General features: G+C 69.2%; 87 protein-coding genes and 2 tRNA genes (1 of these 89 running past the window's edge). 35 read left to right on the top strand and 54 right to left on the bottom strand.

Annotation, left to right across the window (positions count from 1 at the left end):
- The coding region (locus O5O54_RS16575; protein WP_279482936.1) for a hypothetical protein at positions 1 to 2,228 on the top strand (2,228 nt) is incomplete at its 5' end.
- Positions 2,229 to 2,258: 30 nt separating this feature from the next.
- Here O5O54_RS16575 and O5O54_RS16570 read toward each other — a convergent pair.
- The 16 genes from O5O54_RS16570 to O5O54_RS16495 form a co-directional block, all read right to left on the bottom strand.
- Positions 2,259 to 2,711: a DUF2285 domain-containing protein gene (locus O5O54_RS16570; protein ID WP_347814890.1), complete on the bottom strand. Its 453-nt coding sequence runs from the start codon at positions 2,709 to 2,711 to the stop codon at positions 2,259 to 2,261.
- A complete protein-coding gene (locus O5O54_RS16565; protein ID WP_279482934.1) occupies positions 2,680 to 3,021 on the bottom strand; it encodes a transcriptional regulator domain-containing protein in 342 nt (113 codons plus the stop codon). The genes O5O54_RS16570 and O5O54_RS16565 overlap by 32 nt, the downstream gene beginning before the upstream one ends.
- Positions 3,022 to 3,146: 125 nt before the next feature.
- Positions 3,147 to 3,407 (bottom strand): DNA -binding domain-containing protein, encoded by a 261-nt coding sequence (locus O5O54_RS16560; protein ID WP_347814889.1) that lies wholly within the window; start codon positions 3,405 to 3,407, stop codon positions 3,147 to 3,149.
- Positions 3,408 to 3,503: 96 nt separating this feature from the next.
- Positions 3,504 to 3,770, bottom strand: coding sequence for a helix-turn-helix transcriptional regulator (locus tag O5O54_RS16555; protein WP_279482932.1), 267 nt, complete (start codon positions 3,768 to 3,770; stop codon positions 3,504 to 3,506).
- Positions 3,771 to 4,076: 306 nt separating this feature from the next.
- The gene (locus O5O54_RS16550) at positions 4,077 to 4,403 is read right to left on the bottom strand and encodes a DUF736 domain-containing protein (protein WP_279482931.1); all 327 of its coding nucleotides are present in this window, start codon (positions 4,401 to 4,403) and stop codon (positions 4,077 to 4,079) included.
- A 573-nt stretch (positions 4,404 to 4,976) separates the two neighbouring features.
- Positions 4,977 to 5,417, bottom strand: coding sequence for a hypothetical protein (locus O5O54_RS16545; protein WP_279482930.1), 441 nt, complete (start codon positions 5,415 to 5,417; stop codon positions 4,977 to 4,979).
- A 134-nt stretch (positions 5,418 to 5,551) separates the two neighbouring features.
- A complete protein-coding gene (locus tag O5O54_RS16540) occupies positions 5,552 to 5,719 on the bottom strand; it encodes a hypothetical protein (RefSeq protein ID WP_279482929.1) in 168 nt (55 codons plus the stop codon).
- A 354-nt stretch (positions 5,720 to 6,073) separates the two neighbouring features.
- Positions 6,074 to 7,336, bottom strand: a complete 1,263-nt coding sequence (locus tag O5O54_RS16535; protein ID WP_279482928.1) for a HEPN/Toprim-associated domain-containing protein — start codon at positions 7,334 to 7,336, stop codon at positions 6,074 to 6,076.
- 138 nt (positions 7,337 to 7,474) lie between these two features.
- Complete coding sequence (locus O5O54_RS16530; protein ID WP_279482927.1) at positions 7,475 to 8,398, bottom strand: DUF2493 domain-containing protein; 924 nt, start codon at positions 8,396 to 8,398, stop codon at positions 7,475 to 7,477.
- Positions 8,399 to 8,693: 295 nt separating this feature from the next.
- Positions 8,694 to 9,731: a toprim domain-containing protein gene (locus O5O54_RS16525; protein ID WP_279482926.1), complete on the bottom strand. Its 1,038-nt coding sequence runs from the start codon at positions 9,729 to 9,731 to the stop codon at positions 8,694 to 8,696.
- Complete coding sequence (locus O5O54_RS16520) at positions 9,731 to 14,050, bottom strand: strawberry notch family protein (RefSeq protein WP_279482925.1); 4,320 nt, start codon at positions 14,048 to 14,050, stop codon at positions 9,731 to 9,733. Before O5O54_RS16520 ends, O5O54_RS16525 begins: the two co-directional genes overlap by 1 nt.
- A 160-nt stretch (positions 14,051 to 14,210) precedes the next feature.
- Positions 14,211 to 14,507: a hypothetical protein gene (locus O5O54_RS16515; RefSeq protein ID WP_279482924.1), complete on the bottom strand. Its 297-nt coding sequence runs from the start codon at positions 14,505 to 14,507 to the stop codon at positions 14,211 to 14,213.
- The gene (locus tag O5O54_RS16510) at positions 14,504 to 14,767 is read right to left on the bottom strand and encodes a DUF6117 family protein (protein ID WP_279482923.1); all 264 of its coding nucleotides are present in this window, start codon (positions 14,765 to 14,767) and stop codon (positions 14,504 to 14,506) included. Before O5O54_RS16510 ends, O5O54_RS16515 begins: the two co-directional genes overlap by 4 nt.
- Entirely contained in the window at positions 14,764 to 15,180 is a 417-nt protein-coding gene (locus tag O5O54_RS16505) for a hypothetical protein (RefSeq protein WP_279482922.1), read from the bottom strand. The genes O5O54_RS16510 and O5O54_RS16505 overlap by 4 nt, the downstream gene beginning before the upstream one ends.
- A gap of 131 nt (positions 15,181 to 15,311) precedes the next feature.
- Entirely contained in the window at positions 15,312 to 17,426 is a 2,115-nt protein-coding gene (locus tag O5O54_RS16500) for a ParB/RepB/Spo0J family partition protein (protein WP_279482921.1), read from the bottom strand.
- Between the two features lie 158 nt (positions 17,427 to 17,584).
- Positions 17,585 to 18,535: an ArdC family protein gene (locus tag O5O54_RS16495; protein ID WP_279482920.1), complete on the bottom strand. Its 951-nt coding sequence runs from the start codon at positions 18,533 to 18,535 to the stop codon at positions 17,585 to 17,587.
- Positions 18,536 to 18,802: 267 nt separating this feature from the next.
- Here O5O54_RS16495 and O5O54_RS16490 point away from each other — a divergent pair, with 267 nt between their 5' ends.
- Positions 18,803 to 20,212 carry a hypothetical protein gene (locus O5O54_RS16490; protein WP_279482919.1) on the top strand — a complete coding sequence of 470 codons (1,410 nt, stop codon included), beginning with the start codon at positions 18,803 to 18,805 and terminating at the stop codon, positions 20,210 to 20,212.
- A 2-nt stretch (positions 20,213 to 20,214) separates the two neighbouring features.
- Entirely contained in the window at positions 20,215 to 21,117 is a 903-nt protein-coding gene (locus O5O54_RS16485) for a DUF4238 domain-containing protein (protein ID WP_279482918.1), read from the top strand.
- A gap of 144 nt (positions 21,118 to 21,261) precedes the next feature.
- On the opposite strand, the gene O5O54_RS16480 is transcribed toward O5O54_RS16485, so the two are convergent.
- The 6 genes from O5O54_RS16480 to O5O54_RS16455 all read right to left on the bottom strand — a co-directional run bounded on the left by O5O54_RS16480 (position 21,262) and on the right by O5O54_RS16455 (position 25,272).
- Positions 21,262 to 21,338: transfer RNA gene (locus O5O54_RS16480), tRNA-Arg, on the bottom strand.
- 315 nt (positions 21,339 to 21,653) lie between these two features.
- Positions 21,654 to 22,040 carry a septal ring lytic transglycosylase RlpA family protein gene (locus tag O5O54_RS16475; protein ID WP_407061719.1) on the bottom strand — a complete coding sequence of 129 codons (387 nt, stop codon included), beginning with the start codon at positions 22,038 to 22,040 and terminating at the stop codon, positions 21,654 to 21,656.
- A gap of 190 nt (positions 22,041 to 22,230) precedes the next feature.
- Positions 22,231 to 23,103, bottom strand: a complete 873-nt coding sequence (locus tag O5O54_RS16470) for an SDR family oxidoreductase (RefSeq protein ID WP_279482917.1) — start codon at positions 23,101 to 23,103, stop codon at positions 22,231 to 22,233.
- On the bottom strand, positions 23,103 to 23,378 hold the full coding sequence (locus O5O54_RS16465) for a hypothetical protein (RefSeq protein ID WP_279482916.1): 276 nt from the start codon (positions 23,376 to 23,378) through the stop codon (positions 23,103 to 23,105). Before O5O54_RS16465 ends, O5O54_RS16470 begins: the two co-directional genes overlap by 1 nt.
- A gap of 4 nt (positions 23,379 to 23,382) precedes the next feature.
- Positions 23,383 to 24,537 (bottom strand): tRNA epoxyqueuosine(34) reductase QueG, encoded by a 1,155-nt coding sequence (gene queG / locus O5O54_RS16460; RefSeq protein ID WP_279482915.1) that lies wholly within the window; start codon positions 24,535 to 24,537, stop codon positions 23,383 to 23,385.
- A gap of 42 nt (positions 24,538 to 24,579) precedes the next feature.
- Complete coding sequence (locus O5O54_RS16455) at positions 24,580 to 25,272, bottom strand: glutathione S-transferase family protein (protein WP_279482914.1); 693 nt, start codon at positions 25,270 to 25,272, stop codon at positions 24,580 to 24,582.
- Between the two features lie 359 nt (positions 25,273 to 25,631).
- On the opposite strand from O5O54_RS16455, the gene O5O54_RS16450 reads away from it, so the two are divergent.
- A complete protein-coding gene (locus O5O54_RS16450) occupies positions 25,632 to 26,438 on the top strand; it encodes an undecaprenyl-diphosphate phosphatase (RefSeq protein ID WP_279482913.1) in 807 nt (268 codons plus the stop codon).
- 86 nt (positions 26,439 to 26,524) lie between these two features.
- On the opposite strand, the gene O5O54_RS16445 is transcribed toward O5O54_RS16450, so the two are convergent.
- The gene (locus tag O5O54_RS16445) at positions 26,525 to 27,550 is read right to left on the bottom strand and encodes a complex I NDUFA9 subunit family protein (RefSeq protein WP_279482912.1); all 1,026 of its coding nucleotides are present in this window, start codon (positions 27,548 to 27,550) and stop codon (positions 26,525 to 26,527) included.
- A gap of 193 nt (positions 27,551 to 27,743) precedes the next feature.
- Here O5O54_RS16445 and O5O54_RS16440 point away from each other — a divergent pair.
- Positions 27,744 to 27,828 (top strand) — tRNA-Leu (locus O5O54_RS16440).
- A 221-nt stretch (positions 27,829 to 28,049) separates the two neighbouring features.
- Here O5O54_RS16440 and O5O54_RS16435 read toward each other — a convergent pair.
- The 8 genes from O5O54_RS16435 to O5O54_RS16400 all read right to left on the bottom strand — a co-directional run bounded on the left by O5O54_RS16435 (position 28,050) and on the right by O5O54_RS16400 (position 35,816).
- Positions 28,050 to 28,778, bottom strand: a complete 729-nt coding sequence (locus tag O5O54_RS16435) for a copper homeostasis protein CutC (protein ID WP_279482911.1) — start codon at positions 28,776 to 28,778, stop codon at positions 28,050 to 28,052.
- Entirely contained in the window at positions 28,762 to 29,688 is a 927-nt protein-coding gene (locus O5O54_RS16430) for an ROK family protein (protein WP_279482910.1), read from the bottom strand. The genes O5O54_RS16435 and O5O54_RS16430 overlap by 17 nt, the downstream gene beginning before the upstream one ends.
- Positions 29,685 to 30,701, bottom strand: coding sequence for an ABC transporter ATP-binding protein (locus O5O54_RS16425; protein ID WP_279482909.1), 1,017 nt, complete (start codon positions 30,699 to 30,701; stop codon positions 29,685 to 29,687). Before O5O54_RS16425 ends, O5O54_RS16430 begins: the two co-directional genes overlap by 4 nt.
- Positions 30,698 to 31,750 (bottom strand): Gfo/Idh/MocA family oxidoreductase, encoded by a 1,053-nt coding sequence (locus O5O54_RS16420; RefSeq protein ID WP_279482908.1) that lies wholly within the window; start codon positions 31,748 to 31,750, stop codon positions 30,698 to 30,700. Before O5O54_RS16420 ends, O5O54_RS16425 begins: the two co-directional genes overlap by 4 nt.
- Positions 31,747 to 32,589: a carbohydrate ABC transporter permease gene (locus tag O5O54_RS16415; protein ID WP_279482907.1), complete on the bottom strand. Its 843-nt coding sequence runs from the start codon at positions 32,587 to 32,589 to the stop codon at positions 31,747 to 31,749. The genes O5O54_RS16420 and O5O54_RS16415 overlap by 4 nt, the downstream gene beginning before the upstream one ends.
- Before the next feature lie 10 nt (positions 32,590 to 32,599).
- The gene (locus O5O54_RS16410) at positions 32,600 to 33,538 is read right to left on the bottom strand and encodes a sugar ABC transporter permease (protein WP_279482906.1); all 939 of its coding nucleotides are present in this window, start codon (positions 33,536 to 33,538) and stop codon (positions 32,600 to 32,602) included.
- Positions 33,539 to 33,614: 76 nt separating this feature from the next.
- Positions 33,615 to 34,874 carry an ABC transporter substrate-binding protein gene (locus O5O54_RS16405; RefSeq protein ID WP_279482905.1) on the bottom strand — a complete coding sequence of 420 codons (1,260 nt, stop codon included), beginning with the start codon at positions 34,872 to 34,874 and terminating at the stop codon, positions 33,615 to 33,617.
- Between the two features lie 39 nt (positions 34,875 to 34,913).
- Positions 34,914 to 35,816, bottom strand: coding sequence for an N-acetylmuramic acid 6-phosphate etherase (locus O5O54_RS16400; protein ID WP_279482904.1), 903 nt, complete (start codon positions 35,814 to 35,816; stop codon positions 34,914 to 34,916).
- Between the two features lie 438 nt (positions 35,817 to 36,254).
- On the opposite strand from O5O54_RS16400, the gene O5O54_RS16395 reads away from it, so the two are divergent.
- From O5O54_RS16395 to nagA, 4 genes are read left to right on the top strand one after another with little or no spacing between them, the layout of a single operon-like run.
- Positions 36,255 to 37,142, top strand: a complete 888-nt coding sequence (locus O5O54_RS16395) for a BadF/BadG/BcrA/BcrD ATPase family protein (RefSeq protein WP_279482903.1) — start codon at positions 36,255 to 36,257, stop codon at positions 37,140 to 37,142.
- Positions 37,139 to 37,897 carry a GntR family transcriptional regulator gene (locus O5O54_RS16390; RefSeq protein WP_279482902.1) on the top strand — a complete coding sequence of 253 codons (759 nt, stop codon included), beginning with the start codon at positions 37,139 to 37,141 and terminating at the stop codon, positions 37,895 to 37,897. Before O5O54_RS16395 ends, O5O54_RS16390 begins: the two co-directional genes overlap by 4 nt.
- Positions 37,894 to 38,919 carry an SIS domain-containing protein gene (locus tag O5O54_RS16385; RefSeq protein WP_279482901.1) on the top strand — a complete coding sequence of 342 codons (1,026 nt, stop codon included), beginning with the start codon at positions 37,894 to 37,896 and terminating at the stop codon, positions 38,917 to 38,919. The genes O5O54_RS16390 and O5O54_RS16385 overlap by 4 nt, the downstream gene beginning before the upstream one ends.
- Positions 38,919 to 40,064: an N-acetylglucosamine-6-phosphate deacetylase gene (nagA, locus tag O5O54_RS16380; protein ID WP_279482900.1), complete on the top strand. Its 1,146-nt coding sequence runs from the start codon at positions 38,919 to 38,921 to the stop codon at positions 40,062 to 40,064. The genes O5O54_RS16385 and nagA overlap by 1 nt, the downstream gene beginning before the upstream one ends.
- Here nagA and deoC read toward each other — a convergent pair.
- From deoC to O5O54_RS16365, 3 genes are all read right to left on the bottom strand, one after another.
- Complete coding sequence (gene deoC, locus O5O54_RS16375) at positions 40,058 to 40,756, bottom strand: deoxyribose-phosphate aldolase (RefSeq protein ID WP_279482899.1); 699 nt, start codon at positions 40,754 to 40,756, stop codon at positions 40,058 to 40,060. The genes nagA and deoC overlap by 7 nt on opposite strands.
- Positions 40,757 to 40,841: 85 nt before the next feature.
- Positions 40,842 to 41,048: a hypothetical protein gene (locus tag O5O54_RS16370; RefSeq protein WP_279482898.1), complete on the bottom strand. Its 207-nt coding sequence runs from the start codon at positions 41,046 to 41,048 to the stop codon at positions 40,842 to 40,844.
- 235 nt (positions 41,049 to 41,283) lie between these two features.
- Positions 41,284 to 41,514, bottom strand: a complete 231-nt coding sequence (locus tag O5O54_RS16365; RefSeq protein ID WP_279482897.1) for a hypothetical protein — start codon at positions 41,512 to 41,514, stop codon at positions 41,284 to 41,286.
- A 227-nt stretch (positions 41,515 to 41,741) separates the two neighbouring features.
- On the opposite strand from O5O54_RS16365, the gene O5O54_RS16360 reads away from it, so the two are divergent.
- Both O5O54_RS16360 and O5O54_RS16355 read left to right on the top strand, forming a co-directional pair.
- Positions 41,742 to 42,332, top strand: coding sequence for a TetR/AcrR family transcriptional regulator (locus O5O54_RS16360; RefSeq protein ID WP_279482896.1), 591 nt, complete (start codon positions 41,742 to 41,744; stop codon positions 42,330 to 42,332).
- A gap of 94 nt (positions 42,333 to 42,426) precedes the next feature.
- On the top strand, positions 42,427 to 43,059 hold the full coding sequence (locus tag O5O54_RS16355) for a LysE family translocator (protein WP_279482895.1): 633 nt from the start codon (positions 42,427 to 42,429) through the stop codon (positions 43,057 to 43,059).
- A 4-nt stretch (positions 43,060 to 43,063) separates the two neighbouring features.
- Here the strand turns inward: O5O54_RS16355 and O5O54_RS16350 are convergent, their stop codons facing one another.
- Positions 43,064 to 44,041, bottom strand: a complete 978-nt coding sequence (locus tag O5O54_RS16350) for an AraC family transcriptional regulator (protein WP_279482894.1) — start codon at positions 44,039 to 44,041, stop codon at positions 43,064 to 43,066.
- Between the two features lie 87 nt (positions 44,042 to 44,128).
- Between O5O54_RS16350 and O5O54_RS16345 the strand changes: the two genes are divergently transcribed.
- The gene (locus O5O54_RS16345; protein ID WP_279482893.1) at positions 44,129 to 45,337 is read left to right on the top strand and encodes an MFS transporter; all 1,209 of its coding nucleotides are present in this window, start codon (positions 44,129 to 44,131) and stop codon (positions 45,335 to 45,337) included.
- On the opposite strand, the gene O5O54_RS16340 is transcribed toward O5O54_RS16345, so the two are convergent.
- Complete coding sequence (locus O5O54_RS16340; RefSeq protein WP_279482892.1) at positions 45,334 to 46,425, bottom strand: aldo/keto reductase; 1,092 nt, start codon at positions 46,423 to 46,425, stop codon at positions 45,334 to 45,336. The genes O5O54_RS16345 and O5O54_RS16340 overlap by 4 nt on opposite strands.
- A gap of 97 nt (positions 46,426 to 46,522) precedes the next feature.
- Here O5O54_RS16340 and O5O54_RS16335 point away from each other — a divergent pair, with 97 nt between their 5' ends.
- Positions 46,523 to 47,428: a LysR family transcriptional regulator gene (locus tag O5O54_RS16335; protein ID WP_279482891.1), complete on the top strand. Its 906-nt coding sequence runs from the start codon at positions 46,523 to 46,525 to the stop codon at positions 47,426 to 47,428.
- 29 nt (positions 47,429 to 47,457) lie between these two features.
- Here O5O54_RS16335 and O5O54_RS16330 read toward each other — a convergent pair whose 3' ends face one another.
- A complete protein-coding gene (locus O5O54_RS16330) occupies positions 47,458 to 48,465 on the bottom strand; it encodes an SDR family oxidoreductase (protein ID WP_279482890.1) in 1,008 nt (335 codons plus the stop codon).
- 149 nt (positions 48,466 to 48,614) lie between these two features.
- Positions 48,615 to 49,268, bottom strand: a complete 654-nt coding sequence (locus O5O54_RS16325; protein ID WP_279482889.1) for a GntR family transcriptional regulator — start codon at positions 49,266 to 49,268, stop codon at positions 48,615 to 48,617.
- A 441-nt stretch (positions 49,269 to 49,709) separates the two neighbouring features.
- On the opposite strand from O5O54_RS16325, the gene O5O54_RS16320 reads away from it, so the two are divergent.
- The 5 genes from O5O54_RS16320 to O5O54_RS16300 are packed head-to-tail and all read left to right on the top strand — an operon-like array spanning position 49,710 to position 55,832.
- Positions 49,710 to 50,873: an NRAMP family divalent metal transporter gene (locus O5O54_RS16320; protein WP_407061721.1), complete on the top strand. Its 1,164-nt coding sequence runs from the start codon at positions 49,710 to 49,712 to the stop codon at positions 50,871 to 50,873.
- Between the two features lie 16 nt (positions 50,874 to 50,889).
- Positions 50,890 to 51,657 carry a LamB/YcsF family protein gene (locus tag O5O54_RS16315; RefSeq protein ID WP_279482887.1) on the top strand — a complete coding sequence of 256 codons (768 nt, stop codon included), beginning with the start codon at positions 50,890 to 50,892 and terminating at the stop codon, positions 51,655 to 51,657.
- Between the two features lie 11 nt (positions 51,658 to 51,668).
- Positions 51,669 to 52,472, top strand: a complete 804-nt coding sequence (locus O5O54_RS16310; RefSeq protein WP_279482886.1) for a putative hydro-lyase — start codon at positions 51,669 to 51,671, stop codon at positions 52,470 to 52,472.
- A 10-nt stretch (positions 52,473 to 52,482) separates the two neighbouring features.
- A complete protein-coding gene (locus tag O5O54_RS16305; RefSeq protein WP_279482885.1) occupies positions 52,483 to 54,105 on the top strand; it encodes a carboxyltransferase domain-containing protein in 1,623 nt (540 codons plus the stop codon).
- Positions 54,102 to 55,832 (top strand): biotin carboxylase N-terminal domain-containing protein, encoded by a 1,731-nt coding sequence (locus tag O5O54_RS16300; protein ID WP_279482884.1) that lies wholly within the window; start codon positions 54,102 to 54,104, stop codon positions 55,830 to 55,832. The genes O5O54_RS16305 and O5O54_RS16300 overlap by 4 nt, the downstream gene beginning before the upstream one ends.
- Positions 55,833 to 55,893: 61 nt before the next feature.
- Here the strand turns inward: O5O54_RS16300 and O5O54_RS16295 are convergent, their stop codons facing one another.
- Both O5O54_RS16295 and O5O54_RS16290 read right to left on the bottom strand, forming a co-directional pair.
- Positions 55,894 to 56,235 (bottom strand): ATPase inhibitor subunit zeta, encoded by a 342-nt coding sequence (locus O5O54_RS16295; RefSeq protein WP_279482883.1) that lies wholly within the window; start codon positions 56,233 to 56,235, stop codon positions 55,894 to 55,896.
- Positions 56,236 to 56,440: 205 nt separating this feature from the next.
- Complete coding sequence (locus tag O5O54_RS16290; protein WP_279482882.1) at positions 56,441 to 57,067, bottom strand: ribonuclease D; 627 nt, start codon at positions 57,065 to 57,067, stop codon at positions 56,441 to 56,443.
- Positions 57,068 to 57,233: 166 nt separating this feature from the next.
- On the opposite strand from O5O54_RS16290, the gene O5O54_RS16285 reads away from it, so the two are divergent.
- Positions 57,234 to 57,443, top strand: coding sequence for a hypothetical protein (locus O5O54_RS16285; RefSeq protein WP_279482881.1), 210 nt, complete (start codon positions 57,234 to 57,236; stop codon positions 57,441 to 57,443).
- A 4-nt stretch (positions 57,444 to 57,447) separates the two neighbouring features.
- Here O5O54_RS16285 and O5O54_RS16280 read toward each other — a convergent pair whose 3' ends face one another.
- Positions 57,448 to 58,065: a LuxR C-terminal-related transcriptional regulator gene (locus O5O54_RS16280; protein WP_279482880.1), complete on the bottom strand. Its 618-nt coding sequence runs from the start codon at positions 58,063 to 58,065 to the stop codon at positions 57,448 to 57,450.
- 60 nt (positions 58,066 to 58,125) lie between these two features.
- Here O5O54_RS16280 and O5O54_RS16275 point away from each other — a divergent pair, with 60 nt between their 5' ends.
- Complete coding sequence (locus tag O5O54_RS16275) at positions 58,126 to 58,863, top strand: CoA transferase subunit A (RefSeq protein WP_279482879.1); 738 nt, start codon at positions 58,126 to 58,128, stop codon at positions 58,861 to 58,863.
- Positions 58,863 to 59,504 (top strand): 3-oxoacid CoA-transferase subunit B, encoded by a 642-nt coding sequence (locus tag O5O54_RS16270; RefSeq protein ID WP_279482878.1) that lies wholly within the window; start codon positions 58,863 to 58,865, stop codon positions 59,502 to 59,504. Before O5O54_RS16275 ends, O5O54_RS16270 begins: the two co-directional genes overlap by 1 nt.
- A gap of 119 nt (positions 59,505 to 59,623) precedes the next feature.
- Here O5O54_RS16270 and O5O54_RS16265 read toward each other — a convergent pair whose 3' ends face one another.
- From O5O54_RS16265 to O5O54_RS16245, 5 genes are all read right to left on the bottom strand, one after another.
- Positions 59,624 to 60,685, bottom strand: coding sequence for a lipocalin-like domain-containing protein (locus tag O5O54_RS16265; protein ID WP_279482877.1), 1,062 nt, complete (start codon positions 60,683 to 60,685; stop codon positions 59,624 to 59,626).
- Entirely contained in the window at positions 60,685 to 63,210 is a 2,526-nt protein-coding gene (locus tag O5O54_RS16260) for an FtsX-like permease family protein (protein WP_279482876.1), read from the bottom strand. The genes O5O54_RS16265 and O5O54_RS16260 overlap by 1 nt, the downstream gene beginning before the upstream one ends.
- Positions 63,203 to 63,925 (bottom strand): ABC transporter ATP-binding protein, encoded by a 723-nt coding sequence (locus tag O5O54_RS16255; RefSeq protein WP_279482875.1) that lies wholly within the window; start codon positions 63,923 to 63,925, stop codon positions 63,203 to 63,205. The genes O5O54_RS16260 and O5O54_RS16255 overlap by 8 nt, the downstream gene beginning before the upstream one ends.
- 229 nt (positions 63,926 to 64,154) lie before the next feature.
- Entirely contained in the window at positions 64,155 to 64,784 is a 630-nt protein-coding gene (locus O5O54_RS16250; RefSeq protein ID WP_279482874.1) for an alpha/beta hydrolase, read from the bottom strand.
- Positions 64,785 to 64,837: 53 nt separating this feature from the next.
- Positions 64,838 to 65,785 (bottom strand): VOC family protein, encoded by a 948-nt coding sequence (locus O5O54_RS16245; protein WP_279482873.1) that lies wholly within the window; start codon positions 65,783 to 65,785, stop codon positions 64,838 to 64,840.
- Positions 65,786 to 65,908: 123 nt separating this feature from the next.
- On the opposite strand from O5O54_RS16245, the gene O5O54_RS16240 reads away from it, so the two are divergent.
- Positions 65,909 to 66,790, top strand: a complete 882-nt coding sequence (locus tag O5O54_RS16240) for a LysR family transcriptional regulator (protein ID WP_279482872.1) — start codon at positions 65,909 to 65,911, stop codon at positions 66,788 to 66,790.
- A gap of 56 nt (positions 66,791 to 66,846) precedes the next feature.
- Positions 66,847 to 67,629 carry a Fe-S cluster assembly protein HesB gene (nth, locus tag O5O54_RS16235; protein WP_279482871.1) on the top strand — a complete coding sequence of 261 codons (783 nt, stop codon included), beginning with the start codon at positions 66,847 to 66,849 and terminating at the stop codon, positions 67,627 to 67,629.
- Between the two features lie 18 nt (positions 67,630 to 67,647).
- Here nth and O5O54_RS16230 read toward each other — a convergent pair whose 3' ends face one another.
- Together O5O54_RS16230 and O5O54_RS16225 are read right to left on the bottom strand one after the other, a co-directional pair.
- Entirely contained in the window at positions 67,648 to 67,938 is a 291-nt protein-coding gene (locus tag O5O54_RS16230) for a hypothetical protein (RefSeq protein ID WP_279482870.1), read from the bottom strand.
- A gap of 36 nt (positions 67,939 to 67,974) precedes the next feature.
- Positions 67,975 to 68,157 (bottom strand): hypothetical protein, encoded by a 183-nt coding sequence (locus O5O54_RS16225; RefSeq protein WP_279482869.1) that lies wholly within the window; start codon positions 68,155 to 68,157, stop codon positions 67,975 to 67,977.
- A 162-nt stretch (positions 68,158 to 68,319) separates the two neighbouring features.
- Here O5O54_RS16225 and O5O54_RS16220 point away from each other — a divergent pair, with 162 nt between their 5' ends.
- Positions 68,320 to 68,559 (top strand): hypothetical protein, encoded by a 240-nt coding sequence (locus O5O54_RS16220; protein ID WP_279482868.1) that lies wholly within the window; start codon positions 68,320 to 68,322, stop codon positions 68,557 to 68,559.
- On the opposite strand, the gene O5O54_RS16215 is transcribed toward O5O54_RS16220, so the two are convergent.
- From O5O54_RS16215 to O5O54_RS16205, 3 genes are read right to left on the bottom strand one after another with little or no spacing between them, the layout of a single operon-like run.
- Positions 68,544 to 69,143 carry an aminodeoxychorismate/anthranilate synthase component II gene (locus tag O5O54_RS16215; protein WP_279482867.1) on the bottom strand — a complete coding sequence of 200 codons (600 nt, stop codon included), beginning with the start codon at positions 69,141 to 69,143 and terminating at the stop codon, positions 68,544 to 68,546. The two genes, O5O54_RS16220 and O5O54_RS16215, sit on opposite strands and share 16 nt — an antisense overlap.
- Positions 69,140 to 70,537 carry an anthranilate synthase component I family protein gene (locus O5O54_RS16210; RefSeq protein ID WP_279482866.1) on the bottom strand — a complete coding sequence of 466 codons (1,398 nt, stop codon included), beginning with the start codon at positions 70,535 to 70,537 and terminating at the stop codon, positions 69,140 to 69,142. Before O5O54_RS16210 ends, O5O54_RS16215 begins: the two co-directional genes overlap by 4 nt.
- Positions 70,538 to 70,590: 53 nt before the next feature.
- On the bottom strand, positions 70,591 to 72,219 hold the full coding sequence (locus O5O54_RS16205; RefSeq protein ID WP_279482865.1) for a histidine kinase famiy protein: 1,629 nt from the start codon (positions 72,217 to 72,219) through the stop codon (positions 70,591 to 70,593).
- A gap of 99 nt (positions 72,220 to 72,318) precedes the next feature.
- On the opposite strand from O5O54_RS16205, the gene O5O54_RS16200 reads away from it, so the two are divergent.
- Positions 72,319 to 72,708: a response regulator gene (locus O5O54_RS16200; RefSeq protein ID WP_279482864.1), complete on the top strand. Its 390-nt coding sequence runs from the start codon at positions 72,319 to 72,321 to the stop codon at positions 72,706 to 72,708.
- A 6-nt stretch (positions 72,709 to 72,714) separates the two neighbouring features.
- Here the strand turns inward: O5O54_RS16200 and O5O54_RS16195 are convergent, their stop codons facing one another.
- From O5O54_RS16195 to O5O54_RS16185, 3 genes are read right to left on the bottom strand one after another with little or no spacing between them, the layout of a single operon-like run.
- Entirely contained in the window at positions 72,715 to 73,356 is a 642-nt protein-coding gene (locus tag O5O54_RS16195) for an LUD domain-containing protein (protein WP_279482863.1), read from the bottom strand.
- Positions 73,353 to 74,798: a LutB/LldF family L-lactate oxidation iron-sulfur protein gene (locus tag O5O54_RS16190; protein WP_279482862.1), complete on the bottom strand. Its 1,446-nt coding sequence runs from the start codon at positions 74,796 to 74,798 to the stop codon at positions 73,353 to 73,355. The genes O5O54_RS16195 and O5O54_RS16190 overlap by 4 nt, the downstream gene beginning before the upstream one ends.
- Positions 74,795 to 75,601: a (Fe-S)-binding protein gene (locus O5O54_RS16185; RefSeq protein WP_279482861.1), complete on the bottom strand. Its 807-nt coding sequence runs from the start codon at positions 75,599 to 75,601 to the stop codon at positions 74,795 to 74,797. The genes O5O54_RS16190 and O5O54_RS16185 overlap by 4 nt, the downstream gene beginning before the upstream one ends.
- A 204-nt stretch (positions 75,602 to 75,805) precedes the next feature.
- On the opposite strand from O5O54_RS16185, the gene O5O54_RS16180 reads away from it, so the two are divergent.
- The 10 genes from O5O54_RS16180 to O5O54_RS16135 form a co-directional block, all read left to right on the top strand.
- Complete coding sequence (locus O5O54_RS16180; RefSeq protein ID WP_279482860.1) at positions 75,806 to 76,075, top strand: hypothetical protein; 270 nt, start codon at positions 75,806 to 75,808, stop codon at positions 76,073 to 76,075.
- An 87-nt stretch (positions 76,076 to 76,162) separates the two neighbouring features.
- The gene (locus O5O54_RS16175) at positions 76,163 to 76,363 is read left to right on the top strand and encodes an Rmf/CrpP family protein (RefSeq protein WP_279482859.1); all 201 of its coding nucleotides are present in this window, start codon (positions 76,163 to 76,165) and stop codon (positions 76,361 to 76,363) included.
- A 233-nt stretch (positions 76,364 to 76,596) separates the two neighbouring features.
- The gene (locus O5O54_RS16170) at positions 76,597 to 77,586 is read left to right on the top strand and encodes a cytochrome c oxidase subunit II (RefSeq protein WP_279482858.1); all 990 of its coding nucleotides are present in this window, start codon (positions 76,597 to 76,599) and stop codon (positions 77,584 to 77,586) included.
- 23 nt (positions 77,587 to 77,609) lie between these two features.
- Positions 77,610 to 80,147 carry a cytochrome c oxidase subunit I gene (gene ctaD / locus O5O54_RS16165; protein WP_279482940.1) on the top strand — a complete coding sequence of 846 codons (2,538 nt, stop codon included), beginning with the start codon at positions 77,610 to 77,612 and terminating at the stop codon, positions 80,145 to 80,147.
- Positions 80,147 to 80,527 carry a hypothetical protein gene (locus O5O54_RS16160; protein WP_279482857.1) on the top strand — a complete coding sequence of 127 codons (381 nt, stop codon included), beginning with the start codon at positions 80,147 to 80,149 and terminating at the stop codon, positions 80,525 to 80,527. Before ctaD ends, O5O54_RS16160 begins: the two co-directional genes overlap by 1 nt.
- The gene (locus O5O54_RS16155) at positions 80,524 to 81,171 is read left to right on the top strand and encodes a cytochrome c oxidase assembly protein (RefSeq protein ID WP_279482856.1); all 648 of its coding nucleotides are present in this window, start codon (positions 80,524 to 80,526) and stop codon (positions 81,169 to 81,171) included. Before O5O54_RS16160 ends, O5O54_RS16155 begins: the two co-directional genes overlap by 4 nt.
- The gene (locus O5O54_RS16150; protein ID WP_279482855.1) at positions 81,168 to 82,433 is read left to right on the top strand and encodes a c-type cytochrome; all 1,266 of its coding nucleotides are present in this window, start codon (positions 81,168 to 81,170) and stop codon (positions 82,431 to 82,433) included. Before O5O54_RS16155 ends, O5O54_RS16150 begins: the two co-directional genes overlap by 4 nt.
- 103 nt (positions 82,434 to 82,536) lie before the next feature.
- Positions 82,537 to 83,421: a BadF/BadG/BcrA/BcrD ATPase family protein gene (locus O5O54_RS16145; RefSeq protein ID WP_279482854.1), complete on the top strand. Its 885-nt coding sequence runs from the start codon at positions 82,537 to 82,539 to the stop codon at positions 83,419 to 83,421.
- 76 nt (positions 83,422 to 83,497) lie between these two features.
- The gene (locus O5O54_RS16140) at positions 83,498 to 84,610 is read left to right on the top strand and encodes an S-(hydroxymethyl)glutathione dehydrogenase/class III alcohol dehydrogenase (RefSeq protein ID WP_279482853.1); all 1,113 of its coding nucleotides are present in this window, start codon (positions 83,498 to 83,500) and stop codon (positions 84,608 to 84,610) included.
- A 35-nt stretch (positions 84,611 to 84,645) separates the two neighbouring features.
- Positions 84,646 to 84,708: the beginning of a GNAT family N-acetyltransferase gene (locus tag O5O54_RS16135; protein ID WP_279482852.1), read on the top strand. 354 nt of this gene lie beyond the right edge of the window; only the first 63 of its 417 coding nucleotides appear in the window; its start codon is at positions 84,646 to 84,648; the stop codon falls past the right edge of the window.

Below are 84,708 nucleotides of genomic sequence, written 5' to 3'. Positions count from 1 at the left end.
CTTTGGAACTCGATCGTGCACACGCCCAGGAATATCTCGACGACTTTAGAGACGAGTTGGTCTGGCTTGCGATTGGGCGACCGACCGGCGCCTTGGGCGAGGTAGGTTCCGATTACAGTCGCGACCTGGTTGATGCACTCAGAGCGTTCGCTGATACCGCCGGACGCGTGCTAGAACATCCAGCCCGCGAAATCCGCGAGGTGACTGCGTCGGCACCCGCGGCACGGGTGCGCCCCAATTCAGAAACCTTTCGTGCCGCGATGCGGCGGCCCGGGGCTCGCACTTATCCGGGCCGTGCCGCACAGGAGAGCGCGGATGTGCCGGAGAATCGCTATCTCCGCAGCATGGTCGAGCATTGCCGGCGCCTCGCACGATCGGTTGCTCGTTCGTCAGACCGCCACCAAGCGCACCTCGCTGCCAGAGCGGCACGCGAAAAGGCGCGGGCGGCTGATCTGCTGGCCATTGAGAGGATCGAGGTCGATCAGGAGATTTTCGACAACCAGCTTTCCGATATCCGTAGACGCTTAGATGCCATTGTCGGCTGGGTTGAATCTTCGATCCCGCCTGGACCGGGGGAGCGGAAATACCGTTTCACGGTCGGAAAGGAGTTCGGCGCCAAGGAGTTCTTTTATCGGAACCCTGACCGCGATGCCCGTTATGACGAGCGCGAAGGCATAAACTTCAGCGTGGCCCGGCTCCCCGATGCGCTTCATGACCTTGTGAGGGCCGCTCACAGCTTCGATAAGGATCTTGAACTGACCCTAACCGGCAAGGCCGACATCACTACTTTTCGGACGGGAAATGGCAAGGTGGGCCGCCGAGCGACCTTCACGCAAATTTCAAATGTTCAACCTCACTCGCCAGTTCTTGGGCGTCGTGAAACCACGCGCTCCCGGTACGAGCGCAATGGTTGGCATCGGCCTATAGTCGGCAAAGAACGCGAAGAATATCGCTCGGAGGCGCGCACGGCGCTCGCGCGCGCCGCCCAATTTGCTGAACGCGTTCAAAGTGGCACAGCCGTCTCGTCCGATCTCAACATCATCGCAAATTCCCTAGACCGTCAGGACGCGGGGTGGAGCCATCTCAAGGTCGTTCCCAGTTCGATGTTCCCAATGGGCATGCGCTTCGTTCAGCCCCCCATTTACGCTGCGGCGCTGGCAGCCTTTCATAAAGTTTCTGCAATGGAGCAGTGCACAGGCCTTAGCGGAGATACGCTCGACAAGCTCGGGCGCATCAACACCCTGCATGCCAGCGCACTCTACGAGCGCTGGTGCCTGATCAAGATCATCGCCGTACTGGTGCAGGATTTCGGCTTTGTGCCACAAGGCGACTGGGTGGAACATGTGGTCACGTCCGTGTCTCGGGCTGGAAAGCTCGATGGCACCGGCTTCTCGCTCAGTTTCACGCGAGCCCATCCAAGCATGACTGCTCGCCTTGATGCGGAGCCCGTACTAGCCAACGGGCGTCGCCCCGACTTTCGCCTGCGTTTCACCATTGGCCCCGACTTCCCCTCACGGGGCGGCGTTGATGAACCGGGGCGGGGTCATCAACGCTCGATCTTCCGAAACCTGACACGGCAGCACTCCGGCCTGGTCATGGATGCCAAGTTTCGCACGCGGTGGAAGCAGGCAGAACTCCCTGCGATGCTCAGGCTGCTGGTTGATATCAAGGACTATGGACAGGACGGTGACCGCGTCTTCATCCTACAACCTGCCAAGGCGGCAATTGCACACAGGACTTCTCCGCTCGTCTGGGGCCGGGACTGCGACTATGGGCAGGAACACCCGACGAGCCGCGCTCACGGCAGCATCCAGCTTGCCGCCGACCCAGTCTCCGGCGCGGCGTCGTTAACCAATCTTCGACGCCTGATCGCTCTGGAACTTCAGGAAGTGTTCCCGGAGCCGGAGGCTGGGGAACTGGACAGTGGAAGCGTCGGCGGGAGTGATGACCGATGGGCAGGGCCTATCGAAATTTGTCGATCCAACGCCAGTTTCTGTATCAACTGCGGCGAGGCTCACGAACCGGCTGACGTTACGCCGGATCGGACCGATAGAGGAAACCGAAAGTGGTATTATAAATGCTCTCGGTGCGGGACCGGGACAATGCAGACGCGCTGCTTCGGCTGTGGAACATTCTTGTACAAGAACGGCCTGCAATTGACTTACCATCTGACGGTCGCCGACCAAATCTCAAACGTGGTCTGCCATGACTGTGGTGCAGGATTCTGACTTTTGCTGGAAAATCACAGGCCAATGTAACTAGGTGCGGCGGCGATGCCTGAGCAGTTGCCGATAGCCGCCGTCGATGAGAGCCTTTCCGGCTTCGACGAAGGCGATAACGGCGTCACGCAGCGGTGATGTCTTCCAGGGATCGGTTTCGACGCGCGCCGCGCCGTAAATCGCTATGGCGATTTCGCGATAGGTGGCGCCGTCCATGCGGCCGTCGGCGGCGCGAATCCTCAAACGGAAGCGGCGGCGCTGATCGCGGGTCATGCGGGTGTCGCGCAACGGCGGGCGTTTGAGCCAGGCGCGCGACAGGCGTGCGAGCGCATCTATGCGATCGAGAAGGTCATCATCGATCGGAATGACCGCCGCGAGTTGATCGTTTGGGGATGTCCCGGGAAGAAAGAGGACCTGGAGATCGTAGTGGGGAAGGGTGGAGTACGATCCCTCGGGGCCGTCACGCTTCGCGCCGAACCTGTCGGCGAGCACATTCGGGGCGGAGGGCAGGAAGTTTGGCCGGTGCGTCAGGAAGACGACGGTTGGATCGTTCGATGGCGACCACACCACCAGTTGCTCCGCCGCGGAAAGGTTTGGCGTTGCGGGGAAATCGCAGCCCCCAGCGCTGCTGCGCTTCGTGAGGCAGCGGCAGGGTTTCGGCGCCGGCGTTGACCAGGCTAGCGTAATGGTCCTGATAAGGACTGCTTCTGCGAAGGCATTCCCAGGCCAGCCCTTCGATCGGCAGGAAATCGAAGAATTCGTAGCTGCTGTCGTTACGCCAGTCTGATGTATCGGGCCTCATCGCATCAACTCCCCGCGTGGTGCGCGCAAGTCGAGAGCCCATTGTTCGCGACACGGGGTGAGGGTCGGAAGCCTGAGCGAGAGCATCGCGTGATGTCGAAACGGCATCACGCTCTTCGCCGACTGTCAGCCGTGGGCCTGACGAAGAAGGTGCCGATAGCCGGTATGTGTCATCCAGCGGGCGCGATCGAGATGGCTATCGTAGATATGCCGGCAGCGTTCAGGTTCGCGAACGGGATCAAGCCCGAACAGCACCTGCACGGCTTCTTCCCATCGCGCACCCTCGGCAGCCGCATCCAGCAAGCGGACGTAGAGTTTGACATGCGATCTGTCGTAGTCGGTGAGCTCTCGACTGGACGGTGCGATGTCCTCGAATGGTTCGATCATGGGGCAGACTCGGTGGGTAAGCGACGCCCATCTCTTAACGAGGTTTGGTCCGAAATGGAGGCAATGCGACCGAGGGCCGGCTTTGCTGCCCACAGGTCAGCGCGAGCCCATAGACCGGTTCGGCTTGTTCCGATGATCATCGACCAGCAACACCCCATGCCCTCGGTCAGTCGACAGGAAGACGATGCCGGCGGCTTCCAAGGCCCTGCGTGCCTGATCGCGTGTCGTCTCATACACATCGAGTCCGCTTTCGGATTCGAGGCGCTTGAGTGCTGTCAGCGATATGCGGGCCTTGTCAGCGAGCGTCTCCTGCGTCCAACCCAGCAACGCGCGTGCGGCCCGGGATTGTCGGGCGGTGATCATGCATGATCACCTCCCATCGCAACCGATACGCGCTCCAGAACTACGGCTATTTTAGTCGCATCTGCCTCTCTCAACCAGCTTGAAGGCCCGAGTTGAGGCCGGTGTTGCCATGGTTTGACCCGGCTGATTCGCCTGATCGCACAGATTTTGCCGGTAACAGCAAAGTTCTGATGTCCGGCTCGCCGGTAAAGCCATGCGGTGCGTCTTTGGTCTCGGGGAGACCATCCGGGTATGCACCAGCGCCCCTATCGCGACTTGAGCGGGATGGCGGCCCCGGCCTTTCGGCCGGGGCCTTAGCGTGCCGCCTCAGTCGCCGCGGCGACCGTTGGGGCGGGACCAGATTAGCGAGTAACCCTCGCCGTCCTCGTCATCGAAGAGGTTGGCGTAGATGGGAGCGGTGAAGCTCGGATCGTCGAGCTTGAGGCCCAGATAGTCGCGGCCCTCGTTGGAGCGCTTGGACCAGGCGGCGCCGATCTCGGCGCGGCCGACCAGAACCCGGTGGCTGGGGGCGTTCTCGCCGTTGGCGCGCTGGTCAGGGATGATGCGCACGCCCTTGGACTGGAGGTTGAGGGTGACGATTTCGCCGGTGAACTCGTTCGAGCCGGTCTTCTTGAAGGTGCCGATGGTCGCCATGATAAGTCTCCGTTTTCCGTTTCCAGCCCGCACCATTGCGGCCTCGATGGCGATCGACCGGCCGGAGGCGAGCGCCGCCACATCGCTTGCGACCGCAGCGCAGCGGAGGATGGCGCAGGCGCGACTTTGTTGTTTCGCGAGGAATGACGGCGTAGCCGGCAGGGGAGGAAAGTCGGGACCAGCCGTTGTGGCATAGGCGCTCGAGGCGAAGCCGTCCTTCGGCCAGATCAGGCCATTGAAGAGGCCGTTTTGGAGCGGGCACGGACGGACGGATGACGGAGGCGGTGGCGGCCTTCAATCCTGGTAAAGAAACCTGACCGGCGATCACAGGCGGAGGCTCGCCCGGCCCGGGGCCGTGGATGCGCATTTCCCTGTCTCGCCAGCCTTGACCGGACGTCTCGACACCGGGAGCCCCGCGGGTGCGACACGGTTGCCGCCGCTCAATGCGCTCCATCCCACCGCAGCGGGAGGGCACGGAGGAGGCTCCGTCTCTTCTCTCCCTGACGGGCCGACCTGATGACGTGAACGGCCGTGTAAAATCGCAGTCTAGTCCGGCGAGCGGACGTCGCAGTGTCAGGCTTGGGATAGGTTCCCGGCCGAAGGGCCGGACGCCGCCATTCCGGTGATGCGGGCGAAGGCGACGATGCCGACCGCAATGGCCCCGACAATCGAGAAGGCGAGCTGCCAGCCTTCGGATGGCATGGTGTGCTTCACGATGCCATGGGTGGCATGGAAGCCAGCGACCACGGCCGGGGCGACGAACGCGGCGGCGACAAGCAGGCGCGCCCAGGTCGGACGGACGGTGGCGAGCAGGAGTTGGCCGATGCCGAAGGTCAGCCCGGCTGCCGCAAAGCCGACGAGGATCGCGCCGAGCCATCCCGCGCCCGTGCCATAGGCCCATGTGCCCGCAGTCACGCCTGCGAAGAACGGAAGCGCGAACACGGCGAGCGTGAAGAGCAGCCAGCAGAGGAACCCGATGGCGGCTATGCTGAGCAGGATACCGATGAAGATCATGGTGGTGTCTCCGCAAGTGTCAGACAGATGCGCCTCCACCACCACCGCGGCGCAACAGCGAGATTAGCAGAGATCGCGTCGCTGTGGGAGCGGAGGCGCGCAGCATCCGTCGTTTGTGCGACCCTGTTCGCCTCTCATGAGGCGAATGGGTCGATTTCGCCGACGATGGCGGTTTCGTCACCGTCGTATTCGGTCGCGGGGGTGACGGAGAGCGTACCATCGCCGGCGCGGAAGATGACGATGGCGGTCATCAGGGTGGCGGCGAGGCTGAAGGCGAAGGCGTGAGCGGTTTGGAAGGACATCGGCCTGGCTCCTGCTTGAGCGGAGGTCCATCCCCCGCTGACAGGCGCCCGAAGAGTCTGGCCGTTGGCCGCAATCACCGCGTGAGGCGAAGCCGGAGCGGCGGCACGCGCATGCGTAGTCCGACCCTTTACGGGTTGATGGCTTCAGGCCATCGGTTGGACCAAGGATCAGCGTCTTGAAGCGGGATGGTGCGCGGGATCAGGCGCCAGTTGATGGCTTCGAGAGCTTGACAAAGTGCCATGAAGACGCGGGCCAAGTTGGCCCCCATCTGATCCGATCATTGCCCCGTGCATGGGCCTGATATCGAATGGTGTTGCCCTTCAACGAGAGCGAGGAGCGGGTGCGGCAAGCGCTCAGCAGGAACTGCCGCCAAATTGCGAGACCTCGGCGATCAAAGCATCGAGAACCTGGGTCAGCTTGGATGTATCATATGCTCCTGATGCCAGCGTGTCGGCGTTCTGCCTCATGAAGTGGTGGTCGTAGGATTCCTTGTGCTCGAGTGCACCGTGCCAAGCGTCGATATCTCGCTTGTAATTGCTCCAGATCACCCGAGCTGGCGGGTAGTCGGGCAAATTGAGGTCAAGGTAACATTCCATGGCGGCCGCTCGCCCATTGATGTCGCAGTCATTGAGACCCTCGGGGCCGAGTGCTGGGAACCGCCGTAGTGCCTCGATTTGCGGCAGAACCATCGAGCGCAAATTTCCCGGCATCTTCAATTCTTGGAGCTTACGGTAAGCGTCGACTCCCTCCGCATCATTATCGAGCAGGAACAGCACTGGGTTCTGGATATCGATCCGCACGAGGCCTTCGGCGAATTTGACGAGGTTGCCAGTGCCCCAGAAATGATGCCGTTCCTCGCCGTCGATGAAGCGGAAGAAGTCGGCGACGTCGGGCCGCAGAAGGTCGAGCGCTCGACGCAGAATACGCGCATCCGATGCGCCTTCGGTTGCAACCAGAATCGCATGAGTTCGCTGTGCGCCGGCCGCAAAGAAACTGCGTTCGACCCAGCCCGCGTTCACGATATTGCCGAATTGCCAAGTCACTTCGGCGTCCGAATTGTCGGGGCTCAGGGCGAAAATCCGCAACATTGACGGCGCGCTGAGGATGCATAGCCTAGCCGAGAGAAAGCTGGCTTCGGACCAATACATATCTGCGTTTTCGGTCCAAGGTGCGCGGGCAAAGAGTGCGGCGTGCGCGGCGAAGCGTCCTTGCGCGATCGTGTCGTCTTCAACGTATTCGTGGGCGAGACTGGCCAGGGGGAACAAGTTGGCGAGTGCACAGAACTCTTCGAAAGTTAGATGCTGGGCCTGGGACTCGGAGAGCGACCTTGCGTCCGCCATAACGGCCTCGTATTCCGCTCGAGCCCCCTCCAACGTGCAGCCAAGGACATCAAGCCTCGGGATGACCCGGGCTAACGGGCGCACGAACGTGAGCTCGCTTTCCGCCAGATCGCCCTCCTTCTCAGGATGGTCGCGATAGTAGTCGTAATCGATGCCATCACACGGCCGGCGGGCGAGATCAGGCTCCTGAAAGAGATACCCGTAGTCATTGCCCATATTATTTTTTGCGTAATCTAAAGAGACGCCGCCCACCTTCAACTCGATCGACGTGCCCATACCGCAGTCCGCCCCTTGTTGATCCAGAGGCCAATACTCTGAGACGGTTCCATTTACCGTTCGCGGCCTAGCCTGCGGTTTCTATATCGACGCCCTTGCAAGTGCGAGAGTGATCAGGTGCCGGTGGGTAGGCGGCGCTCAGGCGCCGCCAAACTTCCAGACCGGGATACCGAGCTTCTTGGCCTTGTCGGCGAGGTTGTCGTTGATGCCGGTGCCGGGGAAATGCATCACGCCCTTCGGCACGATCTGAAGCATTTCGTCGTTGCGTTTGAAGGGCGCCGCCCGGCCGTGTTTCGTCCAGTCGGGCGCGAAGCCGATCTGCGGCACGTTGCGGTTCTTCGCCCAGAGGGATGCGATCTTCTCGGCGCCTTTCGGCGACTTGCCGTGGATCAGGACCATGTCGGGGTGCTTCTCGTGGACCTGGTCGAGCTTGGCCCAGATCAACCGGTGGTTGTCGAAATCGAGCCCGCCGGTGACGACGATCTTCGGGCCGGGCGGAAGGAGCACCTCCTGCTCGGCGCGCTTCTTCGCCATGAGAAAATCGCGGCTGTCGATCATCGCTGAGGTGAGATTGCGATGGTTGACCCGCGATCCGCTGCGCGGGAGCCAGGCCTTGCCGACATGGCGTTCGTAGTGCTCGGCGGCCTGGTCGCGCATCAGCTCGAATGCGTTCTGGCGCTCGATGAGCGTCCTGCCCTCGGCGATCAGGCGCTCGAGTTCGACCGACTTCACCTCGCTGCCATCCTGTTCCCGCTGCCCGCGCTTCTGGGCCTGCTCGTTGTCGTCCAGTTCCCGGCCGATCCTGTCGGTGGCGCGGTGGAAGACGTTCACGGTCGACCAGAGGAGATCGTCGAGGTCGGGCTCGAGGCGAGTGTCCTCCAAGGTGCCGATCAGGGCGTCGAAGATGTCGGCCACGGCCCCCGCGACCTGATTGCCGTCGGGCAGAAGCCGCTGGTCGGGTTCGTCCACAAAGGGACGGTAGCCGTGGAGCTGAAGTTCGTTGAGCGCATGGTCGGTTGGTGAGGATTCGTGGTGCGGTTCGTAGTCGTCGTGCTCGCTCATGGGATGCTCCGTCGGTTGGACCGCGACCGTCGCGGCCTTCATGGCGACGAAGCCCACGGGCCGGACGGCCGGGCACCCGGAGCGCGAGCGCAGGGCTCGATGGCTAAGGCCGACTATTTTGTCTGGCGATGGAAAGCGGCCTTCAGGCCGCGCCGGAAAATAGTCGGCCGCCGCCATTGCCCGGCTGCCCGGCTTGTGGGCCGATCGCCCTCTCGAAGGCCGAGGCGCGGTCCTCTCCGACGGTTGGTGCATCCTGCGGGCACGATGACCCGCATCACACCTGTCCCTCTACCGGCTATGCCGCCAACGCCATGAAGCGGGCGACGTCCTGCGGCGCGACCTGCAATCGGGCTTCCATGCGGAGCGCATCCATGCCGAGGGTGCGGAGATCCTCGTTGAAGTCGCCAAGCTCAGGCGAGATCACGATCGCCTCGATCCCGGCCCCGTTCGCCCGTTCGACCAGGCAATCGCGCGCCCCGTCACCGGCCGGATCGTTGTCGCGGACGATGTAGAGTCGCCGCAGCGTGTCGGGGAACAGGATGGCGGCGAGATGGGCGGCTGAGAGCGCCGCCAGCATCGGCATGTCGGGGATGACTTGCCGAAGCGACAGCACAGTCTCGATGCCTTCGCCCGCCGCCATCACCTCGCTGCCGATGCCGAAGCGGACCGCGTTGCCGAGAAGATCGCCCATCGCCCGCCGTGGTCTGTCGACCGGCGCCTTGTCGCGGCGGCGTGGATCGAGCCAGGTGCGATGCGCCCCGGTGATCCTGCCGTCGAGATCGGTGACGGCCGCGATCATCGCTGGCCAGGTCTCGGTCGGCGAATGCTCGTCGGGGCGATAATAGCAGCGCGGATGGAAGCGCAGGTTTCCGGTTCCGCGTAAATCCGTAATGCCGCGTTCCCGCAGATACGCCTGTGCGAGCGTGCGGTAGATCGGCTGCGACATGCCGACGAGACGGCGGGCAGCCTCAGGCGAGCCGTGTGGCGCCGGGCTCTGCCGATGCTGCGGGCAAGGTTCCCGCTCCGGCGGCGGCATGCTGAGGAAGGTCCGCGCTTCCTCGGCAACCTCCTTGAAATCGACCAGGCCGCAGCTCTCACGGATGACATCAAGGAGATCGCCATGCTCGCCGGTCGCGGCGTCGGTCCATTTGCCTGCGAGACCTTTGGGGGAATCGTTCAGGCGCACATACATGGAGCGGCCGGGCGTGTTGCGGGCATCGCCCACGAGCCAGTAGCGGCCCTCGCGGCGGCCGCTCGATAGATAGTGGCGGCACACCGCCTCGGCCTGACGGCCGAGACGGTGCGCGAGATCGGCAGCGTTCTGACGCGCCATCACGCTGCCTCCCGCTCGCTGATGCGTTGTACCGGATAGCGGCCGAGCACGCGTTCCAGCACAGCCGGGCCGGCAACGTCCGTCGGCACGAACATGCGCAACTTCCAGGAAATGATCTCGTGGAAGAGGCCATAGGCGGTGAGCCGTTCGCGCATCGCGTCGGTGAAGCCCGACAACTCGATGCGGTCGGCGCCCATGACGCGGGCGCGGCGAAGCTGAAGCCCTTCGGCGAGATCGAGGATGGTGCGGCCATCCATCAGCGCCACGAATGCGTCGGATGGCTCGAGCGTGGCCGCGTCGGTCGCGGTGGCGTTGGCTGCCCATGCGGGCGAGACCTTGCGGCCGACGATCCGCTCACCCTCATCGGTCTGGAGCCGATACACGCGGGTGGACTCGTTCGGCAGCCGCTTCCAGATCGGCAACAAAAGGCCGGTGACAACATGGATCGTGCTGTCGGAAAACTCCGGCACCTGCGTGACCTCGGCGTTCCAGGCTGCGGCGAAGGCGTGCCGGTCGGCCTCGATCCAACGGGTCTCGCCCATCAACTTCACCGGGATGTTATGCGCCTCCATTGGCCGGACCAGCCGGACGCGCCGCTCGATCTCGCCATCGTCCAGCATGATGGAGGTGGTCGGGATCTGGACGGCGGCCCGGCCTGAGCGCTCGTTGACCAGCAGCTTCGCACGCGGATCGTCGAGCTGACCGAGGGCATCGTCCAGCGAGACCGGGCGATTGCGCATCCGCTGCGCGATGGTGAGCAACCGGGTTTCCGCACCGGTTCCCGGATGGGTGTAGATCGTCTGGCGGTCGGTGACGGTGAAGCCTTCCGCCGTGAGCGTCTCCAGCCCGACATCGTAGATGCCGGCGGCTATGGCGCCCTCGATCTTCGCGTTCAGCAACTGCTCGAATGCGGTGAACAGGATGCCCTGAAGTTCGATGGTCAGCGCCAGCAGCCGGTTGAGGAAGGTGGTGATCGGCGGCAACTCGTCCTTGATGCCGTTCGGGTCTGTCAGCTTCAGCCCGGTGGCGGATTCGAAGCGGTCGAGCGAGCAGCCTTCGACTTTGCCACGCACCAGCAGGAGATAGAGCTGGCGGAGCGCATCGCGGGCATAGGTGCTCTCCAGATTGTCCTCGGGCCGGAACAGGCCCTGGCCGCCGGTCTGGCGCTGGCCACGGGTGATCGCGCCCAGCGTGTCGAGGCGGCGCGCGATGGTCGAGAGGAAGCGCTTCTCAGCCTTCACATCCGTGGCGATCGGGCGAAACAATGGCGGCTGCGCCTGATTGGTCCGGTGCGTGCGGCCGAGGCCCTGAATGGCGGCGTCCGCCTTCCAGCCCGGCTCGAGCAGATAGTGGACGCGCAGCCGCGTGTTCCGCGCCGAAAGCTCGGCGTGGTAGCTGCGTCCCGTGCCGCCCGCGTCCGAGAAGATCAGGATGCGCTTGGCGCCATCCATGAACGCCTGGGTCTCGGCGAGATTGGCGGCGGCGGCCCGGTTCTCGACGACGAGGCGATCACCCTTGCGGACGACGCGCCGCGAGCGGCCAGTCACCTCCGCCACCAGGTCGGAGCCGAAGTGCTGGACGATCTGATCGAGGGCGCCGGGAACGGGCGGCAGGCAGGCGAGCTGCGCGATCAGTTCATCGCGGCGCGCGACGGCCTCGCGGCTCTCGACGGGTTGGCCGTCCCGATAGACCGGCCGCGACGACAGATTGCCCTCGCTGTCGGTGAAGGGTTCGTAGAGCTGCACCGGGAAGGAATGGGCGAGATAGTCGAGGACATATTCGCGGGGCGTGATGTCGACGCGCACGTCGTTCCATTCTTCGGTCGGCAGTTCGGCCAACCTGCGTTCCATCAGCGCTTCGCCGGTCGAGACGATCTGGACGACAGCGGCATGGCCGGCTTCCAGATCGCTGGTGATCGACCGGACCAGCGTCGGCGTCTTCATGCTGGTGAGCAGATGGCCGAAGAAACGCTGCTTGGCCGACTCGAAGGCCGAGCGCGCGGCGGACTTGGCCTGGCGGTTGAGCGTGCCGGACGCGCCGGTGATATTGGCCGCCTCCATCGCCGCATCGAGATGGTTATGGATGATGGCGAAAGCCCCAGCATAGGCGTCATAGATGCGGGCCTGCTCGGGCGTCAGCGCGTGCTCGACCAGCTCATATTCCACGCCGTCGAAGGAGAGCGAGCGCGCCGTGTAAAGACCGAGGGCGCGCAGGTCGCGGGCCAGCACCTCCATGGCCGCGACGCCGCCGGCCTCGATCGCCTCGACGAACTCGGCACGGGTGCCGAACGGAAAATCCTCGCCGCCCCAGAGACCGAGCCGCTGGGCATAGGCGAGATTGTGGACCGCGGTGGCGCCGGTCGCCGAGACATAGACCACGCGGGCGTTCGGCAACGCGTGCTGGAGACGCAAGCCGGCGCGCCCCTGCTGCGAGGCGGCTACGTCGCCCCGTTCTCCCTTGCCGCCGCCGGCGTTCTGCATCGCGTGCGCCTCGTCGAAAATGATGGCTCCATCGAAGTCGGAGCCCAACCATTCGACGATCTGCCGGACCCGTGAAACCCGTTCTCCACGGTCATCGGACCGTAGCGTGGCATAGGTCGTAAATAGGATGCCCTCGGGCAGCGTGACCGGCTTGCCCTGCGGGAAACGCGAGAGCGGGGTGACCAGAAGGCGCTCCATGCCGAGAGCCGACCAGTCGCGCTGCGCATCCTCGATCAGCTTGTCGGATTTGCTGATCCACACCGCCTTCCGGCGGCCCTGGAGCCAGTTGTCGAGAATGATCGCGGCGGACTGGCGGCCTTTCCCGACGCCGGTGCCATCGCCGATCATGAAGCCGCGCCGGAAGCGCACGGCGTTCGTCGCCTCGTCGCGCGCGGCGGTGACGACATCGAAGGTGGCGTCCACCGTCCATGATCCGGCAAGATGATCGGCGTGCGCCTCGCCGGCATAGATGACGGTCTCGAGCTGGGCGTCGGACAGGAGGTCATGGATGTTGGCCGGCAGGCGCGGCCGATAGCTCGGCTTGGGCGGCGTTACAGAGGCCATCGCCGCCGACTGGACCAGCTTGGTCGGATGGACCTGAGACCCGGCGATACGGATCGCCTGAAGTGCGTATTCCTCGTAGATGGCGTCGGACAGGCGAGCGTCTTCGCCGGCCAGCTCGTCTGGAGTCTCATAGGCGAGCGGCAGGCCCTCCGGTTCGGCCATCGGCGTGACCGGCGCGGTCTTGGCGACGCGGTTCAGATAGCCGCGTACGCTGCGAGGCGCGGGCGTGGAGGCCCTGGGAATCGCGACGGACGGATCGACGGCGAGCCGTTCCGGCAGCTGATCGTCGAGCCAGGCCATCAACGTGGCGACGTCCGGTGCAACGCCGGATGTGGCCGGGAACTCGGCCGGATCGTCGGCGGGCAGCTTGTCGATGACGGTCAGCCGTGTGTCGATGGTCGTACCATGCCTGGCATAGACCGCGCCGTCGATGGCGGCGGAGAAGACGATGCGCCCGCGTTCCTGCAGGCGAGCATAGGCCGAGGTCCAGGCCGGATTGTCGGGCGCGAAACTTGCGCCGGTGATCGCCACCAGGCGGCCGCCGGGAGCAAGGCGCGCCAGCGTCGAGGCGATGTGGCGGAACGCGGTATCGGCCATGCGACCCTCGATATTCGCCATCGCGGAGAATGGCGGGTTCATGAGCGCGACGCTGGGCGTGACGGTCGGGTCGAGATGGTCGTCGATCTGGGCCGCGTCGAAGCGGGTCACGGAAACCGCCGGAAAGAGGATGGAGAGCAGATCGGCGCGGGTTTCAGCCAGCTCGTTGAGGACGAGCGCGCCACCGGCGATCTCGGCGAGAATGGCGAGCAGCCCGGTGCCCGCCGAGGGTTCCAGCACCCGGTCGGCTGGGGTGATGGCGGCGGCGTGGGCCGCGACCAGGCCGAGCGGGATCGGTGTCGAGAATTGCTGGAAGGTCTGACTCTCCGTGGAACGCTTCGTATGCGTCGGCAGCAGCGCGGCGATCTTGGTCAGGGCAGAAAGCCGCAACACCGGAGTCCCGGCTTTACGGAAAAGCGCCTTTCCGTATTTGCACAGGAACAGGACGGTGGCGGCCTCGCAGGCGTCATAGGCGCTCTTCCAGTCCCAGGCGCCGGTCGCGTCGGACGCGCCGAAGGCGGCCTCCATCGCGGAGCGCAGGGTCGCGGCATCGACACGCTCGCCGCGTTCGAGATGGGGCAGCAGCAGGCCCGCCGCCGTGAAAATGGCGGCTGACGGTTCCAGATTGCGGCCGAGCGGAAGGGATGCGGCAGCCGCCGGTGTGGACATCAGGTTCATGGGACAAGCCTCGGGAGAGCGGGACAGGATCGAGCCCGCGCAGCGCTCTCTCTCGACCGCACCGGCTCAAACCCGTCCCGGTCGCCCTCTGCCTCTCATGGGGTCGGCCGTGGCCAGCATGAGAAAAGCGCCCCGGCCGCGCGGGGCGCTTTTCGATGAATCAGCTCCAATGTCCTTCCGCGATCTCGCAAGCCACGAGCGCACGCGCCTTGCGGATCAGGTCGCCGCCGCAGGTGTCAACGTGGCCGAAAAACCTGGCTCGCCCGCCGTTCGCGGTCCAATCGGCGTAGGCGCAATATTCGCGGACATCGGATCGGAACGCCCGCATGTCGCTGGCCCAATGGGGCTTGGGCTCGATGACGACGGTGATGTCGTCCCTGGTCTCCGGCCAGGGCAGAGACCGCTCATGCGGCGGACGCTCGCTGTCCGCAGCGAAGATGGCGTCGATGTCCATCATGGCGCCTCTCCCGTCTCGGGCTGCACGAAGCCTTCGGGATCGTCGGGATCGGGCGGCAGATAGGCGTCGTAGGGATTGCCGTCGGCGAGATGGCCGAATGGCGTGAACACGTAATCGCCGTTGTCCCGCCCTACGGCGCAGAGGACGTAGCGTGGGCTTCCCGTCACGGCGTCGAGGCATTCCATCAGGGCGAGGTTGCCGTCGGTCGCCGCGCGCAGCAGGGTCTGGAAATTGCTTCGGGCATGGGAGGGGATGCTCATAACGGACCTCCCTCGCCGGAGATGGTCTGGTCGAGCCAACCATCGGTGTAGATCCAGTCCACGGTCTCGCCGGTGGTGAGATCGACGACATGCGCGCCGCCGCCGAAGCCATCGAGCCGGGGCTTCGAGCAGGTGTTGGCATATTGAAAACCCCAGCGGCCGGTCAGGCCGAATTCGGCGGCGCAGCGCTTCACGAACTGGATCAGCCGTTCGGGATCGCCGGTCACGTCGTCGCGCATCCAGAGCTGGGTTCCGCCGTGCTCGGGCTGGATTGAGAGGAGGAAGCCTTCGGAGGGCGGTTCCTCCGATGCGCCGTCCGCGGACAGGTGATTGTAGAGGTCGAGCGCGCGGGCGGCGTTCTCGGGCGTGCCGACGTTGAGCAGGCACGAGAAATGGGTGAAATAGTCGGCCATAACAGGCTCCTGAAACGAAAATGCCCAGCCCGCGCGGCACAGCCGCGCAGACTGTCGGCCTCTGGGGCCGGGCTGATGGAAGAGGGAGCGAGAAGGGCGCGGGACGGACGGAGCCGCCCCGCGCCGGTGCGCTATTCGGAGGCAATAGCGTGCGAGGCTTCGTCCTCGTCGTCGGAGGGTTCCTCCTCCTCGTCGAGGAAGGCCGGGAGCATCTCGTCGCCTTCGCCGTCCGTCACCGGGTCATCGTGGTCGACCTGGCGCAGGGGCTCGGGCAGCCAGCCGGTATCGGCCAGCAGGCGTTCGGCCTCCTTGGCCATGTCGCCCTTCTTCAGATGGTCGATGAGCTGGGCGGCCCGATCGCCCGCGCCCTCTCGGACGGCCTCGAGGATGCGCGGTTTGGTGACGCGGCCGAGGTAATTGCCGACGGTCGGCTTCCAGCCCGCCGTCACCATGTCGAGGCCGGTGGCTCGCGCTAGCCGGTCGGCCTGCGAGAGGCGCACGTCCAGCCCATGCTGGCTGACGCCCGATCCGCTGTAGGGATTGGGCCGCTCGAACAGGGCGTTCACGCCGTAGCTGACGCAATGGGCGAGCAGATCGAGGCGCGTGCCGGGGTCGAGCAGGGAGAGCCAGTCCCACAGGGCCTGGTCGTCGTCGGGAACGTGATCGCCCCAACGCTCGTGTCGCTCGGCGACCTCGCGCGCGGGCGTGCTGTCCTTCAACTCCTCGGACTGTGCCGAGAAGAAGATATGATTGACGCGGGCCTCGAGGCAGCCGGCCGGTGCGGTGCGCCGGAAGGTGTCGCTGACCAGCTTGTGCAGCAGCATGGTCATGGCGACGTCGGGATGTTCCGCAACCGCGTTGCGCAGAGCGAGGGTGCGATGCGCGGTCAGCTCGATGACGAGGCGCTCGGGCAACGGCTTGATGCCGTCCTCCTCATCGTCCTCCGGCTCCGCGGGCTGGCCGCCGATGGTGATGACGGCGCGTTGAACGGCGGGCGCGGCCTGCTGGCCAGCTTCACCGTCAACCTCCTGCGCATCTTTGCCTTCGGTCTCGACGGGACGTTCATCATCGGGACGGACATAGCCGCGATCCACCGACAGCGAGCCGTCGGCATCGAGGCTGATGAAGACGCCGGCGACGGCGATGTCGGCCGGATCGTAGATCGTCGGGCGCTGCTCGAAGGCGTCGAGGGCCTGTTCGATCTCGCCGAGACGTGCGTCGATCTCGTCCGGCAACTCGTCGGCTTCGGCATATTCGGCTTCGAGCCGGTCGTATTCGTCGCGCAGCGCTTCTCGGGTGGCGCTCTCCTCCTCGATCAGGCCGACCGTGACGCCAGCCAGTTCGCGAAGCCCATGCTGGTGGCCGTAGGGAAAGCTCAAGGCGGCCTCGACCCATTTCCAGCCTTCGCTCGCGATCTCGTCGGCAACGATCTTCAGCTTCTCGGCCACCAGGCGGTCGAGCAGGGCCGGATCTTGCAGCCATCCGCCATCGTCCGACTGGAACAAGTCGCGCAGCACGATGCCGCCGGCCGCCTCATAAGCCTCGACGCCGATGAAGACGGCCCTTTTGTCGGAGGCGCGTACCGAGGTCTCGGTCAGCATCCGGCGGATCTGATAGGGCTCCTTCTGCCAGCTATCCTTAACTGCCTCCCAGACCTGTTCCTGACGGGCATGGTCCGAGCTGACGGTGAAGGCCATGAGCTGTTCGAGCGTCATGCCATCCTCGGCATAGATCTCGAGCAAAGTCGGCGAGACGGAGGCGAGGCGCAGGCGCTGCTTCACGACATTGATGCCGACGAAGAAGGCGGCGGCGATGGCTTCCTCGGTCATGCCCTTGTCGCGCATGGCCTGGAAAGCGCGGAACTGGTCGAGCGGGTGGAGCGGCGCGCGTTCCATATTCTCGACCAGCGACACCTCGTCGATCAGGATGCCGCTGTTGGCGTCGCCCACGACGCAGGGGACCGGCGCGGTCTTGGCCAGGCGCTTCTGCTTCACCAGCAGCTCGAGCGCGCGATAGCGACGGCCGCCGGCGGGCACCTCGAACATGCCGGTCTCGGCGCCATCGGCATCGAGGACCGGACGAACATGCAGGGATTGGATGAGACCGCGCCGCGTGATCGACTCGGCCAGTTCCTCGATCGAGACACCGGCCTTGACGCGCCGGACGTTGGCCTGGCTCAGCACCAGCTTGTTGAAGGGGATGTCGCGCGCCGACGACAGGGTGATCTTCTGAATGGCAGTCGCCATGTTCGTTACTCCGCGACGGGCGCCGAGAGCCTCTCTCTCGACCCTGACCCGTCACGAAGCGAAGCGCCGCCCTCTCACTCTCAGGAGGGCAGCGCCACGGAGGTGGAAAGGCGTGAAGCCGGAAACCCGCTTCTGCGCCTTTCCGGTTTTCAGGATCGTCACGCGGCCTGGCGTTCGTCATCGGCCATGCCGACATCGGCGTCCGGCAGGAAGCCGAGCAGCCAATCGGCCGCCTTGCTGGCCTGGGAGGCGGCGCGGACGATGGCGTGATTGTTCTCGCGCAGCACCTCCAGCCAGGAGCCGATGTAGTCGGCATGGCGGACGGTCGGTGCGATGCCGAGCGAGGCGCAGCAGAAAGCCGCGTTGATCTCGGCCACCAGCTCCTCGAAGGCATATTTCTTCGTGCCGAAGCCGCCGGTGAGGTCACGCGCCAACCGGGACGCGTGGCCCGTGGCGTGCCCCAGCTCGTGCAGGGCCGTGCGGTGCCAGTTGATCGGCTCGAAATAGGCCTGGGGCGGCGGCACCTGCACGTAGTCGAGCGCCGGGGCATAGAAGGCGCGGTCGCCTCCGATGCGAAAGTCGATGCCCGTCGCCTGGATCAGCGCCTCGACCTGCGGCTCGATGAGGCCGGGAGGGGGCGGTGGAGCGACGACGGCGATGTCCTCCGGCAAGCCGTCGCATTGCGCCGCGTTGAAGACCGTGAAGCGCTTGAGGAACGGGATCGCGGTGGCTTCCTCGCCGGCTTCGTGGGCGCGGCGCTTCTCGTCTTCGGGCGTGAAGCGGTCGGCGTAGACGACGGTGGTGCCCCGTTCGCCCTTGCGGACATTGCCGCCCAGCGACAGCGCCTGGCGGAAGGTGAGCCAGCTCTGGCCAGGGAAGCCGTGCTGGATCACCGCGCCCCATAGGATCAGCACGTTGATCCCCGAATAATGCCGCCCGGTCGCGGCGTTCTTCGGCATGGCGAGCGGCGCCTTGACCGAAGCCGATCCCCATGGCTGGACCCAGGGCGCCCGGCCGGCCTCCAGCTCGGCGATGATCTTGTCGGTGATTTCGTCGTAGAGGCTCGCCCGGTCGGAGCCGGCGCACGCGCTGTGATTTTTCCTGAACATCGCGGTTCTCCGCGACGGGCGCCGGAGACCTTCTCTCCAGCCATCAACCCGTCACGGAAATCCCGTCCGCACTCTCACTCTCTATGGGGGCGTTGCGGGGAGCCTCCCCGCTGGAAGGGGTCGGCCGAGACCGAGGCTCGGCCGCAGGGGAAGACCTTCCCCTCCCGAGAATTCTGTTTGAAAGTGGTTGAGCGCGCTCTGATCTCTGACCAAGAGGATAATTGTAAAGGTCGATTCAACTGGGATGAGCCGTCAAGGGAGGGGTATTTGGCCAAAACCTGTTTGGTTTGTGGAGAAAAGGCTGGCTCGGCCGAACATATCTTCCCGGCTGCGCTCGGTGGACGCCGCACGAACCGGGGCATTTACTGCACGGCGCACAACAATGGCTATTCCCCTCTGGCGGCGCTGCTCACCGAGCAGTTGGAATATTTTAACGCCGCGCTCGGTGTCATTCATGATCGGACGCGGAAGGTCCGCCCGGCTCGCATGACCGAACTGGCCAGCGGCCGGACACTCAAGCTGGCCGATGGTGATGTCAGCTTCGACGGTCCCGAGACGATCGAGCCGGGCGAACACGCCCTCGCATTCTCATCACTCGCTGACGCCGAGGCTTGGGCCGAACGCCAGCGGGCCAAAGGAATGAAGGTGGAATTCGGCAAGCCAAGCGCACCGACGGCCTATTTCCCCGGCACATCGCGCGTTCAGATCAAACTCGGTGGTCCAGAATCATTCCGCGCGATCGGCTATGTGGGCCAGACGTTCTTGGCTCATGCATTTCCCGATCTGGCCCGAGTCGAGGCCCTGAAACCGTTCATCACGAGCAGCTACTTCGGGGAAAGTGTGCTTCCCGTCTGGTGGGAGTTCGATGCACCCTCATATTCCCAACCCTCGCCGTTCGAGTTCGGCCACCGTATCGTCGTCGGGGTCGATGCTGATGCGAAGGTCGTCTATGGCCGGATCTCGCTCTTCTCGGCGTTCGACTATGGCATGGTTTTCGGCCCGACCGACCTTGTCGAGAGCACGGCGAAGGTCTTCGACATCGATCCGCTGGCGACGGCTGCGCCGGTCGATCTGGTGGAGACCGTCGTGGTCGCTCCGCCTCCAGCGCCGCAGCTATCCACCAGCCCGAACGATGACCTGAGGCGCGAACTGATCGAAGGTCGCGCAGCCAACCGCGTCAGCACATTGCTGAACAAGATCGAGGCGCGTGAGCGAGCCCAAGCCGTGGGGCGGCTCTTCGGTCGTATCCAGACTTTCTTGAACCTTCCACTGTCCGCGCGATCGGCGGCCTTCACAGACCTCATCGAGGAGGAGCGACAACGAGTTTTTTCATTACTCCAAGCCAGCCTCAGGGAATTTGAAAGCTCGGATGCCGGCACAAAGGTCAAAACGCTCGGCTTGGTCCCGTCCGAGCTTGCGCGCAGCGATTCGTCCTCGCCGGACGGGTTGAGTGACTCGGCACGCGAGACCCTCGATCGAGCCTGCGCCGCGATGGCTCACCGGCTGCACACGGAATTTGAAGAAGGCGCGCTGAATGAGGAGCGCGTGTATACCTTGATCGTGGAGGGCGAAGGTCGGGCGGTAGTGCTGAGCGCGGCGCTCGCGCCATTCTTTCCGGCCGGATCCCTCGATGCGGGTTGCGCGGCGCCCGGTTCAACAGCGCAGAAGGGCGACTGACTGTGGCCGCGAATGAGCCGAAGAAGCATCATTATGTACCGCAGTTCTATATGCGTCGCTTCGCATGTGCCGACGACGAGAACAAGGTCATGGCGCTTGAGCGCCATCGCAATGTCGTGGTCGCAGACCGCAAGTCGATCGAGGGCATCGGCTATGAGGAGCGCCTCCACGACTATGATAATAATGGTGCACCGGCATCGATCGAAAGCGATCTGAACAAAATAATCGAAACGCCGTTTTCCAAGAGCCCAACTTGGCTGAAGATCGGCGGCGGAAACTGTGCCGGCCTCGACGAAACTGATCGTCTACCGCTCTATGGCTTCGCGCGACATCTTCAACTCCGAAATCTCGAAACATTGCGGTTCATTGAAGCGCAGCGCGCCCGCTTTCTGGCGGGAGAGCTGGAAGACGAGTTGACGGACGAAGAGCGTGACATGCACGCATGGATCGCGGCCGATTCCGGCGCCGCGCATGAGCTGTTCCGCGCCGGAGCGATGGAAACGATGCTTCCCGCAGACGCTAGCGTAATCAATGTCATAGTCTGCCAAACGCCAATCGGACTTCGATCGTCCACGAACCCTATGGTTTGCGTCTCGCACCCTGGGAATGACTCCATCTTTGGTGCGATGTTCAAGTCGCTGCGGACCTGGTGGCTCGCCCTGGATCGATACTGGGGCGCGTTTATCGTTGCCGGCGGACCATCAGGCTTCAGCATCGGGGCCGTCCCGCCTGACCTCGCCCGCGTGGTCAATCGCCAATATCTCGTCCAGCTCTTGGAAGGTGGCGCACGCTACATGCTGGCCGACGACGACTTCCTCGGTGAAGATCTCGAATGGGCGGGTTTCACGTTCTCTCAGCGGACGACGCGGGGCTTCCGCTATCGCAAGGGCTCCTCGGCCTTTTGATCGCTCGGCGGCGCTCCCAAGCACCGTCCCCGCCAAAGGCTCACCGATGGTCCCGCTGGCTCGCCCGCCGACTTTTTGATCGTAACGATCACGAGGTTGCCGATTAACGCGGACTATCAGAGCAAGGCCAACCCTCAAGGAGGTTGGCGCACCCGACAGGATTCGAACCTGTGGCCTTCGCCTTCGGAGGGCGACGCTCTATCCAGCTGAGCTACGGGTGCATACTGCTTACGCGGTGCTTACGCAGGTTTTGTGTGAGTGTTAAGTCCCCACGCGCATCCCTTGTAAACCGTTGTATTCAAATACTCTTTCTTCCTCACCTTTCACACCCGCCGGGTTGACACGTGCCTTCGGAGGGCAGCACTCTATCCAGCTGAGCTACGGGTGCGGACCGCCAGGGGCGGCGGGCGCGAGGTTTGCGTTTCGCGTCCGGGATTGTCCCTACAGGATCGCGGCCGGGGTGGCAAGGCGAGGGGCCTTCTGGACGGCTGCGCGGGGCGGCCGTCCGGAGGGCTCTTGCGTAGGAGACCGCGGCCTCAGGCGCAGCTTCGCGTGCCCGAGCCGTCCGCGGGCTCGATCTGGACGCGGGTGTGGCCGGCGTCGATGAAGCCGAGGCGCTGCGCCGCGCCCTTGGACAGGTCGATCAGGCGTCCCTTCACGAAGGGTCCCCGGTCGTTGATCCGCACCACCACGGACCGCTGGTTGCGCAGGTTGGTGACCTTGACCTTGCTCCCGAGCGGCAGCGTCTTGTGCGCGGCGGTCAGGGCCATCGGGTTCATGCGCTCGCCCGAGGCGGTGCGCGAGGTGAGGGCGTACCATGAGGCACCGCCGCAGGTGGTCTTGCCGCCGGCCGCCTCCGCGGGAAGGGAGGTCAGGCATGCGGCGCCCACTAGGGCAACCGCCGTCAGGGTTCGTGCGATCAATCGTCCGGTCCTTCTACCGTTTTATACGGACGCGGACCGAGATATTTGAATTCGTTGATGAATTCCCCTCGTGGCCCCCGCCGTTCGACGCGCGAGAGGTGCGGGCGGGAAGCGGCCAAAACGTGGCGGTTCCATCACGAAGCGTAACAGAACGAAATATTCTGGCCTTTCGACGTGACCGGTCGCCCGCTCAAAGCCCTTTGAGCGCGCCCAAGCCCTCGCGATAGGTCGGGAACAGCATCGTGTAGCCAGATCGCTTCAGCCGTGCGTTCGAAACGCGCTTGTTCTCGCCATAGAAGGAGCGCGCCATGGGCGTGAGGTCGGCGGTGGCGAAATCGATGTCCGGCGGAGGCGGCAGGCCTGCAAGCGCTGCGGCATGCGCCACCACGTCCTGCGGCGGCGCCGGTTCGTCGTCCGTCACGTTGAAGACGCCGCCGAGGTCGTGCGACGCGAGGTGGGTCAGCGCGCCAGCGATGTCGTCCACATGGATGCGGTTGAACACCTGGCCGGGCTTGACGAGGCGGCGCGCCGTGCCGGCCCGCAGCTTGTCGAAGGGGCTACGGCCGGGACCGTAAATGCCCGAAAGGCGCAGGATGGCGAGCGGCACCCCCCGGCGCGCCGCCAGATCGTCCCAGGCGCGCTCGGCCTCGCATCGCTCGCGCGAGCGTTTGGAGATCGGCGCGAGCGGGGTCGTCTCGTCCACCCAGGCGCCGTCGTGATCGCCGTAGACGCCGACAGTCGAGAGATAGCCGATCCAGCGGAGGGCAGGCGCCCTGCGCAGAAGCGTATCGGCGAAATGGCGGAGCACGGGATCGCCGGCTTCGCCGGGCGCGATCGAAACCAGGCAATGGGTGGTGCCTGCAAGCGCCGACGCGATCGCCTCGCCCGCCCCCGTCCCGTCGAACAGGAACGGCAGCCAGCCCCGGGCGGCCAGTGCCTCGGCCTTCTCGGCCGAGCGCGTGGTGACGCCTGCGATCTCGCCGGGGTCCCTCGTGCGCAGAAAGGCGGCGGCCGAATATCCGCCGCCGAAGACGAAGAAGCGCGGCGCAGCGGTGGCCGGCATCAGATCTCGCCCCCGTCGCGCAGGCGGATGCGGCCGATCTCGAGTTCGTCGATCCGCAGGGTTCGGATGCGCGCCCGCCCGACGGCAAGGGCGCCGATCGACAGCGCCCCGACCGCGAAGGCCCCCAGAGCGAAGGCCCCGACGGCCAGCGCACCGACGGCGGACGCGCCCTGCGCAGAGGCGCCGGTCGCCTCCGCCACGCTTGCCCTGAGATCAGCTCGGCCAAGGGCGGCGAGCGAACGGCGCAGCGATGCGGCCCCGTCGAAGCCGGACACGGATTCAGTCCTCGATCGCATGCCATTCGCTCCTGACGTCGTCATCGGTTTCGGTCTCGAGGGCCGCCGCGCGCCGCGCGCGGGCCTCGCCCGGCGCCAGTCGCGCCAGCGCCCAGACCGCCATGGCGCGAACGGAGGGCGCGGCGTCCCCCAGGTGGCGGCGGAGGGCGTCAAGAAACGCGGGGTCGCCCGAGTTGCCCGCGGCGATCAGGCAATTGGCGACGAACTTGTCGCGGCCGATCCGCTTGACCGGGGAGCCGGAGAAGAGCGCGCGGAAGGCGGGATCGTCGAGCTCTAGGAGGTCGGCGAGTTTCGGGGCGCGCAGGTCGTCGCGCGCCCGGAGCTTGGCCTCGCGGGCCGTGCTCGCGAACTTGTTCCAGGGGCAGACGGCGAGGCAGTCGTCGCAGCCGTAGATCCGGTTGCCGATCAACGGGCGCAACTCGCGGGGCACGGGCGCTCGGGTCTCGATGGTGAGATAGGAGATGCAGCGACGGGCGTCGATCCGGTAGGGCTCTGGAAAGGCGCCGGTCGGGCAGGCGTCCTGGCAGGCGCGGCAGGAGCCGCATCGGTCGCCTGCGGCCTCGTCCGGCTCCAGGGCGATGGTGGTGACGATGGAGCCGAGAAACAGCCAGGAGCCGAAATGGCGGCTGACGAGATTGGTGTGCTTGCCCTGCCAGCCGAGACCGGCAGCCTGCGCCAGCGGCTTCTCCATCAGGGGCGCGGTGTCCACGAAGACCTTGGCGTCGTGGAGGCTCCCGTCCTTGCGTGGCCGGCTGCGCGCGACGAGGCGCCCGGCCAGTTCCTTGAGCTTGCCCTTGACGACGTCGTGATAGTCGCGGTGCCGGGCATAGACGGAGATCGCGCCGCGATCGGGCCGGTCGAGAAGGCCGAGCGGATCCTCGTCGGGGCCGTAGTTGAGGCCGAGCACGATCACCGAGCGCGCCTCGGGCCAGAGGGCCTGGACCGAGCGGCGGCGCTCGGCCGTCTCGGGCAGCCAGTCCATAGTGCCGTGGTGCCCGGCGGCGACGAAGGCGTCGAGACGCTCGCCCGCCAGCGCGTTGCCCGTGGCCGGCGCGACACCCACCTGGTCGAAGCCGAGGCGGCGCGCGTCCGTTTCCAGGAAGCGGCGCAGGGCAGGGGGAGACAAGGCGTCGGCCATGGCAGAGCCTTAGCCGACCCGGCCAACTTTCGAAACAGCCTCTTAGAAGTCGAGCTCGGCGTAATGGGCGACGGGCGGTACGCCCCGCACCCGCTCGGCCAGGAACGGCCGGAACGAGGGGCGCGACTTCATGCGCATGTACCATTCCTTGGCCGCCGGCTCCTCGTCCCAGGCGACCTCGCCGAGATAGTCGAGGATGGACACGGCGGCGGCCGCCGCGAAGTCGGCATAGGACAGGCGCGAGCCCGACAGCCAGTTGCGGCTCTCGGCCAGCCAGCCGATGTAGCGCATGTGGTTCTTCAGGTTGGCTCGCGCCGCGCGGATCGCCGAGGCGTCGGGCGGGCCGCCGCCCTCGTTGGAGCGCATCTCGCGCTTGAACACGCGCTCGCGCACGAGATAGCGCGTCACTTCCGCGTCCATCTTGCCGAGGAACCATTCCACGAGGCGGCGGATCTCCGCGCGCTCGATCGGCTTCTCGGCCAGGAGCCGCTTCTCGCGCTGGAATGCGCCCCGCGTCTCGTCGAGATACTCGGCCACCACGGTGCCGCCGACGACCGGCACGCCCCGCTCCTCGACCAGGATCGGCAGCGTCGCGGCGGGATTGAGCGCCAGGAACTCGGGGCGTCGCTCCCACGGGCGCTCCTCCACCAGCTCGGCCCGCTCGCCGTACTCCCCGAGGACCAGCCGCACGAAACGGGAGGCGGCGGACATGGGATGGTGGTGCAGGATGAGCATGGAGGGAAGAAACTTGCACTCTCGATGGTGGGGAGGCCCGGCCGCCGTGAACAAAGGTTGAGCCGACCTTAAGGCCAGATGGTTGGCGGATCGTGAACGCGAACGAACGACCCGCGTCCGGGCTGACATAAGCCGATCGGCGCGGACAGCAAGCGGAAAGGCGCCGGGACGAGCCGACACGGCCATTCGGGCCGACGCCGCGACGGGGCGCCCGTTCGCCACCGCGCATCGGTCGTCCGAAACCGGGCGCGCCGGTTCGGCGAAAGCTTGAAATCCGATGATGCGGTGCGGCAGGGCACTTGACCCCGCGGCGACCGGCGCGCCATGCCCGGTCGACACGTCACGACGCGGGATTCCCGATGGACAGTTTGCAGCTCTTCGACGCCTTTCTGCTCGGTCTGATCGAAGGACTGACCGAGTTCATCCCGGTCTCGTCGACGGGCCACCTGATTCTCGTCGGGCACCTCATCGGGTTCCAGTCCACGGGCAATACGTTCGAGGTTCTGATCCAGCTCGGCGCGGTGCTGGCCGTGCTGTCGGTCTATTTCGGCAAGCTCTGGCACCTTCTCGTCACCCTGCCGTCGGACCCGAAGAGCCGGCGCTTCGTCGCCGGCATCCTCCTCGCCTTCCTGCCGGCGGCCGTGATCGGCGCTCTGGCGCACGACTTCATCAAGGGCGTCCTGTTCGAGACGCCGATGGTGATCTGCGTCGCGCTTCTGGTCGGCGGCCTGATCCTGCTCGCGATCGACCGCATGTCGCTGAAGCCGCGCTATCACGACATCCAGGACTATCCGCCGTCCCTGTGCTTCAAGATCGGGCTGATCCAGTGCCTGGCGATGATTCCCGGCACCTCGCGCTCGGGCGCGACCATCGCCGGGGCTCTCCTCCTCGGCACCGACAAGCGGTCGGCGGCCGAATTCTCGTTCTTCCTCGCCATGCCCACGATGGCCGGCGCCTTCGCCTACGACCTTTACAAGAACTGGTCGCTCCTGTCGGCCGACGACGCCGTGGTGATCGGGGTCGGCTTCGTGATGGCCTTCCTGTCGGCGCTGGTCGTGGTCCGATCGCTTCTCGGCTTCGTCTCGAAATACGGTTTCGCGCCCTTCGCCTGGTGGCGCATCGTGGTTGGCGCGATCGGCATCGGCCTTCTGCTCGCCTATCGCTGAGCGGGCGGCGCCGCGACGAAAAACGAAAAGGGGCGCCGTCGAGCGCCCCTTTTTTCCCATCTCAGGACGGATGCGCGCGGGCCGCCTCAGGCCTTGGCGTGGCCGTCGTCGCCCGGCAGACCCTCATCCTCGGCCGGACGGTCATCGTGCGGCTGCGGCTTGGTGAACTGGCCCTGCGGGCGGAAGCGCACGAGATAGGTCGGCAGCACTGCCTGGAGCGTGCGCGGCGCGATGCCGAAGGCCTCGAAGGTGCGCCCCTCCGCCTTGGCGGCCTCGGAGACGACGTTGTCGATCTGGAGCTGCGCCACCTGATCGGGCGTCAGCGGCGCGCCGGGCAGGGCCTTCATCCAGCCGGCCAGCGAGGAGGCCAGGCCGACAGGGATCGACAGGAAGCGGCGGCGCCGCTCGATCACGTCCAGCATCTCCTCCATCATGGCGCGGAAGCTCATGGCTTCCGGACCGCCGAGCTCGTAGACGCGCCCGCCCGGCACCTCGCCGTCGACCGCCGCCGCGACCGCGAGCGCCACGTCGTTGACGAAGACCGGCTGGAACAGCGTCTCGCCGCCGCCGATCAGCGGCAGGACCGGCGACAGTCGCGCCATGTTGGCGAAGCGGTTGAAGAACTGGTCCTCTGCGCCGAACACGATGGAGGGGCGCAGGATCACGGCATCGGGCACCGCGGCTAGAACACGCGCCTCGCCTTCCGCCTTGGAGCGGGCATAGCGCGAAGGCGAGTGGGCATCGGCCCCGATCGCCGACATCTGGACGAGGCCGATCCCGGCCTTGGCCGCCGCCTCGGCCACGTGCCCGGCGCCTTGCGCCTGAAGCGCGGAGAAGGTCTGCGGGCCGCTCTCGCTGAGGACGCCGACGAGGTTGACCGCGTGGTCGGACCCTTCCAGCGCGCGCTCCACCGACCAGGGATGGCGCAGGTTCGCCTGGATCGCCTGGATCTGCCCGAGGCGTCCGGCGATCTGCAGGTGATAGGCGAGGTCGGGCCGACGGCAGGCGACGCGGATGCGGTGTCCGCGCTGGGCCAGGGCGTGCACCACGTAGCGGCCGAGGAACCCCGACCCTCCGAACACCGTAACCTGCTTCCTGGTGTCGACCTTCATCTGGCAATCCCCGTCCGGCCCTGGCGCGCCGTGGCGCGCACCCGCAACATCTGTGGCCCGACGCTTTACCGGCAATCGCCCGAGCCGAAAAGCCCGCCCCCCGCCGCGCCGGCCGAGATACCGATCCGGACCCCGAACATTTCTCCCATCCCCGATTGACACCCCGCGTCCGGAAATCTAATGACACCGCAGTGCCCAGGTGGCGGAATTGGTAGACGCGCACGGTTCAGGTCCGTGTGCCGCGAGGCGTGAAGGTTCGAGTCCTTTCCTGGGCACCAATTCCCCGAATTCGTTCGGGAAGCCCGATAGCCAAGAGACAAGATGAGTAGATCTGAGGCGGCCCCTTGAGGGTTTTGCCGACGCATCGTCTCGGCTCTTCTACACTTGTGAATACGCCCAAGTTCGGTTGGGTAGGGGCTCGTCGGGTTGCCGACGGGCTGGCGGTGAGGCGACGCGGGCGGGGCGACGTTCTCGAGGGGGGGGATGCCGCAAGTCGAGCCTATGCCGATAGGGCTCCCAGGACCTTGCGCATGCGGCGGACCTCTTCGGCGCTGGTGCGACGCACGGGGCCTGCCGCGAAGCCCAGCGCGGCAAGCTCGGGTGAGGGCGGAGAAACGGTCTGCGAGCAGCTGCCGTGAATCTCCCGCAACGGTACCTTCTCGAGAAGGACACCGACATTGTCCGGCGTGAGGCCCGAACCGGCCATGATGGCGATGCGTCCGGCCGCGACCGTATGGGCACGCGCGAGATCGGAAAGGCCCCCGATGGCGTGGGGCGCGCGGCCGGAGGTCAGGATGCGTTCGAAGCCGAGCGCGACGGCCAGCTCCACCGCTTCCGCGATGTCCGGCACGAGGTCGAAGGCGCGGTGAAGCGTGGTGCCGAGGCCGGCGCTCGCGTCCGTCAGCTCGGCGAGCGCTTGCGCGTCGAGCCCGCCGTCGGCGGTCGAGGCACCGAGAACGACGCCGGCAAGGCCCGCCGCCCGCGCGGCGGCGATGTCGGCCCGCATGGCGGCGCGCTCGCGCACGGAATACACGAACCCTCCGCTGCGCGGCCGGATCAGGGCATAGACGGGAACGGGGGCCTCCGCCGCGAGCGCCATCAGGCCCGGCGTCGGCGTCAGGCCGCCGAGCTCCAGGGCGGAGCAGAGTTCAATCCGGTCGGCGCCGCCTTCGATCGCGGCGAAGAGGCTGTCCGGATCGCCGACGCAGACCTCAAGCCGCACGCGCATCGCCGGTCTCCCGAAGCGCCAGGATTGCCGCGCCGAGAAGGCCGGGCTCGTAGCGGCAGGCGGCGGGCACGACGATCGCCGCGTCGGTGTCCCGCAGGATGCGGGCGCGCACGGCGGCATCGAGCCGCTCCACCAGCGGTCGCACGGTGGCGAGGCCCCCGCCGACCGGCACGATGTCGGCGCCGACGACGTTGACGACAAGGGCGAGCGGATCGGCGACGAGGTCGGTCCAGACGTCGATCGTGCGGGCGGCGTCGGAGGCGCCGGCGATCCAGGCAGCCGTGATCTCGCGGCTCGTGCGGCTGTCCCCGTGAAGGTGGCGGTGCAACCGCTCCAGTCCCCGCGCGCCGCCCAGCGTGTCGACGCAGCCCGCCTGTCCGCAGCCGCAGGGCAGGCGTGGAAGGTCGGCAGGCGGCGTGCCGACGCGGGTCGCCAGGATCGGGCCATGGCCCCATTCGCCGGCAAACCCGCCGGCCCCTCGCACCAGCCGCCCGTCGACGACGAGGCCGCCGCCGACGCCGGTGCCGAGAATCGCTCCGAAGACGATGCGGCGCCCGGCGCCGGCGCCCGCCACGGCCTCGGCCAGCGCGAAGCAATCCGCGTCGTTGGCGACGAGGACGGGGCGGCCGAGCCTTGTCGCGAGGTCGGGTCCGAGCCGGCGCCCGTCGAGGCCAGGAATGTTGGCGACCTTGATCGTTTCGCTCGCGGGATCGACGACGCCGGTGATGGACAGCGCCATCGGCGCGCCGGGGGCGATCCCGCACCGGGCGAGGAGCTCCGCGACGGCCTCCGCGAAGGCGTCGAAATCGTGGACCGGCGTCGGGACGCTGCCGACCGGCCGGATGTCGGACACCGCGCGCGCGACGGCGCCCCGGATCGCCGAGCCGCCGATGTCGAAGCACGCGATCATGCGTCGCGGATCGCGAGGCCGCCGGCGTCGAAGCGATGGATGCGGCCGGGCAGGGGAGAAAGGCGCACCGCCTCGTCCACCCCGATCGGGGTTTCCTCGGGAATGCGCACCGTCACCTCCTGCCCCCCCTCCAGGACGACGTAGAGATAGGTATCGGAGCCGAGGTGCTCGGCATGGCGCACCGTGCCGGCCCAGGGACCCGCAGGGTCGACCCGGAGATGCTCGGGGCGGATCCCGAGCGTCGCGGCGCCCGCCTCCTCGGCGAAGCGTCCGGTCAGGAAGTTCATCTTCGGCGAGCCGATGAAGCCGGCGACGAAGAGATTGTCGGGCCGGTTGTAGAGATCGATTGGCCGGCCGACCTGCTGCACCGTGCCCCCGTTCAGCACCACGATCCGATCGGCCAGCGTCATGGCCTCGACCTGGTCGTGGGTGACGTAGATCATGGTGGCACCGAGCGTCCGGTGCAGCTTGGCGATTTCCAGGCGCGTCGCGACCCGCAGGGCGGCGTCAAGGTTCGAAAGCGGCTCGTCGAAGAGGAAGAGCGTCGGCTCGCGCACGATGGCGCGCCCGATGGCGACGCGCTGGCGTTGGCCGCCGGAAAGCTCCGCCGGGCGGCGCTTGAGAAGCGGCGTGAGTTGGAGGAGCCCCGCCGCCTTCTCGACGCGCGCCTCGCGCTCGAGCTTCGGTACGCCGTCCTCCTTGAGGGCGAGCGTCATGTTGCCCGCGACGGTGAGGTGCGGGTAGAGGGCATAGGACTGGAACACCATGGCGATGCCGCGCTTGGCGGGCACCGTGGCGTCGACGTTGCGTCCGCCGATCTCGACGGTTCCCGAGGTCTGCGTCTCCAGCCCCGCGATGATGCGCATGAGCGTGGACTTGCCGCAGCCCGACGGGCCGACGAAGACGACGAACTCGCCGGTCCTCACCTCGAGATCGACCCCCTTCAGCACCTCGACCGGGCCGAAGGTCTTCACGATGTCGGACAGCTTGAGCGAATGGGAGGGGGGGTTCACAGGCGGACGGCCTTTCCTTCGCGCATGGACCGGTCGGCCGCCAGCACCACGGCGAGCGAGCGCACCGCGTCGTCCATGTGCCGCGTGAGATCCATGTCCTCGCGGATGGCTTTGAGCACGAAGCGCTGCTCGGCGTCGCAAAGCGCCTGGTGGCCGGGCTCGCCCGCCATGGAGACCATCTCGTCCGGCCTCGCGAAGCCGCCATCGGCCCCGCGCGCCGCGTAGTGGATGCGTAGGCGCGCCGTCTTGGTGTGGGTGTCGATGTCGGCGGACTTCGCCCCCTCATCCATGACGATGGAGACCGAGCCCTTCGGGCTCATCACGTCCTTCACGAAGAAGGCGGTCTCCGAGATCATCGGCCCCCAGCCCGCCTCGTACCATCCGAGCGAACCGTCGGCGAAGAGCACCTGGAGATGGCCGTAGTTGACTTGTGTCTCGGCGATCTCGTCTGACAGGCGCAGGCCCATGCCGCGCACCTCGACGGGCGCCGCGTCGGTGATCTGGAGCATGACGTCGAGATAGTGGACGCCGCAGTCCACCACCGGCGAGGTCGTCTCCATCAGCCGCTTGTGGATTTCCCACGCCGCGCCCGCCGACTGCTGGTTGAGGTTCATGCGGAAGACGTAAGGGCCCCCGAGCCGGCGGGCGCGCGCGATGAACTCGATCCACGAGGGGTGATGGCGCAGGATGTAGCCGACGACGAGCTTGCGGCCTGTCCGCTTGGCGGCATCGACGACGCGTTGCGCATCGGCCACCGTGCCGGCCAGCGGCTTCTCGACGAAGACGTGCGCGCCCGCTTCCATCGCCCGGATCGCGAGCTCCGCGTGGCTGTCGGTATAGGTGTTGATCGAGACGAGATCAGGCTTCTGCGCCAGGCCCGCCTCGAAGTCGGCGAGCATCGGATAGGCTCGAAGCTCCTCCGGCAGCTCGACGGGCGAGCGGTTGGCGAGCCCGACGATCTCGAAGCCGGGATCGGCGTGGTAGGCGAGGGCATGGCTGCGGCCCATCTGGCCGAGGCCCATGACGAAGGTGCGGATCGGCGCGGTCATTTCACGGCTCCGGCGGTGATGCCGGCGATGAGCTGGCGGGAGAAGACGAGGTAGAGGACGAGGATCGGCAGGATCGCCAGCGACAAGGCGGCGAGCACGGCCTCCCAGTTGGTGACGAACTGCCCGAGGAAGATCTGCGCGCCGAGCGTCACCGTCTTGGTGCTCTCGCCGGGCGCCAGGATCAGCGGGAACCAGAGGTCGTTCCAGATCGGGATCATGGTGAAGACCGCGACGGTGGCGAGCGCGGGGCGGACGAGCGGCAGCACCAGGACGAAGAAGATCCGGTATTCCGACAGGCCGTCGATGCGTCCCGCGTTCTTCAGGTCGTCCGAGACGCCCCGCATGAACTCCGACAGTATGAAGACGGCGAGCGGCAGCCCTTGCGCGGTATAGACGAGGATCAGCGCCGTCAGCGTGTTCACGAGCCCGGCCGCCACCATCATCTGCAGGATCGCGACGGTGCCGAGCCGGATGGGCACCATGATGCCGAGCGCCAGGAAGAGGCCGAGGAAGGTGTTGAGGCGGAAGCGGTATTCCGAAAGCGCGAAGGCCGCCATGGCGCCGAACAGGAGCACGAAGAAGAGCGAGCCGATCGTGACGATCAGGCTGTTCTGGAAGTAGAGGAGGAAGTCGCCCTGCGCGATCACGGTGCGGTAGCCGGCAAGGCTCGCCGTGGTGGGCAGCGGCGGCTCCAGCGGCGCGTTGAAGATCGCGCGGCGCGTCTTGAACGAGTTCATGACGACGACGAGGACCGGCAGGACCGAGATCAGGCAGTAGAAGAGGAGGGCGAGATGCACCAGCGCAAGGCGCAGGCGCTGGGCAGGGGGCTTGGTCGTCATCGCGCCCGCCTCACATCTGGTAGCGGCGCATGCGCCGCTGGATGACGAAGAGATAGAAGCAGACGCCGACGAGGATGATCAGGAACATCGCGGTGGCCACCGCCGCGCCCATGTAGCGGTCTCCCGCCTGGAGCTGGAAGCCGAAGAAGGTGCGGTAGAGATAGGTGCCGAGGATGTCGGTCGAGAAGTTCGGGCCGGCCAGCGCTCCCTGCATGGCGTAGACGAGGTCGAAGGCGTTGAAGTTGCCCACGAACGTGAGCACGCCGACGAGGCCGATGGTCGGCAGGATCAGCGGCAGCTTGATCTTGAAGAACTGCTTGAAGCCGGTGATTCCGTCGCATTCGGCCGCCTCGATCACCTCGCGGGGGATGGTGATCAGCGCGGCGTAGATCAGCATCATCGGAATGCCGACGAACTGCCAGATCGAGACCAGCGAGACGGTGGTCAGCGCATAGGCTTCCTGGCCGAGCCAGGGCGCGAAAAGCGACTTCAGGCCGACGGCGCCGAGAAGATTGGGCGCGACGCCCCAGAGCGGCGAGAGGAGGAGCTTCCACAGGAAGCCGACGATCACGAAGGAGAGGATCGTCGGCAGGAAGAGGGCCGTGCGGTAGAGCGCGACGCCCGATAGGCGCGGCACCGAGAGAAGGGCCGCCAGCGCGATGCCGATCGGGTTCTGGATCAGCATATGGAGGACGAAGAAATAGACGTTGTTTCGAAGCGCGTTCCAGAACCCTTCGGAGAAACGCGGGTCGCCGAACAGGGTGCGGAAGTTATCGAGCCCGACGAAGACGCGGGTCCCGTCCCGCACGTTCTCCAGCGCGAGCAGCAGCGTCTGCATCAGCGGCACGAGCATGACCACGGTGTAGACGAGGAGGGCCGGTGCGAGGAACACGGCGATATGCCAGCGCGGCCGGGCTTTCGGCGCCTGCGCCTCGGGTCTCTGCGTCATCGGGGGCGCCTCAAGGCTGGCTGGGCGGGATGGAGGCGGCGGGGGACGCCGCCTCCAAGGACTTGCCGGACGGTGGTCAGTTCGCGGCCGGCTTGTACCAGCTGTCGAGGCCCTTCTGCAGCTTCTCCGCCGCCTGCGCCGGCGTCTCGGTGCCGTTGATCACGTTGGCCGACGCCGTCCAGGTCTCGTTCTCGAGGTTGGGCGTGCCGCGCGACAGGATCTGGTAGGTGGAGCGGATCGTGGACTGGCACTGATCCCGCCAGCCGACGATCTCCTTGGCGAGCGCGTTCTCCAGCGCCACCGGCTTGTCGATCAGCGGGAAGAAGCCGGGCGCCGCATTGGCGTAGATCGTCGCGAACTCGGGGCTGGCGACCCAGGTCAGGAAGGTCTTGGCGGCTTCCGCGTTCGGCGAGGCGGCGTTGAGGCCGAGCGCGATGTCGGGATGGTCCGACACGTAGCAGGTGTCGCCCGCGTTCTGGACCGGCGGCAGGAAGGCGCCGATCTCGAAGTCGGCCTGCGCCTCGAAGGTCGCGATCTCCCAAGAGCCGGCCGGATAGATCGCGGCGCGCCCCAGCGTGAAGAGGTTCTGGCTGTCGGGATAGGTCTGCGCCTGGAAGCCGTCGCCCATGTAGGGGCCCCACTTGGCCAGCGTCTCGAAGGGCTTCACCCAGTCCGGGTCGGTCAGCTTCTGGGTGCCGGCCACGAGCGCCTTGCGGCCTTCCTCGCCCTTCCAGTAGTTCGGGCCGATGTTCTGGTAGCCCATGGTGGCGGCTTCCCACTGGTCCTTGGTGCCCATGGCGAGCGGGACGTAGGTGCCGTTCTCCTTGATCTTGTCGAGGAGCGCGAAGAACTCGGCCTCGGTCTTGGGCGGCTGGACGCCCAGTTCCTCGAAGGCCGTCTTGTTGTACATGAAGCCATGCAGCACGGCGGCCATGGGCACGCAGAAGGTCTGCGAGCCGTCGTCGGTGGACCAGGCGGTGCGCGCAGCCGGCGTGAAGTTCTCCATGCCCGGAAGGCTGGTGAGATCGGCGAGCTGCTTCTTTTCGAACAGGCCGAGCGAGGCGTCGAACGGGCGGCAGGCGACGAGGTCGCCGGCCGAGCCCGCGTCGAGCTTGGCGGCCAGTGCCGAATTGTACTCGGTCGGCGCCGTCGGGGCGAAGGTCACCTTGATGTCGGGATGCTGCGCCTCGAAGGCCGGAATGATCTTCTCCTGCCAGGTGGCGAGGTCGTCGTTGCGCCAGCTCTCGATGGTGAGCGTGGTCTGCGCCAGCGCTGGCGCCGAAAGGGCGACCAGGACGCCGAGCGCCACCGAGGCCTTGAGGATGTTCGTCGTCATGACCGTCTCCTGTTGCATGCCCGGATGCGCCGGGTCTCGTTATCGGCCGAGCTCGGCGAGAGCCCGGCGGAGGAAGCCGTCGGCGCGGGCAAGGCGCGCCCGCGCGTCGGAAAGGTCGGAGGCGCCGGCCGCCAGAAGCACGGCGGGCTTCACCTCGCCGCCGCTGGCAAGAAGCGCTTGCTCGGCGAGTTCCGCGTTTGTGCCGGCGCTGTCGGCCACCATTCGGGCCGCGCGCGCGTGCAGCTTGGCGTTGTCGGCGCGAAGGCTCACCATGTGCCCGTCGTGGACATGCCCGCGCCGGACCGCGAGCGCCGTCGAGATCATGTTGAGGACGGCCTTCTGCGCCGTTCCCGCGCCCATGCGCGTCGAGCCGGCGACCACCTCCGGCCCGGTGTCGAGAAGGATCGCGACGTCGGCACTATCGAGGATCGGCGCGCCCGCGTTGTTGGCGATGGCGATCGTCGCCGCACCCGCCTCGCGCGCGGCTTCGAGGCCCGCCGCCACGAAGGGTGTCGAGCCGCTGGCCGAGACGGCCAGGACGCAGTCGTCGGGACCGACCCTCGCGGCCAGGACATCGCGCCGGCCGGCCTCCGCCACGTCCTCCGGGCCGCCGGTGAACTCCCGGACGATGTCGAGCCCGCCGGCGAGAATGGCGACGAAGCGCTGGGCCGGCTCGCCATAGGTCTGGGGGATCTCCAGGGCGTCGGCGAGCGCGATCAGGGCCGGGCTTCCGGCCGCGAGATAGACGAGGCGCCCGCCGCGCTCGAGCGCGGTGGCCGCCAGATCCACCCCCCGCGCGATGGCGGGCAGAGCGGCCTCGACCGCGGCGAGCGCCCGCACCTGACCGGCCAGGAGGCGCCCCAGCACCTCGTCCGGGCCGCAGGCGTCGATCCCCACGGAGGCGGGGTCGCTCTCTTCGGTGCGGCGAAGACCAGTCGCCAAGGTCGATCTCCTCTTCGATGCCGCCCCCCGACCAAGCGAAGGACGACACGGCGCGTGGACGGGGAGGGGCCGCTCAGCGGCTTGGGCGCGACGCGCATAAGGACAGCGTTCGTCCGCAACCGAAGGCTGCGTTCGTGTGGTCGTCCCGCTGCGCGAATCATGGGGTTCGGTTGAGCCGACCCCTCCCTGTCTTTTGTTGGCGGGATCGTACCAACGTAAAACCATTTGTCCAGAAGCGGCTGCGAAATTTTCCGACGTCCTTCGCAGGTGCGAAATTTTCCAGCAGGTCAGGCGCAGGTACTAGCGCGCGATCGTGACTTCTGCGGGCATTCTTTGGTCGACCGGGCGTATGTCGAGCCGCGAAGAAAGTTCTGGCGGCTCTGCGCAAGCTGGCCTATAGCTCGATTGGTATTGTTTTGGTCGCAACAGGGGCGATGCATGTCCGACGAGTTGCTCGTGGGGGTCGATGGCGGCGGCACGAACTGCCGTGTGCGTGTGCGCCGTCTCAACGGGACGCTGGTCGGCGAAGCGCAGGGCGGCACCGCAAACGTCTTCGCCGGACTCGACGCCGCGCTCGCCACCATCGTCGCCACCACCGAGCGCGCGCTGGCAGAGGGCGGCCTCGGCGCCGGGCACCTCGCGCGCTGCCATGTCGGCCTCGGGCTGGCCGGCGCGAACGTGCCCTCCGTCGCCGAGGCTCTTCATGCGCGATCCCTGCCCTTTGCGCGGTTCGGTCTGGAGACAGATGCCGTCACCGCCTGTCGCGGCGCCTTTGCCGGGGCCGAGGGCGGGATCTCGATCCTGGGCACCGGCACCGCCTATTGCGTACGCGCCGGAGGCGCCTTCACCCTTCTTGGCGGATGGGGCATGCTCGTGTCGGACCAGGGCAGCGGCGCCGATCTCGGCCGCCGCGCGCTGGCCGCATCCCTTTTCGCGCTCGACGGCGCCAAGCCGCGAACGCCCTTCTGCGACGCTGTCCTGCAGCGCTTCGGCTTCTCGGCCGGCGCCATCGCGGAGTTCGCGGGCGCCAGCCTGCCGCGGGACTTCGGCAGCCTCGCCCCGCTGGTCTGGGACCATGCGGAGGCCGACGACCCGACCGCACTCCAACTGATCGCGGACGCGGTGGCGGACATCGAGCCGATGCTGCGGCGGATGCTGGCGCTCGGCGCGCCGAAGCTCTGCCTTCTCGGCGGCCAGGCGCCGCGCTACCGCCTGCATCTTGCCGCCGATCTCAGGGCCCTCCTGGTCGAGCCCGCGGGCGACGCGATGGAGGGCGGCATCGATCTCGCCCGATCCGTCCGCGACGGGGCGCGAGACGCCGCATGAGCGCACTCCTCAAAGCCGGCGTGCTGCCCGAAGGCCAGGGGCCGCTGTATCTGCGGCTTCAGGCGCTGATCCGCGCGGCGGTGGACGCGGGCGAGCTGAAGCCCGCCGACGCTCTGCCCTCCGAACGCGACCTGGCCGAAGGTCTCGGTGTCTCTCGCGTGACGGTGCGCAAGGCGTTGACCGGGCTCGTCGGCGAAGGTGTCGTCGAGCAGAGGCAGGGCTCGGGCACCTTCGTCTCGAGCGGCAGGCGGAAGCTCCAGCAGGGCCTCTCGCATCTCACCTCCTTTTCCGAGGACATGGCGACGCGCGGCAAGCGCACGACCTCGGACTGGCTCCTGCGCAGCATCGAGCGCGTGACGCCGGCCGAGGCGATGCACCTCGCCCTGTCGCCCGGCGACCTCGTCTGCCGCCTCCACCGCCTGCGCCGGGCCGACGGCGCGCCGCTCGCCGTCGAGCGGGCCTGCGTGCCCGCCACGATCCTGCCCGATCCGGACCTTGTCGGCGCCTCGCTCTATGCCGCCATGGACGCGGCCGGGCGCCATCCCGTGCGCGCGCTCCAGCGCATCGGCGCGGCCAATCTTTCGGGCGAGGAGGCGGCCCTCCTCGACGTCGCGCCGGGCACGGCCGCCTTGTCCATCATCCGCGTGTCCTTCGACGCGCAGGGGCGCCCGGTCGAATTCACGCGGTCCCACTATCGCGGCGACGCCTACGACTTCGTCGCCGAACTCAGCCTGTCGGGCGAAGGAACACGATGACACCATCCAGCCTCATGGCGCAGGAGATCGCCGAGATCCCGCAGGCGGTCCGCCGCTTCCTCGATGGTTCGGCGCAAGCCGTGGAGGCCGTCGGCCGACGCCTGCGCGAACTGTCGCCCGCCGTCACCGTCACGGTGGCGCGAGGCTCCTCCGACCATGCGGCGACCTATTTCAAGTATGCCGGCGAGATCCTGACCGGCCGCCCCGTCGCCTCGCTGGGGCCTTCCGTCGTCTCGGTCTACGGGACCCGCCTCCACCTCGAAGGCCAGGCAGCGCTCGCCATCTCGCAGTCGGGCCGGAGCCCCGACATCGTGGCGCTTCTCTCGGCCGCGCGCGCCGGCGGCGCCGAGACGATCGCGATCGGAAACGTCGAAGGCTCGCCGCTTCTCGAAGCCGCCCACTGGCAGCTGCCGCTGAAGGCTGGCCCCGAGCGCAGCGTCGCGGCCACCAAGAGCTTCGCCACCTCCGTGGTCGCGGGCCTTGCGGTGCTGGCCGCCTGGCGCGACGACGCGGGACTGAAGGCGGCACTCGCCGCCCTGCCGGACAAGCTCGACGCGGCGCTGGAGGCCGACTGGTCGCCCGCGCTCGACATGGCGGCGAATGCGCGCTCGCTTTATGCGCTCGGGCGCGGCCCCGGCTTTGCGGTCGCGAGCGAAGCGGCGCTAAAGCTGAAGGAAACCTCCATGCTCCATGCCGAGGCCTATTCCGGCGCCGAGGTGCTGCACGGGCCGGTCTCCCTGGTGGAGGAGGGCTTTCCCGTCCTCGCCTTCGTGCCGGACGACGCGGCGCGGCCGGGCCTGTCGGAGATCGCGGCGCGGGTTTCAAACTCGGGCGCCGCGCTCTTCACCGTCGGCGATGCCGGCCACGGCACGCGGCTGCCCCACGCCCCGACCGGCCATCCACTAACCGAGCCCTTGTCGATGCTGGTGTCCTTCTACCGCTTCGTGGAGAGCGTCGCCCGGGCGCGGGGCCTCGATCCCGACGTGCCGCGCGGTCTCAAGAAGGTGACGGAGACCCTGTGATGACAACCGCCTTTGTCGGCGCCGACATCTTCGACGGCGAGACCCGCCGCTCCGGCCTCGCCCTCGTGGTGGAGGGCGAAAGAGTCGCGGCCCTCCTGCCCGAGGCGGAACTCGGCCCGGACATGGGGGTGGAACGCCTCGACGGCGGGCTCTTGGCGCCCGGCTTCGTCGATATCCAGGTGAACGGCGGCGGCGGCGTCCTCTTCAACGACGCGCCGAGCGTCGAGGGCATCCGCGCGATCACAGCCGCCCATGCCCGCTTCGGCTCGACGGCGCTCCTGCCGACCGTGATCACCGACCGGCCGGCCGTCACCTTCGCCGCCATCCGGGCCGCCGAGGAGGCCCTGGCACAAGAGGTGCCGGGATGTCTCGGGATTCACGTGGAAGGGCCGTTCCTGTCGGTTGCGCGCAAGGGCGCGCACGATCCCGCGCTGATCCGGCGGATGGAGGCGGCGGACCTCCAGGCCCTGTGCGAGACGCGCGTGCGCCCACTCCTTCTCACCGTCGCGCCCGAAAGCGTCTCGGACGAGCAGATCGCCGCTCTTGCCGCCGCCGGCATCCGAGTCTCGCTCGGCCACACCGACACGAGCTGCGAGCGCGCGGCCGCCGCCTTCGCGGCCGGCGCCTCCTGTGTCACCCATCTCTTCAACGCCATGAGCCAGCTCGGCAACCGCGAGCCGGGTCTGGTGGGCGCGGCGTTGGACAGTCCGGATGTCTGGTGCGGTTTCATTCCGGACGGTCACCATGTCCACCCCGCGGCGCTCGGCGCGGCGCTCCGGGCCAAGCGCGGCTCGTGCCGGATGATCGCCGTCACCGACGCCATGCCCACCGTCGGCTCCGACGCCGACGTGTTCGAGCTGAACGGGCGCACCGCCCGGCGCGAGAACGGGCGGCTGACGCTCGCCGACGGCACGCTGGCTGGCTCCGACCTGTCGATGATCGGCGCCCTGCGCTATCTCGCCGGCCCGCTCGGGCTTCCGCTGGAGGAGGCCCTGCGCCTCTGCTCCACGCATGCGGCGGCCTTCCTCGGCCTGTCGGCCACCAATGGCCGGCTCGGGGCGGGCTCGCGCGCCGACATGGTCTGGCTCGACGCGGCGCTCGACCTCAAGGGCGTCTGGATCGGCGGCGAGCGGGTCCGTCAGTAGCCGCCGGGCGCGGTCGGGCCGCCGGCCGAGACGATCGCGACGCTGGCGCTCGCGCCGATGCGCGTCGCGCCCGCCGCTACCATGGCCCGCGCGCTCTCCGCCGTCCGGATGCCGCCCGATGCCTTGACGCCGAGCGTCGGGCCGACCGTGCGCCGCATCAGGGCCACGGTCTCGACGCTCGCCCCGCCGCTGGAGAAGCCGGTCGAGGTCTTCACGAAATCGGCTCCGGCTTCGGCCGCGATGCGGCAGGCGGCGACGATCCGCGCCTCGTCGAGGAGGCAGGTTTCCAGGATCACCTTGAGGACGCGGCCCGCAGAGGCGTCGCGCACGGCCGCGATGTCGGCCCGCGCCCGCTCGAACTCGCCTTCGACCACCGCTCCAATGTCGAGCACCATGTCGAGCTCGTCCGCCCCTTGCCGGATCAGCCAGGCGGCCTCCGCCGCCTTCGCCCCGGCCCCGGAGGCACCGAGCGGGAAGCCGAGCACCGCGCAGGTCTTCACCCGCGATCCCCGGAGGCGATCCGCCACGAAGGCCGCATGCACGCCGTTGATGCAGACGGAGGCGAAGCCGTGCGCCAGGGCCTCGTCGCAATGGCGCGCGACGTCGGCGCGCGTCGCGTCGGCCTTCAGGATCGTGTGGTCGATCATTCCCGCCAGGTCGGCACGGCTGGCTGTGTTCACGTCGTCCGGCATCGTGCCTCCCGCTGTTCCCATGAGGACCGGGCGACAGGTCTTCCACGCCGCTTCGCAACGGGTCAAGCCGGTAGAGAAACTGCTCTTACTGAGTGGGAAGGCGGCCGACCTCGCCGCCGCGCTGGCGGTCGGTGTCGGCGTCCTCGCTTCCCGTCGAGGTGAAGAGGCCGGCCAGCACCGCCACCACGACGAGCGCCAGAAGGACCAGGATCGCCTTGGCGTTGCGCGGGGCGATCCGGCCCTTCGGCACCTCGTGGGACGGCGGGTTGGGATTGTAGGGCTCTTCGGCCATGGCCACGCTCCATCAGGACATGGGGAGGCAATGGTGGGGGATTAGGCCCGTTCCCGCCGATATGCGCAGGCGTCAACAGAGGCGCCGCCCGCGGGCGGCGATCAGGTCAGGACGCCGAGGCCGAGAAACGTGAAGGCGAAGGCGGCCGTCACCGCCCCGGCCATCAGGGCGGCGATCCAGTTGAGAAGGGTCTGGAGTGTGGGCATGGGGATCGTCTCCGAAACGGGGCGGGTCGCTAGAGCAGCAAGGTGTTGATCTCGTCCTGCGGCGGGGAGGTGCGCCGGATCGAGGCCTTGGCGGGCGCCATGCGCAGGACGTCCGCCCGTGTCGGGGCGGGCATCAGGTCGCCCTCGGCCGGGGCGAGAGGGGTGGACAGGAGGCGGAGGACGCGCTCGAAGACCCCGGCGCGCACCGGCGCGGCGGCTTCGAATTCGGGGGAGGCGTTGGCGGAGAGGCACAGGGACATGGGCAAAATCCTTTCGCTGGCTTTCCGTCGAAGGCGCTTCGACGCTCGCGGCCCTGAACCGGCCCTCGTATGGTACGTCGGACACCCATCGGAGCCTGTTCATTACCGATCGGTATGGAATGAGTTAGGGGCTTGGTTTCCGGCTGTCAACGGACTATTTTACCGACAGGTATAAAAACTCGTCCCGGGGCAGTTCCGCTTCGGGCACGCCTACGAAGGAGAACGTGATGGGTGTCGGTCGCCCGCGTGAGTTCGACGCCGATCAGGCCCTCGACTCGGCGCTCGAGGTGTTCTGGCGGCAGGGCTACGAGGGCACGTCCCTGTCCGACCTGACGGAGGCCATGGGCATCGCCAAGCCCAGCCTCTATTCGGTGTTCGGCAACAAGGAGGAGCTGTTCCTCAAGGCGCTCGACCGTTATGCCGCGCGCCGCTCGGACCTGTCCTGCAATGCTCTGAACGAGCCGACCTCGCGCCGCGCGGTGGAGCGCATGCTGCTCGCCTTTGCCGGCGTCGGCGAGGAGGAGGGTTCGCCCAAGGGCTGCCTGATGGTGCAGGGCGCGCTGGTCTGCAGCGAGGCGAGCGAATCGATCCGCAAGGAACTCTGCGCCCGCCGGTCCGAAAGCGAGGCGGCCCTCGGCCGTCGCATGGCGGAGTGGAAGGAGGCGGGCGATCTACCCCCCGAGGCCGACCCGGCCGATCTTGCTCGCTACGTCATGTCGGTGGCCCAAGGGCTCGCGGTCCAGGCGGCGAGCGGCGCCAGCGCCGGCGACCTGCGCCGCGTCGTGTCCATGACCCTGCGGACCTGGCCCCCGGTCTGAGCGAGAGGAGCCCGGCGGCGACATTTTGCCGCCGAAGGATTTGCGCTTTGATCTTGGCCATGGATTGCTCCGGTCTCCAACCGGAGGCCTTCGCATGTCGCTCGAACACTGGCTCGCCTTTGTCGCTGCCTCGGCGGTTCTCCTAGCCATTCCCGGCCCGACGATCCTCCTCGTGATCTCCTATGCGCTTGGTCACGGGCGGCGCGCGGCGGGATCGACCGTGGCGGGCGTCGCGCTCGGCGACTTCACCGCCATGACCGCCTCCATGCTCGGGCTCGGCGCGCTGCTCGCGACATCGGCGGCCTTGTTCACGGCGCTGAAATGGATCGGCGCGGCCTATCTCGTCTATCTCGGCGTCAAGCTCTGGCGCGCGCCCGTTCGTCCCGCCGCTGCGGAGGCGGTCGACGTGCCGGCGGAGCGGCCGCTGCGCATCTTCCTCCACACCTATGTCGTCACGGCGCTCAATCCGAAGAGCATCCTCTTCTTCGTCGCCTTCCTGCCCCAGTTCCTCGACCTGTCCCGCCCGATCCTCGGTCAGATGGTGATCTTCGAAGTGACCTTCCTGGTGCTGGCGACAGTGAACGCCGCGCTCTACGCGCTGCTTGCGTCCATGGCACGCCGGTCGATCCGCCGGCCGGGCGTGCAGCGGGCGGTCAACCGCGTCGGCGGTTCCTTGATGATCGGCGCGGGACTTCTGGCCGCCGGCTGGCGCCGGGCGCCCGCCTGACCGATCAGGCCTCCAGGGTCCGGGGGGCGTCGGCGCGCACACGGCCGGGCGCGGCGCCGATCACCCGCTTGAAGGCCCGGCTGAAGGCGGCCTCGGATTCGTAGCCGAGGCGCCGGCCGGCTTCCGAGATGCGCATCCGGTCCCTGAGGATCCACTGCCGCGCCTGATGCATGCGCACTTCGGTCACGTAATGCGCCGGCGTCGTGCCGACGATGGCGGTGAACTTGGCGGCGAAACCCGACCGGGACACGCCCATGAGCGCGGCCATCTCCGCCACCGTCCAGTCGCGGGCGGGCTCGGCGTGGATGGCCGCGAGCACGCGGCCGACCTTCGCGTCGCGCACGGCCGCGATCCATCCGGCCGAGTTGCCGCAGCCGTGCTCCACCCAGGCGCGGATGATCTGCGCCGCCATGACGTCGGCGAGCCGCGCGAGGATGCCGCTGGCGCCCACACGGTTGAGGCTGCATTCGGCGATCATCGCATCCAGGAGATGCGGGATCGCGGGTTCCGCCTGCATCAGTTCCTGCGCCCGCATCAGGTCCGGCATCATCCTCAGGAGCGGATGCAGCCCGTCGAGATTGAAGCGCATCGTGCCGCAGAAGAGGACGCAGACGCCGGGCGTCCCTTCGGCGGCCTCCTCGTAGGCGTAGACGCTGTCGCAGATCGACAGGCATTCGCGCCGGGGAAAGGGGCGGGGCGGAACGCCGGGCCGGCTCGCCAGCGTATGGGCGGCGCCGCGCGGCACGAGAACCGCGTCGCCCGCCGTCAGCTCGCTCCAGGCGCCGTCCGGGCTCTGCAGCCAGCAGCCTTGCCCCGCCACGGAATGGAAATGCGCCTGGCCCTGCGCGGGATAGTGGAAGCTCCAGTCCCCCGACAGGCGGCAGCGCCCGTATTCCACCCCGTCGAGCCGCAGCCCGCGCAGCATGTCGGTGAGGGCATCGGAGCCGTCGAATTCCGGAGCTTTGGACGAACGGTCAAGCATGGTGGATTTTCTAGCATGGAAACGCCAGAGAGGCGAGGCTAGGTTCGCGCCATCCTTTTCGCACCGCATCATGACGGGACGATCACCATGTCCGACATCGCCACTCCTGCCGGCCTCGGCGCCGTGCCGACCGTGCCCGAATCGCGCGCCGCCTGGCCCGCGGTCTTCTCCCTCTCCTTCGGGGTCTTCGGCCTGGTCACGGCCGAGTTCCTTCCCGTGAGCCTCCTGACGCCGATGGCCGCCGATCTCGGCGTGTCCCACGGCGCGGTCGGCCAGGCGATCACCGCGACGGCCGTGGTCGCCGCCTTCGCCGGACCGCTCCTGGTGCTCGGTTCCGGCCGGCTCGACCGGCGGATCATCGTCTGGGCGCTGATGGCGATGCTGGTGGTCTCCAGCGTGCTCACGGCCTTCGCGAACAGCGTCGCGGTCCTGCTTGTCGCCCGCGCGCTTCTCGGCTTCGCGCTCGGGGGCTTCTGGGCCATGATGACGGCGCTGGCGCTTCGCCTCGCGCCGCCTGCCGACGTGCCGCGCGCCATGTCGATCATCATCATGGGCGTGTCGGCGGCGACCGTCGTGGCCGCGCCGCTCGGTGCCGCGCTCGGCGCGCTCTGGGGGTGGCGGGCGACGTTCCTCGCCGCCGCCGGCCTCGGCGCCGCCTCGCTCCTGGTCCAGCTTGCCGTCCTGCCGAGCCTGCCCTCGGCCGGCGCGCCGGGCCTTGCCGCCTTCCGGGCCGCCCTGTCGCGGCGCAGGGTGCTGATCGGCTTCGCCACGGTGATCATCGTCGTGTCCGGCCATTTCGCCGGCTTTACCTTCATCCGGCCCTTCCTGGAGGAGGTGCCGCGCCTCGACGTGGCGACCATCTCGATGGCGCTTCTCGCCTTCGGCGTCGGCGGCTTCCTCGGCAACCCCGCCGCCGGCCTGATCGCGGCGCGCAGCCCGGCCTGGGCGGGCGGCAGCGCGGCGCTTCTCATCGGCGCGGCGGCGGTCGTGCTGGTCCTCTTCGGCGGCACGCCGGCCGTCGCCTTCGCGGCGGTGGCCGTCTGGGGCTTCGCCTTCGGCGGCTTCCCGGTCTCCGTCTCCATCTGGAACGCGCGGGCCGCGCCCGACCTCGCCGAAAGCTCGGGCGCGCTCCTCGCCTCCTCCTTCCAGGTCGCGATCGCGAGCGGCGCGGTGATCGGCGGCCTCCTGATCGACGGCGTCGGCCCGCACGGCGTCATCGTCTATGCCGCATCCGCCGTGGTGCTGGGCGCCGGCGTCATGCTGGGTCTCGGGCGCCGTGCCGAGCGCTCGGCCTAGCCCCAGGGCGCGACCTTGTGGCCGCCGAAGATGGTTTCGCGCGGCAGGTCGAAGATGAAGTAGGGGTTGAGCAGGGGCAGCGCACCGGCCGCGTCGAGTCGGGCGCGCTGCTCCTGCGAGAGGGCCAGGCCGAGCGAGGCGACGTTGGCCCGCACCTGCTCTGGGCGGCTCGCCCCGATCAGGACGGACGACACGCCCGGCCGTCCCGTCACCCAGGCGAGCGCCACTTCCGCCATCGGGCGGCCGACTTCTTCCGCGACGGCGCGCAGGGCATCGACCACCTCGAAGTTGCGCTCCGTGAACAGCATGCCGCCATAGGGATTGTCGCCGTCCAGCCGGTTGCCGCCGCGCGCCTCCGCCCCTGCGCGGTTCGGCATGCCCACCCCGGGGCCGGGCGAGGCCAGCTTCTCGCGGCCGTATTTTCCGGTCAGGAGGCCTGCGGCGAGCGGGCTCCAGGCGACGAGCCCCAGGCCGAGCGCGCGGCCGGCCGGCACGAGGTCGAGCTCGACGCCCCGGTCCACCAGCGAGTAGGCGTATTGCAGCCCGATCGGCTGCGGCAGGCCATGCGCGCGGGCCAGCGTCGCGATCTCCGCGACATACCAGGCCGGTGCGTTGGAGAAGCCGTAGTGGAGGATGTCGCCGCGCCGTATCGCGTCGGTCAGCGCCCGCAGCACCTCCTCCGGCGGCGTCGTGCGGTCCCAGACATGCGTCCAGTAGAGGTCGACATAGTCGGTCCGCAGGCGCTTCAGCGAGCCCTCCAGCGCACGGCGGATGTTGCGCGCGCCGTTGCCGGCCGAGAGCGGCGAGCCGTCGCCGCGCGGAAAGCCCGACTTGGTGGCGACCACCATCCGGTCGCGCAGGGACCGCTCGGCGAGAAAGCGCCCGAGCATCGCCTCGCTCTCTCCGCCGGAATAGATGTCGGCCGTGTCCGCGAAGTTGCCGCCGAGGTCGACATAGGCGTCGAAGATCGCGCGAGCGTCCGCCTCGCCCGCGCCCCAGCGGCCGGCGCCGAAGGTCATGGTGCCGAGCGCGAGCGGGCTGACCAGAAGGCCGGAGCGGCCGAGAGCGCGAAAATGGGTGAGGTCCATTGCTGTTTCTCCCTTCAGGATCGCGAAACAGATAGCCGCGTCGGATCCCGGCGATTAGGCTCGGATGACCGGAAGGGCTTGTGAGGATCGTTCATCAATGCGGCGCGGCGACCTCGACGATCTCTCGATGTTTGCCTCCATCGCCCGCGCGCGTAGCTTCACCCGGGCGGGCGCCGAACTCGGCCTGTCCCCCTCCGCTCTCAGCCACACGATGCGCAGCCTCGAAGCGCGGCTCGGGGTCCGGCTCCTCGCCCGCACGACGCGCAGCGTCGCGCCGACGGCGGCCGGCGAGCGGCTGCTCCTGTCGCTGGGGCCGGCGCTGGAGGCGGTGGAGGCGGGGCTCGCCGATCTCGCGGACTGGCGGGATGCGCCGTCCGGTACCCTGCGGCTGACGACCTTCAGCTATGCCGCGCGCACGATCCTCGCCCCTCGCCTGTCGCGCTTCCTTCTCGACCATCCCGACATCGCGGTCGAGGTGGCGGTGGACGACCGGCTGGTGGATCTCGTGGCGGGCGGATTCGACGCGGGGATTCGGCTGGGCGAAAGCGTCGAGCGCGACATGGTGGCCGTGCCGGTCGGGCCGGACCTGCGCAGCGCGATCGTGGCGACGCCCGGCTACTTTGCCCGCCACCCTCGACCCGAGACGCCGGCCGACCTGAAGGACCATGTCTGCATCAACTACCGCCTGATCGGAGGCGGCGGGCTCCTGCCCTGGGAGTTCGAGCAGGACGGCCAGGCGGTCAATGCACGGGTCGGCGGTCAGCTCATCGTCAACGACGAGGTGATCGCCGCCGCCGCCGTGCGGGCAGGCGCCGGGCTCGGCTACGTGATGGAGCACGACGTCGCCGCCGAGATCGCGGACGGGCGCCTCGTCCAGGTGCTGGCCGACTGGTGCCCGACCTACGAGGGCTGCCGGCTGTACTATCCCAGCCGCCAGGTTCCTCTCGCCCTTCGCGCCCTGATCGACGCCTTGCGCTGGCCGCCGGCCGGCGGGCGGGGCTGAGCCGCCGCGCCGCTTGCCCCCGAAGGCGTTCAGGGATTGCCTTCGCCGCCGTGGGCGCCGACGGCGGTGCCGGTGGAGAAGCTCGTGCCGTCCTCGGCGAGCGCCACGTAGAGCGAGGCGAGTTCGGCCGGCTGGCCTGCGCGGCCGAGCGGCGTGTCCTGGCCGAACTCGCCCATCGTGCCTTCGATCTGCCCGCCCGCGACCTGAAGCGGCGTCCAGACCGGGCCGGGCGCCACCGCGTTGACGCGGATGCCCTTTTTCGCGAGCTGCTTGGCCATGCCTTTGGTGAGGTTCAGGATCGCCGCCTTGGTCGAGGCGTAGTCGATCAGCTCCTCGCCGGGGTCGTAGGAATTCACCGACACGGTGTTGATGATCACGCCGCCCGGCGGCAGGCTCGGGATCGCCGCCTTGGAGAAGCGGAACGTGTGGAAGACGTTGGTCTCGTAGGTCCGCACGAACTGTTCGTCGGAGATCTCGAGGATGTCTTGCCGGCTCTGCTGGTAGGCGGCGTTGTTGACGAGGAGGTCGAGGCCGCCGAGTTCGGCGATCGCCTGGGCGACCACGCTCTCGCAGGCTTCCAGCGTGCGGATGTCGGCCGGCAGCAGCACCGCCTTGCGGCCCGCATCGCGGATCAGCTTCGCCACGTCCTGCGCGTCCGGCTCCTCGTCCGGGTGGTAGTTGATCGCGACGTCGGCGCCCTCGCGGGCAAAGGCGATCGCGGCCGCGCGCCCAATGCCGGAATCGCCGCCGGTGATCAATGCGCGCCGCCCGTCGAGCCGGCCCGAGCCGCGATAGCTGGTCTCGCCGCAGTCGGGCACCGGCGTCATCTGCGACTGGAGGCCGGGCCAGGGCTGCTTCTGCTCGGGGAACGGGTCGCTCGTGTAGCGGGTGCGCGGGTCGCTGAGCTTGGGGGCGCCGCCGTCCGCGGCATTCGTGCCCCCGCTCTCCTGCGCGCCGGCCGGCGCGGCCAGCATCGCGCCGGCGCCCAGCACGGCGCCGCCCAGAACCGCGCGGCGGGAAAGGCCTGGATCGCTCATGGTCGGTCTCCTCGAATCGAGCCACGGGCCGTGACGGCCCATGGGGGAGGGGACGCGGAGCCGCGAGGGCGGTTCCCCCGGTGCGGCGGGGGAGCGCAGGCAGGATGGCGGAAAGTGCTTAGGCTCCTTCGAAACGCCGGAGCCGCCGATCAGGCGCCCTTGCGCGACAGGGCGCCGAGGATGATGCGCTCGGCGCGCGCGAGATACGCGTCCAGGAGCCGCGCGGCCTCGTCCGGCCGTCCGGCCTCCAGCGCTTCCACGATCTCCAGGTTGTCGTCGATGAAGGGGGCGTGGAGGGCTTCCGGCGCGTCGAGCAGCCCGAAGGCGAGGCGCAGCTCGGCGGCGACCTGCGCATGGAAGGCGGCGAGCCGCGCGCTGTCGGCAAGGTCCACGATCGCCGCGTGGAACGCCATGTTGGCACTGCCGACCGCCCGCCAGTCCCCCGCCTCGCGCCCGGCGAGCGCGTCGGCAACCGCCGCACGCATGCGGGCAATCGCGGGATGGCCGGCTTGCGCTTCCGCCAGCGCCCGGCACTCCACGAGGCGGCGCACCCGGTAGATGTCGATCACGGCGGCATGGTCGGGCACGGTGACGAAGACGCCCCGGTTGGGCTCGTGGCGCAGGAGCCCCTCCTTGGTGAGGAGGCGGAACGCCTCGCGCAGCGTGTTGCGCGACACGTCGAGATCCTCGGCCAACGCGCTTTCCGACAGGCGTTGACCCGGCAGGAGCTCGCCCGCGATGATCCGGTCGCGCAGGTCTTCCGCGACGCGCGCCGTCAGCGCCGGAGGCGGGGCGGGGGTCACGGACGCGCGCCGATCGTCCGTCGGGCACGGGTCGTCCGTCTCGCTCGCTTGCGCATGCCCTGTCCCCGCATCGGTCCGAATCGCGCGGACCATCGGCCAAGCTGCGGGCGACATCAAGCCGGATGCGCCGCAGGGCTGCGCGCATCCCCCCGCGAATGCGCGCAGCTGCGGCACGAGGGCGCCTTCGAAGCGAGCAGCCTGCTGAGCCCTTGCACAGATTGCAGAACAGGATTGCAAAAATCGTTGAACAATATTGACGCTGTCGTTCAATCGGAACAAGCTGCGTTCGCAATTCGGCCTTAATCGTCGGGCGCGCGGCGCCATCACCGGAGCATGATGATGAACCCAGCCACCCCCGAACGCGGGCCTGCGACGGCAGCGCCCTCCCTCGTCGAGGCCGCCGCCTCGCGCCGGTCTTCGCTGATCGCCGCCGTCTTCCTGATGGCGACCTCGGCGATCGGCCCCGGCTTCATCACCCAGACCGCGACCTTCACGGCGCAGATGGGCGCGGCCTTCGCCTTCGGCATCCTCGCCTCGGTGCTGATCGACTTCGTGGTGCAGCTCAACATCTGGCGCATCGTCGCCGTGACGCGCATGCGCGCCTCGGACGTCGCCAACGCCGCCATTCCCGGCGCCGGCTATTTTCTCGCCGCGCTCGTCATCTTCGGCGGCCTGATCTTCAACATCGGCAACATCGCGGGATCGGGCCTCGGCCTCAACGCCCTTCTGGGGCTCGACCCGAAGATCGGCGGCGCCCTGTCGGCGCTGGTCGCCATCGGCATCTTCTCGTCCAAGCGCGCGGGCGTCGCGGTGGACCGCATCATCGTGGTGCTCGGCATCCTGATGATCGCGCTGACCCTCTTCGTCGCCTTCACCTCCAGCCCGCCGGTGGGCGAGGCGCTGCGTCAGACGGTCTGGCCCGACCAGATCAACTTCGCCACCATCACCACCATCGTCGGCGGCACGGTCGGCGGCTACATCACCTATGCCGGTGCGCACCGCCTGCTCGACAAGGGAACGGTCGGCGTCGAGAACCTCGGACCCGTGACCCGCGCCGCCCTGTCGGGCATCGCGGTCACCGGCGTCATGCGCTTCGTCCTCTTCCTGGCGGTCCTCGGCGTCGTGACGAGCGGCGTGACGCTGGACCTCTCGGGCCGGGCGGCCAATCCGGCGGCGCAGGCCTTCCAGGCCGCGGCGGGCGAGTTCGGCCTGCGTCTCTTCGGGCTGATCTTCTGGGCGGCGGCGATCACCAGCGTCATCGGCGCGGCCTACACGTCGGTCACCTTCTTCAACACGTTCAACCCGAAGATCACCGAGCGCGGCCGCGCCTGGTCCACGGTTGTCTTCATCGCGGTCTCGCTCCTGATCTACGTCTTCATCGGCACGGCGCCGGCCGCGCTCCTGATCTTCGTCGGCGGCTTCAACGGCCTGATCCTGCCGATCGGTCTCACCATCTTCATCTACGCCGCCTGGGCGCGGCCGGACCTGATGCCCGGCTACCGCCATCCCCTGTGGCTGACGGTGCTCGGCGTTCTCACCTGCGCCCTGACCTGGTGGATGGGCTACAAGTCGATCGGCCCGATCTTCGCCTTCCTCAACATGTGATCTCGGGAGCGCCCCCATGTCCGCCACCATCGATCTCAACAGCGATCTCGGCGAAAGCTACGGCGCTTGGGAAATGGGCGAGGACGAGACCATGCTCGGCCTCGTCTCCTCCGCCAACGTCGCCTGCGGGTTCCATGCCGGCGACCCCGCCGGCATCCTGCGCACCTTGAAAGGCGCCGCCGCGCGCGGCGTCGCCATCGGCGCCCATGTCTCCTATCCCGACCGCGGCGGCTTCGGCCGGCGCGCCATGGACGTCGCCTCGGAGGATCTCAGGGCCGACGTGATCTACCAGATCGGGGCGCTGAAGGGGCTGGCGGCCGTCGCCGGCACCCGCGTCACCTACGTCAAGCCGCATGGCGCGCTCTACAACACGATCGCCTCCGACCCCCGTCAGGGGCGCGACGTGGTTGAGGCGATTCTTGCCGCCGACCCGTCGCTGGTCCTGATGTGCCTCGCCAACGCGCCGCTGGTGCAGCTTGCCGAAGACGCCGGGCTCAAGACAGTTTCGGAAGCCTTCGCCGACCGCGCCTATACGCCGGAAGGCACCTTGGTCTCGCGCCGCGAGACGGGCGCGGTGATCCACGACCCGGCGCTGGTGGCGGAGCGCATGGCGCGCCTCGCCGCCACCGGCGAGATCGAGGCCGTCGACGGCTCGATCGTGCGCCTCAAGGCCGATTCCATCTGCGTCCACGGCGACAGCCCCGGCGCGGTGTCGATCGCCAAGGCGGTGCGCGAGCGGCTCGAAGCGGACGGCATCGCCATCCGCCCCTTCGTGGCGGCCTGAGGAGACAAGCCATGACCGCACGCTCCCAGCTCGAAGCCCTCCGCGAGGCAGGGCGCGCCGCCCGCGCGCGCTATCGCGCCGGTCTCGTCCAGCCGACGGCCGGCGTGGCGCCGGGCCTGACCCAGGCCAACATGATCGCCCTGCCGCGCGACTGGGCCTTCGACTTCCTGCTCTATGCCCAGCGCAATCCGAAGAGCTGCCCGGTGCTCGACGTCCTGGAGGAAGGCTCCCGCGAGACGGTGCTGGCGGAAGGTGCCGACGTCGCGCGCGACATCCCGCTCTACCGCATCTGGCGCGACGGCAAGCTGGCCGAGGAAGTAGCGGACGCCTCGGCCGCCTATGCGCAGGCTGGCGACCTCGTCACCTTCCTGATCGGCTGCTCCTTCACCTTCGAGGCGCCGCTGGAGGAGGCCGGCATCGAGGTGCGCCATATCGCCGACGGCTCCAACGTGCCGATGTACCTGACCAACCGTCCCTGCCGCCCGGCCGGGCGCCTGTCCGGCCCGCTGGTCGTCTCCATGCGACCGATCCCGGCGGCCCGCGTGGCGGACGCGGCGCTGATCAGCGGCCGCTTCCCCGCCGTCCACGGCGCCCCGGTCCATGTCGGCGATCCGCAGAGCCTCGGCATCGCGGACCTCGCCAAGCCCGACTTCGGCGATGCCGTGCGCATCGAGCCCGGCGAGATCCCCGTCTTCTGGGCCTGCGGCGTGACGCCCCAGGCGGCGGTCATGGCCTCGCGGGTTCCCTTCGCCGTCACCCACGCGCCGGGCCATATGTTCGTCACCGACGCTCCCGACGCCGCCTACCACGTCTGAGGCTCCTTCCATGCGCATCCTTCCCGTCGGCCTGCGCTCATGTCTGGTGGAGCTTGCCGATCTCGACGAGACGCTGGCGCTGTTCGCCTCGCTGGAGGCCGAGCCGATCGCGGCCGTCGAGGAGATCGTCCCGGCCGCGCGCACGCTGCTCGTGCGCTTCCGGCCGGGAACCCTTCCCGATCCCGCGGACTTCGCGGCCGACCTGCGGCGCCGCGACATCTCGGCGAAAGCGAAGGGGTCGGACCGGCTGGTCGAGATCCCGACCCTCTACGACGGCGAGGATCTCGAGGACGTCGCAAGGCTGACCGGCCTGTCGCCGGACGAGGTGATCGCCCGGCACGTCGCATCCGAGTTCACCGTCGCCTTCACGGGCTTCGCGCCGGGCTTCGGCTATCTCGTCGGCGGCGATCCGGCGCTGCACGTGGCGCGGCGGCAGAGCCCGCGCACCCGCATCCCCGCCGGCACGGTGGCGCTCGCCGGCTCCTTCGCCGGCGTCTATCCGCAGGAGGGGCCCGGCGGCTGGCAGTTGATCGGCACCACGCCGCTCCGGATGTTCGACCTCGCGCGCGACCCCTCGACCCTGTTCCAGCCGGGCACGCGCGTGCGCTTCACGAGGCTCGCCGATCGGGCCGCCTTCGACGCGATCGCCGCGACGGAGGCCGCGCGGGGCACGGCCGCTCCCCAGGCCGCCTCCGCTGCCGGCACGAGCCTGCGCGTCACAGCCGCGCCGATGCCGCCCCTGTTTCAGGACGAGGGGCGCCCGGGGCAGGCGGCGCAGGGCGTCTCGGCCTCGGGCGCGCTCGACCGCGCGGCGCTCCACGCCGCCAACCGCCTCGTCGGCAATGCGCCGGGCACGCCCGCGCTGGAGATCGTCGGCGGCGGCTTCGCCTTCGAGGCGGACGGGCCGGCCGTCGTCGCGATCGCCGGCACGGACGCCGCCCTCGACATCCGTGATGGGGCCGGTGGGCGGCAGGTGGCCGAGGCCTATCGTCCCGTCTCGCTGGAGGCCGGCGACCGCGTGACGCTCCGGGCGCCGAAGCGGGGCCTGCGAAGCTATCTCGCAGCGCGCGGCGGCTTCGGCGTGGAAGCCGTCCTGGGTTCGGCCTCCGTGGACTCGCTGGCCCGCCTGGGGACGCCGCCGGTGGAGACCGGGGCGACACTCGGCATCCTGCCGCGCTCCGGCGGGGCTGCGGTGGGGGAGGCGGAAGCCCCTCCGCCAGGCCTCCCGGCGCCCGGCGAGACGGTGGTGCTGGATGTCGTGATGGGGCCGCGCACGCAATGGTTCACGCGCGCCGGCATCGACACGCTCGCCGCACAGGAGTGGACGGTGACGCCGCTGTCCAACCGCGTCGGCCTGCGCATCGAAGGCGCGGTGCCTCTGGAGCGGCTCGACCCCAAGGCCGAGCTGCCGAGCGAGGGCACGGCCAACGGCGCGATCCAGGTGCCGCACAACGGCCAGCCCGTCCTGTTCCTCGCCGACCATCCACTCACCGGCGGCTATCCCGTGATCGCGACGCTGGCCGAGCACCATCTCGACCTCGCCGCCCAGATCCCGGTCGGCGCGCGCATCCGCTTCAACGTGATCCGGCCCTTCGCCGAGATCGAACCCGAACGCCCCGAAGGTCGCCCATGAGAAAAGTCCTGATCGCCAACCGCGGCGAGATCGCGCTGCGCATCGCCCGCGCCTGCCGCGACCATGGCGTCGGCTCCGTCGCCGTCTATGCCGACTGCGACGCGGACGCGCCCTTCGTGCGCTTGGCCGACGAGGCCTATGGGCTGGAAGGAAACACACCGGCCGAGACCTATCTCCATATCGAGAAGCTCCTCGACGTCGCGAAGGCCTCAGGCGCGGATGCCGTCCATCCCGGCTACGGCTTCCTCTCGGAGCGGCCCGAGTTCGCCCGCGCCGTCGTGGAGGCGGGCCTTGTCTGGATCGGCCCCGACGCCGACGTGATCGAGGCGCTCGGCGACAAGACGCGCGCCCGCGAGATCGCGGCCCGCGTCGGCGCGCCGCTGGTGCCAGGGTCGAGCGGACCGGTGGAAAGCGCGGCTGCGGCTCTGGCCTTCGCCGAGGCTCACGGCTTGCCGATCGCCATCAAGGCGGCCTTCGGCGGCGGCGGGCGCGGCATGAAGGTCGCCTGGAAGCTGGAGGAGGTCGAGGAACTCTTCGCCTCCGCGACGCGCGAGGCGGAAAGCGCCTTCGGGCGCGGCGAATGCTTCGTGGAGCGCTTCCTCGACCGGCCGCGCCATGTGGAGGCGCAGATTCTGGCCGACCGGCACGGGACGGTGCTCGTCGTCGGCACCCGCGACTGTTCGCTCCAGCGCCGCAACCAGAAGCTGGTGGAGGAGGCGCCCGCGCCCTTCCTCACCGACGAGCAGCGCGCCCGCATCCACGAGGGCGCCCGCGCGGTCTGCGCGGAAGCCGGCTATGTCGGCGCAGGAACGGTCGAGTTCCTGTTGGGACTGGACGGCACGATCTCGTTTCTCGAGGTCAACACGCGGCTCCAGGTGGAGCATCCCGTGACGGAGGAGACCACCGGGCTCGACCTCGTGGTGGAGCAGCTGCGCATCGCCGACGGCGAGCGTCTTCGGATCACCGAGACGCCCGAGCCGCGCGGCCATTCGATCGAGTTCCGCATCAATGCCGAGGATCCCGGCCGCGGCTTCCTGCCGACGCCGGGCACGATCCTCCGCTTCGAGCCGCCGGCGGGGCCGGGCGTGCGCGTCGATGCCGGCGTCGTGTCGGGCTCGTCGATCCCCGGCCATTTCGATTCCATGATGGCCAAGCTCGTCGTCACCGGGCCGACGCGCGCGGTCGCGATCGCCCGAGCCCGCCGCGCCCTCGCCGAATTCACCGTGGAAGGCGTCGCCACCGTCCTGCCCTTCCACCGCGCGGTGCTGGAGGCGGCGGACTTTTCGGGCGAGGACTTCCGGGTCCACACGCGCTGGATCGAGACGGATTTCGCCACTGACCTGGCGGTCGCCGCGCGGCCCGCGCCGGTGGATGCGGTCCCCATGCTGCGCCTGCCCGTCGAGATCGACGGGCGGCGGCATCGGATCGGGCTTCCCGCCGCGTTCCTGGCCGGCCTCGGCTCGCCCGGCGGAGCGGCGGCGGCGGACGCCGAGCCGGCGGCCGATCCCGGGCTCCTCGCGGCGCCCGTCGCGGGCACGCTCCAGGGCTGGCGCGTCGCGGACGGCGCCACGGTCGCGGCGGGTCAGGTCGTCGCGGTGATGGAGGCGATGAAGATGGAGACGCTGGTGACGGCGCCCGTTGCGGGCGTCATCTCGCTGACGGCGGCGCCCGGCGCCTATCTCCAGGCGGGAGAAGCGCTGGCCCGGATCGTGGCCGGGTCGGCCTGAACGGCTATCCGGGGTTCGGGGGCGGGCCGAGGCCCGGCCCCTGGAACCTGCGGGTTGGACCTCAGAAGCCGAGCGAGAAGCCCTGCATGCCGACCGGGGCGTGGGGCCGGTCGATGTCGGCCATGACGATGGCGTAGCGCGAGCGGATCGCCTCGACATGGATGGGCGTCGCGGCCAGGTCGGCGGCGATGCGGTCGAAGCCGCCGCGCCCGCCCGGCGCCTTCACGCCCGCCCGGACCACTTCGTCGGCATAGGTCTCGGCGTCCCCGTCCCGCAGGCCGAGATGGCCGGCCGCCCAGAGGCCGACGAGCCGGTCCGCGCGGGCGCGGTCGCAGAAGGAGCGGCGCTCCTCCAGCGCATGGCGGCGTTCGGACAGCTCGTGGCGAAGCTCGATGGTCTGCATGGTTCCGGTTCCCCTCGTTGATCCCCGTCGCCGGTTCCTCGGTCGACTGGACCAACGCTAGCGCGGGGGCTCTCAAGGGAGCCGGAATCAATTCCCGACAATTGAATCGATCGGCCGGAAAAGTTCCTAACCGATCGTTAAAGCCGGTGCGCGAAACGGTGTTGTGCCCTTACGATCGCGCGAGCGGGCGGTCACGAACCCGCGATCAGGGGCGGGCGGCGGAATGGGAGAAGATGTCCTCCTCGTCCCAGCCGAGGAGATCGAGCTTCGCTCGCGTCGGCAGATAGGCGAAGGACGCCTCGGCCAGTTCCAGCCGGTCCTCCCGCTCCAGACGCTTCAGGAGCACGCCCATCAGGTCGTGGAGGTAAAGGACGTCCGAGGCGGCATAGTCGAGCTGCGCGGGGGTCAGCGTCTCGGCCGCCCAGTCGGAGGACTGCTGCTGCTTCGACAGGTCCACTCCGATCAGTTCCTTGGACAGGTCCTTGAGCCCGTGCCGGTCGGTGTAGGTGCGGGTCAGGCGCGAGGCGATCTTGGTGCAGAAGACCGGCTCCGTCATCACGCCGAAGGCGTGGTAGAGCGCGGCGATGTCGAACCGGGCGTAGTGGAAAATCTTGCGCTTCGACCTGTCCGCCAGGAGCGCGCAGAGATTGGGGGCCTCCTTCTGGCCCTTGGAGATCTGCACGATGTCGGCCGTGCCGTCGCCGGGCGAGAGCTGCACCACGCAGAGGCGGTCGCGCCGCGTGTCGAGGCCGAGCGTCTCCGTGTCGATCGCCACCGAACCCGTGTAGCGGGCGAGGTCGGGAAGGTCTCCCTTGTGAACGCGGATCGTCATGACGCTGTCTCCGGGCGCTTGTCGTGTTGCGAAGGATCGCGCCGCCATAGCGGATTTCGGCGCGCGGCCAAACCTCGAACTTCGCCGCGCCCGACGAAACATCCGCGACATCGGCGCGAAACCCCCGCCGCCTATCCCTCCTTCATCGAGACGAGGGAGACACACGATGACCGCCACGATCCATCCGCTGCCGCGTGCCCGCAAGACGACCGGCCTCGGCTACCCCGCCGCCTTCGGCTCGGCCGCTGGGCCGGGTTTCCAGTGGGGCACGCCGGTCCAGCCGGCCCGACCCTCCGCGGCCCTGCCGCTGGCCGAGCGGATCGCCCATGTCGAGGCGGGCCTCGGCCGGACGGCGCGCGGCGGCGGGCGGCGCTGACCGTTCAGCCGCCGTCCGCCAGGAACCAGGCGACGAGTTCGGCCCCGTTGCGCACGCCCACCGCGCGAGACAGGCGCAGCCGGTGCGCCTCCACCGTGCGCTGCGACAGGCCGATCTCCGCCGCGATCTCGGCATTGGTTCGCCCCTGCGCCACCAGGGCCAGAATCTGCCGCTGGCGCCCCGTCAGCCGGAGCGTCGCGCCGTTCACCGGCCGGTTCAGCGGCTCGAACGCATAGATCGCTTCGGCAAAGGGATCGGCCGCTCGGCGCGAGCGCCCGTTGACCCGCGCCCAGAAGCGCCGGCCCATGGCCCCGCGCATGATCCGCTCGTCCTGGTAGACCTGGCCGCCGGGCAGGTGGCTACGCCACATCTCGCCGGTGCGCACGAAGTCGTCGAGCTGCGGGTAGAGGCGCGAGAAGCTGGTGTCGATCAGCTCGGCCCGCTCGAAGCCGAAGAGCGCGGCGAACTCGGCGTTGCAGTCGCGGATGATGCGGTGGGTGGCGAAGACGAGCGGCACGGGCAGCTCGGCCAGCGCGAAGCGCGGGGCGTTCTCAAGGTCGCGTTCGGGCTTTGGGCGTGCGGACATGCCGTAGAAATACGACTCGCCGGGTCCGACGGGCAAGCACTAGCTTTCCTCCCGTTCGGGGCTGCCACGGGCGGCCGGCAGGCGGGAGGTTTGGGCTTGCGAAAAGTTCGTTCGACGGCGACAGAGGCCCTGGCCGGGGTGCTCCACGACGACATGGTGATCATGGCCGGCGGCTTCGGCCCGTGCGGCATCCCGGAGGCGCTGATCGACGCGGTGCAGCAGTCCGGCGTGAAGGGCCTGACGATCATCTCCAACAATGCGGGCGTCGACGGGATCGGCCTCGGCCGGCTGCTCGCCACCCGGCAGATCAAGAAGATGATCTCGTCCTATGTCGGCGAGAACAAGCTCTTCGCCCAGCAGTACCTGTCGGGTGAGCTGGAGCTGGAGTTCAACCCGCAAGGAACGCTCGCCGAGCGCATCCGGGCCGGCGGGGCGGGCATTCCCGCCTTCTTCACCAAGACCGGCGTCGGCACCTTGATCGCCGAGGGCAAGGAAGTGCGCGAGTTCGACGGCGAATCCTACGTCATGGAGCGCGGCCTGTTTGCCGATCTCGCCATCGTCCACGCCCATACGGGCGACGCGGAAGGCAACCTCGTCTACCGGAAGACGGCGCGAAACTTCAATCCGATGATGGCGACCGCCGCCAAGGTCACGGTGGCCGAGGTCGAGCACATGGTGCCGGTCGGCTCGATCGATGCGGACGGGATCCACACGCCCGGCATCTTCGTGCAGCGGATCGTCCACGTGCCGAACCCGGAGAAGCATATCGAGCAGCGCACGGTGCGAAAGCGCGAGACGGCCGGCGTGCCGGCGGCAGCGGGGGAGGAAGTCTGATGGCCTGGACGCGCGACCAGATGGCGGCCCGCGCCGCCCGCGAACTCGAGGACGGGTTCTACGTGAATCTAGGCATCGGCATCCCGACGCTGGTGGCCAATCATATCCCTCCCGGCATCGAGGTGGTGCTCCAGTCGGAGAACGGCATGCTCGGCATGGGCCCCTTCCCCTATGAGGGCGAGGAGGACGCCGACCTCATCAACGCCGGCAAGCAGACCATCACCGAACTGCCGATGACGAGCTTCTTCTCCTCGGCCGACAGTTTCGCGATGATCCGGGGCGGCCATATCGACCTCTCCATCCTCGGCGCCATGCAGGTGGCGGCCAATGGCGATCTCGCCAACTGGATGATCCCCGGCAAGATGGTGAAGGGCATGGGCGGGGCGATGGATCTCGTCGCCGGCGTCAAGCGGGTGGTCGTCGTCATGGAGCACGAGGCCAAGGGCGAATCCAAGCTCCTGCCCGAATGCACCCTGCCGCTGACCGGGGCGCGCGTCGCCGACCTCGTGATCACCGACCTCGGCGTCTTCACCGTGGAGCGCAAGGGGCCGGAGCGCCTGACCCTGATCGAGCTGGCCGACGGCGTGACGCTGGACGAGATCCGCGCCAAGACCGCGGCGTCGTTCGAGGTGGGCCTCTAAGCACGCGGCGCGTCGAAGGTGCTACCGGCTGCTCCGACGGTCGCCAGCCGGACAGAATCCTCCGGCTCGCCGTCTCCGCACCGTAGCACGAAGCAGAGACAAGGGCTTGTCGTCGCTCGTCAGAGCGACAGCGGCGAGGTGTAGCCGGTGAGCTCCAGATAGCCCCGGCCGCCCTCCGTCCTCACCGCCCCTTCCCAGTAGACGGGCAGGCCCCCGGCCCGCCCGTCGAGTTCCTGGTCGTCGAAAAGGGGCCGGAGCGGCAGGCGCCGCTCGCCCTCGGGCAGGCGGATCGTCAGAATCTGCTCGACCGGATAGGTCGCGCCGGTGCGTTCGGAGCGCCAGCGGCGCACCGGCTCGAAGCGGATGTCCTCCGGGCCGAGGCGCGCGATCGTGCCGTCCGGCCGGCGCCAGGAGCCGCCGGCATAGAGCGTATCCTCCTCGCGCCCGCGGATGCGGAAGGCGACGAGCGCCGAGCCGTCGTCGAAGTTGAGGCCCGTCCAGTCCCAGCCGGTGGCATCGGGCGAGAGGAACTGCGAGGACCATTCGCGGTCGAGCCAGGCCTCGCCGGTCACCTGGGTCGTCCGGCCCTCGCGGGTGAGGGTGCCGGCGACCGCGAGATGCGGCAGCGAATAGTAGTAGCTGGCTTCCCCTTCGCCCGTGCCCTTGCGGCTGAAGCCCTGATCCCCTTGCAGGAAAATCTCCTGCGTCGGCCGGAAGGCGAGGGCGTAAGAGAAGTCCGGCGTCCGGACCGCCGTCGTCCAGCGCCCGTCCGGCTCGCGCTTGAGGCGCCAGTCGCGGATGGCGATGTCGGCGTCGCCGGTCGCCGCCCGCGCCAGCCCGAAGCCCTCGCGCGCCGAGCGCTCGCCGTGCAGGAGGCGCCCGAGCTTCGGGTCCGAGAGGGCGGCATGGGCGAAGAGGACCTGTGCCGGCGCGAAGCGGCTGGGATTGGCGGGGTCGATCCCCGGCCGGGTTCGGAAGAACGTCACCTGGAAGCCGAGCTCTTCGCCGTCTTCCGTCGTCAGCCAGCCGGTGACGTACCACCATTCGGTGCGGAAGTCGGGATGGGCGCCGTGGTCGGCGGGAAAGGCGAGGGGGACGCCGGGGCGCACGGCGGGGAACTCCTGCGCACGAGCCGGCAGGAGGAGGGCGAGCGACAGGAGAAGGGCCAGAGCCAAGCGCATCACCAATCCTCCCGCACGGCCTGCACCGCCCCTTGCGACGTCGCCTGCCGCCCGGCGAGCACCGCCGTCAGGGCGGCCGCCACGACCAGGACGGCCGAGACCAGCGCGAGCGTGCCCCAGGGCACGCGCGTCTCCATGGTCCAGTTGAAGCTCTGCGGGTTGATCACGTGGATCAGCACCTGGGACAGCGCGAGGCCGAGCGCGACGCCCGCCACCGCGCCGACGGCGCCGAGCAGCGCGCCCTCCATCCCCAGCATGGCGCGGATCTGGCCGCGCGACACCCCGAGATGGCGCAGCATGCCGAACTCGCGGGTGCGCGCCAGCGTCTGCGCCGAGATGGTGGCGGCGACGCCCGACAGGCCGACCAGCATGGCGACGGCCTGAAGGACGTAGGTGACGGTGAAGGACCGGTCGAAGAGGTCGAGCGCATAGGCGCGCAGCTCGGCGGGCCGGGCGAGGTTGGCGGAGAGGCCCTGCGGCAGGGCGGCCAGAAGGGCGCGGCCCGTCTCGCCCGCATCGGCGCCGGGCGCCAGCGTTACCGCCGCCTCGTCGCGCGTCGCGTCGCCGGTGAGGCTGGTGTAGTCGGTGCCGGCGATCGCGACGGCGCCCTGCTGCCGGGCGTAGTCGCGCCAGATGCCAGCGACGAAGAAGGAGGCGTCCTGCCCGATCGGAAGCGCGATCGTCGCACCCGGCCGCCAGCCGTAGAGCCGCGCGGCGGGTTCTGAGACGTAGACCGGCACCGTGCCGGCCGGGGCGGGCGCCGATGCGGTCTCGACCGAGCGCAGAAGTCCGCCCGCTTCGCCGGTCCCGATATCGCGCGCGATGAGCGAGACGGGCGGGCGGTCCGGTTCGATCGAAAGCGGGATCTGCCGGCTGAACGAGATCGTACCGACGCCGGGCACCGTCATGAGCCGGCCTTGCGCCGCCTCGTCGAAGCCGCTGCCGGCGCCGGTGCGCAGATAAAGGTCGGCCGACAGCACATCGCCGAGCCACACGTCCACGGCCGTGCGGAAGCTCGTGACCATGGTCGCCATGGCGATCACGAGCGCGGTGGAAGCGACGATGCCGCACAGCGCCGTCGCCGCCTCGCCGGGGCTGCCCTGAACGTGGCGCACCGCCAGTTGGGCGGGCACGGCGGCCGGCGCGCGGGCGAGGAGCGGCTTCAGGAGCTGGCGCGCGACCCAGGGCACGCCCGCGACGCCGCCGGCCAGCATCAGCGCCATGCCGGCGAAGCCGAGGATCGGCAGGCCCGCTACGGGAGGCGCGAGGCTTGCCAGGATGCCGGCCGCCAGCAGCACGACGGCGGGCAGGATGGGCACGCGTGCACGCGGATCGACGAGGTCGCCGGCGTTCTTGAGGCTCGCGGCGGGCGCCGCGCGCGAGGCGGCGCGCGCCGGCAGGGCGCTGCCGAAGAGGGCCGCGAGGAGACCCAGCGCGAAGAACGCGACGGCGGCCGCGGGCTGGAACACGACGCGTGCCGCCCCACCCTCGAAATAGCCGGCGCCGAGGTCGCCGCCGAGAAGCCGCAGCGCCAGGGACGCGAGCCCGTAGCCGAGAAGGAGGCCGAGCGCCGCGCCGACGAGGCCGATCGCCAGACCTTCCAGCGTGACGGCCGCCACGACGCCGCCGCGCGGCAGGCCAAGGGTGCGCAGGAGCGCGAAGGTGCGAAGCCGCCGCGCGACGGAGAGCGCCTGCGCGGAGAAGACGAGGAAGCCGCCGGTCAGGAGCGCGACGAGGGCCAGCATGTCGAGATTGACCCGGTAAGCGCGGCTGAGCGCCGAGCCCTGGCGCGCCTCCGTCTCGTCGGTGCCGAGACTGGCATTGGCCGGCAGGAGGGGGGTCAAAGCGCTTTGGGTAGCCTCCCGGTCGCTCACCGAGAGGTCGATCCGGTCGAGTCGTCCCAGCCGGTCGAAGCGCCATTGCGCGGCCGCGATGTCGATCGTGCCGAGCCGCTCCGTGTCGCCCGCCCCGTCCAGCGTGCCGGCGATGCGAAAGGGGACGGTGCGCCCGTTGGCGGAGACGGCGATCGTGTCGCCGACGGTCGCGCCCGTCGCCGCCAAGGCCGCGCGCGACAGGAACAGGGCGTCTTCCGAAAAGACGGCCGACCGATTCTGGTCGACCCCTTGCGCGTTCAGGCCGACCAGCGTCGGCGTGACGCGGGCGGCGCGCAGGACGTCGAGGCCCAGCAGCGTGAAGCGCGCCTCGCCCGCCCGCGCTTCCAGCACCACGACGGGGCTGGCATCCGCGACGCCCTCAGTCAGCGCGATCGGCCCGTAGGCGGTCTCGTCGAAGCCCAGCGGGCTTGCCGCGCGCACCTGGAGGTCGGCCGCGCCGTTGACCGAGCGCACCGCGCCCTCGAAGGAGGCCAGCGCCGAGCCGTTGACGAGATGGACCGCGAAGCCGAGCGCGACGCCGACGGCGATGGCGACGGCCGTCAGGAGAAAACGCGCGGGATGGGCGCGGCCCTCGCCGGCGATCAGCCAGCGCAGCGCCAGACGGGCCTGGGTGAGGCCGGCCTCAGCCATGCGTCGAGCCGTCGCGGAGGCCGGTCGCGGTCAGCGTCAGGACGCGGTCTGCGACGGCGGCGGTCGCGGGCGAATGGGTGACGATCACGGCCGCCGCGCCGCCCTCGCGCACGGCCGAGGCGAAAAGGGCGAGAACGCGCGTGGCCGTGTCGGGATCGAGATTGCCGGTCGGCTCGTCGGCGAGGATCAGCGCGGGCCTGTGGACGAGGGCGCGGGCGATGGCCACCCGCTGGAGTTCGCCGCCGGACAGGTCGCGCGCATAGTCGTCGGCCCGGCCGCCGAGCCCGACGGCGGCGAGCAGCCGCTCGGCCTCCGCCTTCGCCCGTGCGGCGTCGGGCGAGACGAGGGCGAGCGGCAGCGCGACGTTCCGGCCGAGGGTCAGGTAGGGCAGGATGTGGAAGGCCTGGAAGACGAAGCCGATCCGCTCGCGGCGGAGCCGGGTGCGCGCCGTCTCGTCGAGAGGGCCGAGCGCGGTGCCGCCGACCTCGACCACACCCTCGTCCGCCTCGTCGAGGCCCGCGAGAATGTTGAGGAGCGTCGACTTGCCGGTGCCCGATTCCCCGACGATGGCGACGAGTTCGCCGCCGGCGACCGCAAGGTCGAGACCGGAGAACAGGCGCCGCCCGCCCGGCACGGTCTTGCCGAGGCCGGAGACGCGCAGGCGCTCGGGCGCGGCGGCGGGCGGACGGGTATCGAGGGCGGGATCGGTGTGCATCGCCCCCGAAACTGGGGCGCCGCGGCCGCCGATCCAGGCGCCCGGCCTGGTGCCGGACGCCGCAGGCGTGGAACCGGGGACGGAACCCTGCGGGTCGGCCCGGCGGACCCTTCCGCCGCTGGTCATCGTTTCCGATGCTCACCGATGCGCTGCATCGTCTGCGCTCGGCGCCTCGCCAGCAACGGATAATTCTCGCCGGCCCTCCGCCGCATGGTTCCGTCCCCGGTTCTCAGGCCGCGCCGTCCTGCAGCCAGCGATGGGCGAGCGTCAGGTCCATCTGCGTCAGGCCGTGGCCGACGGGCAGGACCTCGTGCCGCACCCGGGCGCCGCCCGCCTCGAGGGTCGCGGCGAGGCGCTCCGCGTTGGCTGCCGGCACGATCGGGTCCATCGCGCCCGACAGCATCAGGACCGGCGTGGCCGGAAGGTCGAAGGCTGGCGCCGTCTGAAGCGGCACCATCGGACGGATCAGGACGGCGCCGGCCAGGAGCCGAGGCTCCAGCATCAGGAGCGCCGCCGCGATGTTGGCGCCGTTGGAGAAACCGACGGCGATCGGCGCGGCCAGACCGTAGGCGTGCCGCGCCTCGTCCACGAAGCGGGCGAGATCGCCGGCGCGCGCCACGACGTCGGCCTCGTCGAACACGCCTTCCGACAGGCGCCGGAAGAAGCGCGGCATGCCGTTCTCCGACACGCGGCCGCGCGGCGACAGGAGGGCCGCGCCGGGCACGAGGGCGGCGCCGAGGCCGAGAAGGTCGTTCTCGTCGCCGCCCGTCCCGTGCAGGAGGAGGAGCGGCGCGCGCGACGGCGCGGTCGCGGGCACGAAGCGGTGGATGTGCGACAGGGCTTGGCTGGTCTGGCTCATGAGGTCCTCCGGAAGGGGGCCGGGGCGGCGATGCGCTGCCCTGGCCGGTTTCGTCAGGCCGCCCGGTCGGCAAGGCCGAGATCGGGCAGCACGCTCTCGATCCGCGCGCGCTGGGCCTCCAGGCCGTGCGGCAGCTTGAGCGTCGTGCCGAGGCTGGCGGCCGGCTCGTCCACGGCAAAGCCCGGCTGGTCGGTCGCGATCTCGAACAGGACATGGCCCGGCTCGCGGAAATAGACCGAGCGGAAGTAGTTGCGGTCTCGCTGCTCCGTCACGCCGATGCGGTGGTTCTCGACGAGGCGCCTCGCCATCGCCGCTTCCGCCGCGTCGTCCGCCGCCCGGAAGGCGACGTGGTGGACGGAGCCCGCACCCGGCCGAGGCTTCAGGAAGCCGCCGACGGCCCGGATGTCGACGATGCCGCCGATCCCGGTGCCGTCGACCTGGAAGCGCGTGGTCGAGCCTTCCGACCCCAGCTCGCGGAATCCGAGGACGTCGGTCAGCACCGCGCCGGTCGGCGCCTTCTCCTCGAGGAGCAGGCTCACCGAATGGAAGCCGCGGATCGCGACCTCCGCCGGCACACCGCCGCCGGTCCAGCCGGGCTCGGCCTCCGCGCCCGGCACCGCGACGAGCGCGAGGTGCATCCCGTCCGGATCGCGGAAGGCCAGCGCCGTCTCGCCGAATCGCTTCACCGGCGGGTCGAAGGCGACGCCCTTCTCGATGAAGCGGTGCGTCCACCAGCCGATCGCGCCTTCCGGCACGCGGAACACGGTCTCCTGCGTCTCGCCGACGCCGAGCCGGCCGGGGGCCGCGTGCTCCCAGGGGAAGAAGGTCAGGATCGTGCCGGGGCTGCCGGCCTCGTCGCCGTAGTAGAGGTGCCAGGTGCCGGGATCGTCGAAATTGACGGTCTGCTTCACCAGCCGGAGGCCGAGCGTGTCGGTATAGAACCGCACGTTGCGCGCCGCGGGACCGGCGATGGCGGTGACGTGATGGATGCCGTGGCTCATGTCCTGTCTCCTCAGGGTTCGTGTGTCGAGGAGCAACATAATCGCAATGATGCGCGATCGTCAGATGCAATCGCGTTGCATCCGTGCAATCACGCTCTTGCACGCGTCGAACGGAGAGCGGCGATGGACCTCGATAGGCTGGCCTGGGACGACCTGCGGCTCGTCGGCGCCGTGGCGGAGGTGGGCACGCTTCCCGCGGCCGCCGACCGGCTCGGCGTCGCCCATTCCACCGTGTTCCGCCGCCTGCGCCAGATCGAGGGGACGATGGGCTGCGCCTTGTTCGAGCGCAACGGGGCGCGGCTGGTGCCGACGCCGGCTGGCGAGGAGATCGCGGCCCTGGCGCGCGAGGTCGGGTCGGCGGTGGATGCCGCGGCGCTCCGCCTGGCGGGCCGCGAGCCGGTGCCGGCCGGCGAGGTGCGCGTCACCACCAACGACACGCTGCTGATCCACTTCCTGACGCCGATCTTCTCGGACTTCCGCCGGCAATGTCCGGCCGTGCGGCTCGACGTCGTGCTCGGCAATCCCGCGCTCAACCTGTCGAAGCGCGACGCGGACGTGGCGATCCGCGCCACCGACCGGCCGCCGGACACGCTGGTCGGGCGCAAGGGCGCGCGCATCGCCTGGGCGCTCTATGGCGCGCGCGAGGCGGCGGGAGACGACTGGGTGTCGCTCGGCGACGCGATGGGGCCGATGGCCGTCGTTCGGCACGTGGCGGGAACCGTGCCGCCGGAGCGCATCGGCTACCGCGTCAACACGGTTCTGGGTCTCGCGGAGGCGATCGAGGCCGGCCTCGGCTGCGGCTATCTGCCCTGCTTCGTCGGCGACGGCCGGCCGGCGCTCCGGCGCCTCGGCGCGCCGGACGAGCGCTTCGCCACCGATCTCTGGCTGCTGACGCACGCGGACCTGCGCCATGTGCCGCGCGTGCGGGCGCTGATGGACTTTCTGGGCGAGGCGGTGGCCGAGCGGCGCCCGCTCCTGGAAGGGCAGCGCCCGCAGCCGGACTGATTGCCGCAGGGGCGCGGCTTCGGGAACCGCCGGGAATCGCGGCGGATTCCGGCTCCATGGCACCGAACCCGACCACCCACCCGAACCGGTCGGAGCGGCCTGCGCCAAGCCGTTCCGTGCGCCGAACCGCCCGCCCGAGCGATGCCGAACCGTCGAGCACCGATCTCGAGGCCAAGGCCCGGCTGGTCCACGACCGGCTCTGCGCCGTCTACGGCTGTCCGATCGGCTATTTCCACGACCTCGACCCCTTGAGCGAACTCGTCTCCTCGCTCCTGTCGCACCGGACGCGCAATGCGGACTCGGGGCGCGCCTTCAAGGCGCTGCGGCAGCGCTTTCCCGACTGGGGCGAACTGATCGCGGCCGACACGGCCGAGGTCGAGAGCCTGATCCACGGCGTGCGCTGGCCCGAGCAGAAGGCGCCGCGCATCCAGGCCATCCTGAAGGGCGTCCGGGAACGGGCGGGCCGGCTCGACCTCCAGTTTCTCGCCGGCATGGAGCCGGCCGAAGCGCGCGCCTGGCTGGAAGAACTGCCGGGCGTCGGGCCGAAGACCAGCGCGGCGGTCCTGTCCTTCTCCACCTTGCGCATGCCCGCGCTGCCCGTCGACAGCCACCATCACCGCGTCGCCATCCGGCTCGGACTGATCGCGCCGGACCTCGCGGTCGGCCCGTCGCATCCCGTCCTGCGGGCGCAACTGCCCGCGGACTGGAGTGCCCAGGACCTCTACGACAACCACGAGGTGCTGATGTTGCACGGCCAGAAGGTCTGCTACCACCGGCGCCCCGCCTGCGAGCGCTGCACCTTGGCGGACATCTGCCCGAGCGCCTTCAAGGTGTCGTGACCGACCCGTTCTGCGGGGTCAGAGCGGGCCGTCGATCCGGCTGGGCGCGATCGGGTCGGAGGCGGGGAACGTGTCGTCGAGGGCCTCGTCGAGTTCCTCCTCCTCCGTCATCGGGCGCTCCTGGTCGCCGGGCGTGCGCTTGTCCTCGACGATCGGAGGAATCGGCGGCGTGTCGCCGGAAGTCTGGGACTGTTCCTCCTCGTCCAGCGCCCCGTCGTCGGGCTGTGTCACCAGTCCGTCCTCGCCGATCGGCTCGGGCAGGATCGGGTCGGGGGCGTTGCGTTCGGGCGTCTCGGGAATGTTCGACATGCGTGGTCCTCGAATCTGTGGGTGGGGGCGGGAGCGTCAGCCTGCGCCGGCGTCGTCGCCGGTCTCGCCTTCGTCCGGCAGGCTGCCGGCGCCGGGCGTGGCGTCGGGGTTCGTCAGTTCCGGCTTGGCATGCGGTCCCGCGCCGGGCGTCGCGGCCTCGGTATCGGGCTCCTTGTCCGCGCCCGCGGGCGTCGTCGAGCCGTGCTTTTCTCCGCTCATCGGGTCCGTCCCTCCTATGGGCATCCGACGGAATGACGCGCGCGAGCCCCCGCCGGTTCCCGGCCGGCGCAAATCCATCGCAATGCACCCCCACGTTCGCGCAAGCCCCGGCTGGAACGCTGAGCCGTCCGGCAGGGACGAAACGCCGGCAGGAGGTCGCCCATGAGGATACGCTTGACCGAGATCACCACGGCCCAGGGGGACATGCTGCGCCGCCTGGACGACGGCCCGGCGCGTGACAGCGTCGGCCTCCATACCGGCGACCTCGCCACCGACGAACTGCGCCGCTGCCTGGAACTGCATGCGCTCGGCCTCGTCTCCGTCGCCATCGGCTGGCGCGACACCTGCTGGTTCCGGCTGACGGCAGCCGGGCGGCGCCTCGGGCGTCAGCTCGCCGCCTGACCCGCGCGCCAGTCGGCGGCGAGCGCCAGGAACCGCGCGACGATGCGGTCGCCGTCCGGCGTCAGCACGGATTCGGGATGGAACTGGATGCCGTAGGTCGGATGGGCGCGGTGCGTGAGCGCCATGACCTCGCCGGCCGGCGAGCGGGCGTCGACCGTCAGATGCGCGGCCAGGGCGTCCGTCTCGCCCACGATCAGCGAATGGTAGCGGCCGACGGGCAGCGGGGCGGGAAGGCCGGCGAAGAGGCCCGAGCCGCCATGCGCCAGATGCGACACGCGCCCGTGCATCGGTTCCCTCGCGCGCTCCACCCGGCCGCCGAAACAGGCGCCGATCACCTGATGGCCGAGGCAGACGCCGAGGATCGGCAGGCGCCCCGACAGGGTCGCCACGGCTTCCATGCAGACGCCCGCCTCCGCCGGGCCGCAGGGGCCCGGCGACAGGACCAGGGCGTCGGGCTCGAGATCGGCGATGCCGGCGAGATCGATCCGGTCGCTGCGCACCACCCTGACCGCCTCGCCGCGCCGCTCGATGTAGCGGGCGAGGTTGTGGGTGAAGCTGTCGTAGTTGTCGAGGACGAGAATCATGCGTCGGCCCCGAAGGCGGCGAGGATGCGGGCCGCCTTGGTTTCCGTCTCCGCCCATTCGGCCGGGCCGTCCGACAGGACCGTCACCCCGCCGCCGGTTCCGAAGGACACGGCATTCCCTTCAAATTCCAGGGTGCGGATGGCGATCGACAGGTCCGCCGCCCCGCAGAAGGACAGGGCGGCGACCGAGCCGCAGTAGAGGCCGCGCGGCGCGCCCTCGATCGTGGCCACGATGTCGGTCGCCCGAATCTTCGGCGCCCCGGTGATCGAGCCGCCGGGAAAGGCGGCTGATATCAGGGCGCCGATGCCGGTGCCCGGCTGCAGGTGCCCGGTGACGGCCGAGACGAGGTGATGGAGCCCCGCATAGGATTCCAGCGCGCAGAGTTCGGGGACGGCGATCGAATCCACCTCGCAGACCCGCGACAGGTCGTTGCGCAGGAGGTCCACGATCATGACGTTCTCGGCCCGGTCCTTTTCGGAGGCGAGAAGCGCCTCGGCCGCCGCGCGGTCGGCCGCCTCCTTGTCGGAGCGGCGCGCGGTGCCCTTGATCGGGCGCGTTTCCACGAGGCCGCCCCGCACGCGCAGGAAGAGTTCCGGCGAGGCGGAGGCGACCGTGCGATGCGGCTCCTCGAGATAGGCGGCATAGGGGGCGGGGTTGACCGCGCGCAGGCGAGCGTAGAGCGCGAACGGGTCGAACCCTTTGGGCAGCACCGCCCGCAGCCGGCGCGACAGGTTGGCCTGGTAGACCTCGCCGTCGAGGATCAGCTCCTTCACCCGCTCCACCTCGGCGGCATAGGCGGCGGCCTCGCGGCTGGACGTCCAGTCCGGCACGAAGGGCGGCGCGGGCGGGGCGGGCGGCAGGGGCGCGGCAAGCGCCGCCTCGAACCGGTCGAGCCGTTCGTCCGCCCGCGCATGGCGGTCGGCGAGGGGGGAGGCGGCGTCGAGCCCCGGTCCGAACCCCGTCGACAGGAGCCGCGCCGTGCCGGCGGCATGGTCGAAGACAAGGGCGGTGTCATGGAGGCCGAAGCCGAGAAGCGGCCGGGCGGGGTCGAAGCCGGCCGGGCGATGGAGCCTTTCCAGAAGGTGCCCGGCCTCGAAGTCGATCGTGCCGAGCAGCCCGCCGACAAAGGGCGGGGCGTCGTCGGTCGGCTCGACCCGGTACCGAGCCAGGATCGCGTCGAGCGCGGCGAAGGGCGGCCCATCGATCGCCTCGCCCCCGAGGCGGAGGCCGGAAAGCCCCGCCTCCAGCCGATCGAACGGCGCGGCCGAAAGGATCGACCACCGCGCGTTCGCGCCCTGCGGGCGGGCCGAATCCAGCCAGACGAGGCCGCCCAGCGGCCGAAGCCGCCGCGCCGCCTCGAGGAGGGATGGAATCTCGACCGCACGCTGCCACATGGGCGAGCCGTTTAGCGCATCGCCCCGGAAACCGGTATCGGATTCCGCCGCCCTCAGCCGACCCCGGTCGGGCCGTCGAGGACGATGCGCACTTTTCGCGTCAGGTCCTGGCGCGAGTAGGGCTTGTTGATGATCTCGAACTCCGATCCGCCCGCGTCGGTCCGCTCCAGCGAGGCCTCGGCGTAGCCGGTGGTGAGGAGGACGCGGATGCGGGGCTTGATGCGCCGCGCTTCGCGCGCCAGCACCACGCCGTTCATGCCGCCCGGCATCACGAGGTCGGAGAACAGGAGATCGAACGGCTCGCCCGCCTGGAGCCGCTTCAGGGCTGCGAGCGGCGTGGTCTCCACCGTCACCGTGTAGCCCTGCTCCTCCAGCATGTCGCGCGCGAGTTCGGCCACCTCCGCCCGGTCGTCCACCACGAGGAGGCGTTCGGTGCCCTGGCGCTCGATGCTTCGCACCCTTTGCAGCGACTTCTGCTCTTCTCCGATCGCGGCGGGGAACAGGAGCTCCACCGTCGTGCCTTCGCCGAGGCGCGATACGATATGGACGGTGCCGCCCGACTGCTTGGCGAAGCCGTAGACCATGGAGAGGCCGAGCCCGGTGCCCTTGCCCTCCTCCTTGGTGGTGAAGAACGGGTCCAGCACGCGGGCCAGCACCTCGCGCGGCATGCCGGACCCTGTGTCCTCGACGCAGACCGAGACGTAGGCGCCCGGCATGACGCTGTCGTAATGGGCGGCGTCCTCCGGCGAGATCTGCCGGTTGCGGGTGCGGATGCGCACGGTGCCGCCGGAGGACGAGGACATGGCGTCGCGCGCGTTGATCAGGATGTTGAGGAGGGCGACCTCGGCCTGCGTCGGGTCGATGCGGCAGGTCGAAAGATCCGGCGCGAGGTCGGTCTCCACCGAGATCTGGTCGCCGAGCGTGCGGCCGGCGATCTCGCTCATGCCGGCGACGAGCCCGTTGAGATTGACGAGGCGCCCCTCAAGGCGCTGCTTGCGGGCGAAGGCGAGGAGCTGCTGCGTCAGCGTCACGGCGCGGGCGGAGGCCGAGCGCACGTTGTCCACCGCCCGGATGGCGCGGGGGCGGTCGAGCTCGGGCTTCTCGAGCTGGCCCGCGATCACCTCGACATAGCCGGTGACGATCTGCAGGAGATTGTTGAAGTCGTGCGCGATGCCGCCGGTGAGCTGGCCGAGCGCCTCCATCTTCTGCGCCTGGCGCAGGCCTTCTTCGGCGTCGCGCCGGCGCGAGACGTCGAGCTGGGAGCCGAAGAAATAGACCAGCTTCCCGTTGGGGTCGTAGACCGGCGAGATGAACAGGGCGTTCCAGAACGTGGACCCGTCCTTGCGATAGTTCAGGACCTCCGTCGCGATCTCGCTGCGGCTTTCGATCGCAGCCCGCACCTCCGCGATCGTGGCGCGATCGGTGTCCGGCCCCTGGAGGAACCGGCAATTGTTGCCGACGATCTCCTCGCGCGAATAGCCCGTCATCTGGATGAAGGCGTTGTTTGCGAAGACGATGGGGTTGTCGGGCTGGTAGGGATCGGTCACCGTCATCGGCATGCGCGTCGTCTCGACGGCGGCGAAGAAGATGTCGTCATGGCTGTCCAGCCGCCCCGCGGCGCTGGACCGGACCGTCGGCCTCGGGCCGTCGAAGGGGGGCGGGCTGTCGAAGCGGTTGGTCATGGAGGCCTTGTGAAAGGGTCGGAGGGCGACGGATCCCGCCCGGCCTGATAATGTCATGGGACGAAAATCGTTCGCACACGACGAACGGGAAAGGCGGCAATGACCGTTTCCGACCACAACCCGGCGGGCCAAGGCAAGGTGATGCTGGTCGAGGACGACCCGATGATCCGCGCCCTGACGGCCGAATGGATCGAGGACGCCGGCTACACCGTGTCGGAATTCGCGAGGGGAGACGAGGCCTTGCGCGCGCTGCGCGAGGACGGGGACTGCCGGGTGGCGGTTCTGGACGTCAGCCTGCCCGACATGCGGGGCGACGATCTGGCGCAGGCGCTGCGCGCGCTCCAACCCGATCTCGGGCTGCTCTTCGCGACCGGCAATTCCGACAACCTCTCAGCCGCCACGCTGGAGCGGCCGCGCACGGGTCTCCTGCGCAAGCCCTATTCCGCCCGCGATCTCGCCAACGCCATCGAAGGCGTCTCGGCGGACTGACGCTCGCTATTCTTCGATCAGGAAGACGTGCAGCGTCGCAGGGCCGTGGACGCCGATGACGAGGCTGCCCTCGATGTCGGTGGTCCCGCTCGGACCCGTCGCGATGACGAGGTTGCGCGAGCGCGCGAGGTCCGCGTCCGCGACGGCGTCTTCGAGGTGCGGCACGACATCCCGCGTCCGCAGCGCCACCAGATGATGGAGCGGCAGGAAGGCGTCGAGGATCGCCATGTCGGAGCTTGAGCGCAGGACGAGGCTGGCCGTCTCGGCGATGCCCCGTTCCGCCATCGACAGGGCGACGCGGTCGTCCACCGCCGCCTGGAGGGCGAGGCCCGCGGCCGTCCAGTCGAGGGCTTCGAGCTCGGGCCGGGGCTGGATCTTCAGGGCCGGCGCGAGACCGAGGGAGGCCAGGCGCCGGGCGCAGGCGGCGGGAAGGTCCGCCAAGCTCGCCAGGCGCTCGGACGAGGCGCCGGGCGGCAGCCGCGTCACCGCCGCCTCGAACAGGGAGACGGGATCGCCTTCCGCCAGTCGCGGGCGCACGCGTTCCAGCTCGGCGAGGAGGGCATCGGCCTCCACGCGGATCGCGGTGGGATCGCCGGGACGGCCCAGCGCCCGGCCGATCGCGGAAAAGATGGTCTCGCGCGCGCTCATGGCCGCTCCCCGCGCTTCCGGCGCGCCGCCTCGGCCTGGAGAAAGGTCGGCCCGGGCGGCGGGGCGGGCATGTCGCGGTGGAGCGTCCAGGCGCCGGCCAGGCCCGGCAGTCGGGAAATGGCTCCGCGCCGCCCGCCCATCAGGCGCAGGACGCGGGCGGCGAGCCCGGTACCGATCCGCCAGAGGCGGGGGCGGGCCGCGGCGAAGGTGAAGAGCTTCAGCCCGGAGCGCATCGAGAGCGGCTCCAGCCCCTCGCGCCAGCTCCTCTCCCGCCAGCCCTTCAGGAGCGTCGGGAGCGGGATGTCCACCGGGCATACCTCGCGGCAGCGTCCGTTCAGCGTGCAGGCATGGGCGAGGTCGCGCGTCGCCGCGTTGAGCCCGTCGAAGACGGGCGTGAGCACCGCGCCCATGGGGCCGGGATAGGTGCCGCCATAGGCATGGCCGCCGATCTGGTTGAAGACCGGGCAATGGTTCATGCAGGCGCCGCAGCGGATGCAGCGGAGCATCTCGCGCATCTGCCGGTCGGCCAGCATCTTCGTGCGGCCGTTGTCGACGAGGACGATGTGCATCTCCTCCGGCCCGTCGAGGTCGCCCGGCCGCTTCGGCCCGGTATGGAAGGTCGTGTACTGCGTCAGCGCGGCGCCCGTGGCCGAGCGCACGAGGAGGCGCAGCATCATCGCCGCGTGGCCCATCGTCGGCACGAGCTTCTCGATCCCGGCCGTCACGATGTGGACGCGCGGCGGGGTCGTCGTCATCTCCGCGTTGCCCTCGTTGGTCACGGTACAGACCGAGCCCGTGTCGGCGACGAGGAAGTTCGCGCCGGAGATGCCGACCTCGGCGGAGAGAAAGCGCTGCCGCAGATGGCGCCGGGCGGAGGCCGCCATGGCTTCGGGCGTTTCCTCCCGGTGCGGGTCGGCGTGGGACGCCTTGAACAGCTCGGAAATCTGCTCGCGCGTCTTGTGCATGGCCGGCCAGATGATGTGGCTCGGGCGCTCGCCCGCGAGCTGCACGATGTGTTCGGCCAGATCGGTCTCGACCCGCTCGATCCCGGCCTCCTCCAGCGCGTGGGGCAGGCCGATCTCCTCGCCGAGCATCGATTTGGAGCGCGTGGCGCTTCGGGCGCCCGCCTTGCGGCAGATGTCCACCACGATGCGACAGGCCTCGTCCGCCGTCGCGGCATAGTGCACCACCGAGCCGCTGGCCACGGCGTTGCGCTCGAACTCGGCGAGGTAGTGTCCGAGATGGGCGACGACATGGTCCTTGATCTGCCGGCCGCGCTCGCGCGCCACCGCGAAGTCCGGCCATTGGTCGACGATCGCCGCGCGCTTGGTGCGGGCGGTGCCGGTGGTGCGGTCGATGGCGACCTTCAGCCAGTCGTCGGCGAGCGCCGCGTCCGTGCGGGCATGGAAGTCGAGGGGCGCGCGCTGGCTGGTGGCGCTCATCGGCTCTTTCCTCCCACGGCTTGGCCGATCGCGGCCGTGCCGAGGCGCCCGGTCAGCGCCTCCACCGTGTGGAAGGCGCGCACGCCGGACCCGCGCCGGCCAAGCTTACCGGCCATGTTCATGAGGCAGCCGAGATCGCCGCCGAGGAGGATCTCCGCCCCCGTGCCCTCGATCGCGCGCGCCTTCTCGTCCACCACCGCGTTGGAGATGGCGGGGTACTTCACGCAGAAGGTGCCGCCGAAGCCGCAGCAGACATTGGCGTCCGGCAGGGGCACGAGACGCAGGCCCTCGACGCTTTCGAGAAGATCGCGCGGCTGGTCGTGGACGCCGAGCTCGCGAAGCCCCGAGCAGGTGTCGTGGTAGGTGGCGATGGCCGAAAACCGCGACGGCTCCGGCCGGAACCCCATCACGTCGACGAGAAAACTCGTGATCTCGTGCGTCTTGGCCGCCAGCGCGCGTGATCGCCCGGCCCATGCCGCATCGCCCGCAAAGGTTTCCGGCCAGGTGTGGCGGATCGTGCCGGCGCAGGAGCCCGACGGGACGACAACGTAGTCGAAGCCTTCCAGGGCGGCGATCTGGTGCCGGGCCATGGCGCGTCCGTCCGCCTCGTCCCCCGAGTTGAAGGCGGGCTGGCCGCAGCAGGTCTGGTCCAGCGGCACAAAGACTTCGCAGCCCGCCGCCAGCAGGAGTTCGCGCGTGCTCTCGGCGATCGCCGGCCGCATCACGTTGACGAGGCAGGTGACGAAGAGCGCGACGCGTGGGCTTGCCGGAGGACGGGCGGGCGGGGCGGGATCGGGGGTCATCGGTCGGCCTTCCTCCAAAGGATGCAACGGTTTTGGAGCGCCCGGCCCGGCCGCGCAAGTCGCATTTCGCTGTCCGACGGGCCTTCTCCTCGCCCGCTTTCTGGCGCTGCGCCGCAACATCACGGATCGTGTCACGAGAGTTTCGCTTGGCGATCGGCGAAAGGCGTGATTAACTTTTCCTCAACAGCAACGGAGGCCCAAGAAATGTTCGTTGTGCGCATGGACTACGAGGACATCAGCAAGTTTCAGGCCTTTCGCTCGGTGGTGGGCGCGCGGGCGCACGCCCGGCGCTGCCGCAACGAGGACGAGCTGGCGGCCGAGGCGGTGCGGATCTACGACGTGCCCGACACGGTCGACGCCGAGATCGCGGTGGTGGCGGTGCGCGACGGGCTCGGCATTCCCGTCAGCGACGTCGATGCCGATCCCGGCCTGATCCTCGCCTCCATGGGGCTCGGCACCGGCCTTCGCATCTGACGGCCCCCGGCATCGGAGCCGCCCTTCCGGGAACGGACGGGCGGCTCGTCCGTTTTGCCGCACGTGCAACCGGACAGGAGCCGCAACATGGCAACCGATGCATTCCAGCAGGGCAAGCTGGCCTTCCAGAACAACGTGCCGAAGTCGGCCTGCGAATATCCCGTCGGCTCGACGCTCCGCACCGAGTGGATGGAGGGCTGGACGCAAGGCCTGAACGCCCGTCCCGCCGACCATGCCCATGGCGACGGCCATGTCGAGGAACGGCACGGGGCCGAGACCCGGCACTGACGACACCAACCTTCCCTAAGCCGGCGGTCGATCCCGTCGGCTTTCGTCTCTTTGGGACGTCTCTAGACGCGCGACTCTAGCCGAAAGAGTCGCGCGCCATAGATGATGCCATCAACGTGATCGGTCGCCGGCTCGGGGACAAGTCGTGTTGATAGGGATCGCGGCGCGGGGGTGCCACGTCGGTCCGAGCATGGGGGCCGAACCTGAACAGCCTGCACACCCATTTCCGGCGGATGGCGCGCTTCGGGTTCGTCGTCGGCGCGGTTGCCGCGCTGTCCGCCTGCCGCGGCCCGCAGTCGACCTTCGATCCCGCGGGAACGGAATCCGCCGAAGTCCTCCACCTCTTCTGGTGGATGCTGGGCGGTGCAGTCCTGATCTGGCTCTTCGTCATGGGCCTGTCGGTCTACGCCACAAAGGCGCATCCGAAAGCCCATAGCGAGCGGACAGGCACGCGGCTGATCGTCTGGGGCGGCGTCGCCTTTCCCGTGGTGGTCCTCACCGCGCTTCTCGCCTTCGGCCTCCAGATGATGCCGGGCTTTCGCGCCCCGGCCGACGGGCCGCGCATTGCCGTCTCGGGCGAGCGTTTCTGGTGGCGCATCCATTACGAGGCGTCCGACACGCCGGGCGTCGCCAAGACGCTGTCGGGCGAGGGCGTGCCCTCGGCCAACGAGCTCTGGATTCCCGTGGGCAAGCGGACGGAGATCCTCCTGTCCAGCCCCGACGTCATCCATTCCTTCTGGGTGCCGAACATCGCCGGCAAGGTGGACACGATCCCAGGCCGCATCACCCGCATCGTCCTGGAGCCGACCCGCACCGGCACGTTCCACGGCATCTGCGCCGAGTTCTGCGGCGACGCCCATGCGCAGATGCGCTTCGTGGTGAAGGTCGTCTCGGAGGCCGAGTTCGCGGGGCGCGTCGAGGCCGAGCGGGCGCCCGCGACTCTTCTCGACCACCCCGGCCGGCTCGCCTTCGAGGCCAACGGCTGCGGCGCCTGCCATCAGGTGCGCGGCACGGCATCGGCCGGCCTCGTCGGGCCGGACCTCACCCATCTCGGCTCGCGCGAGACGCTTGGCGCCGGCATCCTGCCGGTGACCACCGACAACATTCAGCGCTTCATCGCGCTCACCGAACACGAGAAGCCGGGTGTGCAGATGCCGTCCTTCGCGACCCTCCCGCCCGAACAGACGCGCGCGATGGCCGAATGGCTGGAGGCCCTGAAATGAGCGCCGCAGCCGAACTCGACGCGATGCGCCGCCCCGGCGACCCCGACCAGGAGGACGAGGCCGTCCGCAAGGGACAGCAGGAGCGCCTGATCAAGGTCTGGGAAACGCCGCCCGGCTGGCGCTACTGGTCCGACGTCAACAACACGACGGTCGGCGTCTGGTACACGGTCACCTCCTTCGCCTTCATGCTGTTCGCGGGCGTCCTCGGCCTGATGATCCGCGTGCAGCTGGCGGTGCCGGAGAACGACTTCCTGTCGGCGACGATGTACAACCAGGTGTACACGCTGCACGGCACGGTGATGATGTTCCTCTTCGCCGTCCCGATCTTCGAGGCGGTGGCGGTCATCCTTCTGCCGCAGATGCTCGGCGCGCGCGATCTGCCGTTCCCGCGCCTGTCGGCCTTCGGCTACTGGTGCTTCCTGATCGGCGGCATCTTCGTCTGCGGCTCGATCTTCTTCGGCCAGGCGCCGAACTCCGGCTGGTTCATGTATCCGCCGCTCACAACCCAGGCGCGGTTCACGCCCGGCTACGGGGCGGACATCTGGCTGCTCGGCCTGTCCTTCATCGAGGTCGCCTCCATCGCGGCGGCGGTCGAGCTGATCGTCGGCGCGCTGAAGTGCCGGCCGCCCGGCATGCGGCTCAACCTCATGCCGCTCTACGCTTGGTACGTGCTCGTCGTCGCGGCGATGATCCTCTTCGCGTTCCCGCCGCTGATCGCGGGCGACATCCTGTTCGAGATGGAGCGCCTGTTCGACTGGCCCTTCTTCGACCCGACGCGCGGCGGCGACCCGATGCTCTGGCAGCATCTGTTCTGGATCTTCGGCCACCCGGAGGTCTACATCGTCTTCCTGCCGGCGATTGCCCTGCTCGCCATGATCATCCCGACCTTCGCGCAGCGGCCGCTGCTCGGCTATTCCTGGATCGTGCTGGCGGCGGTCGGTACGGGGTTCCTCAGCTTCGGGCTCTGGGTCCACCACATGTTCACGACGGGCCTGCCGGCGATCTCGCTCGGCTTCTTCTCGGCGGCTTCGGAAGCCGTCGCGATCCCGACGGGCGTCCAGATCTTCGTCTTCCTGGCCACCTGCCTCGTCGGCAACGTCATCTATTCGGTGCCGATGCTCTTCGTCTCGGGGGCGCTCGGCATCTTCGTGCTCGGCGGCCTCACCGGCGTGATGGTGGCGCTCGCGCCCTTCGACTGGCAGGTCCACGACACCTATTTCGTGGTGGCGCATCTCCATTACGTGATCTTAGGGGGCGTGCTCTTTCCGATCGTCGCCGGCATCTACTACTACTGGCCGATCGTCTCCTCGCGGAAGCTGCATGACAAGGCGGGCAAGGTCGCCTTCTGGCTGATGTTCATCGGCTTCAACGTCGCCTTCTTCCCCATGCACTATTCCGGCATGATCGGCATGCCGCGCCGGGTCTACACCTACCCTGCCGCGCTGGGGCTCGAGATCCCGAACCTGATCTCCACGGTCGGCGCCTTCGTCTTCGCCGCCGGCTTCCTGATCGTGGTCGCCGACATGCTGCGGCCGCGGAAAGATCCCTATGCCGACCGCAACCCGTGGAACGCCGGCACGATCGAGTGGTCGGGCGAGATTCCGGATCAGCCCTGGGGCGTGCGCTCGGTGCCGATCGTGAAATCGCGCTACCCGATATGGGACCAGCCGGGCTTCGTCGACGACATGGACAAGGGGCGCTTCTACCTGCCCGATGCGCAGGAGGGAAAGCGCGAGACGCTGGTGACGACCGTTCTCGACGCCGAGCCGGTCCAGTGCCTGCGCGTGCCCGGCCCCTCCTTCGTGCCGATGTGGGCGGCGATCTTCCTCGGAAGCTGCTTCATCGCGGCGACCTTCCACCTCTGGACCGTGACGGTCGGCGCGCTCGTCGTCGCCATCGCGGTCATCATGTTCTGGCTCTGGAAGGCGACGGCGGTCATCCCGGAGAAGGAGACGAAGTATGTCGGCCTCGGCCTCGAGCTGCCGATCTACGTCTCCGGTCCGCATTCGGTCTCGTGGTGGGCCATGTTCATCACCATGCTGGGCGACGCGACGGCCTTCCTGTCGCTCTGCTTCGGCTACTATTTCTTCTTCACCGTCCATGCCGACTTCCCGCCGGCGGGCACCGAGGGGCCGGGCACGGTCTGGCCGACCGTCTCGCTCGTCCTTTTCGCGCTCGCCTGGGGCGCCTGCTTCCTGTCGCACAAGGTCCTGCGGGGCGGCGGCGTCATCGGTGCACGTCTCTTCCTGACCGTCTCCTTCCTCGCCTCGCTCGGCGCGGGCGCGGCGCTCCTCTGGGGGCCGCACGCGACGGGGCTCCAGCCGACGGCCCACGTCTATCCCGCCACCGTCTGGATCCTCGCCATCTGGACCGCGATCCACGCCCTCGTCGGCACGCTGATGGTCGGCTACTGCCTCGCCCGCTCGTTCGCCGGACAGTTGACGCCGCGCCACGACATCGACCTGTCGAACGTCGCACTTTACTGGCACTTCGCCGCCGCCACCGGCCTCGTGACGGTCGGCACCATCGCCTATTTCCCGCTCGTCGCAGGGGGCGCCTGATGTTCGGTCTGCGGCAGGGGACGCGCGATTCCCTCATCACCATGATCGCGACACCCACGGTCTGGGCGCTGCATTTCCTCTTCTGCTACGTCACGGCCGCGGTCGTCTGCGCGCCCAACACCGACATCTTCCGGCCGATCGGCGGCGAACGCGTGGCGATCGCGGTGGCGACCGCGCTGAGCCTCCTCTTCTGCTGGTTCGCGGGCTTCCGGGCCTGGCGGGAATGGCGGCAGGCGGGCGGCAAGCCGCCGCACGACCAGCCGACCGACCACGACCGCGAGCGGCAGATGGAACTCGCCTCCGCGCTCCTGTCCGGGCTGTCGTTCCTCGCGATCATCTTCACGGCGCTGCCGGCGCTCTTCCTGGTGGACTGCCGATGAGCCCGGCCCTGCGACGGCACGGCCCCTCGGGGCTGGGGCTCGGGCTCCTCCTCTTCCTCTGGGCGGGGCCGCTGGTCGGGCGGGCGGAGACCTCGTTCGCCGCGCATATGATCCTCCACATGGGCCTCGTCGCCGTCGCGGCGCCGGTCCTCGCTTTCGGCCTGACGCGTTCGGTGCCGGCCGTCGGCGCCCGTATCTCCGCGCGCTTCGCGATCCTCGCGGCGCTCGCCGAATTCGTGCTGGTCTGGTCCTGGCATGCGCCGGCGCTCCACGACGCCGCGCGGCGCGAGACATGGGTGCTCGTCCTCGAACAGACCTCGTTCCTCCTTGCCGGCCTCCTTGTCTGGCTTGCTGCCTTCGGCACGGCCGAGGGCGGGCGCGGGGCGAGGGCGGCGGGCGTCGCGGCGCTCCTGATGACCTCCATGCACATGACGCTGCTCGGCGCGCTCCTCCTCTTCGCGCCGCGCCCGCTCTATGCCTGCGGCGACCTGTGTTCGCCCCTTGCGACGCTGACGCCCTTGGAGGACCAGCAGCTCGGCGGTGTCCTGATGCTCCTGGTCGGCGGCGCGGCCTACCTGATCGGCGGCCTGTCCCTGCTGGGCAAGCTTCTCAACGAAAAGCGCGAAGGCGTCGCCCCGGCATGAAGTGGACCCTCACGATCCGCCCCTGGCACCTCGTCGCCGCGCCGTTCGCGGCGGTCGGCGCGGCGCTTCTCGTCGGCGGCTCGGGCCTCGTTTCGGTCGCCGCCAATACCGGCCATTTCGCGCCGGTCGAATGGTTCCTGCACTGGACCCTCCAGCGCGCGGTCGACACGCAGTCCCTGCCGATCTCGAAGCCCGGCGACGTGTCCCTGCAGGATCCGCTCCTGATCCAGCGCACGGCTGGCCATTTCGCCAGCGGCTGCGCGCCCTGCCACGGCGCGCCGGGCGAGAACCAGACGCCCGTCGCGCGCGCCATGATGCCGCCCGTGCCGCGGCTGAAAACCCAGGTCGGCGAATGGCGCGACCGCGAGCTGTTCTGGATCGGCAAGCACGGCATCAAGTATTCCGGCATGCCGTCCTGGTCGACGCAGGACCGGCCCGACGAGGTCTGGGCGCTGGTCGCCTTCCTGCGCGCGCTCCCGGGAATGACGCCGGAGCGTTACCGTGAACTGGCCTACGGGCGATCCAGTGCGGACCCCGGCCGTCCCGGCCTCCAGGCGCTGGGCCAAGCGGGCGACACGGCGCTGGCCGACTGCGCCCGCTGCCACGGCGAGGACGGGCGCGGCGTCGGCCCGGCCGGCAGCTTTCCGCCGATCGGCGGCCAGTCGGAGGAGTATCTCTTCCAGACGCTCCTCGCCTTTTCCTCTGGCGAGCGCCAGAGCGGCATCATGACGCCCGCCGCCGGCATCCACGACGAGGCGACGCTGCGGCGCCTCGCGGCCCACTATGCCGCGCAGCCGCGCATCGCCGCGCCGGCGGAGCCGCTCGGGCGCCCGCAGGGCGTCGCCATCGGCTACGAAGGCGCCGTGCGCCTGCCGCGCGGGAGCATCGGGCCGGACGCGCCCGCTGACGAGCCCGTGCCGACCGGCCCGGCGGCCGCCGTGGACCCCTCCGCCGCGCACGGCTATCCCGTGTCCACGAGCGGGCTCATGGAGCTTGGCCGGCGCATCGCGGAAGAGGGCCTGCCGCACCAGAAGCTCGCGGCGTGCCAGACCTGCCACGGCGGGGAAGGGGCGGCGACGAACCCGCTCTATCCGCGCCTCGACGGTCTGCCCGAATGGTACACCGCGACCCATCTCCAGATGTGGAAGGACCGCCATCGCGGCGGCACGCCGCTCGCCCGCGTCATGGAGACGATCGCGATCAACCTCACGGAAGAGCAGATCGACGCGCTCGCCCTCTGGTATTCGCGCCGCGGCGACTGACGGCCGTCTTCCGGCTGTCCCCGACATCCGGCATGAAAGAGGTCCGAACGATTCGAGAAAGGACCGCCGTCCCGATGCGAGACCCTTCGACGGACCGCAGGCCGTGAACGGCCCCCTGTTCCTCGGGCTCGACGCCGGCGGTACAGCCTGCCGCGCCCGGCTGGTGGACGCGTCCGGCCTCGTGTTCGGCGAAGGCCATGCCGGGCCGGCCCAGGCGCGGCTGGGCGTGGAGGCGAGCTTCGAGGCGATGCTGACGGCCGCCCGCGAGGCCTGGCGCGCCGCCGGCCTCGGCCCCTTCGACTTCGCGAGGCTCCGGGTCGGCGCGGGCATCGCCGGAATCGAGCGCGTCGGCGTCGCCGACCTCTTCGCCGCGCGCCCGCACCCCTTCGCCAGCCTCACGATCTCCGGCGACGGCACGATCGCCTGCCTCGGCGCCCATGGCGGCGAGGACGGGGGCATCGTGGTAGCCGGCACCGGCTCGATCGCCTTCGGCCTTCTGGAAGGGCGCGCCTTGCGCTTCGGCGGCTACGGCTTTCCCGGCTCCGACGAGGGCTCGGGTGCGCGAATCGGACTGGCCGCCGTGGACGCGGCTTTCCGGGCGGTCGACGGCCGGCTGTCGGGCTCGATCCTCGCCGACGGCGTGCTGGCCCGCGCGGGCGGCGGCGCCCACGCGCTGACGGCCTGGTGCGACACGGCCTCGGCCACCGACTATGCCGCGCTCGGCCCCCTGGTCGCGGAGGCGGCGGCCCATGGCGACCGTGTGGCGGACGGGATCCTGCGGGGGGCGGCGCAAGCAATCGGCGATCTCGTCGACACGCTGCGCGACGCCGGCTGCGAGCGCGTGTCGCTGGTCGGCGGGCTCGCCGGCCCGCTGACGCCGTTCCTGCCCGAGGGCCTTGCCGAGACCCTGGACGAGCCGCTCGGCGACCCGCTCGACGGCGCCCTGATCCTGGCGGGGCTTGCCCCGCTCGGCGCTCCGGAGGCCTGAGGGAAAGGCTGGCGCGACGGGCCTCCGATCCTATAGTCAGGGCCGATCCGAATCGCGCATCACGAGGACTGGACCCATGAAGTCACGCGCCGCCGTCGCCTGGGAAGCGGGCAAGCCCCTCACGATCGAGACCGTGGACATCCGGGGACCGCAGCCGGGCGAGGTGCTGGTCGAGATCATGGCGACCGGCGTCTGCCACACCGACGCCTACACGCTGTCGGGCCTCGATTCTGAAGGCAAGTTCCCGGCGATCCTCGGCCACGAGGGCGCCGGCATCGTGCGCGAGGTGGGCGCGGGCGTGACGAGCGTGAAGCCCGGCGACCACGTCATCCCGCTCTACACGCCCGAATGCCGCAACTGTAAGAGCTGCCTGTCGCAGAGGACCAACCTCTGCACCGCCATCCGCTCGACGCAAGGCCAGGGCGTCATGCCGGACGGCTCCTCGCGCTTCCGCTGCGACGAGACCACCGTCTTCCACTACATGGGCTGCTCGACCTTCTCGAACTTCACCGTCCTGCCCGAGATCGCGGTAGCCAAGGTCCGCGAGGACGCCCCCTTCGACAAGATCTGCTACATCGGCTGCGGCGTGACGACGGGCATCGGCGCCGTCATTTACACGGCCAAGGTCTGGCCGGGCGCGAACGTGGTCGTGTTCGGCCTCGGGGGCATCGGCCTCAACGTGATCCAGGGCGCGCGTATGGTCGGCGCCGACAAGATCATCGGCGTCGACCTCAACCCCGGCAAGGTCGAGATGGCGCGGAAGTTCGGCATGACCGACTTCGTCAATCCCAACGAGGTGGGCCACGACAAGGTCGTCCAGGCGATCCTCGATCTCACCGGGGGCGGCGCCGACTTCTCCTTCGACGCGACGGGCAACACGACCGTCATGCGCCAGGCGCTGGAATGCTGCCACCGGGGCTGGGGCGAGTCGATCATCATCGGCGTGGCGGAAGCGGGCAAGGAGATCTCCACCCGTCCGTTCCAGCTCGTCACGGGCCGCGTCTGGAAGGGCACGGCCTTCGGCGGCGCGCGGGGGCGGACGGACGTTCCCAAGATCGTCGACTGGTACATGGACGGCAAGATCAACATCGACGACCTCATCACCCACACGATGCCGCTCGACGAGATCAACACCGCCTTCGACCTCATGCACGAGGGCAAGTCGATCCGCTCGGTCGTGGTCTACTGACCGCGATCGACTGGCGCTGGTCGCGCCTCGAGGAGATGACGGGGCCGGAGGTCCATGACCTCCTCCGGCTCCGGCAGGACGTCTTCGTGGTGGAGCAG

It is taken from the genome of Aureimonas sp. SK2 (assembly GCF_029813115.1).
Taxonomy (GTDB): domain Bacteria; phylum Pseudomonadota; class Alphaproteobacteria; order Rhizobiales; family Rhizobiaceae; genus Aureimonas.
This window is presented reverse-complemented; position numbering and strand designations above follow the sequence as displayed.

Coding starts and splice junctions, on each gene's coding strand:
- nth (WP_279482871.1), top strand. CDS start 66,847: ATGGCACCGAACCCGACCACCCACCCGAACCGGTCGGAGCGGCCTGCG.
- O5O54_RS16255 (WP_279482875.1), bottom strand. CDS start 63,925: ATGCACACCGATCCCGCCCTCGATACCCGTCCGCCCGCCGCCGCGCCC.
- O5O54_RS16295 (WP_279482883.1), bottom strand. CDS start 56,235: ATGCAGACCATCGAGCTTCGCCACGAGCTGTCCGAACGCCGCCATGCG.
- O5O54_RS16525 (WP_279482926.1), bottom strand. CDS start 9,731: ATGGCGCGTCAGAACGCTGCCGATCTCGCGCACCGTCTCGGCCGTCAG.
- O5O54_RS16155 (WP_279482856.1), top strand. CDS start 80,524: ATGAGCCCGGCCCTGCGACGGCACGGCCCCTCGGGGCTGGGGCTCGGG.
- O5O54_RS16540 (WP_279482929.1), bottom strand. CDS start 5,719: ATGTCCTTCCAAACCGCTCACGCCTTCGCCTTCAGCCTCGCCGCCACC.
- O5O54_RS16395 (WP_279482903.1), top strand. CDS start 36,255: ATGTCCGACGAGTTGCTCGTGGGGGTCGATGGCGGCGGCACGAACTGC.
- O5O54_RS16190 (WP_279482862.1), bottom strand. CDS start 74,798: ATGAGCGCCACCAGCCAGCGCGCGCCCCTCGACTTCCATGCCCGCACG.
- O5O54_RS16245 (WP_279482873.1), bottom strand. CDS start 65,785: ATGAGCCACGGCATCCATCACGTCACCGCCATCGCCGGTCCCGCGGCG.
- O5O54_RS16210 (WP_279482866.1), bottom strand. CDS start 70,537: ATGTGGCAGCGTGCGGTCGAGATTCCATCCCTCCTCGAGGCGGCGCGG.
- O5O54_RS16285 (WP_279482881.1), top strand. CDS start 57,234: ATGACCGCCACGATCCATCCGCTGCCGCGTGCCCGCAAGACGACCGGC.
- O5O54_RS16470 (WP_279482917.1), bottom strand. CDS start 23,103: ATGCCGGCCACCGCTGCGCCGCGCTTCTTCGTCTTCGGCGGCGGATAT.
- O5O54_RS16560 (WP_347814889.1), bottom strand. CDS start 3,407: ATGATCGAACCATTCGAGGACATCGCACCGTCCAGTCGAGAGCTCACC.
- O5O54_RS16250 (WP_279482874.1), bottom strand. CDS start 64,784: ATGAGCCAGACCAGCCAAGCCCTGTCGCACATCCACCGCTTCGTGCCC.
- O5O54_RS16355 (WP_279482895.1), top strand. CDS start 42,427: ATGTCGCTCGAACACTGGCTCGCCTTTGTCGCTGCCTCGGCGGTTCTC.
- O5O54_RS16305 (WP_279482885.1), top strand. CDS start 52,483: ATGCGCATCCTTCCCGTCGGCCTGCGCTCATGTCTGGTGGAGCTTGCC.
- O5O54_RS16260 (WP_279482876.1), bottom strand. CDS start 63,210: ATGGCTGAGGCCGGCCTCACCCAGGCCCGTCTGGCGCTGCGCTGGCTG.
- O5O54_RS16345 (WP_279482893.1), top strand. CDS start 44,129: ATGTCCGACATCGCCACTCCTGCCGGCCTCGGCGCCGTGCCGACCGTG.
- O5O54_RS16520 (WP_279482925.1), bottom strand. CDS start 14,050: ATGAACCTGATGTCCACACCGGCGGCTGCCGCATCCCTTCCGCTCGGC.
- O5O54_RS16350 (WP_279482894.1), bottom strand. CDS start 44,041: ATGCTTGACCGTTCGTCCAAAGCTCCGGAATTCGACGGCTCCGATGCC.
- O5O54_RS16330 (WP_279482890.1), bottom strand. CDS start 48,465: ATGAGCGATCCAGGCCTTTCCCGCCGCGCGGTTCTGGGCGGCGCCGTG.
- O5O54_RS16565 (WP_279482934.1), bottom strand. CDS start 3,021: ATGAGGCCCGATACATCAGACTGGCGTAACGACAGCAGCTACGAATTC.
- O5O54_RS16550 (WP_279482931.1), bottom strand. CDS start 4,403: ATGGCGACCATCGGCACCTTCAAGAAGACCGGCTCGAACGAGTTCACC.
- O5O54_RS16320 (WP_407061721.1), top strand. CDS start 49,710: ATGGCGACCTCGGCGATCGGCCCCGGCTTCATCACCCAGACCGCGACC.
- O5O54_RS16545 (WP_279482930.1), bottom strand. CDS start 5,417: ATGATCTTCATCGGTATCCTGCTCAGCATAGCCGCCATCGGGTTCCTC.
- O5O54_RS16310 (WP_279482886.1), top strand. CDS start 51,669: ATGACCGCACGCTCCCAGCTCGAAGCCCTCCGCGAGGCAGGGCGCGCC.
- O5O54_RS16370 (WP_279482898.1), bottom strand. CDS start 41,048: ATGGCCGAAGAGCCCTACAATCCCAACCCGCCGTCCCACGAGGTGCCG.
- queG (WP_279482915.1), bottom strand. CDS start 24,537: ATGGCCGACGCCTTGTCTCCCCCTGCCCTGCGCCGCTTCCTGGAAACG.
- O5O54_RS16515 (WP_279482924.1), bottom strand. CDS start 14,507: ATGATGGACATCGACGCCATCTTCGCTGCGGACAGCGAGCGTCCGCCG.
- O5O54_RS16195 (WP_279482863.1), bottom strand. CDS start 73,356: ATGAGCGCGCGCGAGACCATCTTTTCCGCGATCGGCCGGGCGCTGGGC.
- O5O54_RS16220 (WP_279482868.1), top strand. CDS start 68,320: ATGAGGATACGCTTGACCGAGATCACCACGGCCCAGGGGGACATGCTG.
- O5O54_RS16415 (WP_279482907.1), bottom strand. CDS start 32,589: ATGACGACCAAGCCCCCTGCCCAGCGCCTGCGCCTTGCGCTGGTGCAT.
- O5O54_RS16390 (WP_279482902.1), top strand. CDS start 37,139: ATGAGCGCACTCCTCAAAGCCGGCGTGCTGCCCGAAGGCCAGGGGCCG.
- O5O54_RS16230 (WP_279482870.1), bottom strand. CDS start 67,938: ATGTCGAACATTCCCGAGACGCCCGAACGCAACGCCCCCGACCCGATC.
- nagA (WP_279482900.1), top strand. CDS start 38,919: ATGACAACCGCCTTTGTCGGCGCCGACATCTTCGACGGCGAGACCCGC.
- O5O54_RS16420 (WP_279482908.1), bottom strand. CDS start 31,750: ATGACCGCGCCGATCCGCACCTTCGTCATGGGCCTCGGCCAGATGGGC.
- O5O54_RS16405 (WP_279482905.1), bottom strand. CDS start 34,874: ATGACGACGAACATCCTCAAGGCCTCGGTGGCGCTCGGCGTCCTGGTC.
- O5O54_RS16170 (WP_279482858.1), top strand. CDS start 76,597: ATGGCGCGCTTCGGGTTCGTCGTCGGCGCGGTTGCCGCGCTGTCCGCC.
- O5O54_RS16495 (WP_279482920.1), bottom strand. CDS start 18,535: ATGTTCAGGAAAAATCACAGCGCGTGCGCCGGCTCCGACCGGGCGAGC.
- O5O54_RS16410 (WP_279482906.1), bottom strand. CDS start 33,538: ATGACGCAGAGACCCGAGGCGCAGGCGCCGAAAGCCCGGCCGCGCTGG.
- O5O54_RS16265 (WP_279482877.1), bottom strand. CDS start 60,685: ATGCGCTTGGCTCTGGCCCTTCTCCTGTCGCTCGCCCTCCTCCTGCCG.
- O5O54_RS16215 (WP_279482867.1), bottom strand. CDS start 69,143: ATGATTCTCGTCCTCGACAACTACGACAGCTTCACCCACAACCTCGCC.
- O5O54_RS16455 (WP_279482914.1), bottom strand. CDS start 25,272: ATGCTCATCCTGCACCACCATCCCATGTCCGCCGCCTCCCGTTTCGTG.
- O5O54_RS16445 (WP_279482912.1), bottom strand. CDS start 27,550: ATGAAGGTCGACACCAGGAAGCAGGTTACGGTGTTCGGAGGGTCGGGG.
- O5O54_RS16185 (WP_279482861.1), bottom strand. CDS start 75,601: ATGACCCCCGATCCCGCCCCGCCCGCCCGTCCTCCGGCAAGCCCACGC.
- O5O54_RS16430 (WP_279482910.1), bottom strand. CDS start 29,688: ATGATCGCGTGCTTCGACATCGGCGGCTCGGCGATCCGGGGCGCCGTC.
- O5O54_RS16180 (WP_279482860.1), top strand. CDS start 75,806: ATGTTCGTTGTGCGCATGGACTACGAGGACATCAGCAAGTTTCAGGCC.
- deoC (WP_279482899.1), bottom strand. CDS start 40,756: ATGCCGGACGACGTGAACACAGCCAGCCGTGCCGACCTGGCGGGAATG.
- ctaD (WP_279482940.1), top strand. CDS start 77,610: ATGCGCCGCCCCGGCGACCCCGACCAGGAGGACGAGGCCGTCCGCAAG.
- O5O54_RS16435 (WP_279482911.1), bottom strand. CDS start 28,778: ATGCGCGTGCGGCTTGAGGTCTGCGTCGGCGATCCGGACAGCCTCTTC.
- O5O54_RS16205 (WP_279482865.1), bottom strand. CDS start 72,219: ATGACCAACCGCTTCGACAGCCCGCCCCCCTTCGACGGCCCGAGGCCG.
- O5O54_RS16365 (WP_279482897.1), bottom strand. CDS start 41,514: ATGTCCCTGTGCCTCTCCGCCAACGCCTCCCCCGAATTCGAAGCCGCC.
- O5O54_RS16315 (WP_279482887.1), top strand. CDS start 50,890: ATGTCCGCCACCATCGATCTCAACAGCGATCTCGGCGAAAGCTACGGC.
- O5O54_RS16555 (WP_279482932.1), bottom strand. CDS start 3,770: ATGATCACCGCCCGACAATCCCGGGCCGCACGCGCGTTGCTGGGTTGG.
- O5O54_RS16270 (WP_279482878.1), top strand. CDS start 58,863: ATGGCCTGGACGCGCGACCAGATGGCGGCCCGCGCCGCCCGCGAACTC.
- O5O54_RS16300 (WP_279482884.1), top strand. CDS start 54,102: ATGAGAAAAGTCCTGATCGCCAACCGCGGCGAGATCGCGCTGCGCATC.
- O5O54_RS16290 (WP_279482882.1), bottom strand. CDS start 57,067: ATGACGATCCGCGTTCACAAGGGAGACCTTCCCGACCTCGCCCGCTAC.
- O5O54_RS16200 (WP_279482864.1), top strand. CDS start 72,319: ATGACCGTTTCCGACCACAACCCGGCGGGCCAAGGCAAGGTGATGCTG.
- O5O54_RS16225 (WP_279482869.1), bottom strand. CDS start 68,157: ATGAGCGGAGAAAAGCACGGCTCGACGACGCCCGCGGGCGCGGACAAG.
- O5O54_RS16340 (WP_279482892.1), bottom strand. CDS start 46,425: ATGGACCTCACCCATTTTCGCGCTCTCGGCCGCTCCGGCCTTCTGGTC.
- O5O54_RS16450 (WP_279482913.1), top strand. CDS start 25,632: ATGGACAGTTTGCAGCTCTTCGACGCCTTTCTGCTCGGTCTGATCGAA.
- O5O54_RS16175 (WP_279482859.1), top strand. CDS start 76,163: ATGGCAACCGATGCATTCCAGCAGGGCAAGCTGGCCTTCCAGAACAAC.
- O5O54_RS16140 (WP_279482853.1), top strand. CDS start 83,498: ATGAAGTCACGCGCCGCCGTCGCCTGGGAAGCGGGCAAGCCCCTCACG.
- O5O54_RS16500 (WP_279482921.1), bottom strand. CDS start 17,426: ATGGCGACTGCCATTCAGAAGATCACCCTGTCGTCGGCGCGCGACATC.
- O5O54_RS16505 (WP_279482922.1), bottom strand. CDS start 15,180: ATGGCCGACTATTTCACCCATTTCTCGTGCCTGCTCAACGTCGGCACG.
- O5O54_RS16530 (WP_279482927.1), bottom strand. CDS start 8,398: ATGAGCGAGCACGACGACTACGAACCGCACCACGAATCCTCACCAACC.
- O5O54_RS16360 (WP_279482896.1), top strand. CDS start 41,742: ATGGGTGTCGGTCGCCCGCGTGAGTTCGACGCCGATCAGGCCCTCGAC.
- O5O54_RS16335 (WP_279482891.1), top strand. CDS start 46,523: ATGCGGCGCGGCGACCTCGACGATCTCTCGATGTTTGCCTCCATCGCC.
- O5O54_RS16240 (WP_279482872.1), top strand. CDS start 65,909: ATGGACCTCGATAGGCTGGCCTGGGACGACCTGCGGCTCGTCGGCGCC.
- O5O54_RS16150 (WP_279482855.1), top strand. CDS start 81,168: ATGAAGTGGACCCTCACGATCCGCCCCTGGCACCTCGTCGCCGCGCCG.
- O5O54_RS16160 (WP_279482857.1), top strand. CDS start 80,147: ATGTTCGGTCTGCGGCAGGGGACGCGCGATTCCCTCATCACCATGATC.
- O5O54_RS16510 (WP_279482923.1), bottom strand. CDS start 14,767: ATGAGCATCCCCTCCCATGCCCGAAGCAATTTCCAGACCCTGCTGCGC.
- O5O54_RS16385 (WP_279482901.1), top strand. CDS start 37,894: ATGACACCATCCAGCCTCATGGCGCAGGAGATCGCCGAGATCCCGCAG.
- O5O54_RS16535 (WP_279482928.1), bottom strand. CDS start 7,336: ATGGGCACGTCGATCGAGTTGAAGGTGGGCGGCGTCTCTTTAGATTAC.